Annotated in this window: 105 protein-coding genes, 1 tRNA gene and 2 pseudogenes (2 of these 108 only partly in view); 64 read left to right on the top strand and 44 right to left on the bottom strand. The window is 60.5% G+C overall.

What is annotated here, in order from left to right; translation table 11 throughout:
- Window positions 1-510, bottom strand: the 5' portion of a protein-coding gene (locus AC3ISG_RS16920; protein WP_122536344.1) for an arginyltransferase. Its footprint begins 198 nt before the window's first position; only the first 510 of its 708 coding nucleotides appear in the window; its start codon is at window positions 508-510; its stop codon lies beyond the left edge, outside the window.
- A gap of 47 nt (window positions 511-557) precedes the next feature.
- A complete protein-coding gene (gene aat / locus AC3ISG_RS16915; RefSeq protein WP_122536345.1) occupies window positions 558-1,247 on the bottom strand; it encodes a leucyl/phenylalanyl-tRNA--protein transferase in 690 nt (229 codons plus the stop codon).
- Window positions 1,248-1,721: 474 nt separating this feature from the next.
- Here aat and AC3ISG_RS16910 point away from each other — a divergent pair, with 474 nt between their 5' ends.
- From AC3ISG_RS16910 to cysG, 6 genes are all read left to right on the top strand, one after another.
- Complete coding sequence (locus AC3ISG_RS16910) at window positions 1,722-4,136, top strand: DNA translocase FtsK (RefSeq protein ID WP_122536346.1); 2,415 nt, start codon at window positions 1,722-1,724, stop codon at window positions 4,134-4,136.
- A 76-nt stretch (window positions 4,137-4,212) separates the two neighbouring features.
- Window positions 4,213-4,836, top strand: a complete 624-nt coding sequence (lolA, locus tag AC3ISG_RS16905; protein ID WP_122536347.1) for an outer membrane lipoprotein periplasmic chaperone LolA — start codon at window positions 4,213-4,215, stop codon at window positions 4,834-4,836.
- An 18-nt stretch (window positions 4,837-4,854) separates the two neighbouring features.
- A complete protein-coding gene (locus AC3ISG_RS16900; RefSeq protein ID WP_489297519.1) occupies window positions 4,855-6,177 on the top strand; it encodes a replication-associated recombination protein A in 1,323 nt (440 codons plus the stop codon).
- Window positions 6,177-6,551, top strand: a complete 375-nt coding sequence (crcB, locus tag AC3ISG_RS16895) for a fluoride efflux transporter CrcB (RefSeq protein ID WP_489297518.1) — start codon at window positions 6,177-6,179, stop codon at window positions 6,549-6,551. The genes AC3ISG_RS16900 and crcB overlap by 1 nt, the downstream gene beginning before the upstream one ends.
- A 16-nt stretch (window positions 6,552-6,567) precedes the next feature.
- Entirely contained in the window at window positions 6,568-7,848 is a 1,281-nt protein-coding gene (gene serS, locus AC3ISG_RS16890) for a serine--tRNA ligase (protein WP_122536350.1), read from the top strand.
- Window positions 7,849-9,243, top strand: coding sequence for a siroheme synthase CysG (cysG, locus tag AC3ISG_RS16885; protein WP_272635013.1), 1,395 nt, complete (start codon window positions 7,849-7,851; stop codon window positions 9,241-9,243). It abuts the gene before it with no gap.
- Window positions 9,244-9,446: 203 nt separating this feature from the next.
- Here cysG and AC3ISG_RS16880 read toward each other — a convergent pair whose 3' ends face one another.
- The 7 genes from AC3ISG_RS16880 to AC3ISG_RS16850 form a co-directional block, all read right to left on the bottom strand.
- Window positions 9,447-10,448, bottom strand: coding sequence for a glutathione S-transferase family protein (locus AC3ISG_RS16880; protein ID WP_489297517.1), 1,002 nt, complete (start codon window positions 10,446-10,448; stop codon window positions 9,447-9,449).
- Window positions 10,449-10,545: 97 nt separating this feature from the next.
- Window positions 10,546-11,547, bottom strand: a complete 1,002-nt coding sequence (locus AC3ISG_RS16875) for a glycosyl transferase family protein (RefSeq protein WP_489297516.1) — start codon at window positions 11,545-11,547, stop codon at window positions 10,546-10,548.
- Complete coding sequence (locus AC3ISG_RS16870) at window positions 11,544-11,879, bottom strand: TusE/DsrC/DsvC family sulfur relay protein (protein WP_489297515.1); 336 nt, start codon at window positions 11,877-11,879, stop codon at window positions 11,544-11,546. Before AC3ISG_RS16870 ends, AC3ISG_RS16875 begins: the two co-directional genes overlap by 4 nt.
- Window positions 11,876-12,175, bottom strand: coding sequence for a sulfurtransferase complex subunit TusB (gene tusB, locus AC3ISG_RS16865; RefSeq protein ID WP_489297514.1), 300 nt, complete (start codon window positions 12,173-12,175; stop codon window positions 11,876-11,878). Before tusB ends, AC3ISG_RS16870 begins: the two co-directional genes overlap by 4 nt.
- Window positions 12,175-12,537: a sulfurtransferase complex subunit TusC gene (gene tusC, locus AC3ISG_RS16860; protein ID WP_489297513.1), complete on the bottom strand. Its 363-nt coding sequence runs from the start codon at window positions 12,535-12,537 to the stop codon at window positions 12,175-12,177. Before tusC ends, tusB begins: the two co-directional genes overlap by 1 nt.
- A gap of 1 nt (window position 12,538) precedes the next feature.
- Complete coding sequence (tusD, locus tag AC3ISG_RS16855; RefSeq protein ID WP_489297512.1) at window positions 12,539-12,931, bottom strand: sulfurtransferase complex subunit TusD; 393 nt, start codon at window positions 12,929-12,931, stop codon at window positions 12,539-12,541.
- A 114-nt stretch (window positions 12,932-13,045) separates the two neighbouring features.
- Entirely contained in the window at window positions 13,046-13,717 is a 672-nt protein-coding gene (locus AC3ISG_RS16850) for a Bax inhibitor-1/YccA family protein (RefSeq protein WP_122536358.1), read from the bottom strand.
- Window positions 13,718-13,887: 170 nt separating this feature from the next.
- Here AC3ISG_RS16850 and AC3ISG_RS16845 point away from each other — a divergent pair.
- Both AC3ISG_RS16845 and AC3ISG_RS16840 read left to right on the top strand, forming a co-directional pair.
- A tRNA-Ser gene (locus AC3ISG_RS16845) sits at window positions 13,888-13,978 on the top strand.
- Between the two features lie 185 nt (window positions 13,979-14,163).
- Window positions 14,164-14,976, top strand: a complete 813-nt coding sequence (locus tag AC3ISG_RS16840) for an XRE family transcriptional regulator (RefSeq protein ID WP_489297511.1) — start codon at window positions 14,164-14,166, stop codon at window positions 14,974-14,976.
- Between the two features lie 90 nt (window positions 14,977-15,066).
- Here the strand turns inward: AC3ISG_RS16840 and AC3ISG_RS16835 are convergent, their stop codons facing one another.
- A complete protein-coding gene (locus AC3ISG_RS16835; protein ID WP_272635006.1) occupies window positions 15,067-15,387 on the bottom strand; it encodes a DUF1654 domain-containing protein in 321 nt (106 codons plus the stop codon).
- Window positions 15,388-15,883: 496 nt separating this feature from the next.
- On the opposite strand from AC3ISG_RS16835, the gene AC3ISG_RS16830 reads away from it, so the two are divergent.
- The 13 genes and pseudogenes from AC3ISG_RS16830 to AC3ISG_RS16770 all read left to right on the top strand — a co-directional run bounded on the left by AC3ISG_RS16830 (window position 15,884) and on the right by AC3ISG_RS16770 (window position 23,762).
- Window positions 15,884-16,072, top strand: coding sequence for a Com family DNA-binding transcriptional regulator (locus tag AC3ISG_RS16830; protein ID WP_489297510.1), 189 nt, complete (start codon window positions 15,884-15,886; stop codon window positions 16,070-16,072).
- 5 nt (window positions 16,073-16,077) lie between these two features.
- On the top strand, window positions 16,078-16,938 hold the full coding sequence (locus tag AC3ISG_RS16825; protein ID WP_489297509.1) for a putidacin L1 family lectin-like bacteriocin: 861 nt from the start codon (window positions 16,078-16,080) through the stop codon (window positions 16,936-16,938).
- A gap of 201 nt (window positions 16,939-17,139) precedes the next feature.
- Complete coding sequence (locus tag AC3ISG_RS16820; RefSeq protein ID WP_489297508.1) at window positions 17,140-17,973, top strand: putidacin L1 family lectin-like bacteriocin; 834 nt, start codon at window positions 17,140-17,142, stop codon at window positions 17,971-17,973.
- A 28-nt stretch (window positions 17,974-18,001) separates the two neighbouring features.
- Window positions 18,002-18,142, top strand: a complete 141-nt coding sequence (locus AC3ISG_RS16815; protein WP_489299552.1) for a Com family DNA-binding transcriptional regulator — start codon at window positions 18,002-18,004, stop codon at window positions 18,140-18,142.
- 4 nt (window positions 18,143-18,146) lie between these two features.
- Window positions 18,147-19,004: a putidacin L1 family lectin-like bacteriocin gene (locus tag AC3ISG_RS16810; protein ID WP_489297507.1), complete on the top strand. Its 858-nt coding sequence runs from the start codon at window positions 18,147-18,149 to the stop codon at window positions 19,002-19,004.
- A 117-nt stretch (window positions 19,005-19,121) separates the two neighbouring features.
- The gene (locus tag AC3ISG_RS16805) at window positions 19,122-19,271 is read left to right on the top strand and encodes a Com family DNA-binding transcriptional regulator (RefSeq protein ID WP_489297506.1); all 150 of its coding nucleotides are present in this window, start codon (window positions 19,122-19,124) and stop codon (window positions 19,269-19,271) included.
- On the top strand, window positions 19,258-19,617 hold the full coding sequence (locus AC3ISG_RS16800) for a hypothetical protein (RefSeq protein WP_172611479.1): 360 nt from the start codon (window positions 19,258-19,260) through the stop codon (window positions 19,615-19,617). Before AC3ISG_RS16805 ends, AC3ISG_RS16800 begins: the two co-directional genes overlap by 14 nt.
- Window positions 19,618-19,849: 232 nt before the next feature.
- Window positions 19,850-20,167, top strand: coding sequence for a phage holin, lambda family (locus tag AC3ISG_RS16795; RefSeq protein ID WP_065989191.1), 318 nt, complete (start codon window positions 19,850-19,852; stop codon window positions 20,165-20,167).
- Window positions 20,168-20,208: 41 nt separating this feature from the next.
- The gene (locus tag AC3ISG_RS16790) at window positions 20,209-20,595 is read left to right on the top strand and encodes a hypothetical protein (RefSeq protein WP_489299551.1); all 387 of its coding nucleotides are present in this window, start codon (window positions 20,209-20,211) and stop codon (window positions 20,593-20,595) included.
- A complete protein-coding gene (gene lysC, locus AC3ISG_RS16785) occupies window positions 20,504-20,743 on the top strand; it encodes an Rz1-like lysis system protein LysC (RefSeq protein ID WP_489297505.1) in 240 nt (79 codons plus the stop codon). The genes AC3ISG_RS16790 and lysC overlap by 92 nt, the downstream gene beginning before the upstream one ends.
- A gap of 226 nt (window positions 20,744-20,969) precedes the next feature.
- Entirely contained in the window at window positions 20,970-21,395 is a 426-nt protein-coding gene (locus AC3ISG_RS16780) for a cell wall hydrolase (RefSeq protein ID WP_489297504.1), read from the top strand.
- 69 nt (window positions 21,396-21,464) lie between these two features.
- Window positions 21,465-22,904, top strand: a pseudogene (locus AC3ISG_RS16775) (cache domain-containing protein); the annotation flags it as partial.
- 102 nt (window positions 22,905-23,006) lie between these two features.
- Window positions 23,007-23,762 (top strand): methyl-accepting chemotaxis protein, encoded by a 756-nt coding sequence (locus AC3ISG_RS16770; RefSeq protein ID WP_489299550.1) that lies wholly within the window; start codon window positions 23,007-23,009, stop codon window positions 23,760-23,762.
- A 77-nt stretch (window positions 23,763-23,839) separates the two neighbouring features.
- Here AC3ISG_RS16770 and AC3ISG_RS16765 read toward each other — a convergent pair whose 3' ends face one another.
- Window positions 23,840-24,040 (bottom strand): hypothetical protein, encoded by a 201-nt coding sequence (locus AC3ISG_RS16765; RefSeq protein WP_489297503.1) that lies wholly within the window; start codon window positions 24,038-24,040, stop codon window positions 23,840-23,842.
- Between the two features lie 381 nt (window positions 24,041-24,421).
- Between AC3ISG_RS16765 and AC3ISG_RS16760 the strand changes: the two genes are divergently transcribed.
- Together AC3ISG_RS16760 and AC3ISG_RS16755 are read left to right on the top strand one after the other, a co-directional pair.
- Window positions 24,422-25,306, top strand: a complete 885-nt coding sequence (locus AC3ISG_RS16760) for an EamA family transporter (protein ID WP_122536361.1) — start codon at window positions 24,422-24,424, stop codon at window positions 25,304-25,306.
- Between the two features lie 414 nt (window positions 25,307-25,720).
- Window positions 25,721-27,943: a TonB-dependent siderophore receptor gene (locus AC3ISG_RS16755; RefSeq protein WP_489297502.1), complete on the top strand. Its 2,223-nt coding sequence runs from the start codon at window positions 25,721-25,723 to the stop codon at window positions 27,941-27,943.
- Window positions 27,944-27,985: 42 nt separating this feature from the next.
- On the opposite strand, the gene AC3ISG_RS16750 is transcribed toward AC3ISG_RS16755, so the two are convergent.
- Window positions 27,986-28,714: an SOS response-associated peptidase family protein gene (locus tag AC3ISG_RS16750; RefSeq protein WP_489297501.1), complete on the bottom strand. Its 729-nt coding sequence runs from the start codon at window positions 28,712-28,714 to the stop codon at window positions 27,986-27,988.
- A gap of 98 nt (window positions 28,715-28,812) precedes the next feature.
- Between AC3ISG_RS16750 and AC3ISG_RS16745 the strand changes: the two genes are divergently transcribed.
- The 16 genes and pseudogenes from AC3ISG_RS16745 to AC3ISG_RS16670 all read left to right on the top strand — a co-directional run bounded on the left by AC3ISG_RS16745 (window position 28,813) and on the right by AC3ISG_RS16670 (window position 45,703).
- Window positions 28,813-29,253, top strand: a complete 441-nt coding sequence (locus AC3ISG_RS16745; protein ID WP_122625290.1) for a LexA family protein — start codon at window positions 28,813-28,815, stop codon at window positions 29,251-29,253.
- A 117-nt stretch (window positions 29,254-29,370) separates the two neighbouring features.
- A complete protein-coding gene (locus AC3ISG_RS16740; RefSeq protein WP_489297500.1) occupies window positions 29,371-33,975 on the top strand; it encodes an AvrE-family type 3 secretion system effector in 4,605 nt (1,534 codons plus the stop codon).
- Between the two features lie 132 nt (window positions 33,976-34,107).
- A pseudogene (locus tag AC3ISG_RS16735) lies at window positions 34,108-35,187 on the top strand (transglycosylase SLT domain-containing protein); the annotation flags it as partial.
- 1,059 nt (window positions 35,188-36,246) lie between these two features.
- Entirely contained in the window at window positions 36,247-37,188 is a 942-nt protein-coding gene (locus AC3ISG_RS16730; protein WP_489297499.1) for a sigma 54-interacting transcriptional regulator, read from the top strand.
- A 215-nt stretch (window positions 37,189-37,403) separates the two neighbouring features.
- A complete protein-coding gene (locus AC3ISG_RS16725) occupies window positions 37,404-38,312 on the top strand; it encodes a sigma 54-interacting transcriptional regulator (RefSeq protein WP_172611489.1) in 909 nt (302 codons plus the stop codon).
- A 169-nt stretch (window positions 38,313-38,481) separates the two neighbouring features.
- A complete protein-coding gene (locus AC3ISG_RS16720) occupies window positions 38,482-38,811 on the top strand; it encodes a type III secretion system major pilin HrpA (RefSeq protein WP_163022184.1) in 330 nt (109 codons plus the stop codon).
- Between the two features lie 53 nt (window positions 38,812-38,864).
- Window positions 38,865-39,914 (top strand): type III secretion system effector HrpZ, encoded by a 1,050-nt coding sequence (locus AC3ISG_RS16715; RefSeq protein ID WP_489297498.1) that lies wholly within the window; start codon window positions 38,865-38,867, stop codon window positions 39,912-39,914.
- Between the two features lie 41 nt (window positions 39,915-39,955).
- The gene (sctI, locus tag AC3ISG_RS16710; protein WP_065989211.1) at window positions 39,956-40,330 is read left to right on the top strand and encodes a type III secretion system inner rod subunit SctI; all 375 of its coding nucleotides are present in this window, start codon (window positions 39,956-39,958) and stop codon (window positions 40,328-40,330) included.
- Window positions 40,331-40,339: 9 nt separating this feature from the next.
- Window positions 40,340-41,143: a type III secretion system inner membrane ring lipoprotein SctJ gene (gene sctJ / locus AC3ISG_RS16705; RefSeq protein WP_122536372.1), complete on the top strand. Its 804-nt coding sequence runs from the start codon at window positions 40,340-40,342 to the stop codon at window positions 41,141-41,143.
- A complete protein-coding gene (locus AC3ISG_RS16700; protein ID WP_205484178.1) occupies window positions 41,143-41,685 on the top strand; it encodes a type III secretion protein in 543 nt (180 codons plus the stop codon). The genes sctJ and AC3ISG_RS16700 overlap by 1 nt, the downstream gene beginning before the upstream one ends.
- A 37-nt stretch (window positions 41,686-41,722) precedes the next feature.
- Window positions 41,723-42,304 (top strand): type III secretion system stator protein SctL, encoded by a 582-nt coding sequence (gene sctL / locus AC3ISG_RS16695; RefSeq protein WP_489297497.1) that lies wholly within the window; start codon window positions 41,723-41,725, stop codon window positions 42,302-42,304.
- Window positions 42,305-42,394: 90 nt separating this feature from the next.
- Complete coding sequence (locus AC3ISG_RS16690; RefSeq protein WP_065989219.1) at window positions 42,395-42,619, top strand: type III secretion protein; 225 nt, start codon at window positions 42,395-42,397, stop codon at window positions 42,617-42,619.
- Window positions 42,606-43,034, top strand: coding sequence for a type III secretion system chaperone family protein (locus AC3ISG_RS16685; protein ID WP_122536375.1), 429 nt, complete (start codon window positions 42,606-42,608; stop codon window positions 43,032-43,034). Before AC3ISG_RS16690 ends, AC3ISG_RS16685 begins: the two co-directional genes overlap by 14 nt.
- Before the next feature lies 1 nt (window position 43,035).
- Entirely contained in the window at window positions 43,036-45,141 is a 2,106-nt protein-coding gene (sctC, locus tag AC3ISG_RS16680; RefSeq protein WP_205484171.1) for a type III secretion system outer membrane ring subunit SctC, read from the top strand.
- Window positions 45,138-45,341, top strand: a complete 204-nt coding sequence (gene hrpT, locus AC3ISG_RS16675) for an HrpT family type III secretion system protein (RefSeq protein WP_065989225.1) — start codon at window positions 45,138-45,140, stop codon at window positions 45,339-45,341. Before sctC ends, hrpT begins: the two co-directional genes overlap by 4 nt.
- Window positions 45,342-45,343: 2 nt before the next feature.
- Window positions 45,344-45,703, top strand: coding sequence for a type III secretion protein HrpV (locus AC3ISG_RS16670; protein WP_489297496.1), 360 nt, complete (start codon window positions 45,344-45,346; stop codon window positions 45,701-45,703).
- A 1,718-nt stretch (window positions 45,704-47,421) separates the two neighbouring features.
- Here AC3ISG_RS16670 and sctU read toward each other — a convergent pair.
- The 12 genes from sctU to sctW are packed head-to-tail and all read right to left on the bottom strand — an operon-like array spanning window position 47,422 to window position 58,153.
- The gene (gene sctU / locus AC3ISG_RS16665; RefSeq protein WP_122534915.1) at window positions 47,422-48,498 is read right to left on the bottom strand and encodes a type III secretion system export apparatus subunit SctU; all 1,077 of its coding nucleotides are present in this window, start codon (window positions 48,496-48,498) and stop codon (window positions 47,422-47,424) included.
- Entirely contained in the window at window positions 48,495-49,289 is a 795-nt protein-coding gene (gene sctT, locus AC3ISG_RS16660; RefSeq protein ID WP_122622923.1) for a type III secretion system export apparatus subunit SctT, read from the bottom strand. Before sctT ends, sctU begins: the two co-directional genes overlap by 4 nt.
- Entirely contained in the window at window positions 49,290-49,556 is a 267-nt protein-coding gene (gene sctS, locus AC3ISG_RS16655) for a type III secretion system export apparatus subunit SctS (RefSeq protein ID WP_093458684.1), read from the bottom strand.
- Between the two features lie 7 nt (window positions 49,557-49,563).
- Window positions 49,564-50,217 carry a type III secretion system export apparatus subunit SctR gene (sctR, locus tag AC3ISG_RS16650; RefSeq protein WP_489297495.1) on the bottom strand — a complete coding sequence of 218 codons (654 nt, stop codon included), beginning with the start codon at window positions 50,215-50,217 and terminating at the stop codon, window positions 49,564-49,566.
- On the bottom strand, window positions 50,214-50,657 hold the full coding sequence (locus tag AC3ISG_RS16645; RefSeq protein WP_489297494.1) for a FliM/FliN family flagellar motor switch protein: 444 nt from the start codon (window positions 50,655-50,657) through the stop codon (window positions 50,214-50,216). The genes sctR and AC3ISG_RS16645 overlap by 4 nt, the downstream gene beginning before the upstream one ends.
- Window positions 50,647-51,525 (bottom strand): type III secretion system protein, encoded by an 879-nt coding sequence (locus AC3ISG_RS16640; RefSeq protein ID WP_489297493.1) that lies wholly within the window; start codon window positions 51,523-51,525, stop codon window positions 50,647-50,649. The genes AC3ISG_RS16645 and AC3ISG_RS16640 overlap by 11 nt, the downstream gene beginning before the upstream one ends.
- A gap of 15 nt (window positions 51,526-51,540) precedes the next feature.
- Window positions 51,541-52,095 (bottom strand): type III secretion system HrpP C-terminal domain-containing protein, encoded by a 555-nt coding sequence (locus tag AC3ISG_RS16635; RefSeq protein ID WP_489297492.1) that lies wholly within the window; start codon window positions 52,093-52,095, stop codon window positions 51,541-51,543.
- Window positions 52,092-52,547 (bottom strand): type III secretion protein, encoded by a 456-nt coding sequence (locus tag AC3ISG_RS16630; protein WP_489297491.1) that lies wholly within the window; start codon window positions 52,545-52,547, stop codon window positions 52,092-52,094. The genes AC3ISG_RS16635 and AC3ISG_RS16630 overlap by 4 nt, the downstream gene beginning before the upstream one ends.
- Window positions 52,548-52,551: 4 nt before the next feature.
- A complete protein-coding gene (locus AC3ISG_RS16625) occupies window positions 52,552-53,901 on the bottom strand; it encodes a FliI/YscN family ATPase (RefSeq protein WP_369307969.1) in 1,350 nt (449 codons plus the stop codon).
- Window positions 53,898-54,890 carry a type III secretion system inner membrane ring subunit SctD gene (gene sctD / locus AC3ISG_RS16620; protein WP_489297490.1) on the bottom strand — a complete coding sequence of 331 codons (993 nt, stop codon included), beginning with the start codon at window positions 54,888-54,890 and terminating at the stop codon, window positions 53,898-53,900. Before sctD ends, AC3ISG_RS16625 begins: the two co-directional genes overlap by 4 nt.
- 18 nt (window positions 54,891-54,908) lie before the next feature.
- A complete protein-coding gene (sctV, locus tag AC3ISG_RS16615) occupies window positions 54,909-57,044 on the bottom strand; it encodes a type III secretion system export apparatus subunit SctV (protein WP_489297489.1) in 2,136 nt (711 codons plus the stop codon).
- Window positions 57,044-58,153 (bottom strand): type III secretion system gatekeeper subunit SctW, encoded by a 1,110-nt coding sequence (gene sctW / locus AC3ISG_RS16610; protein WP_489297488.1) that lies wholly within the window; start codon window positions 58,151-58,153, stop codon window positions 57,044-57,046. Before sctW ends, sctV begins: the two co-directional genes overlap by 1 nt.
- 259 nt (window positions 58,154-58,412) lie before the next feature.
- Between sctW and AC3ISG_RS16605 the strand changes: the two genes are divergently transcribed.
- The 3 genes from AC3ISG_RS16605 (at window position 58,413) to AC3ISG_RS16595 (ending at window position 63,215) form a co-directional block, all read left to right on the top strand.
- A complete protein-coding gene (locus tag AC3ISG_RS16605) occupies window positions 58,413-58,964 on the top strand; it encodes an RNA polymerase sigma factor (protein ID WP_489297487.1) in 552 nt (183 codons plus the stop codon).
- An 816-nt stretch (window positions 58,965-59,780) separates the two neighbouring features.
- Window positions 59,781-62,189, top strand: coding sequence for a type III effector HrpK domain-containing protein (locus AC3ISG_RS16600; RefSeq protein ID WP_489297486.1), 2,409 nt, complete (start codon window positions 59,781-59,783; stop codon window positions 62,187-62,189).
- Window positions 62,190-62,219: 30 nt separating this feature from the next.
- Complete coding sequence (locus AC3ISG_RS16595) at window positions 62,220-63,215, top strand: transglycosylase SLT domain-containing protein (RefSeq protein ID WP_489297485.1); 996 nt, start codon at window positions 62,220-62,222, stop codon at window positions 63,213-63,215.
- 50 nt (window positions 63,216-63,265) lie between these two features.
- On the opposite strand, the gene AC3ISG_RS16590 is transcribed toward AC3ISG_RS16595, so the two are convergent.
- From AC3ISG_RS16590 to umuC, 4 genes are all read right to left on the bottom strand, one after another.
- Window positions 63,266-63,874 (bottom strand): GNAT family N-acetyltransferase, encoded by a 609-nt coding sequence (locus AC3ISG_RS16590; RefSeq protein WP_489297484.1) that lies wholly within the window; start codon window positions 63,872-63,874, stop codon window positions 63,266-63,268.
- Window positions 63,871-65,163, bottom strand: a complete 1,293-nt coding sequence (locus AC3ISG_RS16585; protein WP_489297483.1) for a PQQ-dependent sugar dehydrogenase — start codon at window positions 65,161-65,163, stop codon at window positions 63,871-63,873. Before AC3ISG_RS16585 ends, AC3ISG_RS16590 begins: the two co-directional genes overlap by 4 nt.
- Entirely contained in the window at window positions 65,160-65,588 is a 429-nt protein-coding gene (locus tag AC3ISG_RS16580) for a DUF2231 domain-containing protein (RefSeq protein WP_489297482.1), read from the bottom strand. The genes AC3ISG_RS16585 and AC3ISG_RS16580 overlap by 4 nt, the downstream gene beginning before the upstream one ends.
- A gap of 254 nt (window positions 65,589-65,842) precedes the next feature.
- A complete protein-coding gene (gene umuC / locus AC3ISG_RS16575) occupies window positions 65,843-67,123 on the bottom strand; it encodes a translesion error-prone DNA polymerase V subunit UmuC (RefSeq protein ID WP_122622936.1) in 1,281 nt (426 codons plus the stop codon).
- A gap of 543 nt (window positions 67,124-67,666) precedes the next feature.
- Between umuC and AC3ISG_RS16570 the strand changes: the two genes are divergently transcribed.
- Together AC3ISG_RS16570 and AC3ISG_RS16565 are read left to right on the top strand one after the other, a co-directional pair.
- Window positions 67,667-67,897, top strand: coding sequence for a hypothetical protein (locus AC3ISG_RS16570; RefSeq protein ID WP_489297481.1), 231 nt, complete (start codon window positions 67,667-67,669; stop codon window positions 67,895-67,897).
- Window positions 67,898-68,117: 220 nt separating this feature from the next.
- The gene (locus tag AC3ISG_RS16565) at window positions 68,118-69,116 is read left to right on the top strand and encodes a bile acid:sodium symporter family protein (protein WP_205484157.1); all 999 of its coding nucleotides are present in this window, start codon (window positions 68,118-68,120) and stop codon (window positions 69,114-69,116) included.
- Window positions 69,117-69,279: 163 nt separating this feature from the next.
- On the opposite strand, the gene AC3ISG_RS16560 is transcribed toward AC3ISG_RS16565, so the two are convergent.
- The 6 genes from AC3ISG_RS16560 to AC3ISG_RS16535 all read right to left on the bottom strand — a co-directional run bounded on the left by AC3ISG_RS16560 (window position 69,280) and on the right by AC3ISG_RS16535 (window position 78,280).
- Entirely contained in the window at window positions 69,280-70,278 is a 999-nt protein-coding gene (locus AC3ISG_RS16560; RefSeq protein ID WP_489297480.1) for an ankyrin repeat domain-containing protein, read from the bottom strand.
- Window positions 70,279-70,562: 284 nt separating this feature from the next.
- Window positions 70,563-71,195 carry a hypothetical protein gene (locus AC3ISG_RS16555; RefSeq protein WP_489297479.1) on the bottom strand — a complete coding sequence of 211 codons (633 nt, stop codon included), beginning with the start codon at window positions 71,193-71,195 and terminating at the stop codon, window positions 70,563-70,565.
- Window positions 71,196-71,377: 182 nt separating this feature from the next.
- Window positions 71,378-71,713 carry a hypothetical protein gene (locus AC3ISG_RS16550; RefSeq protein ID WP_489297478.1) on the bottom strand — a complete coding sequence of 112 codons (336 nt, stop codon included), beginning with the start codon at window positions 71,711-71,713 and terminating at the stop codon, window positions 71,378-71,380.
- A gap of 552 nt (window positions 71,714-72,265) precedes the next feature.
- Window positions 72,266-72,784 (bottom strand): Imm15 family immunity protein, encoded by a 519-nt coding sequence (locus tag AC3ISG_RS16545; RefSeq protein WP_272635369.1) that lies wholly within the window; start codon window positions 72,782-72,784, stop codon window positions 72,266-72,268.
- Window positions 72,781-77,349: an RHS repeat-associated core domain-containing protein gene (locus AC3ISG_RS16540; RefSeq protein ID WP_489297477.1), complete on the bottom strand. Its 4,569-nt coding sequence runs from the start codon at window positions 77,347-77,349 to the stop codon at window positions 72,781-72,783. Before AC3ISG_RS16540 ends, AC3ISG_RS16545 begins: the two co-directional genes overlap by 4 nt.
- Window positions 77,350-77,836: 487 nt before the next feature.
- On the bottom strand, window positions 77,837-78,280 hold the full coding sequence (locus AC3ISG_RS16535) for a hemerythrin domain-containing protein (RefSeq protein WP_122535103.1): 444 nt from the start codon (window positions 78,278-78,280) through the stop codon (window positions 77,837-77,839).
- A 207-nt stretch (window positions 78,281-78,487) separates the two neighbouring features.
- On the opposite strand from AC3ISG_RS16535, the gene AC3ISG_RS16530 reads away from it, so the two are divergent.
- The 3 genes from AC3ISG_RS16530 (at window position 78,488) to AC3ISG_RS16520 (ending at window position 81,619) form a co-directional block, all read left to right on the top strand.
- Window positions 78,488-79,429 carry an aliphatic sulfonate ABC transporter substrate-binding protein gene (locus AC3ISG_RS16530; protein WP_489297476.1) on the top strand — a complete coding sequence of 314 codons (942 nt, stop codon included), beginning with the start codon at window positions 78,488-78,490 and terminating at the stop codon, window positions 79,427-79,429.
- 15 nt (window positions 79,430-79,444) lie between these two features.
- The gene (locus AC3ISG_RS16525; protein WP_122535105.1) at window positions 79,445-80,770 is read left to right on the top strand and encodes an LLM class flavin-dependent oxidoreductase; all 1,326 of its coding nucleotides are present in this window, start codon (window positions 79,445-79,447) and stop codon (window positions 80,768-80,770) included.
- Window positions 80,771-80,896: 126 nt separating this feature from the next.
- Entirely contained in the window at window positions 80,897-81,619 is a 723-nt protein-coding gene (locus AC3ISG_RS16520) for an alpha/beta hydrolase (RefSeq protein ID WP_489297475.1), read from the top strand.
- 23 nt (window positions 81,620-81,642) lie between these two features.
- Here the strand turns inward: AC3ISG_RS16520 and AC3ISG_RS16515 are convergent, their stop codons facing one another.
- Window positions 81,643-82,497: a LysR substrate-binding domain-containing protein gene (locus AC3ISG_RS16515; protein WP_122535107.1), complete on the bottom strand. Its 855-nt coding sequence runs from the start codon at window positions 82,495-82,497 to the stop codon at window positions 81,643-81,645.
- 397 nt (window positions 82,498-82,894) lie between these two features.
- On the opposite strand from AC3ISG_RS16515, the gene AC3ISG_RS16510 reads away from it, so the two are divergent.
- The 8 genes from AC3ISG_RS16510 to AC3ISG_RS16475 all read left to right on the top strand — a co-directional run bounded on the left by AC3ISG_RS16510 (window position 82,895) and on the right by AC3ISG_RS16475 (window position 90,345).
- Window positions 82,895-83,737 (top strand): transporter substrate-binding domain-containing protein, encoded by an 843-nt coding sequence (locus AC3ISG_RS16510; protein WP_489297474.1) that lies wholly within the window; start codon window positions 82,895-82,897, stop codon window positions 83,735-83,737.
- 28 nt (window positions 83,738-83,765) lie between these two features.
- Window positions 83,766-84,500 (top strand): amino acid ABC transporter permease, encoded by a 735-nt coding sequence (locus tag AC3ISG_RS16505; RefSeq protein WP_489297473.1) that lies wholly within the window; start codon window positions 83,766-83,768, stop codon window positions 84,498-84,500.
- On the top strand, window positions 84,490-85,278 hold the full coding sequence (locus AC3ISG_RS16500) for an amino acid ABC transporter permease (protein WP_489297472.1): 789 nt from the start codon (window positions 84,490-84,492) through the stop codon (window positions 85,276-85,278). Before AC3ISG_RS16505 ends, AC3ISG_RS16500 begins: the two co-directional genes overlap by 11 nt.
- Entirely contained in the window at window positions 85,265-86,104 is an 840-nt protein-coding gene (locus AC3ISG_RS16495) for an amino acid ABC transporter ATP-binding protein (RefSeq protein WP_489297471.1), read from the top strand. The genes AC3ISG_RS16500 and AC3ISG_RS16495 overlap by 14 nt, the downstream gene beginning before the upstream one ends.
- 39 nt (window positions 86,105-86,143) lie before the next feature.
- Window positions 86,144-86,740 carry a cysteine dioxygenase family protein gene (locus tag AC3ISG_RS16490; protein WP_205484145.1) on the top strand — a complete coding sequence of 199 codons (597 nt, stop codon included), beginning with the start codon at window positions 86,144-86,146 and terminating at the stop codon, window positions 86,738-86,740.
- Between the two features lie 31 nt (window positions 86,741-86,771).
- A complete protein-coding gene (metC, locus tag AC3ISG_RS16485) occupies window positions 86,772-89,525 on the top strand; it encodes a cystathionine beta-lyase (RefSeq protein ID WP_489297470.1) in 2,754 nt (917 codons plus the stop codon).
- A 217-nt stretch (window positions 89,526-89,742) separates the two neighbouring features.
- Complete coding sequence (locus AC3ISG_RS16480) at window positions 89,743-90,141, top strand: N-acetyltransferase (RefSeq protein WP_241043537.1); 399 nt, start codon at window positions 89,743-89,745, stop codon at window positions 90,139-90,141.
- A 33-nt stretch (window positions 90,142-90,174) separates the two neighbouring features.
- Window positions 90,175-90,345, top strand: a complete 171-nt coding sequence (locus tag AC3ISG_RS16475) for a hypothetical protein (RefSeq protein ID WP_163022161.1) — start codon at window positions 90,175-90,177, stop codon at window positions 90,343-90,345.
- A gap of 102 nt (window positions 90,346-90,447) precedes the next feature.
- Here AC3ISG_RS16475 and AC3ISG_RS16470 read toward each other — a convergent pair whose 3' ends face one another.
- Window positions 90,448-91,632: an MFS transporter gene (locus AC3ISG_RS16470; RefSeq protein ID WP_489297469.1), complete on the bottom strand. Its 1,185-nt coding sequence runs from the start codon at window positions 91,630-91,632 to the stop codon at window positions 90,448-90,450.
- A gap of 293 nt (window positions 91,633-91,925) precedes the next feature.
- On the opposite strand from AC3ISG_RS16470, the gene ku reads away from it, so the two are divergent.
- Together ku and ligD are read left to right on the top strand one after the other, a co-directional pair.
- Complete coding sequence (gene ku, locus AC3ISG_RS16465) at window positions 91,926-92,846, top strand: non-homologous end joining protein Ku (protein WP_122535116.1); 921 nt, start codon at window positions 91,926-91,928, stop codon at window positions 92,844-92,846.
- A 60-nt stretch (window positions 92,847-92,906) separates the two neighbouring features.
- The gene (ligD, locus tag AC3ISG_RS16460) at window positions 92,907-95,582 is read left to right on the top strand and encodes a DNA ligase D (protein ID WP_489297468.1); all 2,676 of its coding nucleotides are present in this window, start codon (window positions 92,907-92,909) and stop codon (window positions 95,580-95,582) included.
- A gap of 9 nt (window positions 95,583-95,591) precedes the next feature.
- On the opposite strand, the gene AC3ISG_RS16455 is transcribed toward ligD, so the two are convergent.
- The gene (locus AC3ISG_RS16455) at window positions 95,592-96,515 is read right to left on the bottom strand and encodes an AraC family transcriptional regulator (protein WP_489297467.1); all 924 of its coding nucleotides are present in this window, start codon (window positions 96,513-96,515) and stop codon (window positions 95,592-95,594) included.
- Window positions 96,516-96,627: 112 nt separating this feature from the next.
- Here AC3ISG_RS16455 and AC3ISG_RS16450 point away from each other — a divergent pair, with 112 nt between their 5' ends.
- Complete coding sequence (locus tag AC3ISG_RS16450; RefSeq protein ID WP_122624893.1) at window positions 96,628-96,969, top strand: carboxymuconolactone decarboxylase family protein; 342 nt, start codon at window positions 96,628-96,630, stop codon at window positions 96,967-96,969.
- 80 nt (window positions 96,970-97,049) lie between these two features.
- Here AC3ISG_RS16450 and AC3ISG_RS16445 read toward each other — a convergent pair whose 3' ends face one another.
- Window positions 97,050-97,385: a hypothetical protein gene (locus AC3ISG_RS16445; protein WP_172611529.1), complete on the bottom strand. Its 336-nt coding sequence runs from the start codon at window positions 97,383-97,385 to the stop codon at window positions 97,050-97,052.
- A 697-nt stretch (window positions 97,386-98,082) separates the two neighbouring features.
- Here AC3ISG_RS16445 and AC3ISG_RS16440 point away from each other — a divergent pair.
- Window positions 98,083-99,060: an aldo/keto reductase gene (locus AC3ISG_RS16440; RefSeq protein WP_489297466.1), complete on the top strand. Its 978-nt coding sequence runs from the start codon at window positions 98,083-98,085 to the stop codon at window positions 99,058-99,060.
- 90 nt (window positions 99,061-99,150) lie between these two features.
- Here AC3ISG_RS16440 and AC3ISG_RS16435 read toward each other — a convergent pair whose 3' ends face one another.
- The 4 genes from AC3ISG_RS16435 to AC3ISG_RS16420 form a co-directional block, all read right to left on the bottom strand.
- Window positions 99,151-100,464, bottom strand: a complete 1,314-nt coding sequence (locus AC3ISG_RS16435; protein WP_489297465.1) for an MFS transporter — start codon at window positions 100,462-100,464, stop codon at window positions 99,151-99,153.
- Window positions 100,465-100,628: 164 nt separating this feature from the next.
- Window positions 100,629-101,276, bottom strand: a complete 648-nt coding sequence (locus AC3ISG_RS16430; RefSeq protein WP_489297464.1) for an N-carbamoylsarcosine amidohydrolase — start codon at window positions 101,274-101,276, stop codon at window positions 100,629-100,631.
- Window positions 101,277-101,311: 35 nt separating this feature from the next.
- Window positions 101,312-102,130 carry an alpha/beta fold hydrolase gene (locus AC3ISG_RS16425; protein WP_489297463.1) on the bottom strand — a complete coding sequence of 273 codons (819 nt, stop codon included), beginning with the start codon at window positions 102,128-102,130 and terminating at the stop codon, window positions 101,312-101,314.
- Entirely contained in the window at window positions 102,127-103,275 is a 1,149-nt protein-coding gene (locus AC3ISG_RS16420) for an FAD-dependent monooxygenase (RefSeq protein ID WP_489297462.1), read from the bottom strand. The genes AC3ISG_RS16425 and AC3ISG_RS16420 overlap by 4 nt, the downstream gene beginning before the upstream one ends.
- 359 nt (window positions 103,276-103,634) lie before the next feature.
- Between AC3ISG_RS16420 and AC3ISG_RS16415 the strand changes: the two genes are divergently transcribed.
- The 5 genes from AC3ISG_RS16415 to AC3ISG_RS16395 all read left to right on the top strand — a co-directional run bounded on the left by AC3ISG_RS16415 (window position 103,635) and on the right by AC3ISG_RS16395 (window position 111,658).
- Entirely contained in the window at window positions 103,635-104,684 is a 1,050-nt protein-coding gene (locus AC3ISG_RS16415; RefSeq protein ID WP_489297461.1) for a 2,5-dihydroxypyridine 5,6-dioxygenase, read from the top strand.
- A 393-nt stretch (window positions 104,685-105,077) separates the two neighbouring features.
- Window positions 105,078-106,409: an IS110 family RNA-guided transposase gene (locus tag AC3ISG_RS16410; protein WP_489297460.1), complete on the top strand. Its 1,332-nt coding sequence runs from the start codon at window positions 105,078-105,080 to the stop codon at window positions 106,407-106,409.
- A gap of 554 nt (window positions 106,410-106,963) precedes the next feature.
- The gene (locus AC3ISG_RS16405) at window positions 106,964-107,422 is read left to right on the top strand and encodes a MarR family winged helix-turn-helix transcriptional regulator (protein ID WP_489297459.1); all 459 of its coding nucleotides are present in this window, start codon (window positions 106,964-106,966) and stop codon (window positions 107,420-107,422) included.
- Between the two features lie 139 nt (window positions 107,423-107,561).
- Entirely contained in the window at window positions 107,562-108,080 is a 519-nt protein-coding gene (locus tag AC3ISG_RS16400) for a (2Fe-2S)-binding protein (RefSeq protein ID WP_489297458.1), read from the top strand.
- Window positions 108,077-111,658, top strand: a complete 3,582-nt coding sequence (locus AC3ISG_RS16395) for a molybdopterin cofactor-binding domain-containing protein (protein WP_489297457.1) — start codon at window positions 108,077-108,079, stop codon at window positions 111,656-111,658. The genes AC3ISG_RS16400 and AC3ISG_RS16395 overlap by 4 nt, the downstream gene beginning before the upstream one ends.
- A gap of 637 nt (window positions 111,659-112,295) precedes the next feature.
- Here the strand turns inward: AC3ISG_RS16395 and AC3ISG_RS16390 are convergent.
- Entirely contained in the window at window positions 112,296-112,952 is a 657-nt protein-coding gene (locus AC3ISG_RS16390) for a TetR/AcrR family transcriptional regulator (protein WP_122535128.1), read from the bottom strand.
- A gap of 5 nt (window positions 112,953-112,957) precedes the next feature.
- Window positions 112,958-113,364 carry the end of a CDP-diacylglycerol--serine O-phosphatidyltransferase gene (gene pssA, locus AC3ISG_RS16385; RefSeq protein ID WP_122624121.1) on the bottom strand. Its footprint extends 937 nt past the window's final position, so the window shows 407 of its 1,344 coding nt (coding positions 938-1,344); the start codon falls outside the window, past its right edge — the gene reads right to left on this strand; its stop codon occupies window positions 112,958-112,960.

Genomic DNA, 113,364 nt, shown 5'->3' with positions numbered 1-113,364 from the left:
ATAAACGGCGGAAAGGCCATTGGGCAGCAGGTCAGTGACGGCTACGGCAAGCAGTCGACCCTCCAGACGGAATTCGTAGAAACGCGAAAACGGCAGGTCGCGGACCAGAAAGGTGGAGAACTGGTCACGGCTTGGTGGAAACATATCCCCATCGGCATGGCGCTGCTCGATGTAGCGCTGATACAGATCGAAGTACTCCTCACTGAAATGCGGCTTGGTGCTCGTCACTTCGAGGTCGGCGTTCCTTTTGAAAATACGCTTTTGCTGACGATCAGGCACGAACAGTCCGACCGGAATGCGCGCAGGCACACAGGCGCTGCAGTTCTGGCAATGCGGACGGTACAAATGATCGCCACTGCGGCGAAACCCCATGTCCGAGAGATCGGCATAGACCTGGACATCCATCGGCTGGCTGGGGTCGAGAAACAGCGTGGTGGCTTGTTCCTCGGGCAGGTAGCTACAGGAGTGGGGTTGAGTGGCATAGAACTTCAGCCGCGCCAGCTCGGTCATGATCAACCCTCGAGAAAAACTGTAGACATGAGTGTAAGCCAGCCCAATCAAACTCGCCTAGGCGACCAATCGGTGTAATTGCTCTCGTCGAGGTGTTTATGCAGGTAGTCGGCGAACGTCTGGCGCGCAATCGAGCGCGCGCCAAGGCTTAGCAGGTGCTCGGTAGGCATTTGGCAATCAATCAGGACGAAACCCGATTCTTTCAAGTATTCGACCAGCGTTGCGAAGCCGACCTTGGAAGCGTTGTCGGCGCGGCTGAACATCGACTCGCCGAAAAACAGCTGGCCCATCGCCAGTCCGTAGAGACCGCCTACCAGCGCGTCGCCATCCCAGACTTCGACGCTGTGGGCGAAGCCGCGGGCGTGCAGTTCAATGTAGGCCGCCTGCATGGAGCCGGTGATCCACGTGCCGTCGGTGTAGGCCCGGGGTTCGGCGCAGGCTTGAATGACCGCCGCGAAATCCTGATCGAAAGTGACCCGATAACGCCCCTGGCGCAGCAGCTTGCCGAGACTGCGTGATACATGCAGCTCATCCGGAAAGAGCACGGTGCGCGGGTCCGGCGACCACCAGAGAATCGGTTGGCCCTGCTGATACCAGGGAAAACAGCCATGTCGGTACGCGGCAATCAGGCGATCGGCAGACAGATCGCCGCCACCGGCCAACAGTCCGTTGGGCTCGCGCATGGCTTTTTCCAGCGCAGGGAAATCTAGGGTGTCGCGTTGTAACCAGGTCAGCATGGCATCCAGACTTTACGAGAGGGGAGGGGAGTCAACGCAGGCTTGCAACCCCGGCTGCAACTCTCTGTCGCAGGCATGGTCACAAGCCGCTTGATCATGCCGGGATCGTCGACCCGCTGTCTTCTTGATCCGGGGATGGCCTTTTGACAGTTCAAGGGAGCAGGAAAAACACGTCATAAGCCTTTGTCGGCAAAGAAAATGCGTGCTCAAATTGTCACCGCCCGGCGACGCTTGAACATCTGCAAGCACCGCGCCAGACTAACGTAGCGCGCGGCGCGCAAATCCGTACAATGCCGATGTTGTTTAACCTCATTTCAAGTCACCTGTCGAGCGTGCGTTATCGCAGGCGCGGTTTTCCCTACTGCCATGATGCTGTTCTGGCCGATGTTCGGGAAAGCCACTGCCATTTCGCCAAGGCAGTCGTACACAGTCAATCATCAGATGTTCGCGCTTGCGCGCAGGAATTGAAGCGTTTTGAAGAAATCCACCATAGCACCCACCCCCGTTCCGCTCTGGCGGCAGCACCTGCACTACCGGCTCAAGGAAGGTGCATTGATCGCGTTCGGTGCGCTGTGTCTTTATCTGATCATGGCGCTGCTGACCTACGATCAGGGCGATCCGGGCTGGAGCCACACCAGCAGCTCGAGCAACTCGGCTCAGGTTCAGAACGCCGCAGGCTTTGCCGGTGCGTATTCTGCCGACATCCTGTTCATGATCCTCGGCTACTTCGCCTACATCTTCCCGTTGCTGCTGGGGATCAAGGCTTATCAGGTCTTCCGGCATCGCCACGAGCCGTGGCAGTGGAGCGGCTGGCTGGTTTCCTGGCGCATGATCGGTCTGGTGTTCCTGGTCCTCGCCGGCGCCTCGCTGGCGCACTTGCACTTTCATTCGGCGTCAGGCCTGCCGGGTTCAGCCGGTGGCGTGCTGGGCGAAGTACTGGGTGACCTGGCCAAGCGCGCGCTGAACGTCCAGGGCAGCACCCTGCTGTTCATCGCCTTGTTTTTGTTCGGTCTGACTGTGTTCACCGATTTGTCCTGGTTCAAGGTCATGGACAACACCGGCAAGATCACGCTGGACCTGATCGAATTGTTCACCGGCTCGCTCAACCGCTGGTGGACCGCCCGCAATGAGCGCAAGCAAATGGTCGCTCAGTTGCGTGAAGTCGACATGCGCGTCGACGAAGTGGTGGCTCCGGTTGCCCCGGATCGACGCGAGCAGGCCAAAGCCAGGGAACGAATCATCGAGCGCGAGCAGGCGTTGACCGAGCATATGGCCGCCCGCGAGAAGCACGTGCCAGCCGTGATTGCCCCTGCGCCTCCCCGCGCCCCTGAGCCGAGCAAGCGCGTACAGAAAGAGAAACAGGCGCCGTTGTTCGTCGACAGCGCCGTGGAAGGCACCTTGCCGCCGATCTCCATCCTCGACCCGGCAGAAAAGAAGCAGCTCAACTATTCGCCTGAATCGCTGGCAGCTGTGGGCCATCTGCTGGAGATCAAGCTGAAGGAATTCGGCGTCGAAGTCACGGTGGATTCCATCCATCCGGGGCCGGTAATTACCCGCTACGAAATTCAGCCGGCTGCCGGTGTAAAGGTCAGCCGTATCTCCAACCTGGCGAAAGACCTGGCCCGCTCGCTGGCAGTTACCAGCGTGCGTGTGGTCGAGGTCATTCCCGGCAAGACCACGGTCGGTATCGAAATTCCCAACGAAGATCGCCAGATCGTGCGCTTCTCCGAGGTCCTGTCGACGCCGGAATACGACGACGCGAAATCGCCGGTCACCCTGGCGCTGGGTCATGACATCGGCGGCAAGCCGGTCATCACCGACCTCGCAAAGATGCCGCACCTGCTGGTCGCCGGTACCACCGGTTCCGGTAAGTCGGTGGGCGTGAACGCCATGATCCTGTCGATCCTGTTCAAATCCGGGCCGGAAGACGCCAAGCTGATCATGATCGACCCGAAGATGCTTGAGCTGTCGATCTACGAAGGCATTCCGCATTTGCTGTGCCCGGTGGTCACTGACATGAAGGACGCCGCCAATGCCCTGCGCTGGTCGGTGGCCGAGATGGAACGCCGCTACAAGCTGATGGCCAAGATGGGCGTGCGTAACCTGTCGGGCTTCAACCAGAAGGTGCGTGAAGCAGAGGAGGCCGGTACGCCGCTGTCCGACCCGCTTTACCACCGCGAAAGCATTCACGACGAAGCGCCGCTGCTGACCAAGCTGCCGACCATCGTTGTGGTGGTCGACGAATTCGCGGACATGATGATGATCGTCGGCAAGAAGGTCGAAGAACTCATCGCCCGAATCGCCCAGAAGGCCCGTGCGGCAGGTATCCACCTGATCCTCGCGACCCAGCGGCCTTCGGTGGACGTGATCACCGGTCTGATCAAAGCCAACATCCCGACGCGCATGGCGTTCCAGGTCTCGAGCAAGATCGACTCCCGGACCATCATCGACCAGGGCGGCGCCGAGCAACTGCTCGGTCACGGCGACATGCTTTACATGCCCCCGGGTACCAGCCTGCCGATTCGTGTGCACGGCGCGTTCGTCTCGGACGAAGAGGTTCACCGGGTCGTTGAGGCGTGGAAGCTGCGCGGCACGCCGAACTACAACGATGACATCCTGGCCGGCGTAGAAGAGGCGGGTAGCGGCTTCGAAGGTGGCGGTGGCGGCGGTGATGGCGAAGACAGCGAGAGCGATGCGCTTTACGACGAAGCCGTGAAGTTCGTGCTCGAAAGCCGTCGTGCGTCGATCTCTGCCGTGCAGCGCAAGCTGAAGATTGGCTACAACCGCGCCGCGCGCATGATCGAAACCATGGAAAACGCCGGCGTCGTGACGCCCATGAACACCAACGGCTCGCGCGAAGTGATTGCGCCAGCCCCAGTGCGTGACTGACACTTCCCGGTCACGCGTCACCGGGCGTCGCCATCGCGGCGGCGCCCGGCTTCAACCACACTCAAAGAGGAATCCCATGCGTCTTATCCGCATGCTGTTGGTATCTGCACTGGCTTTTTCTGCTGTCTCGGCCCACGCCGACAGCAAGGACGTGGCGCGCCTGACCCAACTGCTGGAAAACTCGAAAACCCTGAGCGGGCGTTTTTCCCAGCTCACCCTCGACGGTGGCGGCACCCAGTTGCAGGAAACCACCGGCGAGATGACCTTGCAGCGCCCTGGCTTGTTCTACTGGCACACCGACGCGCCGCAAGAACAGCTGATGGTCTCCGATGGCAAGAAGGTTTCTCTGTGGGACCCTGACCTGGAGCAGGTCACCATCAAGACCCTCGACCAGCGCCTGACCCAGACCCCGGCGCTGCTGCTGTCCGGCGACGTCTCAAAAATCAGCGAAAGCTTCGACATCACTGCCAAGGAAGCGGGCGGCGTGATCGACTTCGTGCTCAAGCCTAAATCCAAGGACACCCTGTTCGACAGCCTGCGTCTATCGTTCCGCAACGGCATGATCAACGACATGCAACTGATCGACAGCGTCGGCCAACGCACCAATATCCTGTTCACCGGCGTCAAGGCCAACGAGCCTGTCGCGGCGAGCAAATTCCAGTTCCAGATCCCGAAGGGCGCTGACGTCATTCAGGAATAAAAGGGGGTCGCCTGTTCAATGGACCTGTTCAGCACTGAACCGATCGCGCAACCGTTGGCCGCCCGCCTGCGAGCGACCAACCTGGACGAGTACGTCGGCCAGCAACATTTGCTAGCCCACGGCAAGCCGCTGCGTGAAGCGCTGGAGCAGGGCGCGCTGCACTCTATGATTTTCTGGGGGCCGCCCGGCGTAGGGAAAACCACGCTGGCGCGGTTGCTGGCGAAAGTCTCCGACGCGCACTTTGAAACGGTGTCGGCGGTGCTGGCCGGGGTCAAAGAGATCCGTCAGGCGGTGGAGATCGCCAAGCAACAGGCCGGGCAGTACGGCCGCCGGACCATTCTGTTCGTCGACGAAGTGCACCGCTTCAACAAGTCGCAGCAGGATGCGTTTCTGCCCTACGTCGAAGACGGCACGCTGATCTTCATCGGCGCCACCACTGAAAACCCCTCTTTCGAACTCAACAACGCGCTGCTGTCCCGCGCCCGGGTCTATGTGCTGAAAAGCCTGGACGAGGGTGCGCTGCGTCAGTTGGTCAGTCGTGCGTTAACCGAAGAACGCGGGCTGGGCAGTCGGCATCTGACCCTGGGCGACGAGGCCTTCCAGACGCTTCTGGCTGCAGCAGATGGCGATGGTCGGCGGATGCTCAATCTGTTGGAGAACGCCTCGGACCTTGCCGAAGACGGCAGCGAAATTGACCCCGAGTTGCTGCAAAGCCTGCTGGGTGACAGTCGCCGTCGCTTCGACAAAGGGGGCGAAGCGTTCTACGACCAGATTTCCGCGCTGCACAAATCCATTCGCGGCTCCAACCCCGACGCCGCGCTGTACTGGTTCGCGCGGATGATCGACGGCGGCTGTGACCCGCTGTATCTGGCGCGACGCGTGGTGCGCATGGCCAGCGAGGATATCGGCAATGCTGATCCGCGCGCCTTGCCGCTGTGCATGTCGGCGTGGGATGTGCAGGAACGCCTCGGCAGTCCGGAAGGCGAACTGGCCGTGGCCCAGGCCATCGTTTACCTGGCCTGCGCGCCGAAGAGCAACGCTGTGTACATGGGTTTTAAAATGGCCATGCGCGAAGCCACTGAGCATGGCTCGCTGGAAGTCCCGCTGCACCTGCGCAACGCGCCGACCAAGCTGATGAAGCAGCTCGGTTATGGTGAAGAATACCGCTATGCCCACGACGAGCCGGACGCTTACGCTGCGGGTGAGGATTATTTCCCCGACGAGCTCGAACCGCGCCAGTATTACCAGCCGGTCCCCCGCGGCCTTGAGCTGAAAATCGGCGAGAAACTCAAACACCTGTCAGCGCTCGACCGTGCCAGCCCACGTCAGCGGAGAAAATAGTGATTCAGTTGATTCTTGCCGTGTCCGCCGGTGGCGTGGCTGGTACATTATTGCGCTTCGCCACCGGTAACGTCGTGGCGGCGAACTGGCCGCGCTACTTCTACACGGCCACGTTGGCGGTAAACCTGGTGGGCTGCCTGCTGATCGGTGTGCTGTACGGTCTGTTTCTGATCCGCCCGGAAGTCCCGATCGAACTGCGCGCCGGTCTGATGGTTGGATTCCTCGGTGGTTTGACGACGTTCTCGTCTTTCTCACTGGACACGATTCGTCTGCTTGAAGGCGGCCAGGCTCCTCTGGCCATTGGCTACGCCCTCATCAGCGTACTGGGCGGGCTGCTCGCAACGTGGGCCGGCCTGTCTTTGACCCGAATTTAATATACGAGAAACCGATATGCTCGACTCCAAACTGCTGCGTACTCAACTTCAGGACGTAGCGGATCGCCTGGCTTCCCGTGGCTTCACGCTGGACGTCGCCCGCATCGAAGCGCTGGAAGCCCAGCGCAAGACCGTGCAGACCCGCACCGAACAGCTTCAGGCCGAGCGTAACGCCCGTTCCAAATCCATCGGTCAGGCCAAACAGCGCGGCGAAGACATCGCACCGCTGATGGCTGACATCGATCGCATGGCCGAAGAGCTGAGCACTGGCAAGAAAGAGCTGGACGCCATCCAGTCCGAACTTGATGCCATGGCCCTGAGCATGCCGAACCTGCCCCACGAGTCAGTGCCGGTGGGCGCTGATGAAGAAGAAAACGTCGAAGTGCGCACCTGGGGCACGCCGGCGTCGTTCGATTTCGCGGTTCAGGATCACGTCGCCTTGGGCGAGAAGTTCGGCTGGCTGGATTTTGAAACCGCCGCCAAACTCTCCGGCGCCCGTTTCGCGTTGCTCCGTGGCCCGATTGCGCGCCTGCACCGTGCGCTGGCGCAGTTCATGATCACGCTGCACATCAACGAGCATGGTTACGAAGAGGCCTACACGCCGTATCTGGTTCAGGCGCCTGCGTTGCAGGGCACCGGCCAGCTGCCGAAATTCGAAGAAGACCTGTTCAAGATCTCCCGCGAAGGCGAGGCCGATCTGTACCTGATCCCGACCGCCGAAGTGTCGCTGACCAACATCGTCTCCGGTGAAATCCTCGACGCCAAACAGTTGCCGTTGAAGTTTGTCGCTCATACCCCGTGCTTCCGCAGCGAAGCCGGCGCATCGGGCCGTGACACCCGCGGCATGATCCGTCAGCACCAGTTCGACAAGGTCGAGATGGTGCAGATCGTCGAGCCGGAAAAATCCATGGAAGCACTGGAGAGCCTGACCGGTCACGCCGAGCGCGTTCTGCAATTGCTCGAATTGCCGTACCGCGTACTGGCACTGTGCACCGGCGACATGGGTTTCAGCGCGGTCAAGACCTATGACCTGGAAGTGTGGATTCCGAGCCAGGACAAATACCGTGAAATCTCCTCGTGCTCCAACTGCGGCGATTTCCAGGCGCGTCGCATGCAGGCCCGCTGGCGCAACCCGGAAACCGGCAAGCCGGAACTCGTTCACACGCTGAATGGCTCTGGCCTCGCAGTGGGTCGCACGCTGGTGGCGGTGTTGGAAAACTACCAGCAGGCCGACGGCTCGATCCGCGTGCCGGAAGTCCTCAAGCCGTGGATGGGCGGGATTGAGGTGATCGGCTAAATGGAATTTCTGCCGCTGTTCCATAACCTTCGGGGCGCCCGGGTGCTGGTGGTGGGCGGCGGCGAGATTGCCTTGCGCAAGTCTCGCCTGCTGGCTGATTCCGGTGCAGTGTTACGTGTGGTTGCCCCCGAGATCGGAGCGGAAGTGCGCGAGCTGATCGAGCGCAGCGGCGGGGAACAGATTCTGCGCGGCTACACCGAGTCGGACCTCAACGGCTGCGTGCTGATCATTGCCGCCACCGATGACGAGCCGCTCAATGCGCAGGTGTCAGCCGATGCCCGCCAGCGCGGTGTGCCGGTCAATGTGGTGGATGCGCCTGCGCTGTGCAGCGTGATCTTCCCGGCGATCGTCGACCGGTCGCCGCTGGTGATCGCGGTGTCCAGCGGTGGCGATGCGCCGGTGCTGGCACGGCTGATCCGCGCCAAGCTGGAAACCTGGATTCCACCGACCTACGGGCATCTGGCCGGTCTGGCCGCACGCTTTCGTCATCAGGTCAAAGGGCTGTTTCCCAACGTTCAGCAGCGCCGGGCGTTCTGGGAAGATGTATTCCAGGGGCCCATCGCTGACCGGCAACTGGCCGGGCAGGGCGCCGAAGCCGAGCGGTTGCTGCAAGCGAAGATCGACGGCGAGGCGCCGGCCACGACCGGTGAGGTGTACCTCGTGGGCGCAGGGCCGGGCGATCCTGATCTGCTGACCTTTCGCGCGCTGCGTTTGATGCAGCAGGCGGACGTCGTTCTGTACGACCGCTTGGTGGCACCAGCAATTCTGGATCTGTGCCGCCGCGACGCTGACCGCGTGTACGTGGGCAAGCAGCGCGCCGATCATGCCTTGCCCCAGGATCAGATCAACCAGCAATTGGTGGATCTGGCCAAGCAGGGCAAACGCGTGGTGCGACTGAAGGGCGGGGATCCGTTCATCTTCGGCCGTGGCGGTGAAGAGATCGAAGAACTGGCGGCCCACGGCATTCCCTTCCAGGTCGTGCCGGGCATTACGGCGGCCAGTGGTTGCGCGGCCTACGCCGGGATTCCGCTGACCCACCGCGATCACGCGCAGTCCGTGCGTTTCGTGACCGGCCACCTGAAGAACGGCTCTACCGACCTGCCGTGGAAGGATCTGGTGTCGCCCTCGCAGACGTTGGTGCTCTACATGGGGCTGATCGGGCTGCCGGTTATTTGCGAGCAGTTGATCCAGCACGGTCGCGCGGCCGACACCCCCGCTGCGCTGATTCAGCAGGGCACCACGGTAAACCAGCGCGTCTTCACCGGCACGCTGGCCAACCTTCCGCAATTGGTCGCCGAACACGAAGTCCATGCGCCGACCCTGGTGATCGTGGGTGAAGTGGTGAAGTTGCGGGAAAAACTGGCGTGGTTCGAAGGGGCGCAGGCGAGCGTCTGATTTCGCCGCGCTCCTGCCGAATCTCGCCCAAGAAACGCGACGTCTGTATGAGTGATCGGGGTGGCGCTCCACCTCGCTCGCGAAGACGGCATTCCACCCGCTGAAGATTTGGCGGCTGTACTGGCCTATTCGCGAGCAAGCTCGCTCCCACAATTCATCTCTCGATAGTCACACCTGCGGCTTCGTCACGTTTGATGAACCCTTCAACCGTTCTGCAAAATCCCTTTCCCGCTCAAACGCCCGCGATCATGTTCGCCGGTGAAATCCTGCTGTGGCCCTTTTGGCACGACGCCGGTCGGGTTGATGGTGGCGTGGCTCGCGTAGTAGTGATGCTTGATATGCACGAAGTCCACCGTCTCGGCCACGCCCGGCAATTGATACATCTCCCGCACCCAGTTGCTCAGGTTCGGGTAGTCGGCAATGCGCCGCAGGTTGCACTTGAAGTGCCCGTGGTACACCGCGTCAAAGCGAATCAGTGTGGTGAACAGGCGCACGTCCGCTTCGGTCAGGTATTCACCCGCCAAGTAGCGTTTCTCACTCAGCAGCGTTTCCAGCGCGTCGAGCTCGGCGAACACTTCATCGAAAGCCTCTTCGTAAGCACCTTGTGACGTCGCGAATCCGGCGCGATAGACACCGTTGTTCACGGCCGGGTAAATACGGTCGTTCAGCCGGTCGATCTCGTTGCGCAGCGGCTCTGGATAGAGATCCAGGTGATTGCCGGTCAGGTCGTCGAACGCCGAATTGAACATCCGGATGATTTCCGACGACTCGTTGCTGACGATGCGATTCAGCTGCTTGTCCCACAGCACCGGTACCGTCACACGACCGGTGTAATCGGCGGTGTCGGCGAGGTAGCGCTGGTACATAAAGGTGTGGCCATCCAGCGCGTCGCCGGTAGACCCTTTCTGCTTGTCGAACGTCCAGCCGTTTTCGCGCATCAGCCAGCTGACAACGGAGACGTCGATCAAACCTTCCAAACCCTTGAGCTTGCGCACGATCAACGTGCGATGGGCCCATGGGCAAGCAAGGGAAACGTACAAATGGTAACGACCGGCCTCCGCTTTGAAGCCGCCTTCACCCGACGGTCCAGGCCGACCATCGCGGGTGACCCAGTTCCGCCGTTTGGCCTGCTCGCGCTGAAAAGCGCCGTCTTTGCTGCTTTCGTACCACTGGTCTTGCCAGCGTCCTTCAACGAGAAGGCCCATGTCTGACTCCAAATTGAGCTGTACCGAAGTACGTTGGAGATCAGTCTAAAGACAATCGTTCGAACGAATAGCGCAAAGACTGGGGGGTAGCTATCGGCTAAATCGATCTGTCGCGGTTTGCCCAGTACTGCTCCGCCCGGGCGAAGGCTTCAGCCCGCGGCATCCCGAGGCCACGCAGTGCCAGCGCCATGGTCGCAATCAGCGCCAATTGCGGGTAACTGTCTTCGACATCGCCTTTCCAGATCGCGACCAGATGCTGCGGGTCGAGAGTCGCCGGCTTCACGTGGCGACGGTCCGACAACGCCGGCCATTCTTCGTCCCACGGCTGGCCATCGGTAGTGCCGTACAAGTGACTGATGGTGTCCGGGTTGATCTCGACTTCACCACCGTCGCCCTTGATCACGATGGCGTGGTCGCCGAGCAGGCTGCTGGCGTCACGATGCACGCCCTGATAGCCCGGATGGAAAATACTCTGCAGCCCGCAGCGGGCACCCAGCGGATTGAGAATGCGCGCCAGCGAGTGGATCGGCGAGCGCAGCCCCAGCGTGTTGCGCAGATCGATCATGCGCTGCAACTGCGGCGCCCAGTCGCCGAGGGGAAAGAACGCGATGTTCTTCTGCTCCAGCGCTTCACCCACCGCTTGCCAGTTGCGGCACAACGGAATGCCCAACAGCTCCAGCAACTGCTCGCTGTACAACCGGCCGGCGGTGTGGGCGCCGCCGCCGTGCATCAATACGCGCACGCCATTCTGCGCGAGGCACTTGGCCGCCAGCAGGTACCACGGCAGATGGCGCTTTTTGCCGGCGTAGGTCGGCCAGTCGATATCGACCTTCAGTTCCGGCGCATGCAGACGCTCGCGCACCGCTTCGGTGAAGCCCGCGAGCTCATCCGGGCTCTCCTCCTTGTGCCGCAGCAGCATCAGAAAAGCGCCGAGCTGAGTGTCTTCGACTTTTTCATCGAGCACCATGCCCATGGCTTCCCGGGCTTCGGCGCGGGTCATGTTGCGCGCACCACGCTTGCCTTTGCCGAGAATGCGAACGAAGGGCGCAAAAGGATGTTCGGCCGGGGTTTCGGTGACGAGAGGGGTGAAGTCGGTCATAGGCAATTGGTCGGCTTTGGCAGGCCCGCCAGCTTGGCGGCAAGTTTGGCGGGAGTGCCGTTGAACAGACGATTCAGGTGCAAACTGTTGCCCTTGTCGGCGCCCAGTTTCAGCGCGGTGTACTTGACCAGCGGCCGTGTGGCCGGGGACAGCTGAAATTCTGCATAGAACGCCCGCAGCAATTCGAGGATTTCCCAGTGATCGGGCGTCAGGGCGATGTCTGCCTCAAAGGCCAGGGCTTCGGCGACTTCGTTGGACCAGTCGTGCAGGTCCTCAAGATAGCCGTCTTTGTCCAGCGCAACACTGCGCCCGTCGACGATGAGCGGGTTCATAGCCACGTGTTGACCTTGTCGTAGTGCACCGAGAGTGCGACGAAGCCGGCGTAGTCGACACTTTCGGCCCAGTCAGGCAGCGCGATGTCTCGAGCGGTAGCGTCTTCATCGAGCACGAACAGCTTCAGGCTGCCGGTGTTCGCGCTCAGTGCCTCAGCAGTGGCGGTGTCTGCGCGCAACGCATAGGTCGCGTCGCCGCACAAAAGGATCGCGTCTTGACTGCCGAGCACGCGCAGGCAACTGCTCAGGCGGGCGTCGGTAAAAGGGGAGTGAGAGAGTACGTGCAGGGTAGCCATCAGATCGTGATCACCTGGTCGTAACGGTCAATGAGCGCGGCGATTTGCGTGTCATCCAGCACCTCAAGTGGCTCGACACTCAGCGCGGTCGGCTGCATCCCTCGCTGATTCAGGCTGGTGCCGCAGGCGTACAGGTCTTCCACGCCGAACATCGACAACGCCTGAAGGTTGGCGGTCAAGTCTTTCTGCTGCACCTGGCTGGCGTTCTGCGCCGTCGCCAACTGCAATACGCCATCGTCCATGAACAGCATGGCGACCGGAAGATCGAACGCGCCGCCGGCCAGGGCAATGTCCAATGCCTCGCGGGCATCCGGACCGGACCAGGGCGCCTGGCGGCTGATGATCAATAATGACTTCGCCACTTTAAGGCCCTCCGAAACAGATCAAGCGATCAGCCGCCTGGATCGCGTCATGCAGCTGACCCAGCCCCGACAACTCCCAAGGTGCCGCAAGGTTTGCCGCAGGTCGCGAGTAGCGCTCCGCTTCTTCAGCATTCAACACGCCCCGACGCAGGGCGGCGGCAATGCAGACCACGCCGTCAAGCTGGTGGGTGGTGACGAAATCACGCCATTGCGCGGCGGTGTCCGACTCGTCCTGGGGCGACACCACATTGCCGGACGCGCTGTGCACGCCCTCCTGATAGAAGAACAGGCGCACGATTTCGTGGCCCTGCGCCAATGCGGCTTTGGCGAACAGCAACGCGCGTCGGGAGGAGGGCGCGTGGGCGGGCGAATGCAGGGCGATGGCGAACTTCATGGGCGGCTCGGTGGTGCGCTGACAGGGAACATGGACGCAATGATAAAGAATTCACGAACGCCGGACAGCAAAAAGCCCGCCGAAGCGGGCTTTTTGTTGAAGCGGGCAAACTGATCAGTCTTTGCTGCCCATGATGCCGAAGATCTGCAGCAAGCTGATGAACAGGTTGTAGATCGATACATACAGGCTGATGGTCGCCATGATGTAGTTGCGCTCACCGCCGTGAATGATCGCGCTGGTCTGAAACAGAATGCAGACCGACGAGAACAGTACGAAACCGGCGCTGATCGCCAGTTGCAGGCCGCTGATCTGGAAGAACATGCTGGCCACCACGGCCCCCAGCAACACGAAGAAGCCAGCGGTGATGAAGCCGCCGAGGAAGCTCATGTCCTTGCGCGTGATCAGCACGTAGGCCGACAGACCGCCGAAGACCAATGCCGTCATCGCGAACGCGGAACCGACGACTTCAGCGCCGCCCTGCATGCCGAGGTAACGGTTGAGGATCGGGCCGAGGATGAACCCCATGAAACCTGTCAGCGCGAACGCAGAAACCAGACCCCACGCCGAGTCGCGCAATTTGTTGGTAAGGAAGAACAGACCGTAGAAGCCGATCAGCACAACGAAGACATTCGGGTAACGGAAGTTCATCTGTTGGGAGACGAATGCCATGACGCCGCTGAAGGCGAGGGTGAGGGCCAGAAGGCCGTAAGTGTTGCGCAGGACGCGGCTAACCTCTAGCTGCTCGACCTGCACGCGGTTGTTGACTGCGTAATCCTGTTCGCGCATGGCGCTACTCCTGATGGTAAAAATGAAGGGTTTGAAACCTCAAGTTGCAAAGATCATAACAGAGGCGAGGCAGCGCGCTAGCCGGAGAGTTTGACAGCTTGTTTCATTACGGTATTATGGCGCCCGCAAAGCGACGGAGGGGTTCACAAACCTCCAGCGCCAGATGCTTCGGGGAATTGGCAGAGTGGTTGAATGCACCGGTCTTGAAAACCGGCGAACGTTAATAGCGTTTCTAGGGTTCGAATCCCTAGTTCCCCGCCAAACACAGTAAAAAGCCCCGCTTATGCGGGGCTTTTTTCGTTTCCGGGGTCTGGTTTCGCTGCCTGCAGTTGATCGTAATCTATAGGAGCATCCTGCCCGGCCTGCTTGAAAATTAGCAAGTGCCAATTATACAAATGATAGCAGACCATAATTTACTGTATGCTAACCGGAAGCGATGATGGGACATGGACATTAACAAGCTTAGAGCTGAAGCCCTTAAAGCACTGATGGCCGGGGCCTCCCAGAAAGAGTTCGCCAATAAGCACGGCCTTGATGCGTCGTATCTGTCCCAGATTCTTAACGGGCACCGAAACCTCGGCGAGAAAGCCGCTGCGAATTTGGAAGAGAAGATCGGCCTCCCTTCGGGAAGCCTGGTCAGCCCTGCTGCGTCCGAGACTTCGGCGCCAGCAGTGAAGGCGGGGCTTTCAGCACTGGAACAGCTCAAGCAGTCACTTGCCAAGGTGAAAGGCTTTTCAAATGAGGCGCGGGACCGGATTGTGGCGGCGGCTGCCGACTCGGATGGGCAGAGCACAGATGTGCTTCCGGCCAATTTCGCCGCTCTTCGTCCTACCGATGAAGAGATTGTCATTCGCCAGTACGACATACGTGCAGCGATGGGTCACGGACAGGTGCCGCCTGATTACAATGAGGTGGTACGCAACCTGGTTGTCAGAGAGGAGATTCTTCGCGAGAAAGGTGTGACTTACACCTCGAAGACAGCTCTGGCCATGATCAGTGGCTGGGGCCAGAGCATGGAAGGAACCATCAACGATAAAGACCTGGTGATCGTCGACAAAGGCGTGCAGGACTTCATCGGTGAGGGCATTTACGTACTGACCTGGCACCAAGAGCTGTACATCAAGCGCGTGATGCGACTGGACGAAGAGAATTACCGGCTGATTTCAGACAATCAGCATTATGAGAACCAGACGGCAAGGATCGACGACGTGACGATCCATGCGAAGGTTTTATTGATTTGGAACGCAAGGAAGGCCTAGTTGCGTTGACGGACGTTGCTAACCAGGACTGGCACAGGCGGTTTGTTGAAGATACAGACGCCCGCTTAACAAGCGGGCTTTTTCGTGCCCTCAGAAAGGCGCGGCTTCCTCCAATACCTCGAATTCGTCCCGCACCTGGACGCGCGGATCGTTATCTGACGGCGCCACCCACTTCAGCGTGACCGAGCGGTCTTCATCGTTGAAAACCATCTCTATCCCATCCACTTCCGCAATAGCCCCCATCACCTCGTTCCACTCTCGATCGCCGTCAGTCTCCAGCTTATGGATCGTCACCCACATCTGATCTTGGGCGATTGGGTGGTTGATCATGCCCGCCACCCTTAGGTTCAGGCGCTCCAGGCTGGACATGGGCTCGCGCTCTTGAGGCTTTTTCTTCTCTGGTAGGGACATCAGTTTCTCCTTGGTTACTGTATATACGTACAGCTTTCGTAAGCATAACGGCAGTCAGCTGTTTGCAAAACCCCTGTCAGAAATATCGACCTACCTCGAGCGACCGACATCCATCACAGTCGTGTAAATAATTTAGCATTAGCTGTTGACGCGTCATTTAGCGTTTGCTAATTTTCATCCATCGCAGCGATTTGCCGCAGCGGTACATGACTGGTGAAGCCGCCAGATAGCCTGGGACCAGCGAAGTGGTCTCCCAGCCCCGACAAGGGATCGACTGGATCAGAGCTCTTTAAGCAGAACGGAATCACCGATTTCACTGGCTGGCCTTGGCAGCAGGGTCAGACGGGAAATCAACGAAGAAAGAGGGGGCAGTCAGGCGGGTGCACTAACACTCACAGGGATCGCCAGATCGCAGGTTTTAACTGCAAACCGGCCGAGGCTTTTACTCTCCGCGCGAGCGGAGCGGAGTCTGGCAAAAACCAAAAGGCTTCGCAGAATGTTGAAAGATTGCAGATGTGGAAAGTGCAAAAAACTTCTCGCCCGTATCGGTGAGATGACACAGCTCCAGATCAAGTGTTCCCGATGCGGGACGTTGAATCATGTGAAGGCCACGAGCCCCGAGCTATCGCCTCTGAGCGACATGAATGCGGAATCCTCCGCACACAATCATTCGACTCAAGGGTAGAAAAAATGAAAGATCCAGCACCAACACCATTTACCGGTTCAGGCTCTTCGGTATTGCCTCCTAAGCAATCTATGACTATCGGTCAGTACCTTGTCTCTCCGAATGGCAAATACAGACTTGTTTTGCAGTCGGACTCAAATCTCGTTCTGTGGGATGGCGATACAGCGTTGTGGGCAGGGAATACTGACCAGCCTTACAGTTTCAACGCCTATCATGAGAAATATAAGTCGACCAGATTCTACGTGAGCAACTCTGGATTCCTGGAGGACTCTCTGCGGCAGCGTAACTGGGTTATGAGCACGCAAAACTCCTCAGACGACGGTCTATGGGATCGATCGCACCTAGTCGTTCAGGACGATGCCAACATCGTGATTCTGGACGTCAGAGCAGTATTCTCAAGTAACACCAAGGCGGCCCTGCTCCCCAACGCAGCTGGTGTGAACGTCATCCCGCCTGGTACTTATCTGGAAATGGGGCGTCAGTATCCAGCTGGCGATTTCTTTCTGGTGTTCCAGGCTGATGGAAACTTGGTGGTTTACACCAAGGCGGGCGTAGCCGTCTGGCATACACACACTTACGGCATGGATGCTAAAACCGCAGTGATGCAAACGGATGGCAACTTCGTAATTTACAACTCGACCGGCGTAGCGCTGTGGAATACTGAAACGGGCAAATTCCCAGGCGCCTACGCCCAGTTGCAAGGCAACGGGGCGTTCGTGATCTGTACCGGAGTTCCGATTTGGGCGCGTTTTGGGTGGAAACCAGGTAAGCCATCGCGGCCTGTGGTTTACCCAAATCACGCGGATCCTTTGGAGAACAGTACTGATGCTTACCCGACTTACGGTCATATCGGCTATGAGTTCTAATCGGTCTCAGCGTGGATCACCTGCCTGGCTGAGGCTCGATCTCTCCAAAATGGAGTTTGGTGGGTATATAGGTCGCGTATTGAAAAAGCGACCGGTACGGGATGCTGAATCATGTGAGGGCCACGAGTCCGGAGCTATCGCCTTTGAGCGAAACGAATGCGGATCCTTCCGCAACTCTCATTCGCCTCAATAGGTAAAAAAATGTCAGATCCAATACTTACGCTGTTTGGCGGTTCGGGCACGTCGGTATTGCCCCCGAACCAGGCAATGACGATCGGTCAATACCTCGTTTCGCCTAACGGTCGTTACAGGCTTGTCCTGCAGCCTGACTCCAATCTTGTTCTTTGGGACGGAGATACTGCTTTGTGGGCAGGCAATGATGATCAGCCTTACAGCGAGAACGCGGCTCATGCGAAGATTAAAATCACGAGGTTTTACGTCCAGGGGGGCGGATATTTGGAGGATTCGCTCCGTCAACGCCTGTGGGTTATGGACACCGGTGGCGTAGGAGACAAAAGTGTCATTTATCGCTCCCATCTAGTAGTTCAGGACGACGCCAACATTGTGATTTTGGACGTTAGGGCCGTGTTCTCAAGTAATACCAAGGCGACGCTGCTCCCTAACGCCGCTGGCGTGAACATCATCCCGCCCGGCACCTATCTGGAAGTAGGGCGGCAGTACCCCGCGGGCGATTTCTTTCTGGTCTTCCAAGCCGATGGAAACTTGGTGGTTTATACAAAAGCGGGCGCCGTCGTCTGGCACACCAGTACCTACGGTAAGGATGCCAAGACCGCGGTTATGCAAACTGACGGCAACTTCGTCATCTACTCGTCCACTGGTGTGCCACTGTGGAACAGCCAAACCGGCGGGTTCCCAGGCGCCTATGCCCAGTTGCAAAGCAACGGTGCTTTCGTGATTTGTACCGGTGTCCCTATCTGGGCGCGTTTTGGTTGGAAGCCTGGGAAGTTGCCTAAGGTTTTTTACCCCGATAACGGTCCATGGAAAACGTTCGATCGCGTGATCTACACCTTCTGAGGTCCTACCACACTAACTTCTCGCCCATATCGGTGAGATGACGGAGCTCCAGATCAAATGTTCCCGATGCGGGGCGTTGAATCATGTGAGGGCCTCGCGCCCCGAGCTATCGCCTTTGAGCGACATGAATGCGGAATCTTCCGCAACAAATCATTTCACTCAAAGGTAAGAATATGAGTAATCCAGCACCAGTTCTATTCGCCGGCTCAGGCACATCGACACTGCCTCCGAAGCAATCGATGTCTGTAGGTCAGTACCTTGTTTCTCCAAATGGCCGGTATCGGCTCATCCTTCAGTCGGACTCTAATCTCGCGCTCTGGGACGGTGATACTGCTCTATGGGCCGCGAATAACGATCAGCCTTACAGTAGAGATACATTGCGCCAAGAAACCTTAAAGCTCACCCGCTTTTTCGTAAACGGCGAAGCCGTTTTGGAAGACTCACTGCGCCATCGCCTATGGGTGACCTCCGGTAGCATCACTAAAGAAGATCAAAGAGACCGATGCCACTTGGTGGTTCAGGATGATGCGAACGTAGTGATTCTGGATATTCTCCCTGTTTACTCCAGTGCTCACGTGGATCTGCAAGCCGGTACGCTCGTGAATATCATCCCGCCTGGAACCTCTATGGAAATGGGACGGCAGTATCCAGCAGGCAATTTCTTTTTGGTTTTCCAAGCCGATGGGAACCTGGTGGTTTATACAAAAGCGGGCGCGGTTGTCTGGCACACCAATACCTATGGCAAAGACGCCAAGACCGCGGTTATGCAAGGTGACGGCAATTTCGTAATTTATTCGTCTACCGGCGTACCGCTGTGGAACACTGAAACGGGCAAATTCCCCGGCGCCTACGCCCAGTTGCAAAGCAACGGCGCTTTTGTAATTTGCACCGGTGTTCCGGTCTGGGCGCGATTTGGATGGGAGCCGAAGAAAACGAAATCCCGGCCGGTCTTCTACCCGGATCATAAGGATCCGGTCGAAAATGGTACTGATGCGTTTCCAACCTACTTTCACATTGGCTATGAGTTCTAATCGGACTTAAAGCGGCTCACCCGCCTGTCTCGACCCTAACTTATCTTCAAGTGGGTTTTGGCGTGCGGGCTGGGCAAATGTGAAAAGCGCAAAAGACTTCTCGCCACTGTCGGCGAGATGACGCAGCTCCAGATCAAGTGTTCCCGATGCGGGACTTTGGATCCTGTGAGGGCCACGCGCCCCGAGCTATCGCCTTTGAGCGACATGAATGCGGAATCCTCCGCAGAAATCATTCAACTCAAAGGTAATCATCATGAGCGTAGTTAAAATCGGCAAACACTTCCGCACCGTTATGCCTAACGGGATGGTTCAACTCGTCGCCCCCAGCGAAAACACCGACGGCTTGGTCATTCAGACCGCGTCGATCAACCCTGCAAGTGGTTTTGTGAACCTGTATGCATCTCTCACTCCACCAGCATCGATTGGCGACCTGAACACCCGCATGATTTTCAATGGCAACGGCAACGGCGTCTCTGGCGTCAACTCCCAGGTTGAAATGCCAAACCCGTTGTTTATTCCTGCAGGGATGGGGCTGTGGGTAACGAGCGGCAGCTGGGGTTCAACGGCTGTAACCGGCTCGCTGGCTATCACTTGGGATGTGGTTGCAGCGTAAGCACCCCGTTGTTGATGTAGAAGCGAAGCCCGGCAATTGGGTCGGGCTTCGCTCATTACTTCCAGGGCCGCTTTGGCGCGCGCCATAGGAAGAAATGCACTTATTCAGAGCCTCGGCATTCACCGAGCCTTTTTTATTCAGTCCTGCCACGCCTATCGCTCTGAGCCAGGAGTGCTGCAGGGCTGCCCCATTCCCCGAGCCCGGAAGGGCGGACTGTCGGAGGTCAACGAAGATGCCGGAAAAAACACCTGACTTCTGGGCGCACGTCTGGCTGATCATCACGACGCCGCTCTGGCAAGGAGCGATCATGGCCGCAACCATTTCCCTATTGCGCGTGCTCTATGAAGGCAAAGAAGCCAACAAATGGCGCGTTGTGCTTGAAGCGCTGATCTGTGGTGCATTGAGCCTGTCAGCCAGCAGCGTCATCGAATGGATGGCCTGGCCGTCGAGCCTGTCCGTCGCCGCTGGCGGCACCATAGGGTTCATCGGCGTGACGGCGATCCGCGAGCTGATCATCCGGTTCCTCGGACGCAAGGCGGATTCGTTATGAGCCTCGAACCCGTTGTCGCAGTTGCCAAGGTAGGCGCCACATTGCGAACCGTTGCGGTCGCCATCGTCATTGCCATCGTCATGGGCCTGCTGATTGCCATCCAGCAGATCCGCGTGGTCACGTTGCAAGGGGCCATCACTGTCGAGGCCAATGCCAGGCAGGAAGCAGTCGATGCCAATAAGGAAAGCCAGGCCACGATCACCACGCTGCGCGCCGAAGCGCAGCGCAACGCCGACTACACCGCCGACCTGGACAAACGCATCAAGGCCAGCGAGGACAAAGCCAAGAAGGCGAGGAAAGAATTCGATGATCTCAAGCGCTACAGCAAACCTGTTCGTGATTGGGCTGCTCAGCCTCTGCCTGACGGCCTGCGTGGCAAAGCCTCAAGTGGTGACAAAGACAACAGCCATAAGGCTGAAGGCCCCTGAGCTGATTCCGTGCGAGCGGGTCAATGCGCAGGATACCGATTTGCGTGACAACGGCGACGTATGGGAGCTGAAAGATCAGGCCATCGAGCTGCTCGACACATGCGCCGACCAGGTCGATGCGCAGATTGTTCGAAGCAAGAATAAATAAGCTCATTTCATTTGAGATGCGTCGAATCTGAACGTGGCCGTGAACCGTCAAAGGTCCTGGTTCTTCTTCGCGCCTAGCTTCGAACATTCCCGATGATCATGCAGGAAAACCGTGTTGGACCGCTGCCTGTCGCGCGCAGGCGATTCTCCAACTCCCGCCTAAAAAAGCACATCCGATTTGCCTGGTCTGCCGTTGAGCGGGCTATTTTTTTGCCTGGAGAATAGTCATGACCGTGACTGATAAAGATCGCGACGTGCTCGCTCGCACGCTGTATGGCGAAGCTCGCGGGGAGGGGCTTGCGGGAATGCTGGCCGTGGCCTGGACGATCCGCAACCGCGTGAATGATGGACAAGAAAAGTCATGGTGGGGCGAGGGCTACGCCGGGGTATGCCTGAAGCCCTGTCAGTTCAGTTGCTGGAACAAGGGCGACCCGAACTATCCGTCCGTGAGCGGCGCGCGACAGATCCCGCTCCGCGAATTGGCGCAGTGCCAAATCGCTGCCGACCAAGTAATCGACGGGAACGTGCCAGACCCCACCGGCGGGGCGACTCACTATTACGCGACCACTTTGTCGAGGGCTCCGGCGTGGGCTGCCAGTGCCAAGCGGACTCTAACACTCGGGAGCCACCTGTTTTTCAAAGACGTTCCGTGATCTGCGGCACAGTCATCAGCAAGCCGTCCGGGGCAGGCTCGTCTGTGAGCGGCGGGCCCTTCACCGTCAATGGCTTCGCCATTTTTCGCAAGCCTACTGATTTACCCACCCCTCAAAAATATCGGTAAAACGGTCGGCGCCAAGGGCGATGGCGCTGCAGTCGATTTAGGAATCAAGCGGCCGCGCCGATATAAGTTGCACGTTCGATGCATCCAAGGCACACCCATGTTCAATCGCTTCTCTATTCAGTGGAAAATCACGCTGCTCGCAGCCCTTTGTCTGTTGTTCATCGTGACGCTGCTGGTCGGTGCTTCGTTGTATCAGTCGCAACGCAGTGCCCAGGTCGTCCAGGCTTCCAGCACCGCCATGCTCCGGGAGTCCGCGCAGAAGCGCATGGCGGCTCGCGGCGAGAGCCAAGCCCTGCGCATCCAGCGTTATTTCATGGACGTTTACCAATACAGCGACGGTTTTGCCCGGCAAGTGAAGATGCTGATGGCCCAGGCCCGGCAGCACGGCATCGCCCCGGCTTCCGTGCGTGCTGATCTGTCCTCACAGATACACAATGCTCTTCAAGGCAACCCCAATCTGCTGGGGCTGTATGTGGTATTCGAGGCCAATGGTCTTGATGGGGAGGACGAGCAGTTTGTAGACCAGCCGGCTTTAGGCAGTAATGAAAAAGGCCGCTTCGCCCTGTACTGGTCACAGTCCAGTGACGGAACACTCGAAGCCGAGGCCATGAAGGAAAAAGTACTCACTGACACCACAGTGATGAGCAACGGCGCTCCTTATAATTTTTGGTACACCTGCCCTGTTGCCAGCGGAAAAACCTGCGTACTCGATCCCTATGTAGATGAAGTGGACGACGTCAAAACTTTAATGACCAGCATTGCTGTCCCGCTTGTCGTAGAGGGCAAGGTCGTGGGTGTGGTCGGGGCTGACATTAGCCTGGCCAGCCTTCAAGAGATCAGCAACCAGGCAAATGCCGAGCTGTACGACGGCCATGGCCACATCAGTATTGTCAGTCCCTTGGGTCTTTTCGCTGCCCATAGTGGCGATGCCTCGTTACTGGGCAAACCCTTAAGCACCGGCTTTGGTGCCCAGAGTGATGAGCTCGTTCGCCTGACGGCGGGTGGTCGCTCGCAGATGCTGCATCAGGGGCCGATGCTGCAGGTGCTGGAACCGCTGCTACCCATTCCAGGCGCCAAGCCCTGGAGTGTCCTGCTCGAAGTGCCAGAAGAAATCCTCACCGCGCCGGCGAGGCAGCTTGAAGCCGAACTTGACAGCCGTCGCTCCAGCGACAGCCGTATGGCGCTGGGCATCGGCTTGCTGGCCGTTATTGCCGGTCTGGCACTCATGTGGCTGACCGCCCGTGGCGTAACTCGCCCAATTCTGAAAGTAGCCGATATGCTCAAGGACATCGCCACCGGCGAAGGTGACCTTACTCGGCGCCTGGATTACAAAAAGGAAGACGAGCTGGGCAAGTTGGCTGGCTGGTTTAACCGTTTCCTCGACAAGCTGCAGCCGATCATTGCCGACGTGAAGCTATCCGTGCTGGACGCACGTGCCACCGCTGACCAGTCGGCCGCCATCGCAAAACAAACGAGCGACGGGATGCAACAGCAGCTGCGTGAAGTGGATCAGGTGGCAACCGCTTTTCAGGAAATGAGCGCCACCGCCCATGATGTCGCGCACAATGCCGCGCAAGCCGCCGAAGCCGCCCGCAGTGCTGATGACGCGACCCATGAAGGGCTGGCCGTCATCGACACCACCACCACGGCCATTGAATCGCTGGCCGACAAGATGACTGAGGCGATGGGGGAGGTCGAGGGTCTTTCCAACAGCAGCCAACAGATCGGCTCTGTACTGGAAGTGATCCGCTCGATTGCTGATCAGACCAACCTTCTGGCACTCAACGCGGCCATTGAAGCTGCCCGTGCCGGTGAGGCCGGGCGTGGTTTTGCTGTGGTGGCTGACGAGGTGCGCAACCTTGCCAAACGCACCCAGGATTCGGTTGAAGAAATCCGCCAGGTTATCGAAGGCCTTCAAAGTGGCACGCGCGAAGTCGTGGGTACCATGGGCACGAGCCATGAACAGGCGCAGAACAGCGTACGCCAAGTGGAGCTTGCAGTGAGTGCGCTCAGGCGCATCAGTGCCGCGGTCGGGATGATTACGGACATGAACCTGCAGATCGCCAGCGCCGCCGAAGAGCAAAGTCTGGTGGCGGAAGAGATCAACAGTAATGTGGCCGCTATTCGCGACGTGACGGAGAGCATTTCCCTGCAGGCGGGCGAGTCGGCGCAGGTGAGTCAAATGTTGAATAAACTGGCCAACCACCAGCAAGCCCTGATGGGTCAATTTAAAGTCTAGGGAAGCCGACGTATCTCGACTGAACGTCAAGGTTGTCGTTACCTCAATTGAGGCAGCTGGCTTCCCGGCGCATTCCCTTAGAGGTCGGCGTCGCCCAGAAGCTCGCCGGCGTTTTTCTTGCCGGCCAGCTTTGGTTGATCCTTGTGTCGGCCAAACACGAAATCCGGCCCGCTGTTGCCCGCCACTACGGCAAGCAATTTCCAGCCTTTGCCTAATAGATCGTTGGCACCCGAGGTGCTGCTGGTGGTGATCACTTCGGCTACGTCTTTAAAGTCCATCGATGCGGCTCCTTTGCTGGGTGGATGGCCGCGCCAGCATGGCGCGGCCGGGGCTTCTGTCTGCGATCTGCGAAACAGCGCGGCAGTGTTACACCAGGGTTGTTGCTCCGGCATCATTCCCAGAGAGCCCCATTCACGTTATTCCGAGAATGGCCTGAGCCGTTAGTTCCCGGTTTTAGAAGGGGTAGCACTCAACCGGAGATTTATCGTTGATGGGTAGCAGCAAGTGCTCAGGGCCGCAGAATAGCGGCGTGAGCCGCCGAGAAAAGCATGCGAACCCCCTGCAACGCCCGTTCGGTTGAACACATCCGTGTGCTCCTGCACAATTCGACGTGCCCATTTCGCCCAGCAGCGCGCTGCAGTCACCTCCCAAGGAACCCCATGCCGTTTAAAGACCTGTGCCTGGCATTGCTCGTCATCATTGCGTGGGGTTTGAATTTCATCGTGATCAAATACGGCCTGGATGGCCTGCCGCCGATGTTGCTCGGCGCGCTGCGGTTCACGCTGGTCGCGATTCCCGCCGTGTTTTTCATCCGCCGTCCAAAGCTGCCGTGGTTCTGGCTGCTTGCGTATGGAGCGACCATTTCTTTCGGCCAATTCGCCTTTCTGTTCGAGAGCATGGCCCGTGGGATGCCACCGGGGCTGGCCTCCTTGCTCCTGCAGGCGCAGGCATTCTTTACCCTGCTGTTCGCCGCGATATTCATCGGTGAGAAATTACGCGTGTACAGCGTGGCTGGCTTATTGATCGCCGCAGGCGGGCTCACCCTCATCGGCATGGGCACGGGGGCCGCAACTCCACTGCTGGCGGTGTTGCTGGTGTTGTGCGCGGCGTCGATGTGGGCGTTGGGCAATATCATCACGCGCCGGTTTGGGAACGTCGATCTCGTCGCCCTGGTCGTCTGGGGGGCGATCGTGCCGCCGCTGCCGTTCCTCGCCATGTCGTTGTGGCTGGAGGGGCCAGCGCTCATTGAGCATTCACTGCTCAATCTGGGATGGAGCTCGGTGCTGTCCCTGGCTTATCTGGCCTTCGTCGCCACGCTCTTCGGCTACATCAGCTGGAGCAAGCTGCTGTCGCGCTACCCTGCGGGTAAAGTCGCGCCGTTTTCCCTGCTGGTGCCGGTGGTCGGCCTCAGTTCCTCAGCGTTGGTGCTGGGCGAGCGACTCAGCGTGCTGCAATGCGCGGGCGGTGTGCTTGTGATGCTGGGTCTGACGGTAAACTTGCTCGGCCCCAAGCTGTTCAATCGCGGGCGGCAAGCGACGGCATGAGGCGAAGCGTTTCAAAGGTTTTGCGAGGCACGCCGTCGTCTGGCACGTGCGCCCTATAAGGCGGCGCGTCTCTCAAAAGACCTGCCCAGGCACGAACCCGCTGAATGGAAATCTTTAGAGACAATTTATCTGTCCTTTGAAAATGTTCGAGTGCGTAAAGCCGGCGGTGAGTGATGTTGTGCCGAAGGGCCCGTAAACACACCGATCACAGTGCTTGACAGGCCTAGGACCGCAACCGGTAGTTGCTTGCGAAACAGAATCAGAACCTCTAACACCTGATAACGCTTTGCATTACCAATTTATAAAAAAGTTGTTACGATCGGCGCCCTCATAGCTTTTCGCCATGCGGAACGTCGCTCTTCAGGGTGCCGTGCCGCAGATCAGCACGCCTTCGTCCTCTCCAGGAAGCACCCGATGCTACGTCCCGTCCTGCCAGCTTTGTCGGCACTCGTCGCCCTTGGTTTCTCCAGCCAGTCCATCGCAGCGCCAGTGCAGCAGGATTTGCCCGATCGGCCATCGGCGACCTCGCCCGCTCAATCAGGCAGTGACAGCGCCAACTCGGCGCCGGGCGCAGTCGCGTTGGAAGGCCTGAGCATCAACGCCGATTACGGCCTCGCGGGGCAGGCGACCACGGAAAGTTCGGGCTCTTACACAACGGGTTCCATGAACACGGCGACCAAGCTGCCGTTGTCCATCCGCGAGACGCCGCAGTCGGTGAGTGTGATCACCCGCCAGCGCATGGACGATCAGGGCATGAACGACCTGAACGACGTGGTGAAGTACGCGCCGGGCGTGACGCTGCACCGAACGGCGTCGGACCGTCAGGAGTTCCTGGCGCGCGGTTTCAAGATCGACAACATCATGTACGACGGGCTGCCGAGCAGCATCAGCGCGTACACCCAGGACGTGATTTCCGGCGCGGATCTGGCCATGTATGACCGCGTCGAAGTGGTGCGCGGGGCGACGGGACTGATGACCGGCGCGGGCAGCCCGGCAGCGACGTTGAACCTGGTGCGCAAGCATCCCACCGCCGTGCCACAGGTCAGCGTGACCACCAGCGCTGGGAGTTGGGACCGCTACCGCACCGAGGTCGATGCCTCGAACAAGCTCAATGATTCCGGCACTGTTCGCGGCCGCGTGGTGGCGGCGTACGAAGACGACAAGAGCTTCTCCGACATCCGCAAGAACCAGCGCCAGACCTTTTACGGGATTCTCGAAGCCGACCTCAATGACTCGACCACCTGGACCGTGGGCGCGTCGAAGCAGCGTGACGACAACACCTCGGACTGGGGCGGTCTGCCCAGTGGTCCGAACGGCGAAGACCTGCACCTCAAGCGTTCGACGTTCCTCAGCAACGACTGGTCGTACTGGAACAAAGACAACATCATGTTCTTCACCGACGTCACCCACCGTTTCGACAACGGCTGGTCGGCCAAGCTCGCCGGGCAGAAGATCTGGGCCGAAGCAGACACCTTCTCCAGCTACATCGGCAACTACGACGGTCTGGGCTTTCAGCAATACCACGGCAAGTATCGCGACGACGATGACCAGACCAACCTCGACGCCTCCCTCAGCGGGCCGTTTCAGATGTTTGGTCGCGAGCATGAGCTGGTCGTGGGCGTGAGTCACCGGCAGGAGAAGTTTCACCAGTGGGGCGGCTGGACCGATGGCACGCCGATCGATCTCTACAACCCGACCCATTCACTGCCCAAACCTGACGTCGACACCAGCCTGTATGAAACCCGCAACGCCGCCACCGAAGAAGGCGTGTACGCCGCCGCGCGCCTGAACCCGATCGACCCGCTGCACGTCATCCTCGGCGGCCGCGTCAGTTGGTATGACTACGACAACCGCGTGGGCGATGGCGATTACAAGGTGGTCCGCGAAGTCACGCCGTACGCCGGCGTCATTTATGACCTGAACGAGACATACTCGGCCTACGCCAGTTACACCGAAATCTTCAAGCCGCAGACCGAGACGGATTCATCGCGCTCGGTGCTGAAGCCAATGACCGGCAAAAACTACGAGATCGGCCTGAAGGGTGAGTATTTCGACGGTGCGCTGAACGCCTCGGTGGCGCTGTTTGAAATGGAGCAAGAGAACCGCGCCTATCAGGAGGAAAATCAAAGTGCCGCTACTTGCCCGGGCTTCCCGGCGACCAGTTGCTATGGCGCGGCGGGCAAGGTGCGCAGCCGCGGCATCGACACCGAGCTGAGCGGCGCGCTGACGCCGGACTGGCAGGTCTCGGCATCCTACACCTACGTGCTGAGTCAGTTTGTCGAAGACGGCATCAAAAGCAACGAAGGCAAACTGTTCGCCCCCGAGCAGCCGAAGCATCTGTTCAAAGCCGCGACCAGCTACACCTTGCCCGGCGAGCTGCACAAATGGCGAGTGGGGGCTGACGTGCTGGCCCAGAGCAAGACCTTCAACCGCGTCGGCGACGGTCAGGCGGATCAGGACGCTTACGGCATCGTCGGTCTGATGGCCGGCTACAAGCTGAACGAGCACTGGGACGGCCGGGTCAACGTCAACAACCTCTTCGACAAGCGCTACTGGCAGGGCATCCCGAAAGAGTCCGGCACCGGCGTTTACGGCGATCCGCGCAACCTGATGTTCTCGGTGAAGTGGACGCTCTGATCACGCAGCTGTCGTGCAACGTTTGACCGCGCAATGCAGCGATCAAAAGTCGAGCGTGGTTTGACTCTCTGCCAGATCGGGCCCCTCCAGGGGCTCGATCAGCCTGGCGCCGTCGTTGCGCACATTACCCACGTCTCTGCCCACCGCGTGCCAGCGAAAATCACTGACCGGTCGGCAACCGTCCTGAGCGATTTGCGCAAGCCGTGATGCCGGCGTTTGCGGATCGATCCACTCCCGAGCGAGCTCCGGCGTCAGCACCAGCGGGCGACGGTCGTGGATGTCGAGCATGCCGGCGTCACTCGCAGCCGTAATGATGACGAAGCCGTCGCGTTCGTCCGGTTCAAGCCCGGGCCTGACCTGTCCCAGCGCGGCGAAGTACATAGGCTGTCGGTCTTTCAAATGGATGAACCAAGGCTGTTTGCGCTTTGCATCGTTCGGGTCTTTGACCCACTCAAACCAGCCGTTGGCCGGGGCCAGCGCGCGACCTTCCGGCCACAGTTCTTTGAAGAATTTGCCCGTCATCACGGTTTCGACCCGCGCATTGATCGGGTCGTGCCGTTTGCCCTTTGCCCAGGAGGGCGACCAGCCCCAGCGTACTTTGTCGACGCTCAGACCGTCAGCGACCGGCCGGATGATTTCAACGCGGGTGGTCGGCGCCACGTTGTAACGCTCGATGGGCCAGAGATCATAGCCGTTGATGACCAACTGCTCTGGCGCCAGCGTCTTGAGGTAATGGTCCATTGGCTCGTAGATCGAGTAGCGTCCGCACATGTGTCACCCGTCGAATTTTCCTGCCTACCAGATTGACCGCGCGCGGCTGAGAACGTTAACTGTATATACGTACAGTTAACAAACACAAGGTCAGTCTCATGAGTGTCACCATCCTTGGCCGGTTGTCGGCAGCGGGCGAACGGTTTCCCCTTTACGCCTTTCAGGTGCCGGCGGGTTTTCCTTCGCCGGCGGCCGATCACATCGAGCGGCACATCTCGCTGGACGAGCTGTTCGACATCCGCGCGCCCCACGTCTACCTCGTGAAGATAGAAGGCGACAGCATGCAGGGCGCGGGCATCTATTGCGGCGATCTGGTGATCGTCGACCGCAGCCTGTATGCCGAGCATGGCGACATCGTCATCGCCGCGCTGAATACCGAACCGGTCTGCAAGCGCCTGCACATGCGGGGCAACGAGGTCATCCTCAAATCCGAGAACAGCAAATACCCGCCGCGCTACGTCATGGAAGGCGACGAGTTGCTGATCTGGGGCGTGGTGAAATACAGCGTTCGCGATCACGACAAGGTGATGCATTCGTGAGGAACGAGCTTCCTTATAGAGAGAGCAGGCAAGGCGGCAGGTAAAAACGCTGCATGTGGTGGGAACCCTTCGGGCATCGGCAGCCACACAGGCGGACGCTTCCATGGATGCCTGCTCATGCGCTTTGATAACCCGTTGCGATCGCTTCAACACTTCGGTGCCTCGGTCTTTCGCCGCCATGACGGCGCGCAGCAGCCTGCCGCCGGACCAAACCCCGGCGTTCCCCTGCAGCCGTTGGGCCCACCGACTCGTCTCGCCCTGGCGGTCAATGCGCAGGGGCGGGTGGAGGTCAGCGACAGGGCGACCATTGGAGGGCTGGACAACGAACAGCGCCTGTTGAGCGAGATCCTCAACAAGCCGGGTCAGTCGTTTGCCCAGCATCCGGGCGGTCAGTTGATCGACGCCCAGGGCTTTGCCGTCAGGGCCGATGCGTCCGCGCATACGGTTCATGCCTATGTTGCTTCCAGGCCTCATCGCGCCGGCGGCACGCCGCCACCGATCCCCTTCGACAAGGGTCATCTGGCTCAGAAAAGTGGCATTTTCGAGGGCGCTGGCAGGGACGTCTGGACCCTTCATGACAAGCAGCTTTTCCGCTTTGGCGGCGACGCCAGCTGGCACGCCGCCGGACTGCCCGATGGCCACGAGGGCAAATTCAAATCATTGAGCCTTGATGGCAACGATGTCCACGTCCTCGATGAAGCAGGCGTTGTCTGGAAGCTGGGCGACAGTCAGCCAGCGCGCGTGATGTTTGCCCATCCGGTCAGTGCGACGGCGGTACAAGGCAACGAGTTGCTGGGGGTGTCGACCCACGACGGGGCTGTTCACCTGGAGGAGCCGGAAGGTCGCTCCACGGAACTGACCCTCAACAACGCGCCGTTGGGTGATAAAAAAGCCGACAAGCCTTCAGCCATCGGTACCGCCGGATCCCATTTACTGATGGTCGACGGCGGCGGGCGTTTGTACAGAGGTCGGTTGCCGACTGGCGACCCGTGGCCGGACACACTGAATCTACAGCCCCATGCAGCGACGGAGTTGGCGATCGCGGAGTTTGGCAAGCTGACCTTCAGCGGTCTGTTCAATGACCAGGCCGGCAACTTGAACGCGCGGTTCAAGGACGTTCATGGCAAGGAGCACACCGCTCAATGGGACGCGACCAAGGGTGATTTCGTGCCGGGCTGGAACCTCAGTCAGTCCACGGCGGTGGTCAAGCAACGGAATTTGCCGACGCTGGTACCCGACGCCCACGAGATGATCCATCTGGACGGTGGCAGCGTGGCGCACAAAGACGGTCAGCTGCTGGTGAAGGACCCGAGAACCGATGAGTGGAGCAAAGGTTCGGAGTCGAATCTGCAAGACCTGCATCAGGGCAACGATGGCTTCGCCTATGTGGTCGACAAAGAAGGGGCGGTCAAGCGTCTGGCGGTGCAGGCCCAGGCGCTGTCGCGAACGATGGGCAGCGGCCCGGACCTCACCATCGGGCATGGCACCGAGGTGAAAGCGGGCGCGACACTTCGGGGCGCCCACGATGTTGTCGCGGAAAAAATCGCGGTGCTCAACGATGATCGTTACGTCACCCTGAGCGACGGACACCTGCGCGCCCACGACCAGAAAGGCACGCGCCAGGCGCTGCCGCCGTTGCCGGGCTTTGGCGACGACGAAACGCTGGGCATTCCGGATCCCCATGAGGTCGACCAACGTCACATCCAGGACATGACCATCGCGGGCGGCGATCTCTACGTGCTCAAGGCCGGCGCGCTGTTTCGCATGGCGGCGCAGCACTGGCAGGGCGGCAAGCAGGGCTTGGGGGTTCATCACCAGGATCAGTCCGCCTGGGAACTGGTTGAGCCGAATCTGCCAGCGGGTGTCTCGGTGGACAGCATTCGCACTGCCCCCGATGGGGCGTTGCTGCTGAAGCATGGCACCACCGAGCAGCAATTGGGTACCGATGGAAGCCTGACTGCGCCTGCGCCGCAGGACGCTAAGTTGACCCGACAGCATGCCTTGCATCAACGCCTCGCCGATCGCGAAGACGCCTTGGGTCGGTTTACCCGCCACGGCAATCTCAAGGTCAACGCTGCCGTGCTGGGGCGGGCGAACATGGAAACGGTCACGCCCCGGGAAGCCACGCCCGGCCCGTTGAACTACCTGAGGTCGCACCTGCGCGTCGGGTCGGGCCTGCGCAAGCCGTTCGACAAGGCCACTCATGCCTTTAAGGGCCGTAAAGGTCTGGCGGAGGTCTATCAAACCGAATCGGACATGCTGGCGCGACTGGATCAACGCTGGAGAACGAGGCCCACGTCCAGGGTCCCGGCGATGAGCGAGCGACTGGAGCAGATTCGCGGCAACGGCGCTTTCATCAAGAACCCCAAGGCTGACTTGCTCGCCGACGTCATAGAGCGAGCCACCCAAGCGGTTGCCGAAGACACCGAGCGGTTGCTGCGTTCGCTGGCCCAGGACCATGGCGTGCTGATGAGCGACGGGCAGGACAACCCGACCTTCACGCCGTCCAAACCGGTTGCCAATGACATGGTTGCCGGGCTGGCGCACTCCCTGGCGGTTTCCGGCGTGACCGGGACACCGCTGAACGGGTTACTTGAACAGTTGACGTCCCAGCGCTTTCAGGTCGGCCATCGCAAGCCCGAGGGTGATCGCGACCGTGGCGATGCGCAGGCGCTGGTGAAGGCGCGGCTGGCGCTTAACGCCGATGTGCTCTTTCAGTTGAATCAACAGCTTGACCTGCTCACGGCGGCCGCCCGCGAAGGCAATGCCTCGAACGCGCTGCTCGATGGCGTGGCAAATACCCTTGAGCAGACGTACGCCAAGGAATACGCCAACGCGCCGCTGAAGAAATACACCGACGCCGGGTTTCGCAGCCACACGGAACTTGAGGCCAGCTACGACGCCAGCAAGACGATGCTCAAATACTTCCGCGATGAAAAGCACCCGATGACGCAGAACCTGCGCGCCGGGATGGACGTCCCGCCCGCGCGCATGAGTGAAGAGCTCAGCACGGCGCTGCGTCAGCTCAAACCCCGGGAGAACCTGAAAATCAGTCGCAACTATGCCGGCAACGTCAACGCTGGCGTCAGCGGCCCGGTCACAGGACCTGCGTACCTGGGCGGACGGGTCAACGTCGAGCCGGAGCGTACTTATGGCCTGACCTTCACCCGGTACGAGCGCGGCCTCAAGGTCTCGATGAACCGCGACGGCGCCGTGGCGGGCGGCGGCAACATTGGCTTCGGCGCCGGCTTTGCCGATCACGCCGCGCCGAAACAGGACACCTCCGCCAACTTGATACAGAACGGCAGCTGGTTAGGCGTCAGTGCCGACCTCAAATACAAATACACCGAGAGCAACGCGCTGAGTTTTTTCGTGCGCGACGAGGACATCGAAGGCTTCGTGCGCGACCTGACCAGCACACCGTTGCAAAAGAGTGGCGACGCGCAGGGGGCGGTGGCCAGCCGGCTGCATCCCCTGTCTTTCCTGGATGAAAGCTCCGAGCAGGAAGTGCGCACCGGCACCAAGCACAACGCCGATGTGGACCTTAATCTTGGCGCCGAATACCGGCTCAATGCAGGGCAGATAGGCGCGAAGCCGGTCAAGGGCTTCTTGCGTGTTTCGGCGGGTGCCGTGGGCACCGCCAACCTGGCCAGCTACGAGCGGGAGCGGGTGGAAGGGCGCGGGTCGGACGGTTTGCGCACCGACATCCGCAGCGACAACAGGGTGCGTTTTCTGGAGAAGGGCGGCGCGACTGCCTATGCGCGGCTGTTCGATGCAGCCTTTAGCTCGCAGCCTAACCACGTGTTTCTGTCGGGCGGGATACCGACGGGTGTCACTGCCAGCGTCGTGGTGGAGAACAAGACCGGCAAAGCGTTTGATATCCGTTTCAAGGACACCTTGCCGTTGCTGCCGGCGGAGACCAAAGCACTGGCCAGCACACTGGAAAAGGCGTTTCCGCTGATCGAGGCGCCCGACCTGTCGGGCAAGGACGCAAAGGCGCAACTGGATGCGCTGGCCTCGACCTACGCCAGGGTGACGATCCCGTTCGCCGAACCGTTGACCAATGCGCAGTACGCGGCGCTCAACAGCCTCAGCCAGACCCAGCGCCAGGACAGGGCGGCGGATCAAAACACCCGGCTGATGACGACCATGGATTTCACGACCAAACAGAGCAACGTCAACCGCATCGACCGCGCCAGCAACAGCAAACGTGCCACCGATCCGGTGCGCGCCTGGCTGGGGGGGACGACCAACCCGGGCAACGCCGAGAGAATCGCCGGCCTGATGAGTCAGGACCCGCAACTGGCCGGGTTGCTGAAGGAGCTGCAGGACCGCCGGGGCACCACCCGGGCGGAGATCAAACTGGAAGTGACGGACGATGCCAAGGCCGAGATCGATCAACAGGCCATCGCCGGGACACTCACCGACGCCGGGTTGAAGAGGATTCTGGACAATGAGCAAAACCTGCGCATCAAGAGCATTTCGGTGTTCCGCAATGCGGCCAAGGAAGACTCGTTCACCTTGCCGGGGGTGTGGACCAATTTTCGCAGCGGCAGCAACCTCAGTGTCGAGCGGCTGCGCGGCGAGATCACCTTCGACTACGCCGAGGCCCAGCAGGCACCTGTGGGCTACAAACTGGAAGGGCAGTTGACGGCCGAGCGCGACACGCCGTCATTGAGGGACATGGCGGCCACGGGGGCGGGCAGCTATCGGCCGACCTAACCCCAGCGTTCACCCGCTTCGGTCGGCGTTGTCAGCCCGGCCGAAGCGTGAACTTTCCGCGATTCAGCCCCTCGCCACGGAACCGTTCAGGCAGCCGTGCCACACAGCATAAACCTCTCAGGATGACCTCCCATGCCGCCTGCCTTCCGCCCGTACCCGGGCGCTTTGCGTGTCATTCGCCCGATGCGCATTGCTTCACTGACTGTCGCGATGTTGTGTACCGGTTGCCAGTCTTACGGGCCGCCCGAGGCAAGTACCGAACGCACGCCGCGCCTGGTGGCGGGGCTCCATCGCAGTGCAGAACCGGTGGCGTATTCACGGCCGACGCAACCCTACGACGGCAGTGATATCTGGCAGCGGATGGGACAGGATTTTCGCCTGGCCGACGACAACGGCGTCAACGAACGCATCGTGCGCCAGCGCGACTGGCTGCTGGGCAATGCAGGGTTCATCCGCAATGCCAGTCAGCGGGCCAGCCCGTACCTCCACTTCATCGTCGAAACCCTCGATCAGCGCGCGATGCCGGCAGAGCTGGCCTTGCTGCCGATCATCGAAAGCGCCTACAACCCCAAAGCCAATTCGATCCGTAACGCGGCGGGGCTGTGGCAGTTCATGGCTGCCACCGGACGTGATTTCGACCTGCGTCAGACCGCCTGGTATGACGGTCGGCGGGACGTGGTGGCGTCCAGTAAAGCGGCGATGGATTACCTGACCCGTCTGCACACCCAGTTCGGCGGCGACTGGCTGCTGGCGATGGCGGCTTATAACGCGGGGGAGGGCACGGTGAGCCGGGCCATCGACGCGAATCAGCGCCGAGGTCTGCCCACGGATTACTGGCACCTCAGCTTGCCCAGGGAAACCCAGGATTACGTGCCGCGCCTGCTGGCACTGTCGTTGCTGGTGCGCGAACCCGAGAGCTATGGCGTGAAGCTCAGCCCGGTGGCCAATGCGCCGTATTTCACGGTGCTGGAGCTGGCGCGGCCGGTGGACCTTGAACGCCTCGCGGTCAGTGCCGGCATCGATCGCTCGGTGCTGTTGAACCTCAATCCGGCGTTTCTGCGCAAAAGAACCGCCGATGGACCCTCCCGCGTGCTGGTGCCCCGTGACCAGTTCGAGCAGCTTTCTGCCACCCTCGGCAAGATGACCGACGATGTCATGCCCGGTAACGAGGCACTGGCGGTCAGCACTGCTGCCGTCCCAGCGGGTACAGTTCGTCCCTGACACAACGCGTCCGCCAGGCGATTGTCCGCCTGGGGCCTATTTTTGGCAGCAATGAACCCGTCGTGTGTCGGCCCGGACACATTCCTGCTTGCCTGCTTTTCAGCCTTCCTCCGCCCTCGGATCAGTCGGTTGGCACTTATTCACGCAATCAATTAACCCGAATCTCACCGAACTTTCGGGCGATGTGTAAAAGCGCTGATACATCGCGGCCGGTTGCCGCTGAAGACACAATTAGAAACATCCATGGCGGTAGGTGGATAACGGCGGTGGGTTAATTGGCGTTGCCTGCGGAGCGATCATCCGGGACAGTGCGTAGTTGGATCCTATTATCCAGTCAGTGTCCACGCGCAAACCTTTGCTGTGCGTTTAATAGTCCGGATGAACAACGGCTTTTTGCCCGACCCGCTAGATTCAAGGGTTCTAGGCCTATACGCGGGAGTACAGTAAATGGCGTTCGGAAAACCGAGTTGAAACGGTCGGATTTCCGAACACAATTAAACTAGCAGCGTTATTAACTAATCAATAAGTTTTAAATGTTTTGCTCACTTCGATGATTTGAGAAGTGTTATATAAGTTCAATGGGGTGACGCGATATGAGGTGGGCGAGTTAGCGAGGTTTAGTAAGTGGTCCTTGGGTCATATGTTTACAAAGTCGAGTTAAACCGCGGCCCTTCGATAGATACAGGTTTACGCATGCTTAATTAACAAGTTTGACGATTGACGGTGACGCGAAGGAAGGACCAACCTCGCCATTCAGTACGGAGTGCACCATGGCAGAGCATAACCCGCTGATTGTTAAGCTATTGTGATGCACGCGCCAGGCAGTCCAGTCCCCCGGCGCTCCCACGTAAGTCATCGCCCAGTCGGGGGCAAGGGATAATTTGAAATAGCCGTTTGAATGTTTTGCAGATAATTAGTTGGCATCCTTCAATAAAGTCAAAGTGCTATCACTGGGGTATATCTCGCGACGCCGGGGAACTAAAATTAATTATTGCTGCCTTTGGAATGCGTGGTATTAATAAATCGCTTGCCCCACTACAAGAGGTATCGATGAGAGAAGAAATCGATGTAAGCGACTGTCCGCGTCAGCCTGAAACTGTAGCGCTGGATATCCAGCAGATAGCATTGAATACCGCAAACCTGAGTATGGATTTGCTACTGTGTGGGGAGACGGGAACAGGCAAAGACACGCTGGCCAAACGTATTCATGACCTGTCCGGTCGGACAGGTTCCTTCATCGGCATGAACTGCGCCGCGATTCCGGAATCCCTGGCAGAGAGTCAGCTGTTCGGGGTTGTCAACGGCGCGTACACCGGCGTCAGTCGGTCCCGGGAGGGGTACATCGAGGCGGCCTGCGGCGGCACGCTGTACCTCGATGAGATCGACAGCATGCCACTGAGTCTGCAGGCCAAGCTGTTGCGGATTCTGGAAACCCGGGGCATCGAGCGACTGGGGTCAACTGACTTCATTCCGGTAGACCTTCGGGTGATCGCTTCGGCGCAGCGGCCTCTGGATGAACTCGTGGAACAAGGGCTTTTTCGTCGCGACCTGTTTTTTCGGCTCAACGTGCTGACCATTCAAATGCCAGCCTTGCGCAAGCGTCGCGAACAGATCCTGCCGTTGTTCGACCAGTTCACCCAGGAAGTCGCCGCCGATTTCGGTTGCCCGGTACCCGCGCTGGATAATCGTCTGGTGCAGCTGCTCCTCAGCCATGCATGGCCGGGAAACATTCGCGAATTGAAATCCGCGGCCAAGCGTTTCGTGCTGGGTTTCCCGCTGCTGGGCGGCGATGCCCCTCCGGACCGCGATCAGGAAACGGGGTTGAAGACCCAGCTGCGGGTCATCGAAAGAATGCTCATCGAAGACGCACTCAAGCGTCACAAGCACAGCCTGGAAGCGGTGGTGCAGGAGCTCGACATTCCCCGGCGCACCTTGTACCACCGGATGAAAGAGCTGGGCATGAACGATGCGGAAGAAGCGGCGATTTCGTAGGACCGGCTTCAGCCGGGAAAAGGCCAGTGTGTTCAGTATCAATCGTGTGGTGTAGCGCCTGACGCCTTCCCGGCTAAAGCCGGTCCCACGAAAGCGAGTCCTGCCCAGCGTCTCACACATACCTGCCGCACCAAGCGCGCTGTTTCGCAATGGACGCCTCGCAGCCAATCTCGCGCAGCCAATGTCGCGCAACCCTGAAATGCCAGAGGTCGTGGATGAGTGTGTACGAGTTATTCGATGAGCAACTGGAGGACGACCATCAGGTGCCGAACCTGCGCGTGGTCGCCCGCAGTCTCGGTCAGTTGGGGATCGACCTGTTGTTGTCAGGCGAAACCGGGACCGGCAAGGACACGGTCGCCAGCCGGATTCACGCGCTGTCCGGTCGCAAGGGCCGGCTGGTCGCGATGAACTGCGCGGCCATCCCGGAATCCCTGGCCGAGAGCGAATTGTTCGGCGTGGTCAGCGGCGCCTACACCGGCGCTGACCGGGCGCGGGTCGGCTACATTGAGGCCGCGCAGGGCGGCACCTTGTACCTCGACGAGATCGACAGCATGCCCCTGAGCCTGCAAGCCAAACTCCTGCGGGTGCTGGAAACGCGCTCCGTCGAACGGCTTGGCTCGACGACGCCCATTGCACTGGATGTCTGCGTCATCGCCTCGGCCCAGCGCTCCCTCGACGAGATGGTTGAACAGGGGCGTTTTCGCCGGGATCTGTATTTCCGCCTGAACGTATTGACCGTGACCCTGGCGCCCCTGCGCGAGCAGCGGGCCCGCATCCTTCCGCTGTTCGCCCGTTTCGCTGAGGCGGCGGCGCAGGAGTCGGGTATTTCGGTGCCCGAGACCACCGGCGTGCTGCGTCACGTCCTGCTCAACCATGACTGGCCGGGCAACATCCGCGAACTGAAATCAGCGGCCAAGCGTCATGTCATGGGCTTTCCGCTGCTGGGCGGCGAGTCCGGCGAGGAGGGCGAGTCATCGGGGCTCAAATCGCAGCTGCGGGTGATCGAAAAAGCGCTGATCCAGGCCGCGCTCAAGCGTCACAACAACAGCGTCGAGGCCGTGAGCCAGGAGCTCGACATTCCCCGTCGCACGCTCTACCACCGCATGAAAGAACTCGACGTCTGACCTTCGCCCACCGCGCGCTTCCGGCGACACAGGCTCGTCGACACGTCCCTGTCCGCATCTTGCGTGAACATTCCGAATTTTATTGAGCCCCATGCGGAACCGATCCCGAGGTCCGGGCCACCCATTGGCACCAAGCACTTTCGCTGGTGATGACTCAGGAGTGTTCGACATGAATCCAATCTCAATGGTCGGTGGCTTCGCTAACAGCGCGATCAACGCGGGCGGGCAAATGACTCAGCAGGCAGCCAGCGCTGTGACCAACGTCAAGCAGGAAAACCAGATCACCGAGTCCGCCGCCCCTTCCAAGGCCGAAGCTGCACAAAACGCCGCTACCGAGAAGGCCGATGCAAGCCAGGCGCGCCTGATTGCCATGCAGACCGAAGCCGACATTCGCAAGCAGACCAACGACGTCCTCAGCGCCATCCGTTCCGGCAAGGAAGACAGCGCCAACAAAGCGATCAGTGCCGAGGCGCAGAACGCCAAGGGCATCAGCTACTGATCGGTCCGAGCGCCCCCTGAAAAAGGGGGCATCCACTTGAGGATGGAGGTCTCATGCTAAGTCTCAATGCCAATACCAATCCGCTGCAAAATCTGCACATCGGTACCGTGGTTTCCCAGCCCGCGCTGGGCGGCGACAAGACCCCGCAGTCGCTGAAGGACGTCATCGATCAGCTCGCTCAGGCGCTGACCAAAGGCGGGCACCTGGACAAGGAGTCGCCGCTGGGCCAGATGGTCGGCAAGCAGATGGAGAAGAACAACCCGCTGGCGTCGCTGATCGGCGGCAATCCGGAGATGATCAAGGCTGCCCTGGGTGACCTGATCAAAGACAAGCTGGGCGAAAACTTTGGTGCTGCGGCCGATGCAGGCCAGGCAGGTGCCGGCGCGCCCGACCTGATGTCGCAAACCCTCAACGGTCTGGCCAAGGCGTCACTGGATGACCTGCTGACCAAGCAGGGCGAGGGCACCACCTTCTCCAAGGGCGACATGCCGCTGCTGGAAAAAATCGCCGAATTCATGGACCAGCGTACGGCCCAGGATCCGCAGAAATTTCCCGCGCCGGACTCGGGCTCCTGGAAAAACGAGCTTAAGGAAGATTCCTTCCTCGACGGCAAGGAAACCGCTGCATTCCGCTCGGCACTGGACTCGCTGGGCACTCAGCTCGGTCAGCAACAGAACGGCGTGGGCGATGCAGGCGGTGGCGCGGGGCTTAACGATCCAGTAAGCAGCCTGTCCCCGACCGATTCATCGGGCGGCGCTGCGCAGACCCCGAACAGCGCGACTCAGGACCTCGGCCAACTGCTGGGTGACCTGCTGCAGAAGGGCGTCAACGCCAGCGTTGGCGGCGGCCTCGGTACGCCGATGAACGATGCGTCACAGTCCGGCGGTGCCACCAATAGCGTGACCCAGGACCTGGGGCAACTGCTCAGCGGCCTGATCAAGAAAGGGCTGGAAGCTGAACAGAACGGTGCCGGCGTCAACGGCGCAGGCGGGCAACCCAGTCCGTTCGCTCAGCACGATCAGCAAAACATGCTGGTCCAGGCCGCTTCCGCCCTCGTGTCGGCGCTGGTGGGCGGTGGTAACACCAGCAACAGCCTGTCCTGAACCCAGCCGCGACCCTCGACACCGTCTGCCGGAGAACACCCGTGACCCTTTCCAATGTCAACCAACTCAAATCGCCGTCCACCGATCTTGAGCCGCGCCTGGATCAGGGACTGGTCAGCGGGCCTTCGCAGGCGGACGTCGATCTGTTCAATGCCGCCATGCGTCCCGAGCTGTCGATGCAGCAGAGTCATTTGTCGGAACAGATCGCCAGCGCGCTGTCGGAACGCCTTGGCGCCACCGACAAGCTTTCGCAGCAAGCCGCACGCAAGATGAAACGTGCGTCCACCACCGACGACCCGCTGGAAATTTCCCAGATGAGCCGGTCGCTGTCGCAGTATTCGCTGCAGATGGCGCTGACCACCAAAGTCGTCAGCAAGAGCGCTCAGGCCCTCGATAAACTGACCAATCTGCAGTAGAGGCATGCCGTGAACTACCTGACTGCGGGACTGATCTGCCTGATGCTACTGCTTAGCGGGTGCAGCGATGACACGGACCTGTTTACCGGGCTGTCCGAGCAGGATTCCAACGACGTGATCGCCAGCCTCGCCGACCAGCACATCGACGCGCGCAAGCGCAGCGAGAAGACCGGCGTGGTCATCAGCGTGCCGACCGCCGAGATCAATCGCGCCGTGCGGATCCTCGATGCCGCCGGTCTACCGCGGCGCTCGCGCACCAGCCTGGGCGAAATCTTCAAGAAGGAAGGGGTGATTTCCACGCCGCTGGAAGAGCGCGCGCGGTACATCTATGCCTTGTCCCAGGAGCTGGAAGCGACCCTGTCGCAGATCGACGGCGTGATCGTCGCCCGCGTTCACGTCGTGCTGCCCGAACGCATCGCGCCGGGCGAGCCGGTGCAGCCTGCGTCGGCGGCGGTGTTCATCAAACACACCTCGGCCCTGGATCCGGACAGCGTGCGCGGGCGTATCCAGCAGATGGTCGCCAGCAGCATCCCGGGGATGTCCGGCGAGCCCCTGGATTCGAAAAAATTCGCCATCGTGTTCGTGCCGGCGGCAGAGTTTCAGGACACCGAACGGCTGGTGAATTTCGGGCCGTTTCTGATCGACAGCGCCAACCTCGACTTCTGGAATCGAATGCTGTGGCTCGCGCCGTTTGCCGCGCTGCTGCTCATTGCCTTGATCGTGCTGATCCTGCGCGGCGACTGGCGCAATGCGCTGTTGCAACGCGTCGGCCTGCGCCGCAGTGCCCGGACGAGCATGCCGGTGCGGGCGTAATGTCAGGCGCCGAGGAGCACTGGATTCGCTGGTGGTGTGCGCCCTGGGAATGGGCCCACGCCGACTGGCTCAATGTGTTTGCCGATCATTGCGGCGTGACCCGTGAAGATTGCGCCGAGCTGCTCGGCACCCGACACAACGTCTTTCTGCACAGCGTCGGTGTGGTCCCGAGCCAACCGCCACCGCCCGTTGAATCGCTGATGCAATGGCTGCAACTGGATGAAGCGCAGCAGCAACGGGCGCTGTCTCTGGCGGGCCGAATCTGTTTCGGCCAGGGCGGGGAGGCGAGCGTTGACGACGCCGGGCAGGTGCATGAGCCCTGGTGTCGGGCGGTGGCCAAGGCGTTGCGGCCCGGGTTGTGGCTGGACGCTTCGGTGAGCGATGCGCGCCTGTTGCTTGCGGCGTGGGCGGGTGAGCCGTGCTGGTCGCGGCTGCGCCTGTCCTGGGCGCCGGATGCCCTGCCGCCGCCCGGCGCAGCGCTGCCCGAGAACAAGCTGCAAACCCTGTGGCACTCGGTGTTATGGCGGGTGACGACGCCTTGATGATTGCCGTTACCTCATTGTTTTTCAGGAGCTGAACATGCTCGCCAAGCGTCGTCTCGTGTTGTCTTCTTCCGCCGTGTTGGTCACCGACATCCTGCGTCGCGAAGACTTGGCCGGTACCGTGCTCGCCGCTGAAGTGCTGGACAATGCCCGCGCAGAAGCCGAGCAGATGCTGGCGGCCGCCCACGCCCAGGCCCAGCACGAAAAGGATCAGGCGATGGCGCAATTCTGGGACAGCGCCAACGGTTTTCTGCAGCAACTGGAGCAGCAGCGACTGGCCCTGGCCGAGGAGTCGATGGAGGCGGTGGAAGCCTTGCTCAACGAAGCCCTCGCCGAGTTGCTCGATCAGACCACACTCGCTGAACGCAGTCGCGCGCTGATGAGGAATCTCGCCGCCGGCCAGACCGTCGAAACCAGGGCCGTGCTCAGCGCTCATCCCGACATGCTCGGCAGCCTCGGTGAGTGGCTGTCGGCCAGTCGCTTCGCCGATCACTGGCAGCTAAAAGGTGACCCGGTGCTGGCGCCGCAGACCTTGCGCCTGAGCGACGCCAACGGTGCGTTCGACATCGACTGGGACAGCCTGCGCCGTGGTCTTGTGGGATCGTCGACGCCTTCATGAGTTTTTCTTGACCCGGTTGTGACGGTTCATGGAACCGGAGCGGCCGCAGGTTCCACTCAGGGGTTGAATCCCTCAGTTGGAGCCACCGGCATGATCAGTTTCAAATCCCTGCAAAACCACCTCGATCACTCCTATTCCCGCGCCCAGGACGACATGCAGGACGCCGCCGAAACCGCCTCGGAAAGCGGCACCATGGAAGATTTCCAGGCGTTCAGCGATGCCTCGCAGCAGACCAACGTCGCCAACATGATTCTCAATGAAGGGCTGCGCGCCAAACACGGCATCACCAAAGCGATCATCGATGGAATTCAGTGAATTCAGCGCGATCCTCGCTCAGTGGTGCGAGCGACGTCCGCTCGCGCCGCTGGACTGCTGGATCGACGACGCCAACGCGCGACTGGCGGTGTCGGGCAACGGCATTCGCCTGAGCCTTGATGTGCTCGATCCCTACGACGGCAGCGACCCGCAACGACTCGACGCCGTGCTGAGCCAAGGCGGTGCCGGCGTGGCCTGTGCTTGTGAAGGCGGCCTGGCCATCGACCCCGACACCCGCTGCGTGGTGTTGGTGAGCTGGATTCCCGACCCCTGCAATCCCACGCAACTGCTCGAACGTCTGGAGCGCCTGGCCAATCAGCGCGCCGCGATGCTCAGCCTCATGCAAACCTCGATTCGCAGCGCGACCGCCTCGCCGTCCCGCTCGACCCTCAAAACCTGGCAACCGGGAGTGTGAAATGCGCAAGGCCTTAATGTGGTTGCCTTTGCTGATGATCGGCATCGCTGCGCCGGCGCTGGCCGCGGTGCCTGACGCCTGGAAACACACCGCCTACGCCTACGACGCGCGGCAGACCGAGCTGGCGACTGCGCTGGCAGACTTCGCCAAGGAGTTCGGCATCGGCCTGGACATGCCAGCGATGCCGGGCACCCTGGATGGGCGCATTCGTGCGCAGAACCCCCAGGAATTCCTCGACCGGCTGGGTCAGGAGCATCACTTCCAGTGGTTCGTCTACAACGAAACCCTGTACATCAGCCCCACCAGCGAGCAGACCTCGGCGCGCATCGAAGTGTCGCCGGAAGCGGTCGATGACCTGCAGCAGGCGCTGTCCGATGTCGGCCTGCTGGACAAACGCTTCGGCTGGGGCGCATTGCCCGACGAAGGCGTGGTGCTGGTGCGCGGCCCGGCCAAGTACGTCGACTTCGTGCGCAGTTACAGCAAGAAGGTCGAGGCCCCGGAAAAAGCCGAGAAGCAGGACATCGTGGTCCTGCCGCTGAAGTACGCCAACGCCGCCGACCGCACCATTCGTTATCGCGATCAACAGCTCACCGTCGCCGGCGTGGCCAGCATTCTTCAGGAATTGCTGGAAAGCCGTTCCCGAGGCGAATCCATCAATGGCGTCAACCTGCTGCAAGGGCAGGGCGGCGCAGGGGGATCTGCGGGCGGCGTCAACACGTCTTCGGGCCTGAATTACGGCGGCATGCAAAGCCAGGGCTTTGACACCGGCGCCATCGAACAGGGGCTGGATCGGGTGCTGGGTTCCAAGGGCAAGCGCGGCGGGTCGTCCGGCGAATCGGCGAGCCGCTCGAAGATCCGCGTCAGCGCCGACGTGCGCAACAACTCGGTGCTGATCTATGACCTGCCCAAGCGCCGGGCGATGTACGAGAAGCTGGTCAAGGAACTGGACACGCCGCGTAACCTGATCGAGATCGATGCGGTGATTCTCGACATCGATCGCAACGAGCTGGCTCAGCTGTCCAGCCGCTGGAATTTCAAAGGCGGCAGCGTAAGCGGCGGCGCCAACTTGTTCGATCAAGGCACCAGCACCACGCTGTTCATTCAGGACGCCGGCAAGTTCTCGGCAGACCTGCATGCCCTCGAAGGCAACGGTGCGGCCTCGGTGATCGGCAATCCGTCGATTCTGACCCTGGAAAACCAGCCGGCGGTGATCGACTTCAGCCGCACCGAATACCTCACCGCCACCTCCGAACGCGTCGCCGACATTGTGCCCATCACGGCGGGCACCAGCTTGCAGGTGATTCCGCGCTCCCTGGACCAGAACGGCAAATCCCAAGTGCAGCTGATCGTCGACATCGAAGACGGCCAGATCGACACCTCGCAAATTAACGAAGATCAGCCGGCGGTGCGCAAGGGCAACGTCAGCACCCAGGCGGTGATCGCCGAGCATGGCTCGCTGGTCATCGGCGGATTCCACGGGCTGGAAACCACCGACAAGGTCAACAAAATCCCGCTGCTGGGCGACATCCCGGTGATCGGCAAGCTGCTGTTCCAGTCCCGCACTCGTGAGCTGAACCAGCGAGAGCGCCTGTTCATCCTGACGCCGCGGCTGATCGGCGATCAGATCAATCCGGCGCGCTACGTGCAGAACGGCAACCCCCACGACGTCGATGACCAGATGAAGCGCATCAAGGAACGCCGCGACGGTGGTGAACAACCCACCCGCAGTGACGTGCAGAACGCCTTTACCCAGTTGCTCGACGGCGTGACCCCGGTGGGCTTCAACAGTGGCGAGACCTTGCCGTTCGAAGCGGACAGCCTGTGTGATCCGGGGGTTGGTCTGAGCATGGATCGCCAGCGTTCCCAGTGGTTTACCCGCAAGGACTGGGGCATCGCGGTGGTCGTGGCACGCAACACCACCAGCAAACCGGTGCGCATCGACGAAAGCCGCTGCGGGGGTCGCTGGGTGATGGGTGTCAGCGCCTGGCCCCATGCGTGGCTGCAGCCGGGGGCGGAGAGCGAAATCTACATCGCCTTGCGCCAGCCGCAGGTGTCGAGCAAGGCCAAACAGAACCGACCTTCGCTGCTCAAGGGGGCTACACGATGAACCTGCGCGGTTTGCTTTTGCTGTTTCTGGTCACCGTCACGTTGGCGGGGTGTGCCACCCATGGCTGCTCGGGTTATTCGTGCAAGCGGCCGGATTCCAATGACCGGGAGCTGGTGATCTGGTGGCCGCCGGACATGCGTCAGGGGATTGATGAGCGTGACCATGAGCAGGATTTTACTGTGGTGCCATTGAAGGACTGAGCATGATTCGGGTATCGGAAAAAGCAGCGTTTTACGCCCACGTCGCCGCTGAGCGTGCGGCGATCTGGCCGGTGGCGACGGGCGTGGCGTTTGTCAGTCGACGTGAGCATCGGGACTGGGGCATCGCGCTGCATATCGAGGGCCGGGCCTTGCGTCCGGAGCAGTTGCGCGATGCGTTGGAGCGGCGGTTTTCGCAGGCGGAGTTGTTCAATGACTTCTTTTTGTTTTTGGATGTGCAGCGGGATTTTGTGGTGTGGCATGCGGTGCCGGGGGCGCAGGAATCGCCGGTGAGTCTGGACAGTATTCGCCGGCAGGAGCTGGAGCTGGCGGGGTTGGGGCATCTCAGTGATGCTTTGCAGTAACTCAAGATCAAGATCCTTGAGATCAAGGGCGTCTGCCTGGGGGCAGACTGTTTCGCCTTCGGCGACTTACTTTTGAAAAGCACCAAAAGTAAGCAAAAGTGCCTGCTCTTGGTTTGGCCCGACTTCGTCGGGTTCCCTCACTCCGACGACGCTCCGTGGGCCCGCGCCGAACGGACATCCATGTCCTGACGGCGCTCTCGCGGCATCCATGCCGCTCGGCCCACTCCGCGTCGTCTGCGTTCGGCCTGCACCCAAGTCGCGATTGGCGGTGTCTGAGCCTTTTGCGCAGGAAGATCAAAAGCAGATCAAGAGCAGATCAAGAGCAGATCAGGGCTTCCCGGCTGAAGCCGGTCCCACAGAATGCACGCGCTGCTTTTAGTGGGACCGGCTTTAGCCGGGAAGAGGCCCGTCCAAACGCTGACATTCGATCGTACCCACGCTCCGCGTGGGAATGCATCCTCTGACGCTCCGCGTCACCCCCAGGGCTGAATCCGCGTTGGAAATCCGGGATCGGACACCATCCCTGTGGGAGTCGAGCTTGCTCGCGAATGCCGTATTGCAAACACCAACTATTCGGCGGATGTACCAATGCCTTCGCGAGCAAGCTCGCTCCCACAGGGAGGTAGTCGTGTCTGCAAAACTGCCAGCGCCCATACCGGCCTCTTCCCGGCTAAAGCCGGTCCCACTAAAAAGCAACGCGGACATCCTGTGGGACCGGCGGTGTCTCTCGTAGGACCGGCTTCAGCCGGGAAGCTGTTGCTTTGCTTTGCTTTGCTTTGCTTTGCTTTTGATCTTGATCTTGATCTTCAAACACATAACTCCCAGACGACACCAATCGCGACTTGGGTGCAGGCTGAACGCAGGTCTCGCGCAGTGGGCCGAGCGGCATGGATGCCGCGAGAGCTGCCCCCCGCCATGGATGGCGGATGGCGGCGGGCCCACGGAGCGGGACCGGAGTGAAGGAACCCTGACGAAGGAAGGGCCAAACCAGGAGCAAGCACCCTTGGTTACTTGGGGTGCTTTTCCAAGTAACTCGCCGAAGGCGAAACAGTCTGCCCCCAGGCAGACGCCCTTGATCTTGCCTTAGATCGTGATCGTGATCGTGATTCTGGATCTGCTGATCCAAGCCTGAATGCTGGCTGAAAATCTGCGGTCGGACGCCATCCCTGTGGGAGTCGAGCTTGCTCGCGAATGCTGTATTGCAAACACCAACTATTCGGCGGATGTACCAATGCCTTCGCGAGCAAGCTCGACTCCCACAGGGAGGTAGTCGTGTCTGCAAAACTGCCAGCGCTCATACTGGCCTCTTCCCGGCTAAAGCCGGTCCCACTAAAAAGCAACGCGGACACCCTGTGGGACCGGCGGTGTCTCTCGTAGGACCGGCTTCAGCCGGGAAGCTGTTGCTTTGCTTTGCTTTTGATCTTGATCTTGATCTTCAAACACATAACTCCCAGACGACACAAATCGCGACTTGAGTGCAGGCTGAACGCAGGTCTCGCTCCGTGGGCCGAGCGGCATGGATGCCGCGAGAGCCGCCCCCCGCCATGGATGGCGGATGGCGGCGTGCCCACGGAGCGGGACCGGAGTGAAGGAACCCTGACGAAGGAAGGGCCAAACCAGGAGCAGGCACTTTTGCTTACTTTTGGTGCTTTTCAAAAGTAAGTCGCCGAAGGCGAAACAGTCTGCCCCCAGGCAGACGCCCTTGATCGTGATCCTGATTAAACATCTTCAATTCGAATGACTTCGTCCGTCACTTCTTCAAGCTGCCGCACGATCTGATAAATATTCGCCACCGCCAGCAGCGTCGTCCGCGGGATGTACTTGCCGGCCTTGACCTTATACAGCGTCCGCGCCAGCCAGATACTCTGCACCACCGGAATCCCGGCCTTCTTCGCCCGCGCGATCAACGCCAGCGCCTCATCATCCTCACCCTTGCAGTGAATCTGCGGCAGCGGCGTCGTGCCGGGTCGGTAATACAGCGCCACCGCATAATGCGTCGGATTCACCACCAGCATGTCCGCATCTTCCACCGGCTTCGGTGGCGCGGTCGGCGCCTGGTTCAACAACTCATGGGCCAGTTGCCGCCGATGGCCCTTCACATGGGGGTCGCCTTCCGACTGCTTGTACTCCTTCTTGATGTCCTCATGGCTCATCCGCAGCTTCTTCGCGTGGAAGTATTTCTGCAGCGCAAAATCCACCGCGCCGATCACCAGCAGCAACCCCAGCGTCGCCCGCAAGATGTGCCGGAACACCTGCAACAGGGCATGCCAGTACGTCGTCAGGTCTGTGCTCGACAGCAAAATCAACGTACCCAGCGACGGCTTCACCACGACATACAGCGTCGCGGCGATGGCCGTGGCTTTCAAAATGCTGAGCAACAAGGTCGTCAGGCTCTGCGCCGAGAACATCTGCTTGGCGTGGGCGAACGGGTTGAGCTTGTTGAAGTCCAGCTTCAACGCCTTGGGCGCAAACAGAAACCCGATCTGTATCCAGCTGCCCACCAGCCGCATCAACATTGCGATGCCGACGCTGCTCAGGATGAAGCCGACCAACACGCTCGCGCCTTCGCTGGCGACCTGTTCCAGCGTATGCATGAAGGGCTGGCCGACGCCCTGGAACGACAGCGTCATCAAGTGCAGCAACCGCGCGACGCTTTCGTCGGCCAGGCCGAAGGTCACTTCGCTGACCACCAACAGCACCAGCAGTTTGCTCAGGTCCTGGCTCTGTCCGACCTGGCCTTTTTCGCGGGCGTCGCGCAGCTGTTTGGGCGTGGCTTTTTCGGTTTTTTCGCTCACGGCACATGCACCAGTTGGCCGAGCAGGTGCTTCAGATCGGCAAGTTGCATGATCTGGCCATTGCCCAGTTCCAGCAGCGTCGGCAGGTAGATGAGCAGGAAGGCGATGCCCGCCATGCTCTTGGCCGGCATGGCCAGTATCGAGACGTTCAGTTGCTGCGCGTACAGGCCGATGATCGCCAGCGCGGCCTCGATCAACAGCAGCAAGCCAATGAACGGCGCGGCGTAGAGCATCATGTGCTGAAGGGTCTGGTTGAGTTGTTCAAGAAACAGGTCCAGGCCGTCGAAGGTCATGCCGGGCAGCCAGGCGGTGGGCGGCCAGACCTGATAGCTGTCCCAGATCACCTGAGTGATCAGCGACAACCCGCCGGACAGGATCACCAGCATGATCAACGTCTCCTGAAACAGCTCGCCCAACGGCGTCGCGTCAGGCCCCAGCGCCGGGTTCAACTGGCCGCCGCTCAAGGCGCCGCGCTGACTGTCGAGCAGCGCGCCCACCGAGGCAAACATCCAGAACGGTGCGTACAGCAACAGGCCGAGGAGGGTGCCGAGTACGGCTTCTTTGAGCAGCAGCGCGCCGATGGAAAACCAGTCGTCGTTCATGCCCGACAGCGCACGGCTGATGCTCGGCGCGGGCACCATCGAGACCACCAGCACCACGGCGTAGCGCAGCGGGCCCTTGAGGTATTTGAAGCAGAACGCCGGCACCAGAATCATGCACGGCAGGAGGCGCGCCGCCGCCAGGCCCATGCCCAGCATCAGTTCGAACAGGCCCTGGGCGTCGAAGGGCATCTAGTGCGCGCCGCCGGACCGGGCGATCAGGTCGAAGGCCATGTTGATAAACTGGATCAGCTCGACACCGATCCAGCGCCCGGTCATGGCCAGGGTCAGGCCGACGGCGGCGAGCTTGATGCCGAAGGGCAGGGTCTGGTCCTGGATCTGCATCAGCGCCTGCAGCAGCGAGGTGATGACGCCGACCAGCACGGCGACCCCCAACGGCGGCGCCGTGAGAATCACCACCAGAAACATGCCCTGTTTGAACAACGCCAGCGCTTCCATCACCGCCTCACATGTACGAGTAGAAAAGGCTGTCCAGCAGGCGCGTCCAGCCTTGCACCAGCACGAACAGCAGCAGTTTGAGCGGCAGCGAAATGGTCATCGGCGAGACCATCTGCATGCCCAGCGCCAGCAGCAGGTTGGAGACGATCAGGTCGATGACGATGAACGGGATGTAGATCAGAAAGCCGATCTGAAAACCGGCCTGCAACTCGGACAACACGAAGGCGGGCACGGCCAGCAGCAGGTCGCTTTTGCTGGCCTGATCGGCCATGTCCTTGGGCCACATGCGCTGGGTGTTGTCGAGCAGGTGGGCCACGACTTCCGGGTCGGTGTTGCGGCTCATGAAGCGCTGCAACGGCTCGATGACGGTGCTGGCGCTGGCCTGCAATTTATCGGTGCTGCCCATCTCCAGCGGGTGATCATGAACCCGCTGTTGGATCTCGTGGGCGACGGGGGCCATGACGAACATGGTCGCAGCCAGGGCAATGCCGTACAGCGCCATGTTCGGCGGCACTTGCTGCACGCCGATGGCGTTGCGGGTAATCAGCAGGGTCATGGAGATTTTGAGAAAGGCCGTGCAGACGATCAACAGAAATGGAATCAACGACAGGGCGCCGAGAAACAGCGCCAGCATCACCGGGTTCATCCCGTCCATGATCATGCTTGGGACGCCATGCGCGTAATTTGCAGACCGAGGCGGCCCTCGACGCTGACCAGTTCGCCTTCGGCGACGACACGTTCGCCGTGGCACAAGGTGGCAAAGCCGGGCGTAACGCCGTTGACGGGTAATACGGTGCCGGCAGCGATGCGGCGCAGGTCGCCGAGGGTCAGTTCGAGGCTGCCGCAGCGCAGGGTCAGGGCCAGCGGCAGTTGATCGAGGGAATCGAGGGAGGGGTGGGTTTCCGCTGAATGAGGCTCGTAAGGTTCGTCCGCGTAGGCATCAGAGTCGGTTTCATCCTGCCACTCGTTCTCGGGGGCGTGATGCTCGGCGTCGTCAAACGCTTCCCGGCTAAAGCCGGTCCTACCGTTTAGACCGTCCTCGGTCGACTCATCGTCGGCAAGGTCCTCGATCTCGTCTTCGTACAATTCTTCATTGACCATGTCCCAAGTCTTCCTCGTGGCTGAACCGTACATACAGCTGCTCGGCGCGGCTGTCCGTCTGCACTGCCCATTGCCGACCCGCCAGTTCCACGCGCCCGCCGCCTTCCTCGTCGAAATGACACAGCGACGGCAGCAGCACGTCCCCCGGTTGCAGCGACGCCAACTGATCGAGGCTCAACGACAGCTCGCCCAACACCAGCGGCTGTTGGATGGGCCAGTCTTGCGCGACGTTCTGCCGGTGCGGCCGCCAGTGATGGCTGCCGAGCAGTTGCAACATCACCCGCGCATCGGCGCAGAGCTGTGCGTGCAACACCTGCGAACCCAACCGCATTTGCAATCGGCAGGTCATCGGTGCGTCATTCGGGCTTTCGCCATCAACGGACAGCGCAGTGATATCGCTGAGTGGCCGCAAGGGGCAAAGCAGTTCCCCCAGTTCTGTACTCATGCGTTGATTCACCAGCTGCCAGTACCACGGCTGATGGTCGCCGCCGAGGGTGACCGGTAGTTCGCCCAGCAGACTGAGCACCGCTTCGGCGTCGCTTAGGGCGAGGGGGCCGATGGCGCTGTCGAACCAGGTCAGCGATGACTTGTTCCTGGCTGAAGCCGGTGCTGCCGAGGGCGCGCGGTCATCGTCGGGGATCAATCTCAGGCTCAACTCGCCGCGCTGACCCTGGGCGGTGTAGCCGCAGCTCACGCCCGCGCCCAGTAGACGCGAGGCCTCGGCGACGTCGGCGCTGATTTCCCGCAGTGTCAGCGGACTGAATGACGGGTTCCCGGCTGAAGCCAGTCCTACAGGGCTCGGGCGGCTGATGTTCAGGGGGTTCACGTCCAATCCCCCCATGTCCACGTTGCTCACGTCCGAATTCATGTCCGAGCTCATTGCCTATCCCTCCTCGTGCAACGACAGATCAACGTCACAGCCCAGCGCCTGCTCAAGCGCGCTTTCGCAGTTGCGTTGGTGGGGCTGCAAGCGTTTCAGCACGCCGCGTCGGGCGAAGCCCAGTTCGATGCTCCACTGGTTGTCGCGCTTGTTGGCGTTGACCTGCACCTTGCCCAGATTGGGCATCAGCAAGGTCAGGCTCAACGGGCCATCCGGTTGCTGGGGCAGGCGTTGGGCGAGCTCGTCGATCAATTGCGTCGGCACGCCTTCGGTGGGAAACAACGTGCTGAAGCTGCTGCCGGCAAAAGCGGATTCGCTTTGCTGCTCGGTCACCGGCGGCACCAACAGCTGAGAAAAGAACATCCCGTCAGCGCTCAACGACGCAGGCGAAGCGGACTCATCGCACAGCCGACGCAGGCGTTCGGTATCGGCGCGACGCACAGTGGCCAGCGGCTGGCGCGTTTCACTTGAGGACGCGGGAGAGGGCGAGGGCGTCCGGGACGGTTCAGCGCGCGGTTGCGGCTGTGGGCGAGGCGGGTGTTGCACCGGGCTGTTCATGACGATTCACCTTGTTCGTTGAGGGCCTCGGCCAGGCAGGCGAGTTTTTCCACGGCGCGTTGGGACGCTTTCGCCGCATCTTTCGCCTCGGCCAGACGCTGCTGTTGTTCCTCAATACCTATCTCTTGACGGGCCATGTCCTGACGGATATAGGCGAGCCGGTCGAGCATGCGGTTTTCCTTCTCGTGCCAGCGTTCGAGGTCGTCCAGCGACATCGCTTTGTTGACGTGGGCGCTGCTCAACACCTGCCGGCGTTCGCGCTGGTTATGGCGTTCCTGGGTGTAGGAATCGCGAGTCTGTTGCAGGTGTTCGTGCAGGTGCTCCAGGGTTTTTAGCGCCTGCCGTTGCGCCCTTTCGGCGCTGGCCTGGCGATGCTGGCGCAAAGGCGTCAGCACGCTGATGACCTGTTCCATGGCGAGGGTTTGCGGGTCGACTTCAAGCGCTTCTTCCACGCCACTACTCCGGCAGTTGCGAGGTGAGTTGCATCAGAGCAGCGAGGGTTTCCTCAAGCGGCACCGGCTCGCGCAGGTCCTGGCGCAGAAACGCATTGATCGGCTCGTTCAGCCGCACCGCGCAGTCGGTAACGGGGTCGCTGCCAGGCTGGTATTCGCCCAGGCGCAGGAGCATTTCCACCTGCTTGTACGCCGCCATCAAGCGGCGCAATCGGTTGTTCGCCTGCTGGTGCTCGCGGCCGGTGACGTTACTGATGATCCGGCTGATGCTGGCCTGCACGTCGATGGCCGGGTAATGCCCGCGCTCGGCCAATTTGCGCGACAGCACGATGTGGCCGTCGAGCAGCGAACGCACCTCGTCGGCGACCGGGTCGTTCATCGAATCCTGTTCGATCAGCACGGTGTACAGCGCGGTGATCGAGCCTTTCTCGCTCATGCCGGCCCGTTCGACCAGGCGCGGCAGCAGGGTGTAGACCGAAGGCGGCAGGCCGCCGCGCCCGAGGGGTTCGCCGGCGGCAATGCCGATCTCGCGCTGGGCCCGGGCGAAACGGGTGAGGGAATCCAGCAGCAACAACACCTTCAAACCGCGCTCGCGGAAAGCCTCTGCGATGGCGGTGGCGGTAAAGGCCGCGCGGGCCCGCTCCATGCTGGACCGGTCCGATGTGGCGCAGACCAGCACCGAACGCGCGCGCAACGTGGCGTCCAGTTCATGGTCGAGAAACTCGCGCAGCTCACGGCCCCGCTCGCCGATCAGGCCAAAGACGATCACGTCGCAGTCCATGTTGCGCGCCAGCTCGGCCATCAGCGTGGTTTTGCCGCAACCAGCGCCGGCAAACAAGCCGACCCGCTGACCTTCGCCGAGCAGAATCGCGCTGTCGATGGCGCGCACGCCGGTGGGCAACGCTCTGCTGATCCGTGGTCGCTGGGTCGGCGGCAGGGCGTCGGCGATCACCGGCAGGGTCACGCGCCGATCACCGGGGCCGGCGAACGCGCCTTCTGAATCCCCCAGCAGCGGGCGACCGAAACCGTCGAGCACGCTGCCCAGCAAACGGTCATCGACGCCGATGCGGTGGGCCATGCCCAGGGGCCGAATGTGCGCGCCGACCTGAATGCCGTCCGGGGTGCCGAGGGCACTGAGCAACGTGCAATCCCGGGTGAAACCGACGATTTCCGCGAGCATGGTGCTGCCATCGGATTTGCTCACTTCACACAGGTCACCGACCTTGGCTGCGGGAATCTGGCACTCCAGCAAAATGCCGCTGACGGCGCTGACACGGCCGCTGACCTTCACCGCAGAAAAGCCCTTCAGGCGCTGACGGTGGGCGGATTTCCATTGATCCAGCGCCGCGTTCACCAGCTCACCTCGAAGTGGCGATCGCCGTCGAATTGAATGCGGTTGTCATCGATGCGTGTCAGGCGCAGCCCGGCCAGCTCGTCGCCGACGTACAGCCGGCGACCGTCCGCCGTGACCAGGTGCGCATTGGGCCCGGACATGATCTGCACGATGGTGAACGGCAGGCCACTGGTGCCGGCGGCGACGTTGTCGATCAGCGCGACCGGCGTGTCATAGCGGTCCTTGAAACGCTGGAGCATGCGCTGATAGACCAGCTGCGATTCCGGCTTTAGGTTGCCGCTCAAGGCCAGGCCCTCAGGCGTCTGCTCCACGCTGACGTCGCTGAGCAGCCGTTCGCTGAGCATGGTGTTGAGCTGGCGTTTGACGTCATCGACGCTGGTCAGCCGGATGCGTTTTTTTGCCGGCAGCTCAGTCGTTTTGGCCTTCTCGTTCGAATGTCTGGCCGGCTGATTGGCCTGCTGCGCAAGTTGCTGCGCAGGCGAGCTGATCGCCAGTTGCTCCGACGCGGGCGCTGCGCTGCGGCTCAGGCTCCAGGCGCTGCCGGCGATGCCGAGCAACACGCCGATGACCACGCCGGTGGTGCGGTTGAAGAAGCGCGAGTGCGACTCGACCTTCTCCAGCGGCGCGCTGGCCGGCGCCTCGGCCTGCGCGGCCTGCTCGGCCCGCGCCTGAGGAATCACCGCAGGCACGGAAGGCCAGGGGTCCTGCGCCGGAGACACGCACAGCCAGACCGAACCCAGCACAAAGGCGGTGTTGGGGGTGAGCAGGGTGCTTGCGTGAAGGTGGCCTTCCTCGTCGGCGATGGGGCCTTCGGCAGCGTTGAGCAGCCAGCCTTCGCCATGGCGTTGCAGGCGACAGTGCAGCTGTTCGACACCGGGATCGTGCAGTGCCAAATCCTGATCGGCGTCAGCGCCAATGCCCCATTGCTCACCCACCAGCGGCAGCGCGGCGCCCTGGTGCAGGCCGGTCAATACGCGTAATTCAAACATGTGACGCTCTCCAGGCACTCAAGCGGCGTACTCGTTATCCAGCGCGTGCGGATCGTCTTCGTGATCGCTCTCGAAGTCGTCTTCCAAGTCGAAGCGCCCTAGCACTTTCACCTGCGCCGCATTGCTGATTTCGGCAAACGACAGCACCGGCACGTGATAGAACTCCTCCTGCAGCAAGGTCCGCAGCGGGCTGCGCAAATCCTGGGCGACCAGCAACACCGCGCGCTGGGCGGTGCGCAGGGGGAAGGCGATGTGCAGTTGCTGCACCAGCAATTGGCTGGTTTCGTTGTCCAGCGCGAAGAAGGTTTCGGTCTGGGTCTGGCGCAGGCCGTCCCGCAGAATGCCTTCGCTTTCTGGCGTCAGTACCCAGACCAGCAGGCCCTCGGGGCCGCAATACTGGTGGTAGATCTGCGACTTCAGGGCGATGCGCACGTAGTCGGCGAGCACCGTGACTTCACGCTCGTGCTGGCCGTGCTCGATGAGGGTTTCGGCGATCACACGGATCGCCCGCAGTGGCACGCACTCCGAGGCCAGGCGTTGCAGCACCGCCGAGAAGCGCGCCAGCGGCAGCACCCGCTGCATTTCCTGGGCAAGCTCCGGCTGCTCCGATTCCAGCCAGCCGAGAATCGCCTTGGTTTCCTGCAGGCCGATGAACTGCGGCCCGCACGATTGCAGCGCGCGTTCCATGCGCTCGATGATCAGCGTGGTCGCATCGATGCGCTCGATGTGGGCTTCCTGCAATTGCGGGGCGTCGGTCGGCAGCCACAGCCACTGACCCTCCTCGCGCTCAAGGCTGCCGTACACCGCCGACTCCAGCGAGGCCGACTCCGGGGAGCCTTCTACCGAGCGTGCGTCGACCGCGACGTGGGTCTGGCTGAGCGTGGCCCGAAGCAGCGGCACTTCGTAGACCGAAAAGCGAAACTCGTCCGGCGGCAGCAGCTCGCTGGTTTCGATGATGAAGGAGGGCAGGGTCAGGCCGTATTGCACCACCAGCCGATTACGCCGCTGACGGATTTCGCTGACCAGCGCCTCGATCTGCGCGGGGTTCTGGCTGGGGTGAAAATGCAACACGAACTGGCGGCTGGGAGAGAAGGTGCGCAGGTCTTCGCGGCCGTTCATTTCCGGCGCAACGGCCACGGCCTGGGCTTGCTCGGCCTTGGGCTTGGCGCGGTGCAGCTGGAGCAGGCCGCCGACACCGCAGATGATCGAAATCACCACGAACACCGCCGTCGGCATGCCCGGTAGAGCAGCGAACCCCAACATAGCCACCGCCGCGATGATCCACGCCTTGGGCTGGCTGGTGATCTGCTCGGCGATCTCCCGGCCGATGTTGGCTTCAACGCCGTTCTCGCCGCTGGGCACGCGGGTGATGATCATGCCGCAGGTGACCGAAATCAGCAGCGCCGGGATCTGCGCGATCAGGCCGTCACCGATGGTCAGCACGGTGTAGACCTGCAAGGCGTCGCCGGCGGTCATGTTGTGCTGCACCACGCCGATGGCGATGCCGCCAATCATGTTGATGGCGACGATGATCAGGCTGGCGATGGCGTCGCCGTTGACGAACTTCATGGCCCCGTCCATGGCGCCGAACAGCTGACTTTCCTTGCCCAGTTCGGCACGTCGCTTGCGCGCTTCCTGGACGCTGATCAGGTTGGCGCGCAGGTCGCTGTCGATGGACATCTGTTTGCCCGGCATCGCGTCGAGGGTGAACCGCGCGCCGACTTCCGCCACCCGCTCCGAACCTTTGGTGATCACCAGAAAGTTGACCACGGTGAGGATCAGGAAGATCACCAGGCCCACCGCCAGGTTGCCGCCGACCACGAACTGGCCGAACGCCTCGACGATGTGTCCGGCGTCCTGATTGAGCAGGATCAGGCGGGTGGTGGAGATCGACAGCGCCAGACGAAACATCGTCGTCAGCAGCAGCACCGCCGGAAACGTCGAGAACGCCAACGGGCGCGGCAGGTGCATCGCCAGCATGATCAACAGGCAGGAAATGCAGATGTTGATGGCGATCAGCACGTCCACCAGACCCGTCGGCAGCGGCGTGATCATCATGAACACAATGGCGATGACCACGAACGCACCGACGATTTCCGAGCGGCGCATGGCGGCGTGCGCGATCGCATTGAGCAGGTTAATGACACGATCCATCAGGCGAGGCCCCCCTGGAGCTGGTTCTGTTCCTGCCGAGTCAGTTCGGCCATGAGAATGAGCAGGTTGCCCAAGGCGTTCTGGCGGCTTTTCAGGTCGCGCCAAAGCAGAATCGGCAGCTGTTGCAGCATGGGCCGCAGCCCGTTGAGAAACGCCAGTTGATGCTTGAGCTGAGTGCCGCCGATGTGTTGCGTCAGTTGCAGGGTTTCGCCCAGGCTCATGCCCTTGCCCGACAGCGCGAGCAGGTGTTTGAGAAAGGCCGCTGCGTCCACTTGCAGCCCCGGGTTCTTGTCGCGCATGCGGCCCAGTAGATGTTCGCAACCGCGCAGCAGGGTGGTGACGTGCCGCGCGGTGTTCAGGCCATGCATCAAGGTGCGCAGTTGCGCCGGCGAGGTGGACGGCGTGAGGGAGGAAAGATCGTCGGCGAGGGCGCTGCGCATGTCCCGCAGGTTCAGCTCGAATTCGCCGGGTTCTTCCTGCTCGTTGATCAGCGCGTCAATCAGCCCGGTGATGTTCTGCTGCCCGGCCACCGCCACGCTGTACAGATTGCGCAGGGCGCCGCGCCGCTTTTCCGAGGTCGGCCGGGAAAACGCCTTGGCGCTGTTGATGCCGGCGCGGGTGCGTTTGCCATATTGACGACGCAACTGTTTGAGCTGCTGGCTCAGCACCACGTGCTCGCCCATTTCACCGTCGGCCTGGGCCTGCTTCCTGGCCGCTTGCAGCATCACATGGGCCTTGGCCGGGTCACCGTCGGTGTAGCTCAGAATCTGCGCCAGGCTCGACGCGTTCTGCTTTTGCAGCTGTTTGCGCAGGTTGCGCGCGGCATCGTCGAGGCCTTTGTCCTGGCTGCCCATCAACAGCTGATACAGCTCGCCCAGTTTCACCGCCCGGGATTGCAGGGCGTTGCCGCTGGCCAGCAGTTCCCGCTGGCTGAGGCTGCGGCTCTGCTGAACCAACGCCGAGGCGAACCGCGCGACCTGTTGCGGCGAAGTGCCGTTGACGTTCGGCGCATTGGCATGCAGCGGCGCGGGCGCAGGCGCCTGCATCTTTGCCGGCGCGATCGCGGGGGGTTGCAATGCCTGTGGGGCAATCGGGGCGGCGATCTTCATAAGTCGGCTCTGGATAGCTCGGTTCGGGGCCTGGTCATGGGCTCTGAGTGGAGCGCGGCCGCAAAGCGGTTCCATCTATTTGCGGGCAGAAGGATCTGTGCCAAATCTCGTCGAAGAAACAGCGTGTTCGCGCAAAGTTTTGCACAGCGCCGTTTCAGATGGCTGTTTTAGTTGTTTAATATCAATGGGTTAGATTTTTTGTATGTGTGGCACGCATATCGCTATAGGGCTATTACACTCAAAACAAGGAAGAGCCCTGATGTTTTCCAACCTTGCGATTCTCGATATTGACTCCCCCGTGCGCCGTCCCGCCCAAGGGATACGTCACCTGACCAGTGACCAGGTCAAGATGATTCGCGGCTTCATTCAGAAGCGGGTCATGAACCCGGAAGATGTCGACGACATTCTACAAAGCACCTTTCTGGAAGCGCTGCGCAGCGAGCACAAGTTTCAACACGCGAGCAAACCCCAGACCTGGCTGTGCGGCATTGCGCTCAACCTGATCCGCAATCACTTTCGCAAGATGTACCGCCAGCCGTATCAGGAAAGCTGGGAAGACCATACCCATTCCGAACCCGACAGCCATGGCGACATCGGCCATCAGGTCGACGGCCATCGTCAGCTGATGCAGGTCGTCAGGGCCATCGGCACGTTGCCGTCGAACATGCAGCGGGTGATCGAGGTGTCGCTGGAAATGGACGGCAATTATCAGGAAACTGCATCGTCTCTTGGCGTACCGATCGGCACCGTGCGCTCACGCCTGTCCCGGGCCCGCGAGCAACTCAAGCGGCAGATGGACCCGTTTGCCTAAGTGCCGAGTGGGACTGACTGAATGCGATCTGGGTGGGACCGGCTTCAGCCGGGAAGGCGTCGGGCGTCACGCTGCAGGATTGAGGGTGTTCACGCAGGCCTCTTCCCGGCTGAAGCCCGTCCTACGCAAAGCATTGCGCGTATCCGGTGAGACTGGCTGCGACGCCGAGCTGAGGGACCGGCTTCAGCCGGGAAGGCGTCGGGCCTCACGCCGCAGGATTGAGGGTGTTCACACAGGCCTCTTCCCGGCTGAAGCCGGTCCTACGCAAAGCATTGCGCGTATCCAGCGAGACTGGCTGCGACGCGAAATTGTAGGACCGGCTTCAGCCGGGAAGGCGTCGGGCATCGCGCCGCAGGATGGATGGTGCTCACACCAGGCCTCTTCCCAGCTGAAGCCGGTCCCACTAAAAAGCATTGCGTGCATCCAGTGACACTGACGGCGACGCAGAATTGTAGGACCGGCTTCAGCCGGGAAGGCGTCGGGCGTCACGCCGCAGGATTGAGGGTGTCCACACAGGCCTCTTCCCGGCTGAAGCCGGTCCCACTAAAGCGGATTGCGCGTCTTCAGTGAGCCTGGCGGCGACGCGGAATTGTAGGACCGGCTTTAGCCGGGAAGGCGTCGGGCCTCACGCCGCAGGATTGAGGGTGTCCACACAGGCCTCTTCCCGGCTGAAGCCGGTCCCACTAAAAAGCATCGCGTGCATCCAGTGAGATGGGCTGCTCCCTCGGCATCCGAGAAACAAACTGCAACATTTATCGGAACCGCCGCGGCGCAGCAGCCACACAGTCGCTATCCCTCACGCCCGGATGACGACTCATGCGTATATTAAGCACTCCTCCCAACGCCGCTGCATCCCAATCTGTTGGCGCCGAAGCCGCCCAGGGATTGCCGATGACTGACGCCAAGCCGGCGCTGTCACTGAAGGGGGGCGTCGATCCGACTATTCGCTTCGGCGCGTCGACCCAGCCATCGCCGGCGAACGGTGCCTTTGCCGGCAATAGCCCTGGCAGCACAGGCGCTGCGGGCAAGGCTCAGAGCATCGAACAGCAGCTGCTGTCATTGCTGACCCAGCTCACGCAGTTGTTCAAAGGACAGGCGCCATCGTCGCCCGAATCCGCCACGACATCGCCCAACGCCGCCGCGCAAAATGCTCCCACTTCCGGTGCCGTTCCCACGGCCAGTCCGCAACCTGTCGCCCAGGCGAACGCTGCCGCCCCGGCAGCGCCGGTCGAGTCTGCGAAACCGGTCGAAGAAGCCAAGCCCGAGGAACCCAAAGCCACCGAAGCCGCGTTCCTCGATGACTCGAAATATTCGTCGCCCAAGGAGCTTGAGCGCTGGGCGCCTATGGTTGCCAACCTGCCGCCGGATCAGCGCGATCAGGCCGCCAAAGAGCTGAACCGACCCATCGCCGCCGCGCGCATGGCCGCTGAAAAAGGCCCGGACGCGGCGAAGGCCATGGACTTCATCAACGCCAACCCGTCGCTGAAAACCGCTGTGGACACCGGCAAGCACGGCGGCAAAGCGGACGGCAAAATAACCGATGGCGACCTCAAGGCCTTCGCCAAGAACATGCAAAAAGCCGCCGACAGCGCGGACAAGGACATTGCCAACTACCAGAAAGACCATCCGGACGCCGACCCTCAATCTCTGGAAATGGTCCGCAACGCTGCGTTGATGCGCGCCAACGAGCCGCTGACCAAGGCTGCCGATCCCAAGCATGCCTTGGGCGCCGACGGCAAAACCAAGGTCGATGGCCTGACCAGTGCCGATGGCCTCAAGGCCATTCAGAACGACAACCCGGGCCTGGCCGGACCGTTGAAGCAGGCGGCGAAAACCTGGTCTCAGCCCGGCTTCCTCACGCAGATCGACCAGGGCGGTTTGAGCGGTCGCTCGCTGGCGGCCCACAGCCCGGACAAGCTGTTCAACGCGAAGAACATCAGCGACTGGATCAAAAAGCAGGCGCCCACCAACGGCGGCGAATTTGCCAGCGTGCTCAGCGATGCCGCCACCCTCAACTCAGTGGCCAACGTCGACATCTCCAAACTGGGCAAGGACGTCTTCGACAACCCCTCGGCCTACAGCGGCGAACAGAAAGCCGCAGTCATGATCAAGCTGCAGCAGACCCAACAGAGCGTCGTCGCCGGCCAGGACCTGCGCAAGACCGGCAAGACCGAAGAGGCGTTGAACGAGAGGATCGGCCAGCTGCAAGCCGATCCTGAGGTGCAAGCCTTCCTCGACAAACAGATACCGCAGCAGTCGCGGGCGCTGGTCGCCAGTACGCCGACGTTGCAGAAAGCCGTCACCGAGCAGATGCGCAAGGTCAACAGCGGCGAGGCCCTGCAGGGGGACCTGAACACTGCCGACAAGGCCACCAAAAAGGACAAGCCGAACGCCGATTACAGCAGCGCTTTGGGCGGGTTGTCGGCGCAGCTGCAGATGCAGAAAGACCTGCTTGGCGACGACGCTCCTGTGCCAACCGCGCAGCAGGTACTGGGTCAGCGGCCTGACCTGCAGGGCAAGGTTCAGGACTCGTACGTGCGCAACTTCAGCGAAGGCGGCGCCGTCCGGCAGTTGCTCGATCAGAAGAAAGCCGATGGCGAAGAGGCGCTGCAGAGCGCCGACGCGCAAAAGGCTGCGTATGACAGCGTGCTGCCCGACACCTTCGTGCAGAGCCAGCAATCGCGCTATGTGGATTCGACCTTCCACCATCTGGAAGACACCAAGAGCGGTCGCAAGGTGCTGGAAAACGCCAAGGGCGATAAAGACCATGCGCCGTCGATGGCCGCCCAGGTCGCTTCGAACATGGGACCGTCAGCGCTGCGCTCAGTGGCAGGTTTTGCCTCGGTGTCGGACATGCTCGCCCGCGGCGACAAAGCCGATGCCGCCAGGACCATTTATGACAGCACCAAATCCGGCCTCTCGGCGGCCAAGCATGGCTATGACGCGGTGGCCAAGTCCGCCGGGCGCGCAGGGCTGGGCGAGGTCGCGGCGAAAGTCGGCGGCCGCGTCGCCGGCATGGTCGTAGGAGAAGCAGCGGGGCTGGCCGCCGGGGCAGCCATCGGTGCCTCCATTCCGGTGGTCGGCTGGATCGCCGACGCGGCCATGGCCCTGGGTTTCGGCATCTCCGCCATCATCGAAGCCGTCAAGAAACACAAGGCCCAGAAGGCCTTCGATCACAACGTCGACCCGGTCCTCGATCAGTTCGGCATCCCCAAAGCCCATTGATGTTTCCTGACCCGAAAGAGGTAAGTGATCATGAGTATCGGTATTTCCCAGATTCGGCCGTTGAGCGAGCCCGGCCACTCGGACTTTTCGTCCCTGAGCGGCAAGCCCGGCCAGAGCAACTCCCTGGGCGGCGGCGGTGGCGCCGGTCAAGCGCTCGACGCGAGCTCGATTCTGTTTGCCCATGCCGGGCAATCCCAGGTCAACTTTGGATCGCCCGAGAATCAGGACCCGGCGACCAACGCCGCTAATCCCCTCACAAGTGGCGCGGACCAGAACGGCATCGCCCAGCAACTCATGGCGTTGATCATGCAGTTGATGCAGATGCTGATGCAGAACAACCCCAACCAGACTGGCAATCCGGCGGCGCAGAACAACGCAGTGACCGGAGGCGGTGGCGGCGGCGGCGGTGGTGGCGGCGCGACCGAGGGTGCGAGCGGTGGCGGTGGCGCTGCAGAAGGAGCGGGCGGTGGTGCGCAAGGCGCTGGCGCTGCTCAGGCACCCGCTGCGCTTGCGGCCAACACTGACGCGGTGTCGGACGACACGGCCCTCAGCGGCTCGGGCGGTTTGCATTTGCCGCCTCAGCTTGAGGACTACCGGAAGGACATCATGGCAGCGTCCAACGCAACCGGCGTGCCGCCGAACATTCTGGCGGGTCAGATCTGGGCCGAATCCCGTGGTCAGTTGGGCCAGGACACCACCAATGTCAATGGCAAAAAGGATGCAGGCGTGATGCAGGTCAACGCCGACACCTTCGCCGCCCTCAAACGAGACAACCCCAACGAGCTCGGCAATGCCGACGTCAACAACGCCCACGACAACATCATGGCCGGCGCGCTGTACATGCGCGACCAGAAGGCTACGTTCGGTGACTGGAACTCCGCACTGCGCGCCTACAACTCGGGCCCGGACAAGGTCAACAAGGACAACCCCGCGGATGCCGGCGGCGTGGGGGATCCGAAGTACGTCGAGAACGTCATGAATTTCGCGAAAATCATCGAAAGCGGTCAGGGGCAATTGCCGGCCTGACCTTCGGCGTGAATCCATGCGCGGCGCGGCGAGTAGATGCCGCGCTCCTATTAGTCAGGGAAGCGTTTTTCCATGAACACGCTGTTGGGGTCCTCTTGGTAATCACCAAAGGGGCCCCGGCGCTGGTAGCCGTTACGCTCGTAAAACGAGATCGCTTCATGTTGCAGGTACCCGGTCTCAAGCATCACTCGCGCGCAGCCGCGTCGCCGAGCCTCGTCTTCCAGAACACTCAAAATCCTGCCGGCCAGACCCTGCCCGCGTGAGGCAGGTTGCGTAAACATCCGCTTCAGCTCGCCATGGGTCGCGTGGACAACGAGCGCCCCGCAGGCGACAGCCGTTCCATCAATGGCGCGTGCAACGGAGAAGACCGTATTGTCCGAAGCCAATGCATTTATATCGATGCCATGGTGACTTTCTGCCGGGTAGAGCGGTATCTGGTAGTCATCCAGCGCTTCAATGAGGGCGATGACTTCCGGTTGATCAGGGGATTCGAGGGAAACGGTGGATGACTTCAAAAAGTTGCGCTCCGTTGGTGGGTGCTGGATCAATGGGGACACGGCGGATATTCGCCTTTTCACGCCCCATGAATCAATCCAGGTCAGCGGCAGACGCCTTTCTGCATTCCAGGCAGGATTGCCCTGCCTGGAATCATCCTTCATCGACTACGAGTGACCCGCCATACGGTGTTTGCCAGGTCGTCGGCGATGATCAATGCACCTTTAGGGTCCACCGTCACACCCACTGGCCGCCCGCGGGTTTTCCCGTCGGCACCCCGAAAGCCGGTCGCGAAATCAATCGGCGCCCCGTTCGGACGACCGTTGCTGAACGGCACGAAAACCACTTTGTAACCCACCGGATTCTCCCGGTTCCAGCTGCCGTGTTCGCCAACAAATACCCCGTCAGCGTACTTCTCGCCCATCGCCGGGATGGAAAAATCCACGCCAAGGGCTGCGGCATGGGACCCGAGGCTGTAATCGGGCTTGATGGCGGCAGCGACCATTTTCGGGTTCTGCGGTTGGGCACGGGTGTCCACGTTCTGACCCCAATAGCTGTAAGGCCACCCGTAAAACCCGCCTTCGCGAACCGAGGTCAGGTAGTCCGGGACCAGATCCGGGCCCAGTTCATCGCGCTCGTTGACCACTGCCCATAACTTCCCGGTTTGCGGCTGGATGGTCAACGCCGTCGGGTTGCGGATGCCGGTCGCGTACGCTTTGTGGGCACCGGTCTCGGCATCCACCTGCCACACCCTGGCCCGGTCGAGTTCGACCTCCATGCCGCGCTCGGTCACGTTGCTGTTTGAACCGATGCCGACGTACAAGGTGCGCCCGTCATCACTGATGGCCAGTGACTTGGTCCAGTGGTGATTTATTTCAGCGGGAAGGTCAGTGACTTTGATCGGTGGTCCGTCGGCTTTGGTCTGTCCCTCTTGATAATCGAAACGCACCAGTTCGTCCTGGTTGGCCACGTACAATTTGCCGTTGGCAAACGCTAGGCCGTAGGGCGCGTTAAGGTTCTCCGCGAACACCGTCTTCGTCTCATAGACGCCGTCACCGTCAGCATCGCGCAGCAAGGTCAGACGGTTGCCGCCTTTGACCTTGGTGTTGCCCTGGGCCTTGATATACCCCGCGATCACGTCCTTGGGTTTGAGCTTCGCGGCGCTTCCGCCACGCCCTTCAGCCACGAGGATATCGCCGTTGGGCAGCACCAGCGTCTGGCGAGGAATCTGCAAGTCGGCGGCGATGGCCGTGACGCTGTAACCCTCAGGGACCGTGGGTTTCTGGTCGCCCCACAACGCCGGTTCGGCAATCTTCATGCTGGGTAAAAGACCGCGCTGCGCGGCCGGCAGTTTTGGATCGGGCCCCAATGCCTGGGTCGCATCCCCGGCGTCACCGCAGCCGCTTAACAATAACGCCATGCTGACTGCGGTCAGTTTGATCGAGTGGTTCATTTTCCATCCCCCGTGCGCACGCTGGTGAGTCCCAGCCACGCCGTCACGCCAATCAGCAGCGTAGTCAGTGCGGAGAGAATGAGGCCCGACGGCATGGTGGCGAAGGCATCCTTGGCATGTTCAAAGGCGTTGACGAGCCCCAGTGCCCAGGTCACCACCAACAAGACCAGATAGACCACAGGGCGCCCGCCCTTGCGATCGGCCCGGATCAGATTGACCAGCGCGAACAGCACGGCGAGTCCGCAGAACACCAGACCCCCGGCGATAAGCCAGGAGGCGAAGTTGCTCCATTGAATCTGGTACGTCTGAAAGTAGGTGATGTCGCTCAGCAATGCGCCGAGAAACAGCGGGACGGTTCCGGCAAGCATTATCGCGTGTAGCGGGCCTGGCGGGTTTCTGTAGACAAGATGGGCGGTAGTGTTCACGACGACTCCCTATTGTGCTGACGCTTATGCTGTGCAAATGAACTGACCCATCAGGGCCGCGCAGGGTGCGCATCGTTTGGGATCAATGGGTCAGGAACATAGTTCAGCCTATTTGGGCGTTATGCATATGCAGTTACATCTGCACGTTCAGTGGCCGCAGCGCTTGATGACTTCGAGCCCCCAGTGCATCAGCCAGGGCAAGCTGGCTGTGCTCAGGGGCGGCTGCGTTCACTGCGGGCGCCAAAAAACACGGCTCAGGTCGCCTTGACCGTCCACAACTGATCAACCCGCGTCGTGTAACTGCTGCTCATCAGGTCACGGCGCATGGCCCATTCCGGCGCCGCCGGGACGCTGGCCGAGCGCAGTGTGCCGCGACCCCATCGCGTGTTGATTTCATCAAGCACCTCCATCACCTTGCCGGCGTCGGTGGGTTGCGAATGGGCAAACAGGTCATCGGTGAATTCGCCCGGGTGGCGCAAGTCCATCAGCAGCACTTCGGCTTTGCTGTATTTGAAGCCCGGCCGGAACAGCCGATTGACCGCTTCGGTCGCCGCTTTGGTCATCAGGCGCACGTCGTTGGTCGGGTAGGGCAGTTCCACCAGTGCGGCGTTGGCGTACTTGACCTCCTCGGGGTTAAACATCCCGGTGCGGATGCTGACGCGGATCTTTTTGCACAGCGAGTTCTGCGCCCGAAGCTTTTCGGCGGCGCGCTGGGTGTAAGTCGCGACCGCCTCTTTGATGGGTTCGATGTCGGTGACCCGTGCGCCAAACATGCGGCTGCAGCAGATTTCCTGTTTCGGCGGCGTGACGTCTTCCAGCTCCAGGCACGGCGTGCCGGCCAATTCGCGGGCGGTTTTTTCGATGACCACGCTGAAGGTTTTGCGCAAGGTCCACGGGTCCGCCCGCGCCAGGTCCATCGCCGTCTTGATGCCCATGCCTTCGAGGTGCGCCCTCATGCGTTTGCCGACGCCCCAGACCTCGCCAACGTTCGTGTTGCGCAGGGTCCAGTCGCGCTTGAACGGATCGCTCAGATCGACCACGCCGCCGGTGATGTGCGACAGCCGCTTGGCGGTGTGATTGGCCAGCTTGGCCAGCGTCTTGGTCCGCGCGATGCCTACGCCCACCGGGATGCCGGTGCATTTGAACAGCCGCTCACGAATGTCCCGGCCAAATCGATCCAGGTCACCCGGGAGGCCGGTCAGCTCGGCGAAGGCTTCATCGATGCTGTAGACCTCAAGGGCCGGCACCATCGACTCGATGATCGTCATCACCCGCTCGCTGATGTCGCCGTACAGCGCGTAATTGCTGCTGAACGCCACCACCCCGGCACGGCGCAGGTCGTCCTTGATCTGATAATACGGCGCGCCCATTTTCACGAAGGGTTTGGCGTCGTAACTGCGCGCGATGACGCAGCCGTCGTTGTTGGACAGCACGACGATGGGTGTCCTTATCAGGTCCGGGCGGAAAACCCGTTCGCAGCTGGCGTAGAAACTGTTGCAGTCAATCAGCGCGAAGGTTCGCTCATACGGGATCATGATGGGCCACGCTGAACCGGGCAGTCGCTGGATTGACCGGCGGACTCATCGGCGCTCGGCGAGTGCAGGCCCGGGGCAGGGCGGCTGGACGTGCTGACGCAGGGCGTCGGCTGCGGGGAATAGCGGAAAAACCGGGGAAAACGACGTTCATGATGAAGCCCTCCTGTTCGTTGGCTGTATGTATATACAGTTAAGCGGCTCTGCTGAGAGGGGTCAACCGTTGGCACTGGAAGACCGACCGACGCGCATGGATGGCGATTCTCGTGGAGTCAGCAGGACCGGCTTTAGCCAGGAAGGCGACGAGCTTCACGTAGTGGTAGGACTGGCTTTAGCCGGGAATGCGTCCGGCGACACACTGCAAAATCGAGAGTGATCGGATAGGCCAGATGAACAATAAGTCGGCGATATCTCTTCTGGTCTGAACTTTGCTACATCCCTGTTACAGGCGGCCTCGATCACAGAAAATTGGCGCGAAGGCTCTCCTGAAATCATCTTTAGTTTTGAATTGGCATGCTCTACAACGCGCATGCCCAGGAGCCGGCCATGAGTACTCTCTCGGAAATTGCAGCAAACCTTTTGAAACGCGAAGACAGTCCCGAGCAGGCTGCTGCGCAGGCTGGCCCCCGTGGCCCGATGGGCTGGGAACAACTGATGACGCTCTCGAAAGAGAAAGACATATTGAAGTGGCAAGCCGCGCTTTCCCGGCTCATTGCGGACAATCCCGGCCAGCGTCGAGTGACCGTGATGCGTGTGATTCAGGGCGGTCTGGCCTGACATAACCCAGATTAATCGCTGAGCCGCTTGTGGACGCAATGTCTGGCAAGCGGCTCCGTTGCCTCTAGTGGGACCGGCTTTAGCCGGGAATAGGTCATCGGTAGGTCCAAGTCGGCCAAGGTGTCCGTTAGCCGCTATTGATCGACATATTGGCGTTAGTCGGCAGGTGCATTGCGCGCTAAAGTGGCGGGCATGTTCCTGGCAGCTTCGGATAACGCAGATGACCCGCCCCCGTTTTCTCCCCGACAACTTCACCCTCATGCTGATCACCGTGGTGATCATCGCCAGCTTCCTGCCCGCCACCGGGCAAGTGGCCGTTGGCTTCGGCTGGCTGACCAACATTGCCATCGCGCTGCTGTTCTTCCTTCACGGCGCCAAACTGTCCCGCGAATCGATCATCGCCGGCGCTGGGCATTGGCGCCTGCACCTGCTGGTATTCGGGCTGACTTTCGTCCTGTTCCCCTTGCTTGGCCTCGCACTCAAACCCGTGCTGTCGCCGCTGATCGGCAAAGACCTGTACATGGGCATTCTGTACCTGTGCGCGCTGCCCGCGACGGTGCAGTCGGCGATCGCCTTCACGTCACTGGCACGCGGCAATATTCCGGCGGCGATCTGCAGCGCGGCGGCCTCCAGCCTGTTCGGAATATTCCTGACCCCGCTGCTGGTCACGCTGTTGCTGAACGTCCACGGCGAAGGCGGCTCGACTCTCGATGCCATCGTGAAGATCAGTGTGCAATTGCTGCTGCCGTTCATTGCCGGCCAGATCATGCGGCGCTGGATCGGCGCCTGGGTCGGACGCAACAAGAACTGGCTGAAATTCGTCGACCAGGGCTCGATCCTGCTGGTGGTCTACGGTGCATTCAGCGAGGCGGTCAACGAAGGCATCTGGCAGAAAACACCGATCTGGGACCTGGCCGGGCTGGTGGTGGTGTGCTGCCTGCTGCTGACACTGGTGCTCGTGGCCGCGACCTTGCTGTCCAAGCTGTTTGGCTTCAATCAGGAAGACCGCATCACCATCCTGTTCTGCGGCTCGAAGAAAAGCCTGGCCACCGGCGTGCCGATGGCTCAAGTCCTGTTTGCGGGGAGCACGATTGGGTTGCTGATTTTGCCGCTGATGCTGTTTCACCAGATTCAACTGATGGTGTGTGCAGTGGTGGCCCAGCGGTATGCGAAGCGGGCTGAGCCGGTGGCGGAGTTGATGGCGCAGGTTGATCCTTGATTCTGGTGATCAACTCGCTGGAATGATGGAAAGCCCCGATAATTCGGGGCTTTTTGCGTTTGGAGGGGAGGTGGGCAATGGCCAGTTAGGGTTCATGGTTGAATGCACAAACCTAGAGGGGCTGTGTCAATCAAACTCAAATGCGCTACGCGGTTGGGGCCTGTCACTCGAACAGCTTTAAAACAGCCTCGGGATACAGGATTGGGGACCTCTTGGCTGATTTGAGCACGCGCTCGCGTACCGTTTGACCTTTCAGTTCCGGCAAAATTGCCACATATTCAGGCGTGAAGGCCGGTGCTTCTTTACTGGCGCCGGCGTCCATTAAGGCCTTGATGCAATCGGGATTATGACTCCTCGAGTTTTCCCACAATGGCGTACCAATGGGCAACGTCTCCTGCTGGGGTGAAAGTGCATCGATAGAGGTTCCTTTTTTGTGCAGCAGCGCGATGCGTTCTGCAGCCTGCGGATCCGGGTGACCAGCCAGCTGAAAGGCTCGCTCACAGACAAAATGAAGAGGGGTTAACGCTGCCTTGCTGACGCCATATGGATCGGTGCCGGCTGCGGTCAATAGTTTAATAACCTCGATACTTGAAGCGCCTCTTCCCATCAGCGGTGAACCCCCTTTAGGCGTCGTTAGCTTTGGGTCAGCACCATAGCGTAGCAACATTTTGATCAAGTCCGGCTGGGGATAACGCTGTCCTTCGAGGGCGGCCCTGAGTGGCGTAGTAGTACCGGCGTGGGCAATAACATTTGGGTTGGCGCCCGCTTTTAGCAAGCTTTCTATAACGTGTAATTCATCTGAGGAAATTTTGGGGTTTTCTCCGTACCTTAGTGCGGTGATCAGGACTGTTTCCCTGCTTTCCGGAATGACTTGGTTAACGTCAATCGGAAATTCAAGTAGGCGATCAACTAAATCTGGCCGTTTGTAATACGTCGCATGCCACAAGATTTTCGTATCCGGTCTCGCGCCACGGGCGAGCAGCGAATTGACGGTGTCCAAGTCTGCGGTTTGGCCAGAGAAGCCATACTTTATCACCGCATCGTCTAGCTGACGGACCAGATCTTTCTCTGGTTCACCTTGGGCCATGGCTGAGGCCGAGAGTAAGGCGAAGGTCAGGGCGCACCTCGTGTAGAAGTTGAAGGCGAGTTTATAGGTAAGCATGCGATATCTCATAGGGTGAAAGTTGAGGGTGTTGATTGTGTTGTGATCAGATGTTAAGCAAGTGAAGTTCCTGGCTTTGCAAGATGAGCTTATAGAGTTGAAGGATTAAGGGGATTAGCCCCTTTAGTTAAGGAAGTTGTTGCCATCAAGGCCGATGCCAGGGGTCAGTAAATCGTCATAAAAAATGTGTCTTAAAAGAGTATATTGCTTTCGAGCTGTTGACCATTAGGGGAACTAAAGGGGTCCGTCCCCTTTAACTGTCCCCTTTAACTTTGTTGTCTCCATTAGTAAAACACCAGCTTTGATACGCTATCAACAAAAGTTATTTCGGCATGATGATCAACTGCTAATCTGAACTCTTGGAAGAAATAATCAAGATTATTTGAAAAGGCAATAAACGCATCAGGCCCGTGCTCTCCCGATGAGACAGGGACCAATAGGTAATGGCATGCATTCGTTAGGGCTTCGTATAATTCGCCGCCGGTTATCAAAAGACGCTGGTCTTGTAATATGCTGGCGAGCATTGATGCTTTAGGTTTTTCAGTAAGTCGATGTCTCGACAGTACTTGGTATTTCCGTAAGTTTTTTTCATATTCAGTATGTTCTTGATATAGCTTTTCGAAGCCACCGTTTTTATCTCTAAATAAAAGTGAAGGCATGCAGCCGTCGTAGTTATGTGAAGGTGGTTGAATGTTTAGCTTATGCAGATTAACCCAGTAACATTTTTCAACAAGAGTGTTTAGAGCAGAAGAGCCTTGGGGTGTTTCATCAAAACCAATAGCGCCTTCTAATGTTACCGCCATCAGCAAAGCAAATTGATCATGAGCTTTGGCAGACATTTTTGCTAGGCGCTCGCTTGCATGTTTTTTAAAGTTTGTAAACTCGGAGCGGTAGCACAAGATTTTATATTGGATCATTTAATTGTTCCGGCCGTGTTGCTGGGTAAGTGAATACTATCATTTCACCTTTTTTGTTCTTTCCGTGGACGTGTGGACTTTCGTGATGGTCCGGTTGGCCTGGTCCGACCAGGTCTGGATGTCCGTCAGGATGGTCAAACACATAAGGAGATTAAAGGGTTCCGTCCCCTTTGAAAGTTTAGTTATCGATTGATAAAGCTTTCGATATCGTCAAGAGCATCTTGGGCTCTACCAGCCAAGGTCTTGTGTTTAAGATTTTTAAGCAGCACAGGAATGACCAAAGCTTCGTCGATTACTTTGTGCATGCGGGCAACATGGCCAATACATGTCAGTGCCAGTCCTCTTATGTCGTCGTCCCGATGGTCCTGTATTGCTTGTACGCACTTCATCTGAATCCATTCGGGATCCTCGATATTAAAACACAGGTATAGCAGCGCATCCGTGGCTACTGCCGCATCTTCCGACCGCAATATCACTTCGAGTTCTTCTTTGCTGTATTGAGGAATGGTAGCGTTCATTTTTGATCTTTCCTTTGCCTGTAGTCATGCCGGCTTTCTTTGAACGCCGACTATTGTTAGCTTTGCAAGTCACGTTGTTAAAGGAATTGAAGGGTTTAGTCCCTTTTTGATCCTTGACTCATTAGCCGAAGCCAAATTATCTAAGCACCGCGTACACCCTTACTATGTCATCGTCGCTAGCTGAGTATTAAAGGAGTCTGTCCCCTTTAGTTCGCAGGATGTTTTAGTGTTGTACCCGTTAAAAACTGGATGAAAATCTCAAAAAATGATGGTGCCAATACGTTCATATTGCGCTCCGTCGTTTATATATAGGTTGTGAGCTAAAGTCGCAACGCCCTTTAGCTGCTGCTTCTTTTTATCAACGGAAAAGGGTTGGCTAGTCGTTCGGAAGCTCAATGATCTCCCGGTTCAGAGCGATAATATCCACGTGAGTTTCATGGAAGAAGTTTTCGACGAAATCTTGAAGGTGGAGATGCTCCAACCCGTATTGCGCCATTTCGTCTGCCGTGCGATTAAAAGGGATCCGTCCCCTTTAACTCGCTTATAACTTCATTAACCTCGGCAGTTTTTTTGCACGGCAAATACCCGTATAAAATCTTCCCCACATGCAGAATCATAAAATCTACTTTCATAGAACTCAAAGGCGTCCGCGATTCCGCAGTGTGAAAAATGCATTTTCACGAGATTTATCTCTTGTGAGACGGCGCTACTACTTTTCTCGATTTTATCTAAAAATCCGATTGACCCAGGACGCGGATATATAAATATATTTGGGATCAGAACGCCAAATTCTTTAAGAGCTTCGAAGTCGGTGAAGGTGATCGCAAAAAAAGGTTTAGCATTTTTCGGCTTGCAGGATATCGCACCAATGGAGTTCAAAAGAAACACTGACAGACCTACTAGAAAGTCCGTAACTTTCTCGTCGGTCATCTCTTTTTTCAGATGATTTAGTCGGGCATACCTCGATGTCATAGGAAGCTCTTCGAAGGTTTCGTAGTTCAAAAAGAACACGCCCATGTCATTGTACGGTTCTTTGCTTATTATCTTTCTGTAAAGAGCTGTTAAGTTCATTTTGGTGGAATGCTCCATCCGTGCTGATTAAGCCATTCTATTGTTTTTCTACTGAAAGTCACATCTCCGCGACCTTTGTCGTGCACTGAGCCGTCAAGATTATACCCTGACCCACATTTGCAGTGCGCGTGCCACTGACTGTGTGGAACACTCTTATCCGGACCATGAATTCGGGTAATTTCAAGAGGACCCTGTTTCTTACCAATCTTCATCTGGGCCTGTTTGGGTGTTCCAACCGGAACGTTGCTATTTTTGGAAAGACCTAGTGGGTCGGTCCATTCAACTGGATTTGGCACGTAGTGATAGAGGTTTAGCCCGCCACTGTAGCCAATCGGATCCTTGCTAATGAAGCGCCCGACTCTTGGATCATAGTATCGATGGCGGTTGTAGTGCAGGCCCGTCTCGTGGTCGTGGTACTGGCCCTGGAATCGGATCGGGTTGGTCAGGCCGATTTGTTGGGCGAACTCGGAGCGCTGTTCGGTTGCTTCGCCCCACGCTTTGTACTGGGCGCTCCAGGCGGTGTTGCCTTTTTGGTCGGTGATTTCCTGAGGGGTGCCGAGGTGGTCGCATTGGTACCAGGCGAGTGCATCAATCGGTAGCGCGACGGGTTTGTAGTTCCACAGCGGGTCTTCTTTGAAGTTGTAGCGACCTTCGTAAATCGGTTGGCTTACGAGGCGGATGGTTTCGTGGCGGATGGCTTGGGCGACCGGGACGAAGGTGCCGGGTTCGTGGATGTAGTGGACGGTTCGGCCTAACCCGCCTGCATAGGGCGGCGGGCTGCTTTCCCAGGCGAGGTTGTCGCCGTCCCAGCCGTACAGGGTGAAGCCGCAGCCGAGCTCGCGTTCCTTGCGGGCGTGTTCGTTTTCGTTCCAGCCGGTGCCGGCTTCCGGGCGTGGGCGGTAGTGGGCTTTGGAAAGTTTGTAGAGGCGCCGTCCGAGGGGGTCGTAGCCGAAGTCGACGGTGAGGCGCGTATCGCGGAAATGCGCGAGGCGATCGAAGAGGTCCCAGTGCAGTTCGCTGCGCAGGCCATTGGTCCATCGGGCTGTCTGGTTGCCGCGTTCGTCGTATTCGTAGTGGTTGCCGCCGTAGTCGCGCAGCAGGTTGTCCACGAGTTTGTTTTGAGTCGGCTCGGGGTCGAGTGGACGGCGGACGGGCGTTGCGCTGTCGTCGAGCAGGTTGCTCGCGGGGTCGAAGGCGAAGGTTTCAGTGCCTAATCGACTGGTGGCGCTGAGTAGGCGGCTGACGGGGTCGTAGCGGTAACTCAATTGGCCGCGACGGCTGTCGTTGATGTCGCTGAGCTGGCCGGCGGCGTCGTAGGTGTAGGCGCGTTTGATCAGTGTGGTTTTGTCGTCGGTGCGCCCTAGCAGCTGTTCGTGCAGACGCCCTGCTGGGTCCCAGCTTTGGGTTTGCAGCAAGCTGTTGCCTTGATGGCGGGCCACTTCGCGGTGCAGGTCATCGCGTTCGTAACTGAGTAGTTCGTGCTCGTCGAGCTTCAGGCCAAGCAGATGGCCGCTGCCGTAGGTAAGCCAGCTGACGCGATGTCCATCAGGGCGAACAGTCGCGACGCGGTTATTAAGGGCGTCGTATTCATGCTGCCAGACGGCAACCAGTGGTTTATCCAGATTCGAATAATGCTGGTGCTCGCGCAGCAGGTTGCCGGCCGGATCGTGAAACCATTGCAGGCGGCTGACGGCGTTGGTCGCCATGACCAGATGGCCATTGCCGTCGTAGGCAAAGGTTTCGCTCTGGGACTTTTCGCCGAGGGTGGCACGGCGTTCGGTCAGGCGGCCCATTGGGTCGAAGGTCAGTGCGATGGTGCGCTGGCCGTTAAGCGTCTGAGCGAGCCGTCCCGTTTCTGGATCGTACCGGTATTGAGTCGAGCGATTGTCGAAGCCGCGCTCTTCCAGCAGTCGCCCGACCGGGTCGTAGTGAAAGTGCGCACGGCGTTCGTTTTCGTTTTCCAGCGCAACGAGACGACCGAGTTTGTCCCAGCGGTAACGCAAGGTTTGCTCGGCGGCGTCGACGCGTTCGGCGATAAAACCGGCGGCGGTGTAACGCCATGTGGTGCAGCGTTCAAGGCCATCGGAGTGGGCGAGAAGTCTGCCTTCGGCATCCCGGCTAAAGCGCTCTTCGGTTTTGTCCGGGTGTTTGATCAGGACAAGCTGGCCTGACTTGTATTCGTACGTGGTGCTGTGCCCGGCCGGGTCGGTGAAGCGAACCATTTGGCCGCGTTCGTCGTACTCCCAAACACTCAGCTTGCCGGAGCAGTCGGTGTACTTAACCAGTTGTCCGGCGTCATTGTAGGCCAGCGCTTTGGTGTTGCCGTTGGCGTCCTTGATCGCTGTAGGGAGCCCGAACGTGTTGTAGGCGTATTCGGTAACGTTCTCTAGCGGATCGATCGCCTCAATCAGATTTCCGCGATGGTCGTAGTCGCGCTTCCACAACCCGCCCTCGCCATCGCTGATCTTGATCAGATGGCTTTTGTCGTCGTAGGCGTAATTCATCACGCTGTGGTCAGCGCGTGTGTGCTCCGTCAGGTTGCTCAGCTTGTCGTAGCGATAGCGGTCCGTGCTGCCATCGGTGTGGACGTGGCGAATGATGTTCTTGGCGGTATCGCGAAAGAACCACTCCGAACGGCCGTCAGCGTGGCAGATGCGGTACGTGTAGCCGAGGCTGTCGTAGTAGTGCCGGGTTTCGTGGCCCAAGGCATCTGTGACATAGGTCAGACGGATGTTTTCATCCCACGCCAATCGCGTATCGAAACTGCCATCGTCGGCCCATTCGCGCACGGCCTTGGCGTCGGGGCCCGTGCCGTGCCACTGCAGGTTCAAACCACGATTGGTGCGGTCGGTGTAGCGAGTGATCAGGTGATTTTGATACTGATAACGCCAGGCCGAGCCGTTCTCGTCTTGGGCCAGAACAAGATCGCCGGCATCATCGTACTGATACGCGCAGAGTTGGCGTTTAACAGCGCCGTCACGAACTTCCCACAGGCCGGTCAGACGGCCCTGATCATCAATCAGAGTGCCCAAGCGCAAGTGGATTTTTCGGGCGTCCTTTTCCCGGTAAGTGACCAACTCAGAGAGCATCAAACACCCATCATGACGATGCTCGTAATGCAGCATCACCCCGGCGCCATTAGGCAAAATCTTGTTGATCAGTACAAAACGATCACCCCGCCGAACATAGGTTTCCCTGTGCTCAAGCCCCCGCATCAGCGCCAACCGATCCTTGCTGAGGCGAATGACGGTCAGGTTCTCAATGGCGTTGAAGTGAAAGAGTTTTACCTTGGGAAGAGGAAATTCATGACTACGCCCATCGGAGTCATGAAACACCAAACCGTCGCCGAAGAGATCAAACCGCGTAGTAAACGGCGTGATCCAACGCGCACCAATGACATCATGATCGTAGGCATCAAGACTAGAACAATAGGTACGCGTCCACTCAATCGGAAACGGCCCCGGCAGGCTGAAATCGGTATGACTGACCGACTCCGAGCCCATCGCAAAGCTGATGCTGTTCCCCGTTGAGCCGCAGGTACAGGCGCAAGGACAGGCACATGTGCACTTCTTCAGTACGTTTGGCCGGCCCTTCGCCGGCTTCTCACGCTGAACAACTTCGAGTTTGCCTTCGCTGCCCCGGCGCTTGGCCTGATTAATCACCCCCGGCTTGATGTTGAACGACTGCCCATGCCCATTGCGGGAACGCCAACTTACAACCGCTCCAGCCAACGTCTGCAGCAACGCTCCAATCGAGTTTTGAACCTCAGGATCTGCTAGACCATTAATCTGGGCCCGAAGCTCTGACCCCATGGCACGCAACGACTTAGCCTGTCTGCGTACCGGGTCTTTCAGCGCTTCAGGCACAAGATGTTCGACGGTGCCGTTGACGATTTTTTGGCCGGCTGCGATGTAAACGTCGGCAACCGCGATGAAAATGTTGGAAATCGCGCCTTTGGGATCGTAGTCCCACTGCTTGCGCCCATCGCTGATCAGCTGCACCGCCTCAAGCAGACTGCCCTCGGCATCGAGATCGCCGTTGACCAGGCTTTCCAGACCCTTGGCGATCTCGTTCAGCACGCCTTCGCCGAACTTCCCCGCGTCATCGAGAATCCCGGGGAGCTTGGCCTGCGCCTGGGTCACGAAGTCATCAAGGGTCCCGACGATGTCCGCATTGAGGTGCCCGATCAGCACCTCGATCAGCGAATCACCCAACACCAACTTCCCCGCCTGCCGCATCTCCTGACGCACCAGAAACAACGTCGGCCGTAAGCTCATCCGGGCTGCCGCCATAGTCGGCGGCGTTGGCAAGACGCCAATCAAATTGATGCCCAAACTGACCCAATCCAGCGGATCGCGCTTCTCACTCGTCGCCAGCCGAACGATGTCATTCAGCGCATCAACCAGCGCCATGATGTTGCCCACCACGGGCAAAAAACCGGCAGCGCTCTTGATTCGCTCAAGGGAGACGACCCCGCCGCTGATGCCCTGCAGCCAGGCATCGACATGGGCCGCGCCGGCCCCGACGTTCTCAAGCTGAATCAGATCAAGCGGAACGATCGCCACTTGCGGCTCGTTTTTTGCGTCACTGCCGGACGTAACTGCGGGGTTTGCCAACGGTGCTCTCCGTGCTCAAAAAACCATCCGAGAAGGCGTGAATGCCAATCCGGGGGGCACGGAGATATCAAAGGCTGTGCCAATTATGAATTAGCCAAGCAAAATCAATAGCTTAAGGAGAAAATCAGGAGGATTTAGCGAACGCCAACCCAGACGACGAGGCAAAGGTGCGCAAGAAGTTGCGCACCCCTGCGCAACTTCTTGCGCACCCCTGCGCAACTTCTTGCGCACTTGTCTGCACGCCCCAAACGACGTGGCCTGCAGAGCATTGAGCCTTCCATTTTCAACAAACAGGTGCGCAACTTCTTGCGCACTCCGCCAAACCCGCACGCGACCGTTTTTCACCAGCAACGCCGCACAGCGAACAAAAGTACGGCGAAAAAACGCAGCCGAAAAAAAGCCCCGAACAGTCGGGGCTTTGAGCATTCAGAGCGGCTTAAGCTTTAGCCAACTGCTCCTCATACTCCTTGTGATACTCACGGGCCAGCGATTGCTTCTGCGTGTCGTCCAGCAACTTGCCCGCTGACTGGAAGAACTTCTGCTCTTCTTCCTTCAGGTGGTGATGAACCTTCTCCGACAGCTTTTTGGCCGTGGCCATCCATGACGGGCTGGACATCTCGGTTTCGTCGAGCTCTTCCATCATTTCGTCCATTTCATGGTGCTCGGAAATGGCATGGCGACTGAGGTCAACACCGTTGTCGTACTGCATCAGCGGGATATAGAAGAAGCGCTCTTCGGCGGTTTCGTGGGCCTGCAGTTCAGCTTTCAGCTGTTTGTAGACCTCGACACGCTCCTCACTGTCGCCATGGGTTTGGATCAAAGCGTCGGCATAGCCGCGTTGCCGGTCATGACTCTCTCTCAGGGCTTCGAAAATGTTCACGGGTGCTCCTTGGTTCGGCGACGGACTGATGTGCTTATCCCTAGACCGCAGCGGGTATTGAGCCGTTCCATTGCGCTTCGGGCATATGCATAGATCTATAAGTTTCTTTAATAACCTGCGCCGTTCTTTATAATGAAAGTGAAGCTATTTCGATGTGCTCATTCGTTTTCGTGCTGAGCGCCCCTTAGTGCCCGTCCAAGGATCCTCATGTCCCTGCGAAAGATCATCGTCGCCGCCGCGTTAATGCTGGCGACCGTCACCGCTCACGCCGAGCAGGTCATCAACATCGGTTATCAGCGTTCGTCCACGCTGTGGATTCTGCTCAAGAACGACGGCCAGTTGGAGGAACGACTCAAGCCGCTGGGTTTCACCGTCAACTGGCATGAATTCAGCAGCGGGCTGCTCAGCGCGATGAACGCCGGCAGTGTCGACCTGCACGCCGACGTCGCCGATGCGTTTGCCTTGTTCACGCAGGCGGCGAATGCACCGCTGACCTATTACGCCCGTGAGAATCCTTCCCCGACGGCGCAGGCCATCATCGTCCCGGACAACTCACCGATCCGCAGCGTTGCCGATCTCAAGGGCAAAACCGTTGCGGTGTCGAAGGGCTCGGGCAGTCATTTCCTGTTGATTTCGGCCCTGAAGCGCGCCGGGCTGACCCTCAAGGACATCAAGCCGATTTACCTGGAGGCGCCCGATGGCGTCGCCGCGTTTGCCAGCGGCAACGTTGACGCCTGGGCGATCTGGGACCCGTTCCTGGCGACCCAGCAGCGTGAGCATCATGTTCGCGTGCTGACCGACGGCTCCGGCGGCATTGCCAATTACAACCGTTTTTATGTGGCCAACACGCGTTTCGCCAAGGCCCATCCCGAGGTGCTGCAAGTGGTGTTCGACACCTTGCACGACGCCGGGCAGTGGGTGACAGGTCATCCTCATGAAGCCGCGGCGAATCTGGCGCCGCTGTGGGGCAACATCCCGCCTGAGACCGTCGAGCTGGCCAACAGCCGACGCAGCTACGACATCGTCCCGGTCAAGGTGGATGAACTGGCCGAACAGCAGCGCATCGCCGACTTCTATTTCGAGGCCGGGATGATCCCCAAAGCGCTGAAGGTGTCCGACATCGCTGTCTGGACCCCGCACGCCCACTAAGTCAGGAGCACGATCATGAGTCGTCACATTCACCTGTCGGCGTTCCTGCTGACCGGGCCGGTCATTCACAGTCATGCGGTCTGGCGCCATCCCGAGACGGTTGGCCATTACCTTGATCCCGAGTATTACGCCCGCACGGCGCGGGTGGTGGAGGAGGGGCTATTCGATTTCCTGTTCTTCGCCGACCGGCTGGCGGTGGGTGACCAGATGGGCGGCTCGCGCGACCTGGCCCTGCGTTACGGGGCGCAGGATGCGACGCGTCTGGACCCGCTGCCGATTCTGTCCTATCTGGTCGGGCAAACGAGCAAACTGGGCCTGGGTGCTACCCGCTCGACGACGTATTACGAGCCGGCGCACATCGCCCGGGAGTTCGCCACGCTGGATCATCTGTCCAAAGGCCGCGCTGCCTGGAACATCGTCACGTCGATGAACGACAGCGAAGGGCGCCTGTTCGGCAAGGACAAACACCTTGAGCACGACCTGCGTTACGACCGCGCTGACGAGTTCGTCGAAGTGGCGCTGAAGTTGTGGCGCAGTTGGGCGCCGGATGCGTTGAAGCTGGACCGGGAAAGCGGCGTGCTCGCCGACCCGTCGAAGATCACTTCGGTGCAGCATCATGGCGAATGGTTCAAGGTCGAAGGTCCGCTGAACATTCCGCGTACGCCGCAAGGCCGGCCGGTGCTGATTCAGGCAGGCTCCTCGGGCCGTGGTCGGCGGTTCGGCGCGCGCTGGGCCGAGGCGATTTTCACCATTCACCCGCACCTCAAAGCCATGCACGCGTTTCGCCAGGACGTGCGCGAACAGGTCGTCGCGCAAGGCCGCCACGCCGACAGCTGTAAAGTGCTGACGGCGGTGATGCCGTTCATTGGTGGCAGCGAAGCGGAAGCGCGGGCCAAGCGCGACAAGCACAACGCATTGGCGCGCCCGGAACTGGGTCTGGTCACGCTGGCGTCGCAACTGAACGTGGACCTGTCGCCGTTTCCGCTGTCGGCGACCCTGGCGGAGATCGCACGCGCGCCGTCGATACCGCCCGCTGCTGCGGAGAAGCTGCTGATGCAGGGGCCGGACACCACGCTGGAAGCGTTGGGCCGGATTTTCGCCAGCAGCGTGCGGGTGCCGCAACTGGTCGGCACGGGGGCGCAGATCGCCGATCAACTGGCGGAGATGTTCACGTTGGGTGGCTGCGACGGGTTCGTGATTTCCCCCGCGTATCTACCGGGCTCGTTCAGCGAATTCGTCGAAAGCGTCATTCCGCACCTGCAACGCAAAGGGCTGTTTCGCACAGCCTATGAAGGCTCGACGCTGCGTGAGCATCTGGGGTTGGAGGCGTTGGAATCCTGAGCCCGCGCCTGAGAAATTCATCCTCTGTACAGGCCCCCGACAGCTTTGCGCGATCACTGACGGGCTGACATTCGCGACATGCTGCGTATGATGAGCCCGACGTTTTTCGCAAAAAGGCTCACGCTCATGATGAAGTTTTTCGCCGCGCTGCTGTGTGTGTTCACCGGCATGGCCCACGCAGAACCCGCGCTGCTCACCGATCTTGCCCTGCCGTACGTGGCGGCGGCGCCCGCTGAATTCAAAGACAAACCGCTGATCATTTTCCTGCACGGCTATGGCAGCGACGAGCGCGACCTGCTCGATATCAAAAACGATCTCTCCCCGAATTACACCTACCTCTCCGTGCGTGCGCCACAGGAAGTCGACGGCGGCGGCTACAAGTGGTTCACCCAGGACACCGATCAGGCCGAATACGAAGGCGTGACCAGTGATGTCGACAAAAGCACCGACCTGCTGCGGACCTTCATTCAGCAGGCCACCGAGAAATACCAGACCCAGCCCGACAAAGTGATCCTGGTCGGCTTCAGCCAGGGCGCGATGATGAGCTACCAGATCGGCCTGCAATACCCGGAACTGGTGCACGGCATCGCGCCTTTGAGCGGCAAGATTCTCGCGTCCCTTCATTCACGCCTGAAACCCGATGAGCGTCTGAAACCACTGAAGGTGTTCATCGGCCACGGCTCGGCCGACACCCGCGTGGCTTACTCGGGTGCAACCGACGCCAAAGCGGTGCTGGAGAATTTGCTGATCGTTCCCGAGTTTCATGCCTACGCCGGGGCAGGGCATACGATTACAACGGATGAAGTGGCGGACTTGAAGCACTGGCTGGAAGCGCAACTGCAGAAATAACCCCGTGGAAGAGACCAGGGCCGCTACAGGCCCTGACTGCCACGAATCAGCTCATACGCCCGGCGCGCCAGCGGATTCACCGTATTGGGACGAATCCACAGGTAATAAGTGACGTCGGGCATTCTCGGCAGACCGTCGGCTTCCCCCAGCACCCGCATGTCCGGCCCGAGCATTTCCATGCTTCGCGCCGTGACCCCGAGGCCCGCGCGCGTGGCCGCCTTGATGCCGATCAGGTTCGACGCCAGGTACGCCTGACGCCATTCGATGTCGGCGCGCTCCAGTGCTTCGATGGCATAGCGTCGGTAAATACTCGGCTCGTCCACCAGAATGAGCGGTATCGGTTCTCCAGGGACGTGCAGGTACTGCGCCGAGCAGATCCACCACACCGGCGACGTGCGCAAGGCGAATCCTTCCAGCGCCGGATCCTCGCGGGTTGAAATCACCATGTCGACCTTGCCGCGATGCAAATCCTCCATCAGAAACGGGCTCCGACCGACGTCGATCTCCAGTCGCAGCTTCGGCGCAGAACGGGCGATGTGGCTGAGGATCGGCGGCAGGATGGTGTCGGCGATGTCGTGGGGCGAGCCGATACGCAGCACGCCGCTCATGCTGCTTTCGCGAAGGGAGTTGAGCGCGTCGTCGTTCAGCGAAAGCATCTGCCGGGCATGGCGTAACAGTTGTCGACCGGGTTCGGTGAGTTGCTTCTGACGGCCCTGTTTCTGGAACAGACTGACGCCAATCTGTTGCTCCAGACGCTGCATGTGCTGGGTAACCGACGACTGCGTGCGCGACAGATGCGCCCCGGCGCCAGCGAAGCTGTGGTGATCGACGACGGCGACGAAAGTGCGCAGCAGTTCGAGGTCTAGGGTGGAGGACATCGTGTTTACTCGTTTGAACGGTTTATTACCCGCAGCGCCATTGCTTGTAGGCGTGAGCGTGCTCGCGATCGCGATCTGTCAGGCCGATCATCGGCGCAGATACACAGCAATCGTGAGCAAGCTCACGCCTGCACGCCTGTATTACATCAGCTGAACAGGCTAATACATTACGATTTTTTATGAATGGGGAAAGCTCAGTCTCAAAAAATGTCGATAAAGCTCAATAAAACAGAGCTTATGCTTTTTTGCTTTAAGGGCCGAAACCAGAAAGTTATAACCATATTTGATATTTGCATTTCCGCTCCGGCAGTTCCCTCCCTAGCATGCAGCTCATTACAAGGCGCTGACGCATTACCCGTTGCACGCGCCGAGCCGATGTCCATCTGAGGGGAAGTCCATGCCGTCCACGCGTTCGCCACTTGCTCGTATCCTGCCGCTGATGATCGGCGCCACCGTGACGCTGGGCGCCAGTTTTGCGGCGCAGGCCGATGCCACTCTGGACAAGATCGAGCAGCGCCACCGTGTGGTGGTGGGGGTGCTGCTGTCCGGCGGCCCGTTTGGCTCCATTGACCCGACGACGCAGAAACCCGAGGGCCTGAACGTGGACCTGGCCGAAGACGTGGGTCGTCAGCTGGGCGCCGAAGTGGAACTGGTGTCCGTGCTGCCCGCCAACCGTGTGCAGTTCCTGCAGCAGGGCAAGGTCGATCTGCTGATCGCCAACATGGAGTGGACCGCTGAGCGCGGCCAGCAGTTGGGATTCGTACCCACGCCGTTCTATCGCGTCGGCGGCACCGCAGCGTTGCTCAAAGAAAGCAAGATCACCCGCTGGGAAGACCTCAAGGGCCAACCCGTCTGCACGTCCCAGGGCAGCAGTTACATCAAACCGCTGACCGAATTCGGCGCTGAACTGAAAGCATTCAAAAGCTCGTCGGAATCCCTCCTGGCCCTGCGCGGCAACAACTGCGTTGCAGCAGTGCACGACGCTACGCTGATCAATCCATTGGTGGCCGACAGCCCGGAATGGCAGAACTACCGCGCCCTCAGTCCCGAACTCAATCCTGCGCCGTCGGTGATCTGGACCCGCCCCGGCGAGACCGACACCCAGGCGAAACTCGACGCCATCGTCAAGGGCTGGCACCGCACCGGCTGGCTGATCGACGCCGAGAAGCGCCACCACATCACCCCGGCCTCGCCAGCGCTGGTCGAGCTGCACGACAAGTTCCAGGCCGCGGGCGCTTGAACGTGCGGCTTGGGAACGGGGCGAGCCGATGACGCACCTGCTTGAACTGTTCGTGCAGGGCGCGGCGAGGTTCGGTCTGAATTACGGCTTTTTGCTGGACGCTTACCAGCGAGGTTCGTTGGTCAATGGCGCCGTGACCTCCATTGCGTTGTGCGCATTCACGATTGTGGGCAGCCTGTTGGCGGGCCTTGCGCTGGCGGCGATGCTGACCAGCGGCAAGCCAAGTCTGGCCAGGCCAGCGCGGGTGTTCATCGAAGTGACCCGCAACACGCCGACGCTGGTGCAGCTCTACTGCGCGTTCCTGGTGCTGAACATGCTGCTGACCCAGGCCGTTGGCGCTGCGAACCCGCTGACGCCGTTCGCCTGGGTGGTCATTGTGATCTCCCTGCACAAGGGCGCATTTCACGCTGAGGCCTTGCGCGCCGGCATCGAAGCGGTGCCGAGCGTGACGCTGGAAGCCGCCAGCTCCCTGGCCTTCAGCAGCCGTCAGTTGCTGTGGAACGTGCAGCTGCCGCTGGCGATGCGTTTCGCGCTCCCGTCGCTGATCAACAACCTGATCGACCTGGTGAAGATGACGGCGGTGGCGTCGGCCATTGCCGTGGGCGACATCACCTACGCCTCGATCATGATCTGGACCCAGAGCGACAACGTGCTGGAACTGATGATTCTGCTGCTGGCGTTTTTCGGCCTGCTCAGCTTCGTCGTCAACTGCGTGGGCCGTGCCCTTGAAGCCAAATTGAGGATGCTTGGTTATGGCCATTGATTCGTCTGTGCGCCTGCCGCTTTCCTGGCCGCGTCGGCACCCGGGCACGCTGGTGCTGCTGGCCGCCGTGTTGCTGTGGCTGGTCTTCGGCGCCCCGAAAATCCCGGTGTTTGCGGCGCTCCTGGAGTGGTCGCCAGCGCTGGCGGCGGGCTTTGCTCAAAATATCCTGATCAGCCTGCTGGCCATCGCCATCGGTTCTCTGCTCGGCCTGCTGGTGGGGGCGCTGGCGGTGTCGCCGCTGTGGATCACCCGCCTGCCCGCGAAGGTCTGGGTGCAGGTATTTCGTAACGCGCCGTGGCTGGTGCTGATCTATTTCACCACCTACGTTTTCCCGTTCGAGCTGCACATCGGCACGTCCTGGATCTCGTTTCCGGACTGGGTGAAAGTCACCCTCGGCCTGGCGTTGCCCGCCAGCGCCAACGTCGCGGAAATCTTTCGCGGCGCCATCGGTTCGATACCCGGGACGCAGTGGGAAGCCTCCCGCTCGCTGGCCTTCACACGCGGGCAGATCTTCCGTTCGATCATCCTGCCGCAGTGCTTCAAGCGCATGTTGCCGCCGTGGATGAACCTCTACGCGGTGATCACCATGGGCACTGCGCTGGCCTCGCTGGTGGGTGTGCATGACCTGATCGACACCGCGCAGATTGCCAGTAATACGGTCAACCGGACCGGCTTCACGGTGCTGATCTACTTCAGCGTACTGGCGCTGTTTTTCGCCTACTGCTATCCGATTTCCCGATTCACTCAATTCCTGGAGCGACGTTATGCCTTCTCCTGACACGCGCGCCGAGCCACCCCTGATCAGCCTGCGCGATGTTCATCTGTCGTTCGGCAGCAACCCCGTGCTCAAGGGCATCGACCTCGACGTTCAGCGCGGGCAAGCGGTGTCAATCATCGGCCCGTCGGGTTCGGGGAAGTCGACCATCCTGCGCTGCATCACCGGCTTGTTGCAGACCGCGTGCGGCAGCATTCGCGTGGGTGACACCGATGTCCACGCGCTGAAGAGCGAGGCGCAGCGGATCGAACTGCGCAAGCGCGTGGGCTTCGTGTTCCAGCAGTACAACCTGTTCCCGCATTTGTCCGTGCTGGAAAATCTGGTGATCGCGCCGCGCAAGGTGCTCGGCGAAACGGCGGCGAACGCCGAAAAGCACGCGCACGAACTGCTCGCCAAAGTCCGCATGGAGCACAAGGCCGATGCGTATCCAGGGCAGCTGTCCGGCGGCCAGCAGCAGCGCGTAGCGATTGCGCGAGCGTTGGCCATGCGGCCGGAACTGATCCTGTTCGATGAAGTGACCTCGGCCCTGGACCCGGAAACCGTCGGCGAGGTGCTGACGGTGATTCGCGAGCTGACCGAAGAGGGCATGACCTGCGTGCTGGTCACCCACGAAATGCGTTTCGCGGAGGACATCAGCGATGTCGTGTATTTCACCGAAAACGGCCTGATAGTCGAGCACGGCAGCCCCGAACACATTTTCCAGCGCCCGACCCATGAGCGGACCCAGACGTTTTTGCGCCATGCCTTGGGCGACGCCGGACGCCGTCCGGTCGCCAGTGGCGATCCGTTTCTGTTGAGCAATATCAGCCGTTACAGCCTGTCGGTCTGAGCCGGGCGTGTTGGCCTGAACACACATAAGGAGCACCTGATGAGCATCGAGAACCGCAGCCAAGTCGTCGAAGCGTTTCTGCAGCAGATACGCGCCATCCATCAGCGCGGCGTCGATCGGGACGCACTGAACAGCATCGTCACGCTGCTTGAGGGGCTGGCGGAACGTCGTGACCTGTTCAACTTCGACACCTTTCCCGCGCCCGTGCCGGGGGAGGGCGACACTGCGTTCCGCTACCGGCTGAACGACGACGGCGAGACCCCGACGCTGTACATGAACTCACTGCTGCCGGGCAAAAGTACGCTGCCCCACAACCATGAAACCTGGGCGGTAATCGTTGCCGTCGAGGGGCAGGAGATCAATTACGTGTGGGCGCGCACGGACGACGGCAGCGATCCGGCGTTCGCCCGGCTCGCGCTGGAAAAGGAAGTGGTGGTGCAGCCCGGAACGCCCATCAGCTTCCTCGGCGAGGATTTGCACGGCATCAAAGTCGAGGGCGAGCAACCGACCCTGCATTTCCACTTGTACGGGCGCCCGCTGGAATCTTTGAACGGGCGCTATGGCGTGAACCAGGAAGGCAAGGTGCTCAATTACAACGCCTCGCAAATGGCCCCCTCGATCAAGGCCTACGCCTGATGGCGCTCTACAACAGAATCACGAGAACGTCATGAGCCAAAAAGTTACCCCGCAACAACTACACGCCTGGCTGTTCGACGGACAGGAAATCGCCGTATTCGATGTCCGCGAACACGGCCAGTACGGTGAGGCACATCTGTTTCACGGGGTGAATCTGCCGTACAGCCGCCTTGAACTGGACGTGCATCGCCTCGCCCCCAATCCTCGGGTTCGCCTGGTGGTTTACGACCGCGATGATGGTGAACTCGCCGTACGCGCCGCGCAGCGTCTTGAAGCGCTGGGCTACAGCGGCGTGCATATTCTTGAGGGCGGCACCGATGGCTGGCGCGCCGGCGGCCGTGAGCTGTTTGCCGGGGTACACGTGCCATCGAAGGCCTTTGGCGAGTTGGTCGAAGAGGCCCGGCATACGCCGCATATCAGCGCCACCGAGCTGGCGGCGATGCAAGCCAGTGGCGAGCCGCTGGTATTGCTGGACGGCCGACCGTTCGATGAATACCGCAAGATGACCATTCCCGGTTCGGTCTGCTGCCCGAATGGCGAGCTGGGCTATCGGCTGAACGAGCTGGTACCGGATGACACCACGCCCATCGTGGTCAACTGCGCCGGCCGCACGCGCAGCATTATTGGCGCGCAAACGCTGATCGACCTTGGGGTGAAAAATCCGGTCTACGCCCTCGAAAACGGCACCCAGGGCTGGTATCTCGCCGACTTGCCGCTGGAGCACGGCAGTGATCGCCGATACCCGAATGTCCCGGTCGGCGCTTCGCTGGATAGCCAGCGTCAGGCAGCTCAACAGTTCGCCCGGCGCGCCGGGGTGCAGGCGGTGGACGCGGCGCAGGTTCTGGCATGGTTTGCCGAAGAGTCCCGCAGCCTGTTCCTGTGCGACGTGCGTACCCCGGAAGAATTTGCCCTCGGCAGTTTGCCTGGCGCGCAACACACGCCGGGTGGGCAGTTGATCCAGAGCACCGACTTGTACATCGGCGTGCGTCAAGCGCGCTTGGTGCTGGTGGACAATGACGGCGTGCGCGCACCCATCGTTGCCGCCTGGCTGCGTCAGCTGGGCCACGACGCTTATGTACTTGAAGGCGGGTTGAGTAGCGGCTTGCACCTGCCGATCGACAATTCAGGTGCTTTCCCGGCCCTGGCTGGAATAGAAGCCGCCGAACTGGCGGAGGCGCTCAGAGACAACGCGGTCACGCTGATCGATCTGCGCGGTAGCATGGCGTTTCGTAAAGGCCACATCGAGGGGGCGCGCTGGTCGATTCGCCCTCGGCTGGCTGCGGACGTGCTCTCGCAGTGGAAACCTGTCGTGCTGGTGGCGGAGCAATCTGCCGTAGCGGCGCTGGCTGCACTGGAGCTACCGGAAGCGCTGCGCGGCTCGGTGCGCTGGCTGGATCTCAATACATGGCAGACGGCAGGTTTCAACCTCAGCGAAAGCGCAGGTGATCCGCCTGACGAGGACTGCATTGATTTTCTGTTCTTCACCCATGACCGTCATTCGGGCAACAAAGCGGCGGCTCGGCAGTACCTGGCGTGGGAGATCGGCCTGCTGGGGCAAATGACCGAGCAGGAGATCGCCAGTCTCAAGCCCTTGTTGGCCGTTGCGGAGGAAGATCGCGTTCGTACCCGGTTGGTGCATGCCGCCCGTGGCGCAAAGGGCAACGGGCCGCGCGGCGTGAACCCGCCGGTCACGCGAATGAGCACCGTGCTCTTCGACAGCCTGGGCGATATGCGTGAGGCACGAAAGCGTCGCGACACCGAGCGCGTGCTGAGCTACGGCGCGCGGGGCAATCCGACCGCGTTCGAACTGGAAGACCTGATCACCGAGCTTGAAGGCGGCTACCGCACACGCCTGTTCGGCACTGGCCTTGCGGCGGTGGCGCAGACATTCCTGGCTTACCTGCGACCGGGCGATCATGTGTTGATCACTGACGCGGTGTATTCACCGGTGCGGCAGATCGCCGAAGCATTCCTGGCGCCGTTCGGTATTCAGTACAGCTACTTTTCTGCCGACGGCAGCGGCTTGGCGCAGCAGCTGCAAGCCAACACCCGAATGGTCTACACCGAGGTTCCCGGCTCGCTGTTGTATGAACTGTGCGACCTTCCGGCGATTGCCGCGTTGTGCCGATCGAAGGGGGTTCTGCTGGCGGTCGACAACACTTACGGCTCCGGGTATCAGTACCGGCCGCTGACCCTGGGTGCCGACATTTCCATCATGGCCCTGACCAAATACTTGAGTGGTCACAGCGATGTCGTCATGGGCAGCGTCTGTACCACCCAAGCCGTCTGGCAGCGTCTGGCCGTCATGACCGACACCTTCGGCAATACCGTCAGTCCGGACGATGCATATCTGGTGCTGCGCGGTGCCCGTACCCTGGCCGCGCGGCTGGACGTCCATGAGCGTCAGGCCTTGCAAGTCGCGCACTGGCTCCAGCAACAGCCGCAGGTCAAAAACGTGTTCCATCCAGCGCTGCCCCACCATCCGGGCCACGCCCTGTGGAAGCGCGACTTCAACGGCAGCAACGGCTTGCTCACCTTCGAACTCGCGGACACCGACCCCCGCCATCTGGAACGCTTCATCGACGCCCTGCAACTGTTCGGCCTGGGTGCGTCATGGGGCGGGTTCGAAAGCCTGATCATCGTCGCGAACGTCGGTGATCGTGACAACGCGTCGGACAAATCCTTGAACCCGTTGCTGAGGCTGCACATTGGGCTGGAGGATGTGGAGGCGTTGATTGAGGATTTGCGGAGGGGGTTTGAGGCGATGGTTGATAGGCGACATTAAATTGGTAGCTATAAATATGTAACGCATGTGGCGCGGATACCTTCGTCATCATTCGCTGCTTTGGTATGCGGTGAATTTGGCAATGAGGAGACGGGGAAAGGGGACTGACCTGCGCAATCAGGTCCTCAAGTCGAAAGCGCGCGAATTGGTTAACCAAACGCTCGATAGGTCCGTGGAAGTACGATCACTTGGTACCGACAGTCGCGCTGTGAGATTCATGCCTATTGATCCCGCGGCGCTCGCAATCAGCGATGAATGGGAGCGCTGCCCCTATCCCTGGCGGGCGGTGCCGGAATGGAAGCTAAAAGATCCTAAAGGTCTTGACCTCGCCCTGTGGCATGCTCAGGAGCTTTGCGGTTTATGTTACGCAACACCGCGCCGGAGCCGTTTGCGGATCAAGATTATCTTGCTGGAAGGTCAACCGACCGGGACTCATCCCCTGAAAGGGTTGGTTGCCCCATTGATGTTAATGGCGGTAAGGGTTTACGCGCAGTTGCTGAGATGCAAAGTCATCCAGATCGAACGCCCCGAGCCAGGCGTGGTGAACTACTATCAGGCACTGGGGTTCGAGTTCGACACGGCTGGCTGCCTTGTTATTTCAGCCGATCGTTTCTAGGATGTCCCCCAAGACCACAGCAGGGAGGTGCTCATGAATATCAAAAAACGCAAGGCCAAGATTCGAGAAATGACGGAATTCAGTGCCGAAGCGCACAAGCGTGCTGCGGAGTATGCTCAAGCTCAGCTGCATTTTCTGCGCGTAGCAATCGAAATTGGAAAAGACCTTGAACCCACTGGCCCAATGGCTGGGTTCAGGGGCTGAACCTTAAAAAGAAAACCGCCGATATCGGCGGTTTTTTCTTGGGCGGCGATCAGCGCCTCCCGCCTATGGCCTGAGCATCCTGCGCGTGCCGCGCTCCGTTCTTCATGGCCGTGAGTTCTTCAAAAAACCCACCAACGCCAGCACTGGAAATGCACTCCCCACGATCACAATCCACACCCAGCCACCATGGTCATACAGCGCGCTGGCGACCACCGAGCCAATCGCGCCGCCGATAAAGATGCTGGTCATGTACAGCGCGTTAAGCCGGCTGCGGCTTTTGGCGTCCAAAGCGTAGACCGCCCGCTGGCCGAGGACCATGTTCATCTGCACGCAAAAATCGAGGATGACGCCGGTGACTGCCATGCCGATCACGGCGTAGGCAGGGTCAATCAGGCTGGGCAGAAAGCTCAGCGCGGCGAACAGCATGGCGCACAGGCTGGCGACGCGGGTGTGGCCAGCGTCAGCCAGGCGTCCGGCAATGGGCGCGGCGATGGCACCGATGGCCCCCACCAGGGCGAACAGGGCGATCTGGCTTTGCGACAAGCCGTGGTTGCGCGCCAGTTCCAGCGGCACGGCGGTCCAGAACAGGCTGAAGGTGGCGAACATGCACGCCTGATAAAACGCGCGCTGGCGCAGGACCGGCTGTTTGCGCAGCAGGGTCCACAAGGATTTGAGCAACTGGCCATAGGTGGCGCTGTGGGCAGGCTGATGCTTCGGAATGGTGGTCGCCAGCACCACGCTGATCAGCAGCATCATCACGGCAGCGGTGCCGAACACCGCGCGCCAGCCAAAGTGGTCAGCGATCAGACTGGCGGCGGGTCTCGCCAGCAGGATGCCCAGCAGCAGGCCGCCCATGATGCTGCCGACCACGCGCCCGCGTGTTTCTTCCGGCGCGAGGTTGGCGGCCAGTGGCACCAGAATCTGCACCGCTACCGAGCTGAAACCCACCAGCAACGAGGCGACCAGAAACAGATTGGGCGTTTGCGCGAATGCGGCGCTGAGCAGGCTGAGAATGGCGACGCCGGTGGTCACGATCATCAGGCGACGATTTTCCAGCAAGTCGCCCAGCGGTACGAGGAAGAACAGGCCGAGTGCATAGCCGATCTGGGTCAGCGACACGATAAAGCTGGCGAGTGTGCCGGACAGGCCGATGTCCGGCGCAATCAAGCCAATGATGGGTTGCGCGTAATACAGGTTGGCAACGATTGCGCCGCAGCAGAACGCGAACAGCATTGCCAGGCCCTTGGTCATTGTGGCGCCGTGGCTTGCGGAAGAAATGGACGTCATGGGAATACCCGGGAGAGGTCGCAGGCCTGACAGAGACGGCTCTGGTACGGCGTGCAAAAAGGAGTGGCGGGAGCTTAACGCTTTTTCGTTGCGTTAAGAAGAGGCTTCGCCGAATAGGTACGCGATCTGTCTAGGCGGGCGTTTACGTGACACGTCTTGCGCACCAAAGGCGGGCAGCCCCCGCCCGCTATGTTGATGCAAGCGACGCTCCGGTCGGTGGCCCGAAACTTTTCCGCGTGCGCTCCGGTCACTTCCTACACATACCCCCTCACACCCCATCGGAAATAAAAACTATGCCTCGGGCAATCTGGAAAGGCGCGATCAGTTTTGGGCTGGTGCATATTCCTGTGGCGCTGGTGTCGGCGACGTCGCGGCAAGGTGTCGACTTCGACTGGCTGGACAAACGCAGCATGGACCCGGTCGGTTACAAGCGCATCAACAAGGTCTCCGGCAAGGAGATCAATAAAGAAAACATCGTCAAAGGCGTGCAGTACGAGAAGGGGCGCTACGTCGTTATCAGCGAGGACGAGATTCGGTCGGCGCACCCGAAATCGACCCAGACCATCGACATTTTCGGTTTCGTCGACAGCGACCAGATTCCGCTCCAGCACATCGACACGCCGTACTTCCTTGCCCCGGACAAGCGCGGCGAGAAAGTCTACGCGCTGTTGAGGCAGTCACTGGTCGATACCGGCAAGGTGGCGCTGGCCCATGTGGTGATTCGCACCAGCCAGCACTTGGCGGCAGTGATGCCCCTGGAGTCGGCGATCGTCCTCGTGCTGCTGCGCTGGCCCTCGGAAGTGCGTGGCCTCGACAGCCTTGAGCTGCCCAAGGAGGCCACCGACGTCAAGCTCAGCAAGAGTGAGCTGGACATGGCCAAGCGCCTGATCAAGGACATGAGCACCGAATGGACGCCGGACGCCGAAGAGTACCGCGACACCTTCCAGGACCAGATCATGTCGCTGGTGGAAACCAAGGCCCGCGAAGGCAAGATCGAAAACGTCGAGACCGATGCGGGTGACACTGAGCGTAAGTCGGCCGATGTCATCGACCTGACCGAACTGCTCAAGCGCAGTTTGGGCGGTCGCGGCGCTGCAGCGAAGGCGGCGCCCGCCAAAGCTAAACCGGCGGCCAAAAGCAAAACCGAGTCCAAGGACGATGCGCCAGCGAAGCGTCGTGCGCCGCCCCGGAAGAAGACCACCAAGGCCTCTTGAACGCGTGTCCTGTTGTAGCGTTAAAAGATGCACCGTTCCACTGCGCAGAGGTTCATCGTCATGACAAAACCTGTGAGTGAATACACCCGCAAGCGCAACTTCGATGTCACGTCCGAGCCGGCCGAAAGCGAGGGCAAGACGCGAAGCAAGAAAGGTAAGGCGCTGAGTTTCGTCATTCACAAGCACGATGCGCGCAATCTGCATTACGACTTTCGCCTTGAGCTGGATGGCACGCTGAAAAGCTGGGCAGTGCCGAAAGGACCGAGCCTGGACCCGAAAAACAAGCGTCTGGCGGTGCACGTCGAAGATCATCCGCTGGATTACGGCAGTTTTGAGGGCAGCATTCCCGAGGGCGAATACGGCGCTGGCGACGTGATCGTCTGGGACCGCGGCATCTGGCAACCCCACGGCGACCCTCGGGAAACCTACAAGGCCGGCAAGCTCAAATTCACCCTGATCGGTGAAAAACTCACCGGCGACTGGGCGCTGGTGCGGACCCGCTTGCCGGGCAACAGCGACAAGGAGCAGTGGCTGTTGATCAAGGAAAAGGACGACGCCGTGCGCTCGGGCGAGGAATACGACATCGTGGCTGGCAAGCCGGCAAGCGTGGTCAGTGGCGCGACGGTGGGCGAGGGGCGCGCGCCGGCCAAGACCGCCAAACGTCGATCGGCAGCGTCTGAGCCCGTTGCCGAGACCTCTACCGCGAAGAAGCCCGCAAAAAAGCCAGCGGGGAAAGAAGCCAAAGCGCCTTCGCCCAAAAAGAGCGGCGTGCCGGCCAAGCTCTCGCCTCAGTTGGCGACGCTCATGGACACCCCGCCCGAGGGCAATTGGTTTTACGAAATCAAGTACGACGGCTACCGGATTCTGACTCGCATCATTGATGGCGAGGTGAAGTTTTTCACCCGTAACGGCAATGACTGGACCGAGCGACTGCCGTTGCAGGCCAAGGCCATCGGCGAGTTGAAACTGGACAACTGCTGGCTGGACGGCGAAGTCGTGGTGCTCAACGACGCCGGGTTGCCGGACTTTCAGGCGCTGCAGAATGCGTTCGACATCGACCGCAGCATGGACATCATCTACTACCTGTTTGACGTGCCGTTCCTGAATGGAGAAGACCTGCGGGAGATGCCCGTGGAAGACCGCCGCGCCGCGCTGCAGAAACTGCTGGGACGACAGAAAAAGGGTCTGCTCCGGTTCTCCGAAGCCTTCTCCGCCGGCCATCGCGACATCATCGAGAGCGCGAGCCTGATGTCCCTCGAAGGCGTCATCGGCAAGCGGGCTGGCAGCGCGTACCAGTCGAAACGCAACGCTGACTGGATCAAGCTCAAGTGCAAGCTGCGCCAGGAGTTCGTCATTGTCGGCTTCACCAAACCTAAGGGCGCGCGCAATGGTTTTGGCGCGCTGTTGTTGGCGGTGAACGAGGAGGGCGCGGGCCTGGTGTATGCCGGTCGGGTCGGCACCGGGTTCAATCAGCAGGTGCTCGGCGACGTGCTTGAGCAGATGAAGCCGCTGGAACAGGACGCCTCGCCGCTGGCGAAAAAAGTGACCAGCGCCCAGGCCCGGGGTGTGCACTGGATAGAGCCGACCTTGGTGGCGGAAGTCGAGTTCGGCGAATGGACCCGCGACGGCATCATTCGTCATTCGGCGTTTGTCTCGTTGCGCAGCGACAAGCCCCCCAGCGACGTGGTTCACGAATACCCCAGGACGCCGAAAGACATCAAGGCACCGTTCAAGCCCAGCGCCGCCAAGACCAAAACGCCGAGCAAAAAATCCGCAACCAGCGCCGATGCTTCAGCCGTGAAACCCAAGCCTGCCAGCAAACGTGCAGGCAAGGACCGCATCGACGTGGCCGGCGTGATGGTCAGCCATCCCGAACGGGTGATCGACTCGGAGAGCGGCCTGCACAAGATCGAGCTGGCGCAGTATTACGAATCGGTGGCGGACTGGATTCTGCCGCACCTCGACCATAGGCCCGTGGCGCTGTTGCGCTGCCCCGAAGGCGTGGAGGGCGAGCAGTTTTTCCAGAAACATTCCGAGCGCATGGCGATCCCCAACATCAAGCAGCTGGACCCCAAGCTCGACCCCGGCCATGCACGGTTGATGGAGATCGACAGCGTCAAGGCGCTGGTGGGTGCCGCCCAGATGGGCACCATCGAACTGCACACCTGGGGCGTGACCTACGATCAGATCGAGCTGCCGGACCACTTCGTCCTTGATCTTGACCCGGACGACCAGTTGCCCTGGCGCAGCATGATCGAAGCCACGCAACTGACGCTGTCGACCCTCGACGAGCTGGGCTTGGATGCTTACGTCAAGACCAGTGGCGGCAAGGGCATGCACATCGTCGTGCCGCTTGCACGCCGGGCCGATTGGGAGTCGGTCAAAGCCTTCGCCAAAGCGCTGGCGCAATTCATGTCACGGGAGCTGCCGGACCGATTCACCGCGACGTCAGGGCCGAAGAACCGGGTCGGCAAGATATTCATCGATTACCTGCGCAACAGCCGGGGCGCCAGTACGGTGGTGGCCTACTCGGCAAGGGCGCGGCCGGGGTTGCCAGTGTCGGTGCCGATCACCCGTGACGAGCTGACCGAGGTGAAGTCATCGGCACAGTGGAACATCGCCAATCTGCAGCAGCGGTTGCGCAAGCTGAAGGCTGACCCGTGGGCCGGTTACAAGAACACCCAGCGCCTGACCAAACCGATGTGGAAACGCCTGGGCGCCACGCCGCCGGGTTGAAGCGTTGAGTCACTGGTCAACATCGCCGATCAGGCTGCGGCGCATTTGACCGGGCGCCATGCCGTAGGTGTCCTTGAAGACTTTGCTGAACGCCGCCTGGGACTGGTAACCGACCTGAGCGGCGATGTCGCTCAGGCCTTCTTTCGACGCACTTAATAATCCATAGGCCCGTTGCATGCGAACCTGGGTCAGCAATGTCCACGGCGAGCTGCCGCTGAGTTTCGCGAAGGCGCGCATGAAGGTCGCCCGGGACATGCTCGCCAGTTCTGCCAGGGCGTTGATGTTCCAGTCATGGGCCGGGTTTTCCAGCATCGCTTGCCACGCCCGACCCAGACGCTTGTCTGTCAGCAGCGCGAGGCTGCCGCTATGTTGCGGCGACTGACGAAGGTGCTCCCGCAACACCAGGGTGAACAGCGCCGAGGTCAGCGCATTGACCATGAACTGGCCCCCCGCCAGGTTGGCGTCCGCTTCACTGCGCAGCAGTGCGACCAGCGCCGGTAACGGGTCGCCGTGGCCCAGCGCCTGGGTCGAGACCTTCACATGATCGGGGAGGGACGAGAACAGCATCGCCTTGGGCTGATGGATGAAGCGGCCGCACAGTAAATCCAGCTCCACCCCGTCGCCGAAGCGTTGCATCGGCAGTAAGCCTGCGTCAGTCCGGCGCTGGGGCCGAGAAGGCGTCACGCGCTGGCCGGGGCTCAACAACAGGTGCTGGCTGCCTCGCGGCAGAACCAGAATGTCCCCGGCCCTCAGGGTCAATCGCTGTCGATCGGCCATCTCAACGTGACAGTGCCCGGCCAGCACAATGTGGTAGGGCGACGTGCCAGCGGGTTCCTGTGCATGGTCGAGGGCCCAGTCACCCTGAAACTGACAGCGAAGGTCGAGGCTGCCGCGGATGTCAGCGAGGGCGATGAGCGTATCAATGGCATTCATAGGCGACTTTCGGACAAAAGAATGAGCCAAACGAGCAAGTCGCCGCACCGTGGCTGGCGGAGACTGAAGGTGTTTCGGCGCAGTCTAGTCGCCGCCCTCAGGAGATACCAATATGTTCAGCAACTGGCCCGATCTGGTTTCCACCATCAAGCAATCGTTTGGTGCGCTGTCCAAATCCAACCCGAAAATGGTCAAGGCCTACATGGCCCTTGGCGAAGCCGCCGCAGAGAACAACGTTCTCGACGCCAAGACCCGCGAGTTGATTTCTCTCGCCGTTGCCGTCACTACACGCTGCGACGGCTGTCTCGGCACCCATGCCCAGGCCGCAATCGCCGCTGGCGCGACCCGCGAAGAAGTCGCCGCCGCCCTGGCCACCGCGATCTCGTTGAACGCAGGCGCGGCGTACATCTACTCGATGCACGCGCTGGAAGCGTATGACGCGCTGAAGTCATAAATCGCGGTAACTCGCGGCGATACGCAAAGGCTGGCAGGTATATTCGCCGGCCTTACGCGTAGCTTCTGTACTCGGTTAAATCACTTGACCCCGTCCGTCCGCTCGCCCACTTCCGCCGGGTAGAACTCTCCTTCAAGCCCTGCGGTCAGCAGGCGTTCACGCACTTGTGTTTCGACTTCAAGCACCTGCTCAGAGTCGTCGATGTCGTCAACCACCAGCCACACCGGCATGACGTTCTGACCATGGGTGCCTTCGCTGAGCATGTCGTGGGAGAAGACTTGGTTGGCGCGCCACAGGCACAGTTCGTCATCGGTGTGGCCGGGTTCGCGAACGGCAGTCGGCGAGGTCAGCCAGATTTCGGTGTAGGGGCGCAGGTCGGCGTTGGCGAGTTCGTTCAGGGTAATGACGGTTTTCATTTCGTGTCTTCCAGTGTTCAAGATGGAGTTCTGACGCATGGGGCTGCCCAGCGTTCCCGCGATCTGCGCAGGTGGTCGCGGTATTTGCCGAGATCAAGAGCGTCTGCCTGGGGGCAGACTGTTTCGCCTTCGGCGACTTACTTTTGAAAAGCACCAAAAGTAAGCAAAAGTGCCTGCTCTCGGTTTGGCCCTTCCTTCGTCAGGGTTCCTTCACTCCGGTCTCGCTCCGTGGGCCCGCCGCCATCCGCCATCCATGGCGGGGGGCGGCTCTCGCGGCATCCATGCCGCTCGGCCCACGGAGCGAGACCTGCGTTCAGCCTGCACCAAAGTCGCGTTTTGTGTCGTCTGGAATTGCTGCGTACGAGGATCAAAAGCAGGGCAAAAGCAGGGCAACAGCTTCCCGGCTAAAGCCGGTCCTACCGGGGCGCCGCCAATCCCACTGGCTGCGCGCGCTGCTGTTTAGTGGGACCGGCTTCAGCCGGGAAGAGGCCAGTCCAGGCGCTGATGTTTGATCTTTCCCACGCTCCGCGTGGGAATGCATCCAGAGACGCTCTGCGTCATTCCGGTTAGTTAAGAGGAATGATTGAGTTCCAGTGCACACCCGAGGTCTGCGCAGATGGTCGTACAGACTTGAACCCACGGCGCACGCGTGGGGTCGATCAATCACTGTGCGCTCACGTCAGCCCGCCCCGGAGACATGCCCGTGACCGACCCACACCCGCTCACCCGCAGAAGACTGATCACTCTGGCAGCAGGTGCCTCGGCGGCGCTGGTTCTTGACGCCTTCGGGCGCCGTGCGCAGGCATTCGAAGCCCCACCACCCGGCACATCGCCCAGTCAACCAGGAGAGCGGAACATGCTCACGCGAGATATTCCATCCAGCGGCGAAGCGTTGCCGATGATCGGCCTCGGCACGTATCGCGGGTTCGATGTCGAGCCCGCCAGCGACGCGTATAAACAGCTACCCGCTGTGGTCGACCAGCTGTTTCAGGCGGGCGGCACGGTGATCGACAGTTCACCGATGTACGGCCGCGCCGAGGAAACCACGGGCGAGTTGCTGGCAATTCATCAGCCGTCATCGCCGGCTTTTCTGGCGACCAAGGTCTGGACCCGGGGACGCGACGAAGGCATTGCCCAGATGGAAGCGTCGTTCCGGCTGTTGCGGACCCCGCGCATCGACCTCATGCAGATCCACAACCTGCTGGACTGGAAAACCCACCTGCCGACCCTGCGTCAGTGGAAAGAGGAAGGGCGCATTCGTTACATCGGTCTCACGCACTACACCCCATCGGCCTACGCGGAGGTCGAAGCTGCGCTGAAGGCTGAGGCGTTTGATTTTCTGCAGATCAATTACGCACTGGACGATCGCGCTGTCGAGGCACGGCTGCTGCCGCTGTGCCGTGAGCGGGGAGTGGCGGTGATCTGCAATCGGCCGTTCGGTGGCGGCGGTCTGCTCGGACGCTTGCGCAACGCGCCGCTGCCGGGCTGGGCGGGGGAGGTTCAGGCCAGGAGCTGGGCGCAGCTGGCGCTGAAGTTTCTGATCTCACACCCGGCGGTGACGTGCGCAATTCCCGGTACGGGAAATCCCAAATACATGAAGGAAAACGCCGAAGCTGCGCGTGGTCCGTTGCTCACCGACGCCCAGCGGCAACAGCTGATTGCATTGGCGGGGTGAGCACCCGTCAGGGGACTGATTTATTTACAACGCTTCAGCGGCAATCAATCGGTCCTCGGTTCGGAGGCTTAGCCGACACCGGCCCGGTCATCATCGATTCACCAGCTTCGCCGGCAACGCCACCACCAGCAGGCTGCTCAAAATCAAACACCCGGCAAAGAACCACAATGCCCCGGCGCTGCTGCCCGTGACGTCGATGGCGATGCCCATCATCGAGTTGCTCACCAATCCCGCAATGTTCGCCAGCGAGCAGGCCAATGCAAAGCCTGTCGCCGCCGCCCGGCCCTTGAGGAACGTCGCCGGCAGGCTGAAGAACACCGGCACGGCACCGATGATGGCGGCTGAAGCGACGGCAAACAGCGCGACGGTCATGACCAGGTTATGGGTGAAGAACGGGCTGGCGGCCATGGCCACGGCGCCGATCCAGAACGGCACGATGATGTGCCAGCGACGTTCGCGACGGCGGTCGGAGCTGGCGCCGATCATCAGCATGCCGATCAACGCGGCCACGCTGGGCAATGCGGTCAGCACGCCGATGTGGAAGGTGTCGGTGACCCCGGCGTTTTTGATGAACGTCGGCATCCAGAAGCCCATGGCGTAGGCGCTGAGCAGGATCGAGAAGTCGATGCCGCCGAGCATCCACACTTTCAGATTGAAAAAGCCGTCGCGAAAGCTGTGCTTGCTGTCTTTGCCCTCAACGTCGTCCAGGCGCAGTTCGCCTTCCAGCAGGGTTTGTTCGGTGCTGTTCAGCCATTTGGCTTCTTTCGGATTATTCGGCAGCGCCCAGAACGTCATCACCCCCAGCAGCACGCTGGGAATGCCCTCGATCAGGAACAGCCACTGCCAGCCGCGCAGGCCGGCGGTCTGGTCGAAATGGCCCATGATCCAGCCCGACAGCGGGCCGCCGATGACGCTGGAAAGCGGCAGGCCGATCATGAACAACGCGATGATGCGGCCACGGCGGTAGGTCGGGAACCAGGTGGTCAGGTAGAACAGCACGCCGGGCAGAAAGCCCGCTTCAGCGGCGCCAAGGAGAAAGCGCAGCACGTAAAACTGCGTCGGCGTGCTGACGAACAACGTGCAGGACGACAGCAAGCCCCAGGTGATCATGATCCGCGCGATCCAGATCTTCGCGCCGACCTTCTCCAGCACCAGGTTGCTCGGCACTTCGAAGAGGATATAGCCGACGAAGAACAGCCCGGCGCCCAGCCCGAACGCGGTCTCGCTGAAGTGCAACTGGTCGAGCATCTGCAGCTTGGCGAAGCCGATATTGATGCGGTCCAGGTAAGCGGCCAGGTAGCAGAAGCACAGGAAGGGAATGAGCTTCCAGGTGATCTTGCTGTACAGCGCCTTGATCGGGTCCGCGGCTAAGTTCGCGGAGGTGTCTACATTCGCAGAGGGCATGGGGGTCTCCTGGCGGTTCTACGACCGGTGAGCGCGGCGGCGGCTGATTTTGCCTGTGTTTGCGGTGTTGTCATATGGGGGAAGAAGCGGCAAGCGGTAAGCTTCAAGCTGCAAGTGGGGACCGCGTGCTCTTCACTTGCGGCTTACCGCTTGTAGCTTGCAGCTCATCGCTTACCGGTTGCCGCTCGCATGTGCGTCATAGCCTCCTGCTTACCAATCACATCCCCGTATTTGCTGTCGATGTCGAACAGGTTCGCTTCATGGGGATCGGGGTGACGGTCGCCCACGCACTCCCGCACCACGATGGTCCGGAAACCATGCTGCACGGCATCTACCGCTGTCGCCCGGATGCAGCCGCTGGTGGAGCAACCGGCCAGCACGACGGTGTCGATCCCTTGGGCGTGCAGCATTGATGCCAGTGACGTGCCGAAGAAAGAACTCGCGTACTGCTTGCTGATGACGACCTCTTCGGGCAACGGCTGCACGGCCTCGCAGAACGCGGCCAGCGGATTGCCTTCGACCATGTCCTTCATCACCGGCGCTTTTTTCACCCACATGCCGCCGTCCGCGAAATGCGTGGGGTGGTAGCGGATATTGGTGTGCACCACCGCGATGCCGTGTTCCCGTGCGCAGGCCAGCAGCTCGACGCTTTCGACCACCGCGCTGACCACGCCCGGCGCATACAACGGCGCACCGGGTTGGGTGTAGCCCTGCATGAAATCGATCATCAACAGGGCCGGTTTCGCACCAAAACCGATGCGATTGCCCCAGACGCCCTGATAGTTGGCGTCCGCGCTTTGTGGGTCGGTCATTGGGTTCTCCTGTTCATCGTATTAAGCAAAGGCCGTTAATTGAGCGGCGTACCGAGAAAATCCCCGAACGCGGCAAAGAACCCCGGGAGGTTGTCCCACGGAATCATGTGCCCGGCGTTTTCCACCCGCGCGATCAGAATGTTCGGTTGCAGCTGTCGGATTTCGGCTTCGTCTTGCGCCTGAATCACGCCCCCACGCTCGGCGACGATGAGCAGGGCAGGGACCGGCAGGTTCGGCAGGTCCTGATGGAAATCCACGTCATGGAAGTCGTTGAAGGCGCGCACGATGGCGGGTTCGTAGCAGGTGTGCAGCCACTCGGCGCGCAGCTGCAATTGCTCCTCGGTCCAGGTCGGGCAGAACGCGCGCATGTCTTCCGCGCTCATGCCCTGTTGCGACTGGCGGATCGAATCGACGTACCACGGTAACTTCGCCGGGTATTCACGACGCCCCGGACCGGACACCGGCGGATCGATCAGCACCAGGCTTTTCAGCCCCCGCGGACAACGAACCGACGCCCGTGCGGCAAAACGCGCGCCCATCGAATGGCCGGCCAGGTGATAGCTGTCGATCCCCATGGCGGCGGCGAACGCACCGATGTCGTCGGCGCAGGTGTCGACGCTGTAATCCAGATCCGGTCCCGTGGAAGAAAGCCCGCGACCGCGCGCATCCAGCAAGTAGGTGTCGAAAGACTGGCCCAGGTGTTCAGCGACGAACCCCCAGGTGATCGCCGGGCTGGTGATGCCCGGGATCAGGATCAGCGCCGGTTTGCCCGCGTGTATGTCGCCGCCGTAGCGCAGGTAATGCTGACGGATGCCGTTGGCCTGAACGTTGCCACCCTGAATGAAGGTGCTCATGCCGCCACCCCCGATTTCAGCTCCTGGCCGTATAAGTCGTAACCGTAGACCCAGGCCGGATCTTCCTGGGTGCGCAGCCAGGTGTTGGCGTTGGAAACCGCTTGCACGCGAGAGGCGCGCTCCTTGCGATTGGCTTCGTACAGCTGGAACGCGGTGCGGTAGTCGCTGAGGCCGGTTTCCTGCAGGCAGCGGGTGAGCATCGCGGCGTCTTCGATGGCCATGCCAGCGCCCTGTGCCATGTGCGGCTTCATCGGGTGGCAGGCATCGCCGAGCAAAACGAGGCGGCCGCGACTCCACAGCGGCAGCGGGTTGCGGTTGAGCAGCGGCCACTTGGTCACGGTTTCAGTGGACTCGATCAGGGCCTGCACGGTGGGGTGATACCCGGCGAAGGCTTCGTACATTTCGTCCCGGCTGCTGTCGACCCAGTTGCCTTCAAAATCCCATGCGGCATGGGGCACGCCGGTGACGTAGTAGTACTCATCGCGCTTGCCGGTGGTGTGGTAAACCATCATGTGACGGTCCTCGCTCCACCATTTCACGCAGTTCTCGAACTCCAGGTTGTATTTGGTCAGCACCTCGCTGGAGATCAGCGCGCGGTGGGCGACCCAGCCGCTGTACAGCGGTTTCTCGTGGCCCAACAGCTCTTCGCGAATCCTGGAATTGATGCCATCGGCGCCGATCACGATGTCGGCGTCGGCATGGGTGCCGTCGGCGAAATTCAGACGCACGCCGTTTTCGCGTTCCTCCAGGGTGGTCAGGCACTTGCTGAAGTGCACGCTGCCGGGCGCCAGCGTCGACATCTGCAGTGCGTGCAAATCGCCACGGTGCACGGTGATGTAGGCCGCGCCGTATTCTTTGAGAGAGAACTCGCCCAGGGCGATGCGCGACAGGTAGTCGCCGGTTGCACCGTCGCGGCTGAACCAGAAATCCGGGTGCGAACCCATGTCGCTGAGCTGTTGCTCAATGCCCATGCGCCGGAAGATTTTCATGATGTTCGGACCCATGTGGACCCCGGCGCCGATGCGTGAAAACGCAGGGGCCTGTTCGTAGATGTCGACGTGGAAACCGGCTTTCTGCAACAGCGTCGCAGCCGCAGCGCCCCCCAGACCGGATCCGACGATGGCGATTTTTTGCGTGGTTGGCATGGCGCGCATTCCCTCGTGTTTCGTGAGTTCTGAGTCACAGGAGCTCTGAATGACCGCGAGGCGAGATTGATTGTCTCGTAGCGGTGTTTTTAAAGTGTATACGCTTATAATTTTAAAAGTGAACCGATATTTCCAGAAACGGCCGGCGGTGTCGCAAACAGGCATGTCACTCGCTGTAACCCATATCTGCTGGTATCTGTGTGGTTAGGTAACAGAATGGCGTGCCTATTGCAGCGGCGCACGGATTGATGTCTTATCGCTTTTAATAAGTGTGTACGCTTTAAAAAATGCACTGGTCTGATGCGCGACGCCTTGCAATGGTGCAACCGGCTCGTCATCCGCCCCAGAGGAGAAAAGAGATGCCGGTTAGCGATTGCGAATTGACCCAGATGTTCGAGCACGTGCTGAAACTGTCGAAAGTGGACGCGACCCAGAGTGTCGCGGTGCTTAAGAGCCACTACTCCGATGCGCGTACGGTGAGCGCCGCGATGGACGCCGCTCAACGTTTGGGCGCCAAGGCCTATGCGGTGGAGCTGCCGTCGTTCAATCACCCCAAAGCCATGGGCAACGACATGACCGCCTACTGCGGCGACACCGCGCTGACCGGCAACATTGCGGCGCAACGTGCCCTTGAGGCGGCGGACCTGATCGTCGACACGATGATGCTGCTGCACTCGCCGGAGCAGGAGCAGATCCTCAAGACCGGGACGCGGATTCTGCTGGCGGTGGAGCCCCCGGAAGTGCTGGCGCGGATGCTGCCGACAGTGGCGGACAAAGAGCGAGTGCTGGCCGCCGAACAGGTGCTGAAGGCGGCCCGGTCGATTCAGGTGAAGTCCCGCGCCGGCAGCGATTTCCGCGCGCAATTGGGGCAATACCCTTCAGTGACCGAGTACGGTTTCGCCGACGAGCCGGGCCGCTGGGATCACTGGCCCAGCGGTTTTCTGTTCTCCTGGCCCAACGAAGAGACCGCCGAGGGCACGCTGGTCATTGATGTCGGCGACATCGTCCTGCCGTTCAAAACCTATTCCCGCGAGCAAATCACGCTGGAGATCGACAAGGGGTTTATCACCGGGATTCACGGTGGTTTCGAGGCTGAGTACCTGCGCGAATACCTGAAGTACTTCAACGACCCGGAGGTCTACGGGATTTCCCACATCGGCTGGGGCCTGCAACCGCGCGCACAGTGGACGGCCATGGGCCTGCACGACAAGAACGACGGCATGTGCATGGACGCCCGGGCGTTCTATGGCAATTTCCTGTTTTCCACAGGGCCAAATACCGAAGTCGGCGGCACCCGCAAAACCCCGTGCCATCTGGATATCCCGCTGCGTCGTTGCGATATATATCTCGATGATCAGGCCGTGGTGCTGGCGGGGGAAGTGGTGGCGCCCGAGGCATCGAAAGCCTGAGGCAGCTTCCCCGCGACCGTGAGATCCGTAGGCGTGAGCTTGCTCGCGATCGCATTCAGAACGCGGTCCCTGTGGGAGCCGTCCCGCCGCTACGCGCCGCGCTGTCACGCAGCAAACAGGGTGCACGACTCCTCTCCTGTGGTGATGCTAATACCTTGGAAAGCGAAGAGCGGCTGCCCCGTCAGGGGCAGCCGCTTTTTGCTTTGCTAGGATTCAGGTGCGCGGGACAGAGGCCGGTACTCACATTGGTGTGACAGCACCCGCGTGGGAGAGTGGCCCGCACGGTATCGGCGTGGAGTCCTTGTCGGCACGGCTAGCCGTGACCACGTATGAGAGAGTGAACCCTTTCGCCACCGTGTGCCCCGCGCGCCCATCATCCTGCGAGGAAATAGCATGGCGCGCAAGCAATCCAGGCAGCGTTTTGAACTGGTCCATCCGCATTGTGCCGGTATCGATATTGGCAGCCGCGAGCATTGGGTCGCCGTTGATCGTGACCACGAGCAACCGGTACGCAGCTTCTCCACCTTCACCGACGACCTCATCAAGTTGGCCGACTGGCTTGAAGGTCTGAAGATCGAGGTCGTGGCCATGGAAGCCACTGGCGTCTACTGGATTCCACTGTTTGAGCTTCTTGATGCGCGAGGCTTCAAGGTCTATCTGGTCAACTCACGCGCAACGCGGCAGATTTCCGGTCGTAAATCCGATGTCCTCGATTGCCAGTGGATATGGCAACTGATGAGCCATGGCCTGCTGCGCGGAGCTTTTCGCCCTGACGATGCGATCTGTTCAATGCGGGCACTCATTCGCCAACGAGCCAGTAAAGTTCGCAGTCAGTCCCAAACATTGAACCGTATGCAAAAAGCGCTGAGCCAGATGAACATCCAGCTCGCCAACGTCATCAGCGATATTTCGGGCGTGACCGGCATGAAAATCCTTCGTGCAATCATTGCCGGCGAGCGCGATCCGTCTGTCCTGGCCGACCTGACTGATCGGCGGATCAAGGCCAGCAAAGAGACTGTAGCCCGCAGCCTCCACGGTAATTGGCGTCTGGAGCACCTGCATGCGCTCGAACAGGAAGTGCAATGCTATGACTTCTTTGAGCAGCAGATTGGCGCTTGCGACAAGGCCATTATGGGCGCGCTGAGTCAGCTGCCCGAGCGCGAGGAGGCCCCGCAACCCTCACGAAAAATCCTACGTAGCCCCCACCGCTGCGCAGCAGATCAGGCGGCTCTGCATCAGTCAATTTGGCGCGTCATGGGCGTCGATCTCACCGCCATACCGACCATCGGCGTCGATACGGCTCTAATCATTGCCGGCGAAATTGGGCCGGATTTGTCCCGATTTCCTACGATGGAGCATTTCTGTTCCTGGCTGGGCGTGGCGCCACCGACACGGATTTCAGGCGGTCGCCCACTGTCGGGTAAAAGTCAGAAAATCCTCAACAACGCGGCCCAGGCGCTCAAGCAGGCGGCGTCCAACGCGCGAAATGACAAAAGCTTTATCGGCGCCAGCCACAGGGCCCGACTGGCGCGGATGGATACCAGTTGCGCCATCAAGGCCACGGCTCACCAACTTGCGCGCTTGATCTACGCCATGCTGACCAAGGGGCAGCCCTATGTTGAGCAGGGGATCGAAGCGTTTGAAGAACGGAGCAAGGAAAAGCAGTACCGGACCTTGCTGCGCAAGGCCCGGAAACTGGGGCTGGACTTGGTAAAGGCTTCTTGAATTGTGTAACGAAATCAGAGACATATTTTTTGTTTGATGAGAGTGAGCTTGCTCACGAAGAGGCAGGTACATCCACCAGAGATCCGACGGTAGGAATACCGTCTTCGCGAGCAAGCTCGATCCCACAGGAAGTGTGGCTGATCAGCAATACTGTCGGCGCCTGGGGTGACCTCTTCCCGGCTAAAGCCGGTCCCGCTAAAAGCAGCGCGTGCACTCTGTGGGACCGGCTTCAGCCGGGAAGCTTTTGATCTTGATCGTTCCCCCGCTCTGCGTGGAAATGCATCCCGTGACGCTCCGCGTCACCTTCCCCGGCCTGAATGCGCGTCGTCTGCGGGACGCGGAGCGCCCGAGGCGGCGTTACCACGCGGAGCGTGGGAACGATCAAAAGAGGGATTTTGGCTTGATGACAACCGTAGAATCTCCCACAGGGTATGAGCAAGGCCGGGCCATCCGTGTCCGGTCACGACACAACTCACTCATCCCGAAGATTCCCCTCAACCCCCGCAGACGTTACTGTAGCCACCACTTTCCAGATCCCGCCGAACGAGCCACCCGTGTCCACTGACAACCCTTCCAATAACAATCCGTCCTACACCTTTTCCGAGCAAGTGGGCCATCTGCTGCGCAAGGCCTACCAGCGTCACTTGGCGATCTTCCAGCAGAATGTCGGCGATTCGCAGCTCACGGCGGTGCAATTCGTGACCCTGTGCGCTCTGCGCGATCACGGCCCCAGCTCGCAAACCGAGCTGGTCAAGGCCACGGCCGTGGATCAGGCGACCATTCGCGGCATCGTCGATCGCCTGAAAGCCCGGGACCTGATCAGTCTTGAGCCGGACCCGCAGGATCGCCGCAAAGTCATCTGCAGCCTGACCGACAGCGGCCTGCAACGGGTGCAGGAAACCGTGCCTCGCGCCGCGCAGATCAGTGAGCTGACCCTGAGCAAACTCAACCCCGCCGAACGCGTGGCTGTGTTGTTTCTGCTGCGCAAACTGATTGATGAGGGCGACGAATAACGCCCCCTGACCCTCTCGCCAGGCGTCATCTCCTTCCCGAAAACTCCATCGTCCTACAGCCTTTTCTCCGCTGGCATGCTTCCTGCTCTCGTTTCATGAAGTAATCACTTCATCAAATGCAAGCTACAGCAGGTAACACATGACGGCTGACACAAGCGAGCCACAGCGGGCGGCAGAGAAGACCGTGACCTTGAACGTCAACGGTCAGGCCGCGAGCGTTACGGCAATGCCTGACACGCCGCTGTTACTGATCCTGCGCAACGACCTGCACCTTAATGGCCCCAAATACGGCTGCGGCCTGGGCGAGTGCGGCGCCTGCACGGTGATCATCGACGGCGTTGCCGCACGCTCCTGCGTGTTTCCGCTGGCGGGCGCACAAGGACGGCAGATCACCACGCTGGAAGGCATCGGCTCACGAGACCGCCCGCATCCGGTGCAGCAAGCGTTCATCGACGAACAGGCCGCGCAATGCGGCTACTGCATGAACGGCATGATCATGACCGCCAAAGCGTTACTCGACCGCAACCCGCACCCCACCGAAGCGCAGATCCGCAACGAACTGTCGGCCAACCTGTGCCGCTGCGGCACACACCTGGAAATTCTCCGAGCGGTCCTGCGTGCCGCACTTCATCAGCCCAGCCCGGATCCCGTCCAATGACCCAGACTTTGCCCACGCGCGATGAATTGCTCGCCCAAAACGGCGTGCTGCTGATCGTCGACGACATCCTCCCGCCATCCGGTCCGGTCGCCAAAGGCGGCACCCCCACCGTCCGGCCCGTGGAATTGGGGCTGTTCATTGCCATCCATCAGGACGGCCGCGTCTTCGCCTTCAACGGCCACGTCGATCTGGGCACCGGCATTCGCACCTCGCTGACGCAAATCGTCGCCGAAGAGCTGGACCTGCAGATGGATCAGGTGACGATGATCCTGGGCGACACCGAACGTGCGCCGAATCAGGGCGCGACCATTGCCAGCGCCACTTTGCAGATTTCCGCCATCCCGTTGCGCAATGCGGCGGCCGAGGCGCGGCGCTATTTGCTGCAACAGGCCGCGCAGCAGTGGTCGGTCGATATGGATTCGTTGGTCATCGACAGCGGCGTGATCAAGGCGCAGGACGGTCGCGAGCTGACCTTTGGCCAGTTGCTGGTTGATCAGCGTGTCGAGTTGCGCATCTCCGGCAACGCACCACTCAAGCGGCTGGAAGACTACAAGCTGGTGGGGCAGGGCGCCGCCCGGGTGGACATTCCGGGCAAGGCGACCGGCGAATTGACCTACGTGCACGACATGCGTCTGCCGGACATGCTCCATGGCCGTGTCGTACGTCCGCCCTATGCCGGTTACGACACGGGCGACTTTGTCGGCACCAGCTTGCTGGAAGTAGATGAATCCTCCATCGCCCACATTCCCGGTATCGTCCGCGTGGTGGTGATTCGCGATTTCGTCGGTATCGTTGCGATGCGCGAAGAGCAGGCGGCCAAGGCGGCGCGCGAACTTAAAGTCACTTGGAAACCGTGGCAGCACCAGTTGCCGGACATGAGCAACATCGAGCAGGCGATTCGCGACAACCCGAGCATTCAGCGGGTGGTGCTCGATCAGGGTAATGTCGAAGACGCCTTGGCCCAGGCCAGCGAGCGAATGACGCGAACCTATCTGTGGCCTTACCAGATTCACGGCTCCATCGGACCTTCGTGCGGTCTGGCGGACTACAGCGAAGAAGGCGTTCGGGTCTGGTCCGGCACGCAGAACCCCCACATGCTCCGCGCCGATCTGGCCTGGCTGCTGGAATACCCCGAAGAACGCATCGACATCATTCGCATGGAAGCGGCCGGCTGTTACGGGCGCAACTGCGCCGACGACGTCTGCGCCGATGCCGTGTTGCTGTCCCGCGCCGTGGGCCGGCCGGTGCGCGTGCAGCTGACCCGCGAGCAGGAACATGCCTGGGAGCCAAAAGGCACCGCTCAGTTGATGGAAGTCGACGGCGGGCTCAACGCCGATGGCGGAATCGCCGGGTATGACTTCAGCACCCGTTATCCGTCGAACAATTCGCCGACGCTGGCCTTGCTACTGACCGGGCGCGTGGAGCCGGTGGCGACGATGTTCGAAATGGGCGATCGCACCTCGATCCCGCCCTACGACATCGAGCACATGCGCGTCACCATTCACGACATGGCGCCGATCGTACGGGCCTCGTGGATGCGCGGCGTGTCGGCACTTCCCAATACCTTCGCGCATGAGTCCTACATCGACGAGTTGGCGTTTGCCGCCGGCGTCGACCCGATCGAATACCGCCTGCGTTATCTGCACGACGAGCGCGCCGCTGAATTGGTTCGTGCCACGGCGGCGCGCGCTGACTGGACGCCGCGCACTCAACCCATGGAAATTCCCGAAGAAGACGGCGTCTTGCGCGGGCGCGGTTTTGCCTACGCGCGCTACATCCACAGCAAGTTTCCCGGCTTCGGCGCGGCGTGGGCGGCGTGGGTCGCAGACGTGGCGATCGACAAGCACACCGGCGACGTGTCGGTGACCCGGGTGGTGATCGGCCATGACGCCGGGATGATGGTCAACCCGGCCGGCGTGCAGCATCAGATCCACGGCAACGTCATCCAGTCCACCAGCCGCGTGCTCAAGGAGCGGGTGACGTTCGAGGAGTCGACCGTGGCCAGCAAGGAGTGGGGCGGTTATCCGATTCTGACGTTCCCGGAAGTGCCGAAGGTCGACGTCATGATGATGCCGCGCCAGGCCGAGCCGCCCATGGGTGCCGGGGAGTCGGCGTCGGTGCCGAGTGCCGCGGCCATTGCCAACGCCGTGTACGACGCGACCGGGATTCGCTTTCGCGAACTGCCGATTACCGCCGAGCGCATCCTTGCCGCACTGAACAGCGCTGGCACGCAATCCAATAGCCAACCGCCGCAATCGCCAACAGCCAAACGTTCGAAATGGCTGTTCGGTTCGTTGTTTGCAGCGTTCGGCGCGTTGCTCGGCATGGCGGCGACCGCATTGCCCTGGCGTGCGGAAATCGCGACGATCACACCGCCTTCAGCGGGCACCTGGTCGTCGGCGACCCTGGAGCGCGGGCGTTTGCTGGCGGCCGTGGGCGACTGCGCGGTCTGCCACACCGCCCCGAATGGCGCCAGCAATGCCGGCGGGCTGGCGATGCAGACGCCATTTGGCACTTTATATAGCAGCAACATCACCCCGGACCCGGAAACCGGCATCGGTAACTGGTCCTATCCGGCGTTCGAGCGGGCGATGCGTGACGGCATCAGTCGCGATGGCAAACACCTTTATCCGGCGTTTCCCTACACGGCGTTCAGAAACATCGAGGACGCCGACATGCAGGCGCTGTACGCGTACCTGATGTCGCAGACGCCGGTGAAACAGGTGCAGCCCGCCAATGACATGCGCTTCCCCTTTAATGTGCGGCCGTTGATGGCTGGCTGGAACGCGCTGTACCTGCGCAAAGGCGAGGTGCAGACGCAGCCCCAGCAAAGCGCGCAATGGAATCGCGGCCAGTATCTGGTCAATGGATTGGGGCACTGCGCGGCCTGCCATTCACCGCGGGATCTGCTGGGGGCGGAGAAGGGCGGCACGTCGTTTCTCGCGGGTGGCACCGTAGACGGCTGGGAAGCGCCGGCGCTCAACAGCCTGTCGAAAGCGCCGACGCCGTGGACCGAGGATCAGTTGTTCAGTTACCTGAGCAGCGGGTACTCCGATGCCCACGGTGTCGCGGCGGGACCAATGGGGCCGGTGGTGTCGGAGCTGGCGAAACTGCCGAAGAGCGATGTGCGGGCGATGGCGGTGTATCTCGCGGCGTTGAATGAGCCTGCGTCTGGCAGCGCTGATGTCGGTCCGGCAACGGCGACGAGTCTGGCAGAGAAGTCGAGCGTTTCGCCCCAGTCGTTGAGCAATGGCCAACGGGTGTTCGAAGGTTCGTGCCAGGGGTGTCATGCCGACGGTCTGGGGCCGAAGTTGTTTGGCGTGAGCCCGTCGCTGGCGACCAATACCAACGTCCACAGCGCGCTGCCGGACAATCTGATCAAAGTGATTCAGCAGGGAATAGACAAGCCGGCGACGGCCGATCTGGGTTACATGCCGGGCTTCAAGGACAGCCTGTCCGATACCCAGATCAGCGATTTGGCCGCGTACCTGCGCAACCGATTTGCGCCGAATGAGCCGCAGTGGACGGGGTTGTCAGAGAAGGTGGCGCATTTGAAAGCCAATCCCGGAACGCACTGATTGGGTAAGCCTGAGGGATTTACTGACTCTTCAGGGACTGCGCTGGACCTGTGCTGAATAAAGTCCGTGTGGGGGTGAGCTTGCTCACGAAGACTGCATTTCGACCGCTAAATATCTAACGGATGTACTGGCCTTTGTGGGAGTGAGCTTGTTCACGAAAGCGGTATCTCAGCCACAGAATATTCAGCGGATGTACCGGCGCCTTCGCGAGCAAGCTCGCTCCCACAGACTGCATTTCGACCGCTAAATATCTAACGGATGTACTGGCCTTTGTGGGAGTGAGCTTGTTCACGAAAGCGGTATCTCAGCCACAGAATATTCAGCGGATGTACCGGCGCCTTCGCGAGCAAGCTCGCTCCCACAGACTGCATTTCGACCGCTAAATATCTGGCGGATGTACTGGCCTCTGTGGGAGTGAGCTTGCTCACGAAAGCGGTATCTCAGCCACAGAATATTCAGCGGATGTACCGGCGCCTTCGCGAGCAAGCTCGCTCCCACAGACTGCATTTCAACCGCTAAATATCTAACGGATGTACTGGCCTTTGTGGGAGTGAGCTTGCTCACGAAAGCGGTATCTCAGCCACAGAATATTCAGCGGATGTACCGGCGCCTTCGCGAGCAAGCTCGCTCCCACAATTTAGACTTGTGGCGTCTGAGGGGCCTTCGCCACACCCCGCATCACCAGGTCCTGAATAAACGCCAACCAATCCGTCCGCTCTCCCTCCGCGGCCATGTCCTGGCCCAGGAACGAGCTAAGGGTGTGCAGGTTGGAGTTATAGAAGTAGCACAGCGACGCGATCATCAAATACACGTGCTTGATGTCGAGGTCCTGCCGAAACAGACCCTGGGCCTGACCGGCGTCGATGATCGGTCTGAGCACGCCGACGGCTTCGCCTGACAGGCGTCGCAGCTCCCCGGACTGGCGCGCGTGCTTGCCCTTGTGCAGGTTTTCGATGCTGAGGATGGCGACGAATTCCGGGTGGCTGACGTAATAGTCCCAGACGAACGCCACCAGTTGGCGCAGCGTCTGCACCGGCGTCGACGGGTCCAGTGACAGCAGGCTTTCGGCGCGGTTGAACTGCTCGTAGGTGTGCTCAAGCACTTTGACGAACAGCTTCTCCTTGCTGCCGAAATAGTAATAAATCATCCGGTCGTTGGATTCGGCTTCGGCGGAGATCTTCTCGATACGCCCACCGGAATACCCGTCGCGGGTAAACACCGTGATCGCCGCCTGAAGAATCCGCGCGCGGGTCTGATCGGCCTGTTGCGCGCGAACGCCAGTGCTTTTGCCCATGGTCGTCAGAGAATCCGGTAGAGCAGGCGCTCGACCCGGACCCGGCTGACCCGGCGCAGAAAGGTGCGCACCCCAACCGGGTATTCGCTCAGGGTATCGAGCTCGTCGAACTTGCCGACCCGATGGGTATTGCGCATCAGCAGGGCGATTTCCTCGGCGCGCGGCTTCAGCCATTCACCCTTGGGGTCATCGATCAGCACGGCGTTTTCCAAGTCCAGCTGAAAGGCCCGAGGGTTCAGGTTATTCCCGGTCAGCAGGGTGTAGCGGTCGTCCGACCACAGGCCCTTGAGGTGATAGGTGTTGTCGCCGTCTTTCCACAGATGAATATTCAACTGGTGCTTGGCGATCGCCGTCTGATGCTTCTGCATGAAGCGACGCAGGCTGATCTCGTACAGATACGGCAGCGCGGAGA

Source organism: Pseudomonas sp. GL_135 (assembly GCF_057834665.1).
The sequence above is the reverse complement of the archived record's forward strand: the minus strand, read 5'-3'. Positions and strand labels throughout refer to the sequence as shown.

What these genes read in the sequence shown, in the direction of transcription:
- aat (WP_122536345.1), bottom strand. Translation starts at nt 1,247, where the DNA reads ATGCTGACCTGGTTACAACGCGACACCCTAGATTTCCCTGCGCTGGAA.
- lolA (WP_122536347.1), top strand. Translation starts at nt 4,213, where the DNA reads ATGCGTCTTATCCGCATGCTGTTGGTATCTGCACTGGCTTTTTCTGCT.
- AC3ISG_RS16900 (WP_489297519.1), top strand. Translation starts at nt 4,855, where the DNA reads ATGGACCTGTTCAGCACTGAACCGATCGCGCAACCGTTGGCCGCCCGC.
- serS (WP_122536350.1), top strand. Translation starts at nt 6,568, where the DNA reads ATGCTCGACTCCAAACTGCTGCGTACTCAACTTCAGGACGTAGCGGAT.
- cysG (WP_272635013.1), top strand. Translation starts at nt 7,849, where the DNA reads ATGGAATTTCTGCCGCTGTTCCATAACCTTCGGGGCGCCCGGGTGCTG.
- AC3ISG_RS16880 (WP_489297517.1), bottom strand. Translation starts at nt 10,448, where the DNA reads ATGGGCCTTCTCGTTGAAGGACGCTGGCAAGACCAGTGGTACGAAAGC.
- AC3ISG_RS16875 (WP_489297516.1), bottom strand. Translation starts at nt 11,547, where the DNA reads ATGACCGACTTCACCCCTCTCGTCACCGAAACCCCGGCCGAACATCCT.
- AC3ISG_RS16870 (WP_489297515.1), bottom strand. Translation starts at nt 11,879, where the DNA reads ATGAACCCGCTCATCGTCGACGGGCGCAGTGTTGCGCTGGACAAAGAC.
- tusB (WP_489297514.1), bottom strand. Translation starts at nt 12,175, where the DNA reads ATGGCTACCCTGCACGTACTCTCTCACTCCCCTTTTACCGACGCCCGC.
- tusD (WP_489297512.1), bottom strand. Translation starts at nt 12,931, where the DNA reads ATGAAGTTCGCCATCGCCCTGCATTCGCCCGCCCACGCGCCCTCCTCC.
- AC3ISG_RS16850 (WP_122536358.1), bottom strand. Translation starts at nt 13,717, where the DNA reads ATGCGCGAACAGGATTACGCAGTCAACAACCGCGTGCAGGTCGAGCAG.
- AC3ISG_RS16840 (WP_489297511.1), top strand. Translation starts at nt 14,164, where the DNA reads ATGGACATTAACAAGCTTAGAGCTGAAGCCCTTAAAGCACTGATGGCC.
- AC3ISG_RS16835 (WP_272635006.1), bottom strand. Translation starts at nt 15,387, where the DNA reads ATGTCCCTACCAGAGAAGAAAAAGCCTCAAGAGCGCGAGCCCATGTCC.
- AC3ISG_RS16830 (WP_489297510.1), top strand. Translation starts at nt 15,884, where the DNA reads ATGTTGAAAGATTGCAGATGTGGAAAGTGCAAAAAACTTCTCGCCCGT.
- AC3ISG_RS16825 (WP_489297509.1), top strand. Translation starts at nt 16,078, where the DNA reads ATGAAAGATCCAGCACCAACACCATTTACCGGTTCAGGCTCTTCGGTA.
- AC3ISG_RS16820 (WP_489297508.1), top strand. Translation starts at nt 17,140, where the DNA reads ATGTCAGATCCAATACTTACGCTGTTTGGCGGTTCGGGCACGTCGGTA.
- AC3ISG_RS16810 (WP_489297507.1), top strand. Translation starts at nt 18,147, where the DNA reads ATGAGTAATCCAGCACCAGTTCTATTCGCCGGCTCAGGCACATCGACA.
- AC3ISG_RS16805 (WP_489297506.1), top strand. Translation starts at nt 19,122, where the DNA reads ATGACGCAGCTCCAGATCAAGTGTTCCCGATGCGGGACTTTGGATCCT.
- AC3ISG_RS16800 (WP_172611479.1), top strand. Translation starts at nt 19,258, where the DNA reads ATGAGCGTAGTTAAAATCGGCAAACACTTCCGCACCGTTATGCCTAAC.
- AC3ISG_RS16795 (WP_065989191.1), top strand. Translation starts at nt 19,850, where the DNA reads ATGCCGGAAAAAACACCTGACTTCTGGGCGCACGTCTGGCTGATCATC.
- AC3ISG_RS16780 (WP_489297504.1), top strand. Translation starts at nt 20,970, where the DNA reads ATGACCGTGACTGATAAAGATCGCGACGTGCTCGCTCGCACGCTGTAT.
- AC3ISG_RS16770 (WP_489299550.1), top strand. Translation starts at nt 23,007, where the DNA reads ATGCAACAGCAGCTGCGTGAAGTGGATCAGGTGGCAACCGCTTTTCAG.
- AC3ISG_RS16765 (WP_489297503.1), bottom strand. Translation starts at nt 24,040, where the DNA reads ATGGACTTTAAAGACGTAGCCGAAGTGATCACCACCAGCAGCACCTCG.
- AC3ISG_RS16760 (WP_122536361.1), top strand. Translation starts at nt 24,422, where the DNA reads ATGCCGTTTAAAGACCTGTGCCTGGCATTGCTCGTCATCATTGCGTGG.
- AC3ISG_RS16755 (WP_489297502.1), top strand. Translation starts at nt 25,721, where the DNA reads ATGCTACGTCCCGTCCTGCCAGCTTTGTCGGCACTCGTCGCCCTTGGT.
- AC3ISG_RS16750 (WP_489297501.1), bottom strand. Translation starts at nt 28,714, where the DNA reads ATGTGCGGACGCTACTCGATCTACGAGCCAATGGACCATTACCTCAAG.
- AC3ISG_RS16745 (WP_122625290.1), top strand. Translation starts at nt 28,813, where the DNA reads ATGAGTGTCACCATCCTTGGCCGGTTGTCGGCAGCGGGCGAACGGTTT.
- AC3ISG_RS16740 (WP_489297500.1), top strand. Translation starts at nt 29,371, where the DNA reads ATGCGCTTTGATAACCCGTTGCGATCGCTTCAACACTTCGGTGCCTCG.
- AC3ISG_RS16730 (WP_489297499.1), top strand. Translation starts at nt 36,247, where the DNA reads ATGAGAGAAGAAATCGATGTAAGCGACTGTCCGCGTCAGCCTGAAACT.
- AC3ISG_RS16725 (WP_172611489.1), top strand. Translation starts at nt 37,404, where the DNA reads ATGAGTGTGTACGAGTTATTCGATGAGCAACTGGAGGACGACCATCAG.
- AC3ISG_RS16720 (WP_163022184.1), top strand. Translation starts at nt 38,482, where the DNA reads ATGAATCCAATCTCAATGGTCGGTGGCTTCGCTAACAGCGCGATCAAC.
- AC3ISG_RS16715 (WP_489297498.1), top strand. Translation starts at nt 38,865, where the DNA reads ATGCTAAGTCTCAATGCCAATACCAATCCGCTGCAAAATCTGCACATC.
- AC3ISG_RS16700 (WP_205484178.1), top strand. Translation starts at nt 41,143, where the DNA reads ATGTCAGGCGCCGAGGAGCACTGGATTCGCTGGTGGTGTGCGCCCTGG.
- sctL (WP_489297497.1), top strand. Translation starts at nt 41,723, where the DNA reads ATGCTCGCCAAGCGTCGTCTCGTGTTGTCTTCTTCCGCCGTGTTGGTC.
- AC3ISG_RS16690 (WP_065989219.1), top strand. Translation starts at nt 42,395, where the DNA reads ATGATCAGTTTCAAATCCCTGCAAAACCACCTCGATCACTCCTATTCC.
- AC3ISG_RS16685 (WP_122536375.1), top strand. Translation starts at nt 42,606, where the DNA reads ATGGAATTCAGTGAATTCAGCGCGATCCTCGCTCAGTGGTGCGAGCGA.
- sctC (WP_205484171.1), top strand. Translation starts at nt 43,036, where the DNA reads ATGCGCAAGGCCTTAATGTGGTTGCCTTTGCTGATGATCGGCATCGCT.
- hrpT (WP_065989225.1), top strand. Translation starts at nt 45,138, where the DNA reads ATGAACCTGCGCGGTTTGCTTTTGCTGTTTCTGGTCACCGTCACGTTG.
- AC3ISG_RS16670 (WP_489297496.1), top strand. Translation starts at nt 45,344, where the DNA reads ATGATTCGGGTATCGGAAAAAGCAGCGTTTTACGCCCACGTCGCCGCT.
- sctT (WP_122622923.1), bottom strand. Translation starts at nt 49,289, where the DNA reads ATGCCCTTCGACGCCCAGGGCCTGTTCGAACTGATGCTGGGCATGGGC.
- sctS (WP_093458684.1), bottom strand. Translation starts at nt 49,556, where the DNA reads ATGGAAGCGCTGGCGTTGTTCAAACAGGGCATGTTTCTGGTGGTGATT.
- sctR (WP_489297495.1), bottom strand. Translation starts at nt 50,217, where the DNA reads ATGATCATGGACGGGATGAACCCGGTGATGCTGGCGCTGTTTCTCGGC.
- AC3ISG_RS16645 (WP_489297494.1), bottom strand. Translation starts at nt 50,657, where the DNA reads ATGGTCAATGAAGAATTGTACGAAGACGAGATCGAGGACCTTGCCGAC.
- AC3ISG_RS16640 (WP_489297493.1), bottom strand. Translation starts at nt 51,525, where the DNA reads ATGAATTCGGACGTGAGCAACGTGGACATGGGGGGATTGGACGTGAAC.
- AC3ISG_RS16635 (WP_489297492.1), bottom strand. Translation starts at nt 52,095, where the DNA reads ATGAACAGCCCGGTGCAACACCCGCCTCGCCCACAGCCGCAACCGCGC.
- sctD (WP_489297490.1), bottom strand. Translation starts at nt 54,890, where the DNA reads ATGTTTGAATTACGCGTATTGACCGGCCTGCACCAGGGCGCCGCGCTG.
- sctV (WP_489297489.1), bottom strand. Translation starts at nt 57,044, where the DNA reads ATGGATCGTGTCATTAACCTGCTCAATGCGATCGCGCACGCCGCCATG.
- sctW (WP_489297488.1), bottom strand. Translation starts at nt 58,153, where the DNA reads ATGAAGATCGCCGCCCCGATTGCCCCACAGGCATTGCAACCCCCCGCG.
- AC3ISG_RS16605 (WP_489297487.1), top strand. Translation starts at nt 58,413, where the DNA reads ATGTTTTCCAACCTTGCGATTCTCGATATTGACTCCCCCGTGCGCCGT.
- AC3ISG_RS16600 (WP_489297486.1), top strand. Translation starts at nt 59,781, where the DNA reads ATGCGTATATTAAGCACTCCTCCCAACGCCGCTGCATCCCAATCTGTT.
- AC3ISG_RS16595 (WP_489297485.1), top strand. Translation starts at nt 62,220, where the DNA reads ATGAGTATCGGTATTTCCCAGATTCGGCCGTTGAGCGAGCCCGGCCAC.
- AC3ISG_RS16590 (WP_489297484.1), bottom strand. Translation starts at nt 63,874, where the DNA reads ATGAAGGATGATTCCAGGCAGGGCAATCCTGCCTGGAATGCAGAAAGG.
- AC3ISG_RS16585 (WP_489297483.1), bottom strand. Translation starts at nt 65,163, where the DNA reads ATGAACCACTCGATCAAACTGACCGCAGTCAGCATGGCGTTATTGTTA.
- umuC (WP_122622936.1), bottom strand. Translation starts at nt 67,123, where the DNA reads ATGATCCCGTATGAGCGAACCTTCGCGCTGATTGACTGCAACAGTTTC.
- AC3ISG_RS16570 (WP_489297481.1), top strand. Translation starts at nt 67,667, where the DNA reads ATGAGTACTCTCTCGGAAATTGCAGCAAACCTTTTGAAACGCGAAGAC.
- AC3ISG_RS16565 (WP_205484157.1), top strand. Translation starts at nt 68,118, where the DNA reads ATGACCCGCCCCCGTTTTCTCCCCGACAACTTCACCCTCATGCTGATC.
- AC3ISG_RS16560 (WP_489297480.1), bottom strand. Translation starts at nt 70,278, where the DNA reads ATGCTTACCTATAAACTCGCCTTCAACTTCTACACGAGGTGCGCCCTG.
- AC3ISG_RS16555 (WP_489297479.1), bottom strand. Translation starts at nt 71,195, where the DNA reads ATGATCCAATATAAAATCTTGTGCTACCGCTCCGAGTTTACAAACTTT.
- AC3ISG_RS16550 (WP_489297478.1), bottom strand. Translation starts at nt 71,713, where the DNA reads ATGAACGCTACCATTCCTCAATACAGCAAAGAAGAACTCGAAGTGATA.
- AC3ISG_RS16545 (WP_272635369.1), bottom strand. Translation starts at nt 72,784, where the DNA reads ATGAACTTAACAGCTCTTTACAGAAAGATAATAAGCAAAGAACCGTAC.
- AC3ISG_RS16530 (WP_489297476.1), top strand. Translation starts at nt 78,488, where the DNA reads ATGTCCCTGCGAAAGATCATCGTCGCCGCCGCGTTAATGCTGGCGACC.
- AC3ISG_RS16525 (WP_122535105.1), top strand. Translation starts at nt 79,445, where the DNA reads ATGAGTCGTCACATTCACCTGTCGGCGTTCCTGCTGACCGGGCCGGTC.
- AC3ISG_RS16520 (WP_489297475.1), top strand. Translation starts at nt 80,897, where the DNA reads ATGATGAAGTTTTTCGCCGCGCTGCTGTGTGTGTTCACCGGCATGGCC.
- AC3ISG_RS16515 (WP_122535107.1), bottom strand. Translation starts at nt 82,497, where the DNA reads ATGTCCTCCACCCTAGACCTCGAACTGCTGCGCACTTTCGTCGCCGTC.
- AC3ISG_RS16510 (WP_489297474.1), top strand. Translation starts at nt 82,895, where the DNA reads ATGCCGTCCACGCGTTCGCCACTTGCTCGTATCCTGCCGCTGATGATC.
- AC3ISG_RS16505 (WP_489297473.1), top strand. Translation starts at nt 83,766, where the DNA reads ATGACGCACCTGCTTGAACTGTTCGTGCAGGGCGCGGCGAGGTTCGGT.
- AC3ISG_RS16500 (WP_489297472.1), top strand. Translation starts at nt 84,490, where the DNA reads ATGGCCATTGATTCGTCTGTGCGCCTGCCGCTTTCCTGGCCGCGTCGG.
- AC3ISG_RS16495 (WP_489297471.1), top strand. Translation starts at nt 85,265, where the DNA reads ATGCCTTCTCCTGACACGCGCGCCGAGCCACCCCTGATCAGCCTGCGC.
- AC3ISG_RS16490 (WP_205484145.1), top strand. Translation starts at nt 86,144, where the DNA reads ATGAGCATCGAGAACCGCAGCCAAGTCGTCGAAGCGTTTCTGCAGCAG.
- metC (WP_489297470.1), top strand. Translation starts at nt 86,772, where the DNA reads ATGAGCCAAAAAGTTACCCCGCAACAACTACACGCCTGGCTGTTCGAC.
- AC3ISG_RS16480 (WP_241043537.1), top strand. Translation starts at nt 89,743, where the DNA reads ATGCCTATTGATCCCGCGGCGCTCGCAATCAGCGATGAATGGGAGCGC.
- AC3ISG_RS16475 (WP_163022161.1), top strand. Translation starts at nt 90,175, where the DNA reads ATGAATATCAAAAAACGCAAGGCCAAGATTCGAGAAATGACGGAATTC.
- AC3ISG_RS16470 (WP_489297469.1), bottom strand. Translation starts at nt 91,632, where the DNA reads ATGACGTCCATTTCTTCCGCAAGCCACGGCGCCACAATGACCAAGGGC.
- ku (WP_122535116.1), top strand. Translation starts at nt 91,926, where the DNA reads ATGCCTCGGGCAATCTGGAAAGGCGCGATCAGTTTTGGGCTGGTGCAT.
- ligD (WP_489297468.1), top strand. Translation starts at nt 92,907, where the DNA reads ATGACAAAACCTGTGAGTGAATACACCCGCAAGCGCAACTTCGATGTC.
- AC3ISG_RS16455 (WP_489297467.1), bottom strand. Translation starts at nt 96,515, where the DNA reads ATGAATGCCATTGATACGCTCATCGCCCTCGCTGACATCCGCGGCAGC.
- AC3ISG_RS16450 (WP_122624893.1), top strand. Translation starts at nt 96,628, where the DNA reads ATGTTCAGCAACTGGCCCGATCTGGTTTCCACCATCAAGCAATCGTTT.
- AC3ISG_RS16445 (WP_172611529.1), bottom strand. Translation starts at nt 97,385, where the DNA reads ATGAAAACCGTCATTACCCTGAACGAACTCGCCAACGCCGACCTGCGC.
- AC3ISG_RS16440 (WP_489297466.1), top strand. Translation starts at nt 98,083, where the DNA reads ATGCCCGTGACCGACCCACACCCGCTCACCCGCAGAAGACTGATCACT.
- AC3ISG_RS16435 (WP_489297465.1), bottom strand. Translation starts at nt 100,464, where the DNA reads ATGCCCTCTGCGAATGTAGACACCTCCGCGAACTTAGCCGCGGACCCG.
- AC3ISG_RS16430 (WP_489297464.1), bottom strand. Translation starts at nt 101,276, where the DNA reads ATGACCGACCCACAAAGCGCGGACGCCAACTATCAGGGCGTCTGGGGC.
- AC3ISG_RS16425 (WP_489297463.1), bottom strand. Translation starts at nt 102,130, where the DNA reads ATGAGCACCTTCATTCAGGGTGGCAACGTTCAGGCCAACGGCATCCGT.
- AC3ISG_RS16420 (WP_489297462.1), bottom strand. Translation starts at nt 103,275, where the DNA reads ATGCCAACCACGCAAAAAATCGCCATCGTCGGATCCGGTCTGGGGGGC.
- AC3ISG_RS16415 (WP_489297461.1), top strand. Translation starts at nt 103,635, where the DNA reads ATGCCGGTTAGCGATTGCGAATTGACCCAGATGTTCGAGCACGTGCTG.
- AC3ISG_RS16410 (WP_489297460.1), top strand. Translation starts at nt 105,078, where the DNA reads ATGGCGCGCAAGCAATCCAGGCAGCGTTTTGAACTGGTCCATCCGCAT.
- AC3ISG_RS16400 (WP_489297458.1), top strand. Translation starts at nt 107,562, where the DNA reads ATGACGGCTGACACAAGCGAGCCACAGCGGGCGGCAGAGAAGACCGTG.
- AC3ISG_RS16395 (WP_489297457.1), top strand. Translation starts at nt 108,077, where the DNA reads ATGACCCAGACTTTGCCCACGCGCGATGAATTGCTCGCCCAAAACGGC.
- AC3ISG_RS16390 (WP_122535128.1), bottom strand. Translation starts at nt 112,952, where the DNA reads ATGGGCAAAAGCACTGGCGTTCGCGCGCAACAGGCCGATCAGACCCGC.